Annotated in this window: 115 protein-coding genes (2 of these 115 only partly in view); 66 read left to right on the top strand and 49 right to left on the bottom strand. The window is 71.5% G+C overall.

Annotation, left to right across the window (positions count from 1 at the left end; translation table 11 throughout):
* A protein-coding gene (locus ACIRSS_RS37185; RefSeq protein WP_400903568.1) for a cytochrome P450 crosses the window boundary here: on the top strand, positions 1-186 show its end. It extends 1191 nt beyond the left edge of the window; the window shows 186 of its 1377 coding nt (coding positions 1192-1377); the start codon falls outside the window, past its left edge; its stop codon occupies positions 184-186.
* Between the two features lie 275 nt (positions 187-461).
* Here ACIRSS_RS37185 and iolD read toward each other — a convergent pair whose 3' ends face one another.
* From iolD to ACIRSS_RS37225, 8 genes are read right to left on the bottom strand one after another with little or no spacing between them, the layout of a single operon-like run.
* Positions 462-2297, bottom strand: a complete 1836-nt coding sequence (gene iolD, locus ACIRSS_RS37190) for a 3D-(3,5/4)-trihydroxycyclohexane-1,2-dione acylhydrolase (decyclizing) (protein WP_400903569.1) — start codon at positions 2295-2297, stop codon at positions 462-464.
* Entirely contained in the window at positions 2294-3184 is an 891-nt protein-coding gene (iolB, locus tag ACIRSS_RS37195) for a 5-deoxy-glucuronate isomerase (protein ID WP_400903571.1), read from the bottom strand. Before iolB ends, iolD begins: the two co-directional genes overlap by 4 nt.
* On the bottom strand, positions 3181-4026 hold the full coding sequence (locus ACIRSS_RS37200; RefSeq protein WP_400903572.1) for an aldolase: 846 nt from the start codon (positions 4024-4026) through the stop codon (positions 3181-3183). The genes iolB and ACIRSS_RS37200 overlap by 4 nt, the downstream gene beginning before the upstream one ends.
* Positions 4023-4952 (bottom strand): 5-dehydro-2-deoxygluconokinase, encoded by a 930-nt coding sequence (iolC, locus tag ACIRSS_RS37205; protein WP_400903574.1) that lies wholly within the window; start codon positions 4950-4952, stop codon positions 4023-4025. The genes ACIRSS_RS37200 and iolC overlap by 4 nt, the downstream gene beginning before the upstream one ends.
* Positions 4949-5728: an ATP-binding cassette domain-containing protein gene (locus tag ACIRSS_RS37210; protein WP_400903575.1), complete on the bottom strand. Its 780-nt coding sequence runs from the start codon at positions 5726-5728 to the stop codon at positions 4949-4951. Before ACIRSS_RS37210 ends, iolC begins: the two co-directional genes overlap by 4 nt.
* Positions 5725-6768, bottom strand: a complete 1044-nt coding sequence (locus ACIRSS_RS37215) for an ABC transporter permease (protein WP_400903577.1) — start codon at positions 6766-6768, stop codon at positions 5725-5727. Before ACIRSS_RS37215 ends, ACIRSS_RS37210 begins: the two co-directional genes overlap by 4 nt.
* Positions 6765-7763: a sugar ABC transporter substrate-binding protein gene (locus ACIRSS_RS37220; protein ID WP_400903579.1), complete on the bottom strand. Its 999-nt coding sequence runs from the start codon at positions 7761-7763 to the stop codon at positions 6765-6767. Before ACIRSS_RS37220 ends, ACIRSS_RS37215 begins: the two co-directional genes overlap by 4 nt.
* Before the next feature lie 23 nt (positions 7764-7786).
* A complete protein-coding gene (locus ACIRSS_RS37225) occupies positions 7787-8665 on the bottom strand; it encodes a TIM barrel protein (protein ID WP_400903581.1) in 879 nt (292 codons plus the stop codon).
* Positions 8666-8791: 126 nt separating this feature from the next.
* Here ACIRSS_RS37225 and ACIRSS_RS37230 point away from each other — a divergent pair, with 126 nt between their 5' ends.
* Together ACIRSS_RS37230 and ACIRSS_RS37235 are read left to right on the top strand one after the other, a co-directional pair.
* Complete coding sequence (locus ACIRSS_RS37230) at positions 8792-9781, top strand: LacI family DNA-binding transcriptional regulator (protein ID WP_400904037.1); 990 nt, start codon at positions 8792-8794, stop codon at positions 9779-9781.
* A gap of 13 nt (positions 9782-9794) precedes the next feature.
* Complete coding sequence (locus tag ACIRSS_RS37235) at positions 9795-10793, top strand: Gfo/Idh/MocA family oxidoreductase (protein WP_400903582.1); 999 nt, start codon at positions 9795-9797, stop codon at positions 10791-10793.
* Here ACIRSS_RS37235 and ACIRSS_RS37240 read toward each other — a convergent pair.
* Entirely contained in the window at positions 10790-11083 is a 294-nt protein-coding gene (locus tag ACIRSS_RS37240) for a hypothetical protein (protein WP_400903583.1), read from the bottom strand. The two genes, ACIRSS_RS37235 and ACIRSS_RS37240, sit on opposite strands and share 4 nt — an antisense overlap.
* A 46-nt stretch (positions 11084-11129) precedes the next feature.
* Positions 11130-12971 carry an asparagine synthase (glutamine-hydrolyzing) gene (gene asnB / locus ACIRSS_RS37245; protein WP_400903585.1) on the bottom strand — a complete coding sequence of 614 codons (1842 nt, stop codon included), beginning with the start codon at positions 12969-12971 and terminating at the stop codon, positions 11130-11132.
* A 402-nt stretch (positions 12972-13373) separates the two neighbouring features.
* On the opposite strand from asnB, the gene kdpF reads away from it, so the two are divergent.
* Genes kdpF through ACIRSS_RS37285 form a run of 8 tightly spaced genes read left to right on the top strand, consistent with a single transcriptional unit; the run spans position 13374 to position 21469 of the window.
* Entirely contained in the window at positions 13374-13475 is a 102-nt protein-coding gene (kdpF, locus tag ACIRSS_RS37250) for a K(+)-transporting ATPase subunit F (protein ID WP_400903586.1), read from the top strand.
* Entirely contained in the window at positions 13475-15136 is a 1662-nt protein-coding gene (gene kdpA / locus ACIRSS_RS37255; protein WP_400903587.1) for a potassium-transporting ATPase subunit KdpA, read from the top strand. The genes kdpF and kdpA overlap by 1 nt, the downstream gene beginning before the upstream one ends.
* On the top strand, positions 15133-17184 hold the full coding sequence (gene kdpB / locus ACIRSS_RS37260) for a potassium-transporting ATPase subunit KdpB (protein ID WP_400903589.1): 2052 nt from the start codon (positions 15133-15135) through the stop codon (positions 17182-17184). The genes kdpA and kdpB overlap by 4 nt, the downstream gene beginning before the upstream one ends.
* A gap of 6 nt (positions 17185-17190) precedes the next feature.
* Positions 17191-17802, top strand: a complete 612-nt coding sequence (locus ACIRSS_RS37265; RefSeq protein WP_400903591.1) for a potassium-transporting ATPase subunit C — start codon at positions 17191-17193, stop codon at positions 17800-17802.
* Positions 17803-17806: 4 nt separating this feature from the next.
* The gene (locus tag ACIRSS_RS37270; protein ID WP_400903592.1) at positions 17807-20344 is read left to right on the top strand and encodes a DUF4118 domain-containing protein; all 2538 of its coding nucleotides are present in this window, start codon (positions 17807-17809) and stop codon (positions 20342-20344) included.
* Positions 20341-21039, top strand: coding sequence for a response regulator (locus ACIRSS_RS37275; protein WP_400903594.1), 699 nt, complete (start codon positions 20341-20343; stop codon positions 21037-21039). The genes ACIRSS_RS37270 and ACIRSS_RS37275 overlap by 4 nt, the downstream gene beginning before the upstream one ends.
* Before the next feature lie 22 nt (positions 21040-21061).
* Positions 21062-21289, top strand: a complete 228-nt coding sequence (locus tag ACIRSS_RS37280) for a hypothetical protein (protein WP_400903596.1) — start codon at positions 21062-21064, stop codon at positions 21287-21289.
* A gap of 3 nt (positions 21290-21292) precedes the next feature.
* Positions 21293-21469: a hypothetical protein gene (locus ACIRSS_RS37285; protein WP_400903598.1), complete on the top strand. Its 177-nt coding sequence runs from the start codon at positions 21293-21295 to the stop codon at positions 21467-21469.
* Between the two features lie 43 nt (positions 21470-21512).
* Here ACIRSS_RS37285 and ACIRSS_RS37290 read toward each other — a convergent pair whose 3' ends face one another.
* Positions 21513-22652: an acyl-CoA dehydrogenase family protein gene (locus ACIRSS_RS37290; RefSeq protein WP_400903600.1), complete on the bottom strand. Its 1140-nt coding sequence runs from the start codon at positions 22650-22652 to the stop codon at positions 21513-21515.
* Between the two features lie 65 nt (positions 22653-22717).
* Here ACIRSS_RS37290 and ACIRSS_RS37295 point away from each other — a divergent pair, with 65 nt between their 5' ends.
* Positions 22718-23359, top strand: a complete 642-nt coding sequence (locus tag ACIRSS_RS37295; protein ID WP_400903602.1) for a TetR/AcrR family transcriptional regulator — start codon at positions 22718-22720, stop codon at positions 23357-23359.
* Positions 23360-23404: 45 nt separating this feature from the next.
* Here the strand turns inward: ACIRSS_RS37295 and ACIRSS_RS37300 are convergent, their stop codons facing one another.
* Positions 23405-24001, bottom strand: coding sequence for a hypothetical protein (locus tag ACIRSS_RS37300; protein ID WP_400903603.1), 597 nt, complete (start codon positions 23999-24001; stop codon positions 23405-23407).
* Between the two features lie 221 nt (positions 24002-24222).
* Here ACIRSS_RS37300 and ACIRSS_RS37305 point away from each other — a divergent pair, with 221 nt between their 5' ends.
* Entirely contained in the window at positions 24223-24510 is a 288-nt protein-coding gene (locus tag ACIRSS_RS37305) for an acylphosphatase (protein ID WP_400903605.1), read from the top strand.
* A 169-nt stretch (positions 24511-24679) separates the two neighbouring features.
* Positions 24680-28282, top strand: a complete 3603-nt coding sequence (gene smc / locus ACIRSS_RS37310; protein WP_400903607.1) for a chromosome segregation protein SMC — start codon at positions 24680-24682, stop codon at positions 28280-28282.
* A gap of 6 nt (positions 28283-28288) precedes the next feature.
* Here smc and ACIRSS_RS37315 read toward each other — a convergent pair whose 3' ends face one another.
* The 4 genes from ACIRSS_RS37315 to ACIRSS_RS37330 form a co-directional block, all read right to left on the bottom strand.
* Positions 28289-28513 carry a hypothetical protein gene (locus ACIRSS_RS37315; protein ID WP_400903609.1) on the bottom strand — a complete coding sequence of 75 codons (225 nt, stop codon included), beginning with the start codon at positions 28511-28513 and terminating at the stop codon, positions 28289-28291.
* A 55-nt stretch (positions 28514-28568) separates the two neighbouring features.
* The gene (locus tag ACIRSS_RS37320; protein ID WP_400903611.1) at positions 28569-29069 is read right to left on the bottom strand and encodes a DUF3455 domain-containing protein; all 501 of its coding nucleotides are present in this window, start codon (positions 29067-29069) and stop codon (positions 28569-28571) included.
* 86 nt (positions 29070-29155) lie between these two features.
* Positions 29156-30721, bottom strand: a complete 1566-nt coding sequence (locus ACIRSS_RS37325) for a sodium:solute symporter (protein ID WP_400903613.1) — start codon at positions 30719-30721, stop codon at positions 29156-29158.
* A 15-nt stretch (positions 30722-30736) separates the two neighbouring features.
* Positions 30737-31933, bottom strand: a complete 1197-nt coding sequence (locus ACIRSS_RS37330; RefSeq protein WP_400903615.1) for an anhydro-N-acetylmuramic acid kinase — start codon at positions 31931-31933, stop codon at positions 30737-30739.
* A 139-nt stretch (positions 31934-32072) separates the two neighbouring features.
* Between ACIRSS_RS37330 and ftsY the strand changes: the two genes are divergently transcribed.
* On the top strand, positions 32073-33347 hold the full coding sequence (gene ftsY / locus ACIRSS_RS37335; protein WP_400903617.1) for a signal recognition particle-docking protein FtsY: 1275 nt from the start codon (positions 32073-32075) through the stop codon (positions 33345-33347).
* Positions 33348-33401: 54 nt separating this feature from the next.
* Here the strand turns inward: ftsY and ACIRSS_RS37340 are convergent, their stop codons facing one another.
* Positions 33402-33659, bottom strand: coding sequence for a hypothetical protein (locus ACIRSS_RS37340; protein ID WP_400903619.1), 258 nt, complete (start codon positions 33657-33659; stop codon positions 33402-33404).
* Positions 33660-33830: 171 nt separating this feature from the next.
* Positions 33831-34283: a hypothetical protein gene (locus ACIRSS_RS37345; RefSeq protein WP_400903621.1), complete on the bottom strand. Its 453-nt coding sequence runs from the start codon at positions 34281-34283 to the stop codon at positions 33831-33833.
* A 147-nt stretch (positions 34284-34430) separates the two neighbouring features.
* On the opposite strand from ACIRSS_RS37345, the gene ACIRSS_RS37350 reads away from it, so the two are divergent.
* The gene (locus tag ACIRSS_RS37350; protein WP_400903623.1) at positions 34431-34931 is read left to right on the top strand and encodes a GNAT family N-acetyltransferase; all 501 of its coding nucleotides are present in this window, start codon (positions 34431-34433) and stop codon (positions 34929-34931) included.
* A gap of 5 nt (positions 34932-34936) precedes the next feature.
* Here the strand turns inward: ACIRSS_RS37350 and ACIRSS_RS37355 are convergent, their stop codons facing one another.
* Together ACIRSS_RS37355 and ACIRSS_RS37360 are read right to left on the bottom strand one after the other, a co-directional pair.
* Positions 34937-35236, bottom strand: a complete 300-nt coding sequence (locus ACIRSS_RS37355; protein WP_400903625.1) for a hypothetical protein — start codon at positions 35234-35236, stop codon at positions 34937-34939.
* A gap of 73 nt (positions 35237-35309) precedes the next feature.
* Positions 35310-36086 carry an IclR family transcriptional regulator gene (locus ACIRSS_RS37360; protein ID WP_400903627.1) on the bottom strand — a complete coding sequence of 259 codons (777 nt, stop codon included), beginning with the start codon at positions 36084-36086 and terminating at the stop codon, positions 35310-35312.
* Positions 36087-36198: 112 nt separating this feature from the next.
* Here ACIRSS_RS37360 and aceB point away from each other — a divergent pair, with 112 nt between their 5' ends.
* Positions 36199-37776 (top strand): malate synthase A, encoded by a 1578-nt coding sequence (aceB, locus tag ACIRSS_RS37365; protein WP_400903629.1) that lies wholly within the window; start codon positions 36199-36201, stop codon positions 37774-37776.
* Positions 37776-38963 carry a DUF6986 family protein gene (locus ACIRSS_RS37370; RefSeq protein WP_400903631.1) on the top strand — a complete coding sequence of 396 codons (1188 nt, stop codon included), beginning with the start codon at positions 37776-37778 and terminating at the stop codon, positions 38961-38963. Before aceB ends, ACIRSS_RS37370 begins: the two co-directional genes overlap by 1 nt.
* 3 nt (positions 38964-38966) lie before the next feature.
* Here the strand turns inward: ACIRSS_RS37370 and ACIRSS_RS37375 are convergent, their stop codons facing one another.
* The gene (locus ACIRSS_RS37375) at positions 38967-40136 is read right to left on the bottom strand and encodes a DUF2786 domain-containing protein (protein WP_400903633.1); all 1170 of its coding nucleotides are present in this window, start codon (positions 40134-40136) and stop codon (positions 38967-38969) included.
* Between the two features lie 56 nt (positions 40137-40192).
* On the opposite strand from ACIRSS_RS37375, the gene ACIRSS_RS37380 reads away from it, so the two are divergent.
* On the top strand, positions 40193-40516 hold the full coding sequence (locus ACIRSS_RS37380; RefSeq protein WP_400903635.1) for a DoxX family protein: 324 nt from the start codon (positions 40193-40195) through the stop codon (positions 40514-40516).
* Here ACIRSS_RS37380 and ACIRSS_RS37385 read toward each other — a convergent pair.
* Both ACIRSS_RS37385 and ACIRSS_RS37390 read right to left on the bottom strand, forming a co-directional pair.
* On the bottom strand, positions 40513-40995 hold the full coding sequence (locus ACIRSS_RS37385) for a MarR family winged helix-turn-helix transcriptional regulator (protein WP_400903637.1): 483 nt from the start codon (positions 40993-40995) through the stop codon (positions 40513-40515). The two genes, ACIRSS_RS37380 and ACIRSS_RS37385, sit on opposite strands and share 4 nt — an antisense overlap.
* Position 40996: 1 nt before the next feature.
* Positions 40997-42319: a PucR family transcriptional regulator gene (locus ACIRSS_RS37390; protein WP_400903639.1), complete on the bottom strand. Its 1323-nt coding sequence runs from the start codon at positions 42317-42319 to the stop codon at positions 40997-40999.
* Positions 42320-42442: 123 nt separating this feature from the next.
* Here ACIRSS_RS37390 and ACIRSS_RS37395 point away from each other — a divergent pair, with 123 nt between their 5' ends.
* The 4 genes from ACIRSS_RS37395 to pucD are packed head-to-tail and all read left to right on the top strand — an operon-like array spanning position 42443 to position 47365.
* Complete coding sequence (locus ACIRSS_RS37395; RefSeq protein ID WP_400903641.1) at positions 42443-43315, top strand: FAD binding domain-containing protein; 873 nt, start codon at positions 42443-42445, stop codon at positions 43313-43315.
* The gene (locus tag ACIRSS_RS37400; protein WP_086679939.1) at positions 43306-43773 is read left to right on the top strand and encodes a (2Fe-2S)-binding protein; all 468 of its coding nucleotides are present in this window, start codon (positions 43306-43308) and stop codon (positions 43771-43773) included. Before ACIRSS_RS37395 ends, ACIRSS_RS37400 begins: the two co-directional genes overlap by 10 nt.
* Positions 43770-45110 (top strand): 8-oxoguanine deaminase, encoded by a 1341-nt coding sequence (locus tag ACIRSS_RS37405; protein ID WP_400903643.1) that lies wholly within the window; start codon positions 43770-43772, stop codon positions 45108-45110. The genes ACIRSS_RS37400 and ACIRSS_RS37405 overlap by 4 nt, the downstream gene beginning before the upstream one ends.
* Positions 45107-47365, top strand: coding sequence for a xanthine dehydrogenase subunit D (pucD, locus tag ACIRSS_RS37410; protein WP_400903645.1), 2259 nt, complete (start codon positions 45107-45109; stop codon positions 47363-47365). Before ACIRSS_RS37405 ends, pucD begins: the two co-directional genes overlap by 4 nt.
* Here pucD and ACIRSS_RS37415 read toward each other — a convergent pair.
* From ACIRSS_RS37415 to ACIRSS_RS37440, 6 genes are all read right to left on the bottom strand, one after another.
* Positions 47358-48935 carry a glycoside hydrolase family 27 protein gene (locus ACIRSS_RS37415; protein WP_400903647.1) on the bottom strand — a complete coding sequence of 526 codons (1578 nt, stop codon included), beginning with the start codon at positions 48933-48935 and terminating at the stop codon, positions 47358-47360. The two genes, pucD and ACIRSS_RS37415, sit on opposite strands and share 8 nt — an antisense overlap.
* Positions 48936-49064: 129 nt before the next feature.
* On the bottom strand, positions 49065-49625 hold the full coding sequence (locus ACIRSS_RS37420) for a TetR/AcrR family transcriptional regulator (RefSeq protein WP_400904039.1): 561 nt from the start codon (positions 49623-49625) through the stop codon (positions 49065-49067).
* A gap of 84 nt (positions 49626-49709) precedes the next feature.
* Positions 49710-50591 carry a factor-independent urate hydroxylase gene (gene pucL, locus ACIRSS_RS37425; protein WP_400903649.1) on the bottom strand — a complete coding sequence of 294 codons (882 nt, stop codon included), beginning with the start codon at positions 50589-50591 and terminating at the stop codon, positions 49710-49712.
* 3 nt (positions 50592-50594) lie between these two features.
* Positions 50595-50912, bottom strand: a complete 318-nt coding sequence (gene uraH, locus ACIRSS_RS37430; protein ID WP_400903651.1) for a hydroxyisourate hydrolase — start codon at positions 50910-50912, stop codon at positions 50595-50597.
* Complete coding sequence (locus tag ACIRSS_RS37435; protein ID WP_400904041.1) at positions 50909-51361, bottom strand: 2-oxo-4-hydroxy-4-carboxy-5-ureidoimidazoline decarboxylase; 453 nt, start codon at positions 51359-51361, stop codon at positions 50909-50911. The genes uraH and ACIRSS_RS37435 overlap by 4 nt, the downstream gene beginning before the upstream one ends.
* A 55-nt stretch (positions 51362-51416) precedes the next feature.
* Complete coding sequence (locus ACIRSS_RS37440) at positions 51417-51962, bottom strand: helix-turn-helix domain-containing protein (protein WP_400903653.1); 546 nt, start codon at positions 51960-51962, stop codon at positions 51417-51419.
* Positions 51963-52092: 130 nt separating this feature from the next.
* On the opposite strand from ACIRSS_RS37440, the gene allB reads away from it, so the two are divergent.
* Complete coding sequence (gene allB, locus ACIRSS_RS37445; protein ID WP_400903655.1) at positions 52093-53421, top strand: allantoinase AllB; 1329 nt, start codon at positions 52093-52095, stop codon at positions 53419-53421.
* Between the two features lies 1 nt (position 53422).
* Positions 53423-54436 carry an allantoicase gene (gene alc / locus ACIRSS_RS37450; protein WP_400903657.1) on the top strand — a complete coding sequence of 338 codons (1014 nt, stop codon included), beginning with the start codon at positions 53423-53425 and terminating at the stop codon, positions 54434-54436.
* Here alc and ACIRSS_RS37455 read toward each other — a convergent pair.
* From ACIRSS_RS37455 to ACIRSS_RS37470, 4 genes are all read right to left on the bottom strand, one after another.
* Complete coding sequence (locus ACIRSS_RS37455; RefSeq protein ID WP_400903659.1) at positions 54433-54609, bottom strand: hypothetical protein; 177 nt, start codon at positions 54607-54609, stop codon at positions 54433-54435. The genes alc and ACIRSS_RS37455 overlap by 4 nt on opposite strands.
* Before the next feature lie 747 nt (positions 54610-55356).
* The gene (locus ACIRSS_RS37460) at positions 55357-56112 is read right to left on the bottom strand and encodes an MBL fold metallo-hydrolase (RefSeq protein WP_400903661.1); all 756 of its coding nucleotides are present in this window, start codon (positions 56110-56112) and stop codon (positions 55357-55359) included.
* 36 nt (positions 56113-56148) lie between these two features.
* Positions 56149-56625, bottom strand: a complete 477-nt coding sequence (locus ACIRSS_RS37465) for a CoA-binding protein (protein WP_400903663.1) — start codon at positions 56623-56625, stop codon at positions 56149-56151.
* A complete protein-coding gene (locus ACIRSS_RS37470) occupies positions 56622-57908 on the bottom strand; it encodes an O-acetylhomoserine aminocarboxypropyltransferase/cysteine synthase family protein (RefSeq protein WP_400903665.1) in 1287 nt (428 codons plus the stop codon). Before ACIRSS_RS37470 ends, ACIRSS_RS37465 begins: the two co-directional genes overlap by 4 nt.
* Before the next feature lie 278 nt (positions 57909-58186).
* Here ACIRSS_RS37470 and ACIRSS_RS37475 point away from each other — a divergent pair, with 278 nt between their 5' ends.
* The 5 genes from ACIRSS_RS37475 (at position 58187) to ACIRSS_RS37495 (ending at position 61932) form a co-directional block, all read left to right on the top strand.
* Positions 58187-58717 (top strand): DUF3887 domain-containing protein, encoded by a 531-nt coding sequence (locus ACIRSS_RS37475; protein ID WP_400903666.1) that lies wholly within the window; start codon positions 58187-58189, stop codon positions 58715-58717.
* Positions 58718-58757: 40 nt separating this feature from the next.
* The gene (locus tag ACIRSS_RS37480; RefSeq protein ID WP_400903668.1) at positions 58758-60056 is read left to right on the top strand and encodes a serine hydrolase; all 1299 of its coding nucleotides are present in this window, start codon (positions 58758-58760) and stop codon (positions 60054-60056) included.
* Positions 60053-60490: a VOC family protein gene (locus tag ACIRSS_RS37485; RefSeq protein WP_400903670.1), complete on the top strand. Its 438-nt coding sequence runs from the start codon at positions 60053-60055 to the stop codon at positions 60488-60490. The genes ACIRSS_RS37480 and ACIRSS_RS37485 overlap by 4 nt, the downstream gene beginning before the upstream one ends.
* A gap of 61 nt (positions 60491-60551) precedes the next feature.
* Positions 60552-60965 (top strand): PPOX class F420-dependent oxidoreductase, encoded by a 414-nt coding sequence (locus tag ACIRSS_RS37490; protein ID WP_400903672.1) that lies wholly within the window; start codon positions 60552-60554, stop codon positions 60963-60965.
* 109 nt (positions 60966-61074) lie between these two features.
* The gene (locus tag ACIRSS_RS37495) at positions 61075-61932 is read left to right on the top strand and encodes a sigma-70 family RNA polymerase sigma factor (protein WP_400903674.1); all 858 of its coding nucleotides are present in this window, start codon (positions 61075-61077) and stop codon (positions 61930-61932) included.
* 13 nt (positions 61933-61945) lie between these two features.
* On the opposite strand, the gene ACIRSS_RS37500 is transcribed toward ACIRSS_RS37495, so the two are convergent.
* From ACIRSS_RS37500 to ACIRSS_RS37510, 3 genes are read right to left on the bottom strand one after another with little or no spacing between them, the layout of a single operon-like run.
* Positions 61946-62572, bottom strand: coding sequence for a (2Fe-2S)-binding protein (locus ACIRSS_RS37500; protein ID WP_400903676.1), 627 nt, complete (start codon positions 62570-62572; stop codon positions 61946-61948).
* Between the two features lie 25 nt (positions 62573-62597).
* A complete protein-coding gene (locus ACIRSS_RS37505) occupies positions 62598-63449 on the bottom strand; it encodes a putative RNA methyltransferase (protein ID WP_400903677.1) in 852 nt (283 codons plus the stop codon).
* Between the two features lie 4 nt (positions 63450-63453).
* Positions 63454-63681, bottom strand: coding sequence for a hypothetical protein (locus ACIRSS_RS37510; RefSeq protein WP_400904058.1), 228 nt, complete (start codon positions 63679-63681; stop codon positions 63454-63456).
* Here ACIRSS_RS37510 and ACIRSS_RS37515 point away from each other — a divergent pair.
* Genes ACIRSS_RS37515 through ACIRSS_RS37525 form a run of 3 tightly spaced genes read left to right on the top strand, consistent with a single transcriptional unit; the run spans position 63623 to position 67661 of the window.
* Positions 63623-65005 carry an ammonium transporter gene (locus ACIRSS_RS37515; RefSeq protein WP_400903679.1) on the top strand — a complete coding sequence of 461 codons (1383 nt, stop codon included), beginning with the start codon at positions 63623-63625 and terminating at the stop codon, positions 65003-65005. The two genes, ACIRSS_RS37510 and ACIRSS_RS37515, sit on opposite strands and share 59 nt — an antisense overlap.
* Positions 65002-65340, top strand: a complete 339-nt coding sequence (locus tag ACIRSS_RS37520) for a P-II family nitrogen regulator (RefSeq protein WP_086855863.1) — start codon at positions 65002-65004, stop codon at positions 65338-65340. The genes ACIRSS_RS37515 and ACIRSS_RS37520 overlap by 4 nt, the downstream gene beginning before the upstream one ends.
* A gap of 11 nt (positions 65341-65351) precedes the next feature.
* A complete protein-coding gene (locus ACIRSS_RS37525; RefSeq protein WP_400903681.1) occupies positions 65352-67661 on the top strand; it encodes a [protein-PII] uridylyltransferase in 2310 nt (769 codons plus the stop codon).
* A gap of 217 nt (positions 67662-67878) precedes the next feature.
* On the opposite strand, the gene ACIRSS_RS37530 is transcribed toward ACIRSS_RS37525, so the two are convergent.
* From ACIRSS_RS37530 to ACIRSS_RS37555, 6 genes are all read right to left on the bottom strand, one after another.
* On the bottom strand, positions 67879-69210 hold the full coding sequence (locus ACIRSS_RS37530) for an FAD-dependent oxidoreductase (protein WP_400903683.1): 1332 nt from the start codon (positions 69208-69210) through the stop codon (positions 67879-67881).
* Positions 69203-69865, bottom strand: a complete 663-nt coding sequence (locus tag ACIRSS_RS37535) for a VC0807 family protein (RefSeq protein ID WP_400903685.1) — start codon at positions 69863-69865, stop codon at positions 69203-69205. The genes ACIRSS_RS37530 and ACIRSS_RS37535 overlap by 8 nt, the downstream gene beginning before the upstream one ends.
* Positions 69862-70464: a TetR/AcrR family transcriptional regulator gene (locus tag ACIRSS_RS37540; protein WP_400903686.1), complete on the bottom strand. Its 603-nt coding sequence runs from the start codon at positions 70462-70464 to the stop codon at positions 69862-69864. The genes ACIRSS_RS37535 and ACIRSS_RS37540 overlap by 4 nt, the downstream gene beginning before the upstream one ends.
* A 69-nt stretch (positions 70465-70533) precedes the next feature.
* Positions 70534-71838 (bottom strand): diguanylate cyclase, encoded by a 1305-nt coding sequence (locus tag ACIRSS_RS37545; protein WP_400903687.1) that lies wholly within the window; start codon positions 71836-71838, stop codon positions 70534-70536.
* A gap of 658 nt (positions 71839-72496) precedes the next feature.
* Positions 72497-73249: a glucose 1-dehydrogenase gene (locus tag ACIRSS_RS37550; protein ID WP_400903688.1), complete on the bottom strand. Its 753-nt coding sequence runs from the start codon at positions 73247-73249 to the stop codon at positions 72497-72499.
* A 23-nt stretch (positions 73250-73272) separates the two neighbouring features.
* Positions 73273-73857 (bottom strand): TetR/AcrR family transcriptional regulator, encoded by a 585-nt coding sequence (locus tag ACIRSS_RS37555; RefSeq protein ID WP_400903690.1) that lies wholly within the window; start codon positions 73855-73857, stop codon positions 73273-73275.
* Positions 73858-73978: 121 nt separating this feature from the next.
* Here ACIRSS_RS37555 and ACIRSS_RS37560 point away from each other — a divergent pair, with 121 nt between their 5' ends.
* On the top strand, positions 73979-74338 hold the full coding sequence (locus ACIRSS_RS37560) for a hypothetical protein (RefSeq protein WP_400903691.1): 360 nt from the start codon (positions 73979-73981) through the stop codon (positions 74336-74338).
* A gap of 52 nt (positions 74339-74390) precedes the next feature.
* Positions 74391-75263 carry a Ku protein gene (locus tag ACIRSS_RS37565; protein ID WP_400903693.1) on the top strand — a complete coding sequence of 291 codons (873 nt, stop codon included), beginning with the start codon at positions 74391-74393 and terminating at the stop codon, positions 75261-75263.
* Positions 75264-75525: 262 nt separating this feature from the next.
* Here ACIRSS_RS37565 and ACIRSS_RS37570 read toward each other — a convergent pair whose 3' ends face one another.
* Together ACIRSS_RS37570 and ACIRSS_RS37575 are read right to left on the bottom strand one after the other, a co-directional pair.
* Positions 75526-75990, bottom strand: a complete 465-nt coding sequence (locus tag ACIRSS_RS37570; protein ID WP_400903694.1) for a MarR family winged helix-turn-helix transcriptional regulator — start codon at positions 75988-75990, stop codon at positions 75526-75528.
* 9 nt (positions 75991-75999) lie between these two features.
* Positions 76000-77799: an ABC transporter ATP-binding protein gene (locus ACIRSS_RS37575; RefSeq protein ID WP_400903696.1), complete on the bottom strand. Its 1800-nt coding sequence runs from the start codon at positions 77797-77799 to the stop codon at positions 76000-76002.
* A 183-nt stretch (positions 77800-77982) separates the two neighbouring features.
* Here ACIRSS_RS37575 and ffh point away from each other — a divergent pair, with 183 nt between their 5' ends.
* From ffh to ACIRSS_RS37665, 18 genes are all read left to right on the top strand, one after another.
* Entirely contained in the window at positions 77983-79518 is a 1536-nt protein-coding gene (ffh, locus tag ACIRSS_RS37580; RefSeq protein ID WP_400903697.1) for a signal recognition particle protein, read from the top strand.
* Positions 79515-80591, top strand: a complete 1077-nt coding sequence (locus tag ACIRSS_RS37585) for an amidohydrolase family protein (protein WP_400903699.1) — start codon at positions 79515-79517, stop codon at positions 80589-80591. Before ffh ends, ACIRSS_RS37585 begins: the two co-directional genes overlap by 4 nt.
* Positions 80592-80636: 45 nt before the next feature.
* A complete protein-coding gene (locus tag ACIRSS_RS37590) occupies positions 80637-81362 on the top strand; it encodes a lysostaphin resistance A-like protein (protein WP_400903701.1) in 726 nt (241 codons plus the stop codon).
* A 101-nt stretch (positions 81363-81463) separates the two neighbouring features.
* Complete coding sequence (locus ACIRSS_RS37595; RefSeq protein ID WP_400903703.1) at positions 81464-82255, top strand: lysostaphin resistance A-like protein; 792 nt, start codon at positions 81464-81466, stop codon at positions 82253-82255.
* Positions 82256-82414: 159 nt separating this feature from the next.
* On the top strand, positions 82415-82858 hold the full coding sequence (rpsP, locus tag ACIRSS_RS37600) for a 30S ribosomal protein S16 (protein WP_400903705.1): 444 nt from the start codon (positions 82415-82417) through the stop codon (positions 82856-82858).
* A complete protein-coding gene (locus ACIRSS_RS37605; protein WP_003103110.1) occupies positions 82855-83094 on the top strand; it encodes an RNA-binding protein in 240 nt (79 codons plus the stop codon). The genes rpsP and ACIRSS_RS37605 overlap by 4 nt, the downstream gene beginning before the upstream one ends.
* 22 nt (positions 83095-83116) lie before the next feature.
* On the top strand, positions 83117-83629 hold the full coding sequence (gene rimM, locus ACIRSS_RS37610; RefSeq protein ID WP_400903706.1) for a ribosome maturation factor RimM: 513 nt from the start codon (positions 83117-83119) through the stop codon (positions 83627-83629).
* Entirely contained in the window at positions 83626-84330 is a 705-nt protein-coding gene (locus ACIRSS_RS37615) for a hypothetical protein (protein WP_400903708.1), read from the top strand. Before rimM ends, ACIRSS_RS37615 begins: the two co-directional genes overlap by 4 nt.
* 4 nt (positions 84331-84334) lie before the next feature.
* Positions 84335-85114 (top strand): tRNA (guanosine(37)-N1)-methyltransferase TrmD, encoded by a 780-nt coding sequence (gene trmD, locus ACIRSS_RS37620; RefSeq protein WP_400903710.1) that lies wholly within the window; start codon positions 84335-84337, stop codon positions 85112-85114.
* Between the two features lie 133 nt (positions 85115-85247).
* Complete coding sequence (rplS, locus tag ACIRSS_RS37625) at positions 85248-85616, top strand: 50S ribosomal protein L19 (RefSeq protein WP_003103119.1); 369 nt, start codon at positions 85248-85250, stop codon at positions 85614-85616.
* Positions 85617-85647: 31 nt separating this feature from the next.
* Positions 85648-86574: a signal peptidase I gene (gene lepB, locus ACIRSS_RS37630; protein WP_400903711.1), complete on the top strand. Its 927-nt coding sequence runs from the start codon at positions 85648-85650 to the stop codon at positions 86572-86574.
* A gap of 91 nt (positions 86575-86665) precedes the next feature.
* The gene (locus ACIRSS_RS37635) at positions 86666-87499 is read left to right on the top strand and encodes a ribonuclease HII (RefSeq protein WP_400904043.1); all 834 of its coding nucleotides are present in this window, start codon (positions 86666-86668) and stop codon (positions 87497-87499) included.
* The gene (locus ACIRSS_RS37640; RefSeq protein WP_003096226.1) at positions 87496-87819 is read left to right on the top strand and encodes a DUF2469 domain-containing protein; all 324 of its coding nucleotides are present in this window, start codon (positions 87496-87498) and stop codon (positions 87817-87819) included. Before ACIRSS_RS37635 ends, ACIRSS_RS37640 begins: the two co-directional genes overlap by 4 nt.
* A 264-nt stretch (positions 87820-88083) precedes the next feature.
* The gene (locus ACIRSS_RS37645; RefSeq protein ID WP_400903712.1) at positions 88084-88461 is read left to right on the top strand and encodes a YraN family protein; all 378 of its coding nucleotides are present in this window, start codon (positions 88084-88086) and stop codon (positions 88459-88461) included.
* A complete protein-coding gene (locus ACIRSS_RS37650; RefSeq protein WP_400903713.1) occupies positions 88461-89972 on the top strand; it encodes a YifB family Mg chelatase-like AAA ATPase in 1512 nt (503 codons plus the stop codon). The genes ACIRSS_RS37645 and ACIRSS_RS37650 overlap by 1 nt, the downstream gene beginning before the upstream one ends.
* Positions 89969-91108 carry a DNA-processing protein DprA gene (dprA, locus tag ACIRSS_RS37655; protein WP_400903715.1) on the top strand — a complete coding sequence of 380 codons (1140 nt, stop codon included), beginning with the start codon at positions 89969-89971 and terminating at the stop codon, positions 91106-91108. Before ACIRSS_RS37650 ends, dprA begins: the two co-directional genes overlap by 4 nt.
* 103 nt (positions 91109-91211) lie before the next feature.
* Positions 91212-92195 (top strand): tyrosine recombinase XerC, encoded by a 984-nt coding sequence (locus tag ACIRSS_RS37660; protein ID WP_400903717.1) that lies wholly within the window; start codon positions 91212-91214, stop codon positions 92193-92195.
* A 109-nt stretch (positions 92196-92304) separates the two neighbouring features.
* On the top strand, positions 92305-93153 hold the full coding sequence (locus ACIRSS_RS37665) for a FliA/WhiG family RNA polymerase sigma factor (protein ID WP_400903719.1): 849 nt from the start codon (positions 92305-92307) through the stop codon (positions 93151-93153).
* Here ACIRSS_RS37665 and ACIRSS_RS37670 read toward each other — a convergent pair whose 3' ends face one another.
* A complete protein-coding gene (locus ACIRSS_RS37670) occupies positions 93154-93594 on the bottom strand; it encodes a M23 family metallopeptidase (protein WP_400904044.1) in 441 nt (146 codons plus the stop codon).
* A gap of 1083 nt (positions 93595-94677) precedes the next feature.
* On the opposite strand from ACIRSS_RS37670, the gene rpsB reads away from it, so the two are divergent.
* The 6 genes from rpsB to ACIRSS_RS37700 all read left to right on the top strand — a co-directional run bounded on the left by rpsB (position 94678) and on the right by ACIRSS_RS37700 (position 100427).
* Positions 94678-95538: a 30S ribosomal protein S2 gene (gene rpsB, locus ACIRSS_RS37675; RefSeq protein ID WP_400903721.1), complete on the top strand. Its 861-nt coding sequence runs from the start codon at positions 94678-94680 to the stop codon at positions 95536-95538.
* A gap of 90 nt (positions 95539-95628) precedes the next feature.
* A complete protein-coding gene (gene tsf, locus ACIRSS_RS37680) occupies positions 95629-96444 on the top strand; it encodes a translation elongation factor Ts (RefSeq protein WP_400903722.1) in 816 nt (271 codons plus the stop codon).
* Between the two features lie 116 nt (positions 96445-96560).
* Positions 96561-97304, top strand: a complete 744-nt coding sequence (pyrH, locus tag ACIRSS_RS37685; RefSeq protein ID WP_003065595.1) for a UMP kinase — start codon at positions 96561-96563, stop codon at positions 97302-97304.
* Between the two features lie 48 nt (positions 97305-97352).
* A complete protein-coding gene (gene frr, locus ACIRSS_RS37690) occupies positions 97353-97910 on the top strand; it encodes a ribosome recycling factor (protein ID WP_086855890.1) in 558 nt (185 codons plus the stop codon).
* Positions 97910-99022, top strand: coding sequence for a phosphatidate cytidylyltransferase (locus ACIRSS_RS37695; protein ID WP_400903724.1), 1113 nt, complete (start codon positions 97910-97912; stop codon positions 99020-99022). Before frr ends, ACIRSS_RS37695 begins: the two co-directional genes overlap by 1 nt.
* Positions 99023-99104: 82 nt before the next feature.
* Positions 99105-100427 carry an MFS transporter gene (locus ACIRSS_RS37700; RefSeq protein ID WP_400903726.1) on the top strand — a complete coding sequence of 441 codons (1323 nt, stop codon included), beginning with the start codon at positions 99105-99107 and terminating at the stop codon, positions 100425-100427.
* On the opposite strand, the gene ACIRSS_RS37705 is transcribed toward ACIRSS_RS37700, so the two are convergent.
* Positions 100415-101260 (bottom strand): VOC family protein, encoded by an 846-nt coding sequence (locus ACIRSS_RS37705; RefSeq protein ID WP_400903728.1) that lies wholly within the window; start codon positions 101258-101260, stop codon positions 100415-100417. The two genes, ACIRSS_RS37700 and ACIRSS_RS37705, sit on opposite strands and share 13 nt — an antisense overlap.
* A gap of 112 nt (positions 101261-101372) precedes the next feature.
* Between ACIRSS_RS37705 and ACIRSS_RS37710 the strand changes: the two genes are divergently transcribed.
* A complete protein-coding gene (locus ACIRSS_RS37710) occupies positions 101373-102182 on the top strand; it encodes a class I SAM-dependent methyltransferase (RefSeq protein ID WP_400903730.1) in 810 nt (269 codons plus the stop codon).
* On the opposite strand, the gene ACIRSS_RS37715 is transcribed toward ACIRSS_RS37710, so the two are convergent.
* The gene (locus ACIRSS_RS37715; RefSeq protein WP_400903732.1) at positions 102122-102766 is read right to left on the bottom strand and encodes a PadR family transcriptional regulator; all 645 of its coding nucleotides are present in this window, start codon (positions 102764-102766) and stop codon (positions 102122-102124) included. The two genes, ACIRSS_RS37710 and ACIRSS_RS37715, sit on opposite strands and share 61 nt — an antisense overlap.
* 83 nt (positions 102767-102849) lie before the next feature.
* On the opposite strand from ACIRSS_RS37715, the gene ACIRSS_RS37720 reads away from it, so the two are divergent.
* Complete coding sequence (locus ACIRSS_RS37720) at positions 102850-103347, top strand: Lrp/AsnC family transcriptional regulator (protein WP_400903734.1); 498 nt, start codon at positions 102850-102852, stop codon at positions 103345-103347.
* 109 nt (positions 103348-103456) lie between these two features.
* The gene (locus ACIRSS_RS37725) at positions 103457-105751 is read left to right on the top strand and encodes a transketolase-like TK C-terminal-containing protein (RefSeq protein ID WP_400903736.1); all 2295 of its coding nucleotides are present in this window, start codon (positions 103457-103459) and stop codon (positions 105749-105751) included.
* Here the strand turns inward: ACIRSS_RS37725 and ACIRSS_RS37730 are convergent.
* Positions 105744-106340 (bottom strand): hypothetical protein, encoded by a 597-nt coding sequence (locus tag ACIRSS_RS37730; protein ID WP_400903738.1) that lies wholly within the window; start codon positions 106338-106340, stop codon positions 105744-105746. The genes ACIRSS_RS37725 and ACIRSS_RS37730 overlap by 8 nt on opposite strands.
* Before the next feature lie 126 nt (positions 106341-106466).
* On the opposite strand from ACIRSS_RS37730, the gene rlmN reads away from it, so the two are divergent.
* Together rlmN and ACIRSS_RS37740 are read left to right on the top strand one after the other, a co-directional pair.
* Positions 106467-107573 (top strand): 23S rRNA (adenine(2503)-C(2))-methyltransferase RlmN, encoded by a 1107-nt coding sequence (gene rlmN, locus ACIRSS_RS37735; RefSeq protein WP_400903740.1) that lies wholly within the window; start codon positions 106467-106469, stop codon positions 107571-107573.
* 32 nt (positions 107574-107605) lie between these two features.
* Positions 107606-107872 (top strand): hypothetical protein, encoded by a 267-nt coding sequence (locus ACIRSS_RS37740; RefSeq protein WP_400903742.1) that lies wholly within the window; start codon positions 107606-107608, stop codon positions 107870-107872.
* A 24-nt stretch (positions 107873-107896) separates the two neighbouring features.
* On the opposite strand, the gene ACIRSS_RS37745 is transcribed toward ACIRSS_RS37740, so the two are convergent.
* Positions 107897-108847, bottom strand: a complete 951-nt coding sequence (locus ACIRSS_RS37745; RefSeq protein WP_400903744.1) for a LysR family transcriptional regulator — start codon at positions 108845-108847, stop codon at positions 107897-107899.
* 76 nt (positions 108848-108923) lie between these two features.
* On the opposite strand from ACIRSS_RS37745, the gene ACIRSS_RS37750 reads away from it, so the two are divergent.
* Together ACIRSS_RS37750 and ACIRSS_RS37755 are read left to right on the top strand one after the other, a co-directional pair.
* Positions 108924-109769, top strand: coding sequence for an alpha/beta hydrolase (locus tag ACIRSS_RS37750; protein WP_400903745.1), 846 nt, complete (start codon positions 108924-108926; stop codon positions 109767-109769).
* Positions 109766-110399, top strand: the 5' portion of a protein-coding gene (locus ACIRSS_RS37755) for an MFS transporter (RefSeq protein WP_400903747.1). The gene runs 743 nt beyond the window's last position; only the first 634 of its 1377 coding nucleotides appear in the window; its start codon is at positions 109766-109768; the stop codon falls past the right edge of the window. Before ACIRSS_RS37750 ends, ACIRSS_RS37755 begins: the two co-directional genes overlap by 4 nt.

Here is a 110399-nt window from a genome sequence, read left to right on the forward strand (position 1 = left end):
ATCGGCCGCCAGTTCGCGCTGCACGAAGCCGTGCTGGCGCTCGGGATGGTGTTGCAGCGCTACGACTTCGACGTCGACCCGTCGTACGAGCTGAAGATCGTCGAGTCGCTGACGCTCAAGCCGAGCGGGTTCACGCTGCGGCCGCGGGTACGCACGGCGGCCGAAAATGTCGGTGCCGTCCGGTAATGTTGATTACGGGGGGCGCCCCTATCGGGTTGTCGAGCCGCAGCGGGGCGGGCCAGGCAGATGAGGGTGGCGTTGTGCTCGCTTGCGGTCGTAGTAGGCGCGGCTCGTCGGGTCGGCCAAGGCTGCGAATGCGGCGAGGAAGAACGCGCGTTTGAGCCGCCTTGCCGTCTGGGGCGAATCCGACCGCGTGGTGGGCGTCTTTGTCGACGTCCAGGCTGAGAAACACGCTCCCTGATCGGGGAACTACGAGAAAGGTAACGAGCCGCTACCCGCGGTCAGGACTCCAGGTAACGCACCTGCCCGCCCTTTCCGCGCTCGAAACCGTCCCGGCCGGCCAGGTGCTCCGGCACCCCGACCTCCCACCAAGCCCCGGCCTCGGTCCACGTCGACGGCTGCGTCTTCACCACGACCACCGCCGGACGCCGTTCGGTCACCGCGGCCTCGCGGGCCGACGCGTAGGCCGTCCGCAGCGAGTCCACTGTGGACGCCGAGAACACCAAGCAACCCAGCGATTCCGCGTGCCGGGCGAAGTCGACGCGTGGTGGCGAAGCGTGCGAAGTCGTGCAGTCCGCGTAGAAGTTGTTGAACGGCTTCCCGCCCTGGCCCTCCTGAAGCCGCGCGATCACCGCGTACCCGTCGTTGTCGCAGACGACCGCGACGAACGGGTGGCCCGCGAAGGCCGCCGAGAACAGCTCCGAGTTCAGCATCAGGTACGAGCCGTCGCCCAGCAGCGTCGTGACCAGGCCGGGCCACGCGATCGCCGCACCCCACGCGCCGGACAGCTCGTAGCCCATGCACGAGAACCCGTACTCGACGTCCATCGAGAGCGCACCCGACCCGCGCCAGCCGCCGATCAGCTCGCCGGGCAGGCCGCCCGACGCCGTCATGACGTAGTCGTCCGCCGCCGACAGGTCGTTCACGACCCCGACGACCTGCGCATACGAAGGAATCTCCGACGCGGAAGAACGCAGTGAGTCGATGTGCGCGTCCCAGGAAGCCCGTTCACTTGATGCCCGCGCGGTCCACGATGGGTCCACTCGCCAGCTCTCCAGCTGGGCGGCCAGGTCCGTCAGGCCGGCGTCGGCGTCCCCGACCACCGACAGAGCGCCGTGCTTCACCGCGTCGAACCGGGCCGCGTTGAGCGTGACCAGGCGGACGTCGGGGGAGAAGACCGTCCACGACGCCGTCGTGAAGTCCTGCAGCCGCGTCCCGACCGCGAACACCACGTCGGCTGCGGCCGCGAGGGCGTTCGCCGACGAGGAACCCGTGATGCCCAGCGGCCCCGCGTGCAGCGGATGCGAGTGCGGCACCAGCGTGCGCCCCGCCGTCGTCTCGACGACGGGAATCCCGTGCCGCTCGGCGAAATCCAGCGCGCGCTGCCCGGCACCGGAGTAGCGGACGCCGCCACCGAGCACCAGCAGAGGACGCCGGGAGGCACGCAGCACCCCGGCCGCCTCGGTGACCGAACGCCGGTCGGGACGCGGGCGTAGCGGCCGGTGCGTGACCTGCGCGAACAGCGCGTCCGGGAAGTCGTACGTCTCGGCCTGAACGTCCTGCGGCAGCGCGAGGACCACCGGCCCGCTGTCCGCCGGGTCGGTGAGTACCCGCGCGACCTGCGGCAACGTCGAGATCAGCTGCTCGGGCCGGGTGATCCGGTCGAAGTAGCGCGAGACCGCGCGGAAGGCGTCGTTGACCGTCGCGGTCGCGTCGCCGAAGGGCTCGATCTGCTGCAGCACGGGGTCCGGCGCGCGGCCGGTGAACGTGTCGCCCGGCAGCAGCAGCACCGGCAGCCGGTTCGCGTGCGCGACCCCGGCGGCGGTGACCATGTTCAGCGCACCCGGCCCGATCGACGACGTCACGACGCCGACCTGCCGCCGGTGCGTGGCCTTCGCGTACCCGACCGCGGCCAGCGCCATGCCCTGCTCGGTGTGCCCGCGCCAGACCGGCAGCTCGTCGCGGTGTTCTTCCAGGGCGGTCCCGAGGCCGAGGACGTTCCCGTGCCCGAAGATCGCGAAGACGCCGGGGAAGAGCGGGACTTCGCGCCCGTCCAGGGTTTCCGAGCGCTGCGCCAGGATCCAGCGGACCAGCGCCTGAGCCGTCGTCAGCTTCACTGAACACGCCCTTCGTGACTCGTGACGGGGCACCGCGGATCCAGGTCCTGCGACGCCCACGTGTCGCGGACCCAGCTGTGCGCGGGGTCGTCGCAGAACGCCATGGACCGCTCTTCGGCCGGCCCGGCCAGGACGTTCAGGTAGTACATCGGGTAGCCCGGCGCGGCGACGCACGGGCCGTGGTAGCCGCGCGGGATGAGGAACACGTCGTGGTCGCGCACGGCGACGTCTTCGTCCAGGTCGCCGTCGGCGGTGTACGTGCGGTGCAGGCCGAAGCCCTCACGGGACGGCGTCACGCCGTCGCGGCCGGCGATCCGGAAGTAGTAGATCTCCTCGTTGACGACCTCGCATTCGGTCGCCTCGTCGTGCTTGTGCGGCGGGTACGACGACCAGTTCCCGCCCGGCGTGATCAGCTCGCACGCGTTGAGCTTGTCGGCGTGGTCCCAGACCCCGGGCACGCCGAAGTTCGTCACCTGCCGGGTCGCCTGCCCGGCGCCGCGGACCTCGACCGGGACGTCCTCGGCAGGTCCGTACGCCGGGGAGAGGCGGCGGGTGCAGCGCGCCATCGGCAACGCCACCTCCAGACCGTCCTTTGTCGACAACTCGACTTCGGCGTCACGTGGGACGTAGGCGAAGTCCGTCACGCGCGTGAAGACCGACTCCCGGCCGCGCAGCTCGAACACCTGCCCGTCGACCCGGACGGTCGCGGCCCCGGCCACGGGCAGCACGAACGCCTCGAACTCGCCGGTGTGCAGGACCCGGACCTCGCCGGGCGCCAGGGAAAGCACTCGCAGCCCGGTGTAGGTCCAGCCCGCGCTGTCCGGGGTGAGCCGGACCGGGTCGGCGTCGTCGGACAGTGTCCCCAGTGGACGGTGGAGCTTGCTCACTTCGCAGCCTCCTCCAATGCCTTTGCGGCGGCTTCGACATCAGCCCTGACGTTCCTGCCGAGCTGTGTGTGGCCCACGACCAGGCCGTGGACGACCCCGTGCCACAGCATCCACGAGCCCAGGTCGGCGACCGGGTTGCCCGACAGCGGACCGCCGAGCACCACCGGCAGCGTCGTGGCGCCCAGGACAGCGGCCGAGCCGGGCGACGGCAGCTTCAGCCAGGTGTACGCCGACGTCGTCCCGAGGCCCGACGCGACCGTGACCGCCCGCGCCAGCGACGCCGGGTCCTCCTGCGGCACGAGCCTGCCCTCGGAGCGGGCGCAGGGGAATGGCTCGATCATGGCGAACAGGCCGTACGCGGCCAGTTCGGTGACGGCGTCGGCGCAGGACTGCAGGGTCGAGGCCGTGCCCGGGTCGGAATCGACGAGCCGCAGCAGCATCTCGCCGCCGTCGAGGCCGCAGTCGATCAACGTAGGGGCGTCGTAGGCGGTGAACCGGTCGTCGCGGTTCATCGAGCCGAAGACGACCTTGTCGTGCAACGCGCCGAGCAGCAGCAGCTCTTCGACGACGTCGGGGGTGCCGAGCAGGCCGTCGACGGCGGGGTTGGCGAGCGCGACGAGCAGGCGCTCCAGCAGCGTCCGGCGATCGGCCATCGCGAGGGGGTCGTCGCCTACCTCCAGGGCGCCGCGGGCCGGGTGGTCGGCCGCGATGAGGAACAGGGTGCCGTTGTCGGACAGCAGGTTCGAACGGCGTCTGCGCGTCGCGTAGGCCTGGCGGACCGCGCCCGGGTTCGTCGCCCGGGTGTGGAGGAGCTCGCGCCAGCGCTCGTCGGTGAGGATCACAGCAGCTCCTCGATCTCCGTCGCGGTCGGCATGGCGTCGGCGCAGGCCAGCCGGGACGCGACGAGCGCGCCCGCGGCGTTCGCGTACTCCGCGATGCGCACCGGGTCCCAGCCCGACAACAGGCCGTGGATCAGCGCGCCGCCGAAGCCGTCCCCGGCACCGAGCCCGCAGACGACCTCGACACGTTGCGGTGGCACGGTCGACCGGCCGTCCGGCGTCGCCACGAGCACGCCCTCGGCGCCCTTCTTGATGACGGCCAGCCGCAAGCCGCGCTCCAGCAAGCGGTCCGCGGCGGCGTCCGGGTCCGCGGTCCCGACGGCGACCTCGACCTCGGCGCGGTTGCCGACCGCGACGGTGACGTGGTCGAGCAGCCCGCCGATCTCCTCCCGCGCCTGCTCGGCCGACGGCCAGAACATCGGCCGGTAGTCGAGGTCCAGCACGGTGTGCGCACGGCGGCCGCGCGTTTCGAGGATCTTCCGCTGGGTGGTCCGCGCGGGTTCGGCGGAGACGCCGGTGCCGGTGACCCACAACAGGGGCACCGACCCGACGACGTCCCAGGGCACGTCGTCGTCGGTGAGCGTGAGGTCGGGGGCGATGGGGGAGCGGTAGAACAGCAACGGCGGGTCGGCAGGCGGGTTCAGCTCGCAGAACACCACCGGCGTCTGGAGATCCGGCGACGTGCCCACGTGCGCCGAGGACACACCGAAGCCCTCGAGAGCCTGCCGGACGTAGTCGCCGAAGCCGTCCGGCCCGACTTTGGTGAGGACGGCCGTGCGCCGGCCGAGCCGCGCGGCGGCGACCGCGACGTTGGTCGCGGTCCCGCCGAGCGACTTGGCGAACGTGCTGACCCCGGCCAGCGGCACGCCGCTCTGCTCCGGGTAGAGGTCGACGCCCACCCGGCCGATCGTCAGCGCTTCGAGACTCACGCCTTCTCCACCTGCCGCAGCTCGTGCTCGAGCGCTTCCAGTTCCGCACCGCCCGCCATCTGCCGGGTCAGCTCGTTGATGTCGATGTCCTTCTTCTCGTACGACCCGAGCGGCGCACCCCGCTTGAGCAGCAGGAACCGGTCCGCGACCGGGTAGGCGTGGTGCGGGTTGTGCGTGATCAGCACGACGCCGAGCCCGCGGTCCCGCGCCTGGGCGACGTACTTGAGCACGACCCCGGCCTGCTTGACGCCGAGCGCGGCGGTCGGCTCGTCGAGGATCAGCACCTTCGCGCCGAAGTACACCGCCCGCGCGATCGCGACGCACTGGCGTTCGCCGCCGGAGAGCGTCCCGACCGGCTGCTCGACGTCCCGCAGGTCGATGCCCATGTCGGACAGCGCTTGCTTGGTCGTCTCGCGGCCCTTGCGCCGGTCCAGGAACTTGAACGGCCCGAACCCGGTCGTCGGCTCCGAACCGAGGAAGAAGTTCCGCCAGACGCTCATCAGCGGCACCACGGCGAGGTCCTGGTACACGGTCGCGATGCCGCGGTCGAGGGCCTCGCGCGGGGAGGCGAACCGCACCGGCTCGCCCTCCACGAGGAACTCGCCGCGGTCGTGCTGGTGCACGCCGGCCAGGATCTTGATCAGCGTGGACTTCCCGGCGCCGTTGTCGCCGAGCACGCAGGTCACCTCGCCCGCGTTGACCACAGTGGACACATCGCGCAGCGCGATGACGCTGCCGTAGGTCTTCCCGATCTCGCGAACTTCGAGCAGGCTCATCGGCGTACCCTCTCCGCGCGCCGCCGGAAGGCGTTGTTCACCAGGACCGCGGCCAGCAGCATGATGCCGAGGAACAGCATGAACCAGTCGCTGTTCCACTGCGCGAACACGATGCCCTGGCGCGCCATGCCGAAGATCAGCGCGCCGATCGCCGCGCCCACCGCCGAGCCGAACCCGCCGGTGAGCAGGCAGCCGCCGATCACCGCGGCGATGATGTACTGGAACTCCAGCCCGATGCCCTGGTTGGCCTGCACGCTCGCGAACCGCAGGATGTTGATCGAGCCGACCAGCCACGCGCCGAGCGCGGTGCCCATGAACAGCAGGATCTTCGTGCGCACCACCGGCACGCCGACCGAGCGGGCCGACACCTGCGACCCGCCGACCGCGAAGATCCAGTTGCCGAACCGGGTCCGCACGAGCAGCACCGCGGCGATCGCCGTGACGACGATCCACCAGATGATCGACGACTGGAACTCGGTGCCGCCGATGTCGAAGGTGGACGCGAACAGCCCGCCCGCCGACTCGTAACCGCTGGTCGAGCGCATGCCAGACACCTGGACGGTGTTGGTGACCAGCCGCGTCACGCCGAGGTTGAGCCCCTGCAGGGCGAGGAACGACCCCAGCGTGACGATGAAGCTGGGCAGCCCGGTCTTCATGACGAGCCAGCCGTTGAACGCGCCGACGCCGAGGGCGAAGACGAGCGAAACTCCCAATGCGAGCCAGACGTTCCAGCCCGCCTGCGTCGCCAGGATCGCCGTGACCAGCGACGTCGACGCCGTCATGACGCCGGCCGAGAGGTCGAACTCCCCGCCGACCATGAGCAGCGCGACCACGACGGCCATGATGCCCAGGGTCGACGAGTCGTCGAGCCAGGTCGCGACGCCCAGCGGGCTGAGGAACTGGCCGGTGACCACGGAGAAGAAGACGAACACGAGCACCGCGCCGAGGAGCGCGCCGATCTCGGGCCGGACGACCAGGCGGTCGGTCAGGCTCTTCTTGGCGACGCGCTCGTCGGGTTGTGCCTGTATCGCTGCGGTCATCGCGTGCCGCGCTGCGCGTACGGGGCGATGGTGTCGATGTTGGTCTTGTCGACGAAGCCGGGGCCGGTCTGCACCGGGTGGCCGCCGCCGATGGTGTTGCCGTTCTCCTTGTACAGCTTGAGGAACACGATCGGCAGGTAGCCCTGCTCGTACTGCTGCTGGTCGACGGCGAAGAGGATCGTGCCCGCCTTGATGGCCGCGACGACGTCGGCGTTGAGGTCGAACGTCGCCACCTGCGCCTTCGAGCTCGCTTCCTTGGCGGCGTCGACCGCGCGGGCCGCGACCTGCGAGTTCAGCGCCAGCACCGCGTCGATCGACGGGTCGGACTGCAGCGCGCCGCGGATCCGGGCCTGCGCGTCGGTCGGGTTGGAGATGTCGACCTGCAGCGTGGAGACGTTGCCGAAGGTCTGCTTCGCGCCGTCGCAGCGCTGGTTCTGGCCGACGTTGCCGGCCTCGTGGATGACGCACAGCAGCTTCGTCTTGCCGGCCGCCTTGAGCCGCTGGCCGGCGCCCTGGCCCGCGAGGCCCTCGCTCTGGCCGACGTGCGCGATCGCGCCGAACTGCGCGCTGGAGTCCTCGCCGGAGTTGATGGTGACGACCGGGATGCCGGCCTTGACCGCGTTCTGGATCGACGTCTGCAGGGCCTGGGGGTTGGCCATGGAGACGACCAGGCCGCCGACCTTCTGCGCGACCGCGTTGTCGATCAGCTTGGCCTGGTTGCCGGGGTCGCCGTCGGAGTAGTAGTCGACGCCGACGCCCAGGTCCTTGCCCGCCTGCTCGGCGCCGTTCTTCACGACGTTCCAGAAGGCGTCACCGGCGCTGCCGTGCGTGACGACGGCGACCTTCAGCGGCCCGCTCGAGCTGGGGGCCGCCGCCGACGGGCTGCTGCTGGAACCGCTCTTCGAGTTGTCGGCGCTCGGGCCGCTGCAGGCGGACAGGACCAGCCCGGCGGCGGCGAGCGCCGCCACACCGGCCAGCTTCTTGATAGCGAACACAGTCACTCCTTTGGGACCAGGGATCAGTGGGAGTCGGTGATCTTCGCGAGGTGGGCCAGGCTGCGCTCGGTGTCCCGCCGGGGTAGGTCGTCGGGGCTCGAGTCGCCGAGGGCGGTGTCCTGTTCGAGGACGTACCAGCCGTCGTAGCCCGCCGCCTGGACGGAGCGCACCATCGACGCCACGTCCACGTCCCCCTCGCCGAGCGGGGTGTAGATGCCCTGCCCGACCGCGTCGGTGTAGCCGAGCCGGCCCGCGCGGACCTCGGCCGCCAGGTCTTCTCGGACGTCCTTGAGATGCACGTGCCCCACCCGTTCGGGATACCGCTGCGCCAGCTCGACCGGATCCGTCCCGCCGATCATCAGGTGCCCGGTGTCGAGGCACAAGCCGAGATCGGAATCGGCGAGGAACCGCTCGACCTCGGCCCGCTGCTCCACGTGCGTCCCGACGTGCGGGTGCAGCACCGTGCGCAGGCCGTGGGCGGCCGCGAGGTCGCGGACCTTGCCCGCGGTGTCGACGAGGGTCGCCCATTCGGCGTCGGTGAGCTTCGGCCGGTCGTCGTAGCCGTCGAGCCCGGTCGCGGCGGCGAGCACGAGGACGTCGCCGCCGCACGCGGCGAACAGCGCGGCCGACTCCTCGGCTTCCTTCAGCGCGGCGTCCTGATCGGCGTGGAGGACGACGGCGAGGAAGCCGCCGACGAGCGTCAGGCCGTACTGCCCGAGCAGCTCCCGCAGCTCGGCCGGCTCCCGCGGGAGGTACCCGGGCGGCCCCAGCTCGGTCGCCTGGACGCCGAGGGCCGCCATCTCGCCGAGCACGGTCGCCGCGTCCAGCACCCGGCCCCAGCCCGGGACTTCGCAGACACCCCAGGAGATCGGGGCGGCGGCCACGCGGATCGTCGCTGTCACAAGGGGCCTCCGTTGGTCCGTTGGAGCGCTCTATTGATTAGAGCGCTCTAATCTTGTAGCGTCCGTCACATCAAGTCAAGGCCGAGTTTCCGGTGATCAGGGGAGGTGCGCCGCATGCGTCCGACGATGGAGGACGTCGCCGCGCGGGCGGGGGTTTCCCGCGCGCTGGTGTCCCTGGTGATGCGGAACTCCCCGAAGGTTTCCGACGCCCGGCGCGCGGCCGTGCTGCGCGCGGCCGAGGAGCTCGGCTACCAGCCGCACGTGATGGCGCGGTCGCTGGCCAGCCGGACGTCCACCGTGCTCGGCGTGATGGTCAACGACCTGCGCAACGCCTTCTTCGCTGACGTCGTCGAAGGGCTCGACGCGGCCGCGCAGGCCGCGGGCTTCGACCTCATCCTCAACACCGGTGGCCGGAGTCCCACGCGGGAGTGGAACGCCCTGCACAACCTGCTTTCGTTCCGGCCGGCGGGGATCATCCTGCTCTCGCCGGTCGTTCCGGCCGCGTCGATCCAGACCGCGGCCAAGCAGTGCCCGGTCGTCCTGGTCTCGCGGACGAGCCGATCGTCCACAGTGGACACAGTGAACGACGACGGCGAGGCGGGCTCGGCACTGGCCGTCGACCACCTCGTCGGCCTCGGGCACCGGCGCATCGCGCACCTCGACGGCGGCGGCGCGGCCGGCGCGGCCCAGCGCCGGCGCGGCTTCCAGGCGGCGATGCGGCGCCACGGCCTTGAGCCGATCGTCGTGCGCAGCGAGCACACCGACACCGCCGGCGAGAAGTCGGTCCGGGAGCTGCTGGCGACGTACGCGCGCGCCGAGCTGCCGACGGGGTTGGTGGCGGGCAACGACTTCAACGCCGTCGGGGCGATCTCGGCGCTGGAGGAGGCCGGGCTGCGCGTGCCGGAGGACGTGTCGGTCGTCGGCTACGACAACACGTCGCTGGCCGCGCTGCGGCACCTCTCACTGACCACAGTGGACCAGCCGCGCACCGAGATGGGCCGCCTGGCCTTCGAAGCGCTGGTCGAACGCGTCCGCGGGGAACGCACGGAGCCGGTCCGGCACCTGCTGCACCCCTCCCTGGTGGTCCGCGCGACCACCGCCGAGGTTCAGCACTAGGAGGAGCACCACGATGAGGTTGGGACTGGCGGGCACCGGCCGGATCGGCACCGCGCACGCGGAGACGCTGAAGGGCTTCGAGGAGGTCGAGTCGGTCGTGGTGGCCGACGTCGACCCGGCGCGGGCGCATTCGGCCGCCGCGAAGCTGGGCGTCGAGACGGCTTCCCTCGACGAGCTGTTCACCGCGGGTCTCGACGGCCTGGTCGTCACGGCCGCCACGGACGCCCACCCGGGCCTGATCATCGCGGCGGTCGACGCGGGCCTCCCGGTGTTCTGCGAGAAGCCGGTGGCCGCGGACATCCCCGGCACCCTGGCGGTGATCGACCGCATCGGCGCGTCGGACGTCGCGGTCCAGATCGGTTTCCAGCGCCGCTTCGACGCGGGGTACGCGGCGGCCCGCGCGGCCGTGGCGTCGGGCGAGCTGGGCTGGTTGCACACGCTGCGCGCGACGACATTCGACCCGGCGCCCCCGCCGGCGGAGTACGTCGCCCACTCGGGTGGGCTGTTCCGCGACTGCGGCGTCCACGACTTCGACATCATCCGCTGGGTGAGCGGCCGCGAGGTCGAGGAGGTGTACGCGATCGGCGCGAACCGCGGCGAGCAGTTCTTCGCGGACGCGGGCGACGTCGACACAGCGGCGGCGACGCTGACCCTGGACGACGGCACGCTGTCGACGGTGTCGTTGACCCGCTACAACGGCGCGGGTTACGACGTGCGCTTGGACGTGCTCGGTTCGGTTTCCGGGGTGGTGGTCGGCTTGGACGACCGCGCGCCGCTGCGTTCGGTGGAGCCGGGGGTGGCCCTGCTGCCGGGGCCGGCGTACCCGGGGTTCATGGAGCGGTTCCGCCCGGCGTACACGACGGAGCTGAAGGCGTTCCTGGACGTGGTCGCCGGCCGGGCACCATCGCCGTGCGGAGCGGCGGACGCGTTGGAGGCGTTCTACATCGCGGAGGCGTGCGAGGTGTCCCGCCGCGAACGGCGTCCGGTGAAGCTGGCCGAGGTCCGCCGCTAAGCGGGCAGCCGTGGCAGGATCTCCGTCCGCACGTACTCCAGCGCGTCCCGCGACGGCAGGATGTGCGGACCCTGCACCCAAACCACCCCGTGCCGGACCGCGGCGGCCGTCACCCGTTCTCGCAACGGGCCCACCACCCCCGCGCCCAGCACCAGGGCGTCCACCACACCTAGCCGGGACAGCACTGACTCCTCCGAGACGACGCCGTCCGCGGCGAGACCCGCCGCGGACAGCGCCGCCGTCACCCTCGAGACCGTGGCCGGGTTGCGGCCGAACAGCAGCACCTTCATGCCGTCCAGGCTCACACCTCAAGGGCACTCGAAGTCAAGCTCGAGGTCAGGACAGTTCGAGCGTGGGGGAGTACATCTCGATCCAGTGGTAGAAGTCGAGCACGCGGTCCAAGCCGATCCGCATGGCCGGGTCCATGGTCGCCGGGTCCACTTCGGACGCCCGGTGCGCCCAGGCGCGGTCCACCAGGCCGAACACCTCGTGCTTCGGCTCGGCCAGGACCTCCTTGACCTGCTGCTGCAGCGCCGCCGCGTAGCCCGGGTCCTGCGTCGACGGGTACGGGCTCTTCACCCGCTGGGCCACCGACTCCGGCAGCACATGAGAAGTAGCGTGCCGCAGCAGGCTCTTCTCGCGCCCGTCGAACGTCTTCAGCGACCACGGCGTGTTGTACACGTACTCGACCAGCCGGTGGTCGCAGAACGGCACGCGGACCTCCAGGCCCACCGCCATCGACGCGCGGTCCTTGCGGTCGAGCAGCATCCGCACGAACCGGGTCAGGTGCAGGTTGCAGATGGTCCGCATGCGCGCCTCGAGCGCGGACTCGCCGTCAAGGTGCTCTACCGCGGCGACGGCCGACGAATACTGGTCCGCGACGTAGGACTCGACGTCGAGGCTCTTCACCAGCTCCGGCGTGTACAGCGACGCCCGCTCGTCCATCATCGACGTGCGGAACGCCAGCCACGGGAACGTGTCCGCGTTGACGGCCTTCTCGTCGTGGAACCAGCGGTAGCCGCCGAACACCTCGTCGGCCGACTCGCCCGACAGGGCCACCGTCGACTGGCCGCGGATCGCCTTGAACAGCAGGTACAGCGACGTGTCCATGTCACCGAGGCCGGCCGGGATGTCCCGGGCCCGCAGCACCGCGCGCCGGACCTCGGGGTCGGTCAGGTCGCCCGGGTTGAGCATGACGTCTTCGTGCGCGGAGTTCACCAAGGAAGCGACGTCCCGCACGAACGGCGAGTCCGCGGTGTCGCGCATCTCGTCCGGCTTGAAGTTCTCTTCCTGGCCGAAGAAGTCGACGGAGAACGTCCGCAGCTGCTCGCCCTGCTCGGCCAGCCGCGCGGCGGCCAGGCCGGTGACGGCGCTGGAGTCCAGGCCGCCCGACAGCAGGACGCAGCGGGGGACGTCGGCGACGAGCTGGCGGTTGACGATGTCGGTCATCAGCTCGCGCACGCGGGCGACCGTCGTCTCCTGGTCGTCGGTGTGCCGCTTCGCGTCCAGCTTCCAGTACGTGCGGGTCTTGATGCCCTCGCGGGACACGGTGACGATCGTGCCCGGCTGGACCTCCTCCATGTCCTTCCACAGCGACCAGCCCGGCCGCTTGGTGAAGCCGGCCAGCTCGCGGAAGCCGTCGAGGTCGACGACCTTCTTGGCGAGGGGGTTCGCCAGGATGGCCTTCGGCTCGGAGCCGAACAGGACGCCGTCGCGGGTCGGGTAGTAGTAGAACGGCTTGATGCCCATCCGGTCGCGGATCATGACGAGCCGGTCGTCGCGCTCGTCCCAGATCGCGAAGGCGTACATGCCGTTGAGGTGGTCGACGACCTCGTCGCCCCACTGCAGGTAGCCGTGCAGCACGACCTCGGTGTCGCTGTCGGTCTCCCACTGGTGGCCGAGCTTCGTCAGCTCGTCCTTCAGCTCGGTGAAGTTGTACGCCTCACCGCTGTAGACCATCGCGACATCGCCGTTCGGCGTGCGCACCGACATCGGCTGCCGGCCGCCGGGCAGGTCGATGATGGCCAGCCGCCGGTGGCCGAGCGCGACGTGCGTGCGCACCCAGGTGCCCTCGTCGTCCGGACCGCGGCAGGACATGGTCGCGGTCATCGCGTCGACCACTTCCTGGCGGCGGGTGAGGTCGGCGTCGTAGGAAACCCAGCCGGCGATACCGCACATAGGTGATCCCCTCTCCCAAGATTTGCTTAGCCGATACAACTATCGGTAACACAGGTGTAACACGGGCTGTAGATCTTGTCTGCCCGAATTGCACGTTCCGTACTTGTTCGGTCACGCGTTGTGTCGTGAGTCACTAACCGACTGCATTCCGTGATTAATCGGCAAACGTTTGCGTGATGGCCGCCACCAGCCATAAAGACGGCGTAAACGGGTGTCAGGAACGCATCAAGAGGCCGTCAGCCGCAGGTCGGGACGGGGTCCCGGAGCCGCAGAGTGAACGCGTCCGGTCACCGAACCCGGTGACCCGTCTTGAGAGGTGCCTGTGGCCGACTTGCTCTACGCCGTCCTGCTGATCGGCGTGTTCGTGGTGCTCGCGCTGGCGCTGCGCGGACTGGAGAAGCTGTGAGCGGCGCCGGAACCGTGGCCAACATCGTCGGCGGACTGCTGGCGCTGGGCCTCCTCGTCTACCTCTTCGTCGCGCTGATCAAGCCGGAGAAATTCTGATGTCCGACACGATGGCCGGGCTCATCCAGCTCGGCCTCCTCCTCGCCGCCCTCGCCGCGGTCTACAAACCGCTCGGCGACTACCTGGCGCGCGTCTTCTCCACCGAGAAGCACACGAAGCTCGAGAAGGGCCTGTACAAGCTCTTCCGCGTCGACCCGGACTCCGAACAGCGGTGGCCGACCTACGCCGCGGGCGTGCTCGGCTTCTCGTTCGTCTCGGTCGTCCTGCTCTACCTGCTGCAGCGCCTGCAGCCGCTGCTGCCGTGGAACCTCGGCCGCGGCGCGGTGAGCCCGGCCGTCGCCTTCAACACGGCGATCTCGTTCGTCACCAACACGAACTGGCAGTCCTACGTCCCCGAGACGACGATGGGCCACTTCGTGCAGATGGCCGGGCTGACCGTGCAGAACTTCCTGTCCGCCGGCGTCGGCCTGGCTGTGGCGATCGCGGTGACGCGCGGGTTCGTCCGCGCGAAGACCGACCGGCTCGGCAACTTCTGGGTGGACCTCACGCGCGGCACGGTCCGCGTCCTGCTGCCGATGGCGTTCGTCTTCGCGCTCGTGCTCGTCGCGCTCGGCGTCGTGCAGAGCCTCAAGGCCGGCGTCGCCGTGACGAACCCGGACGGCAGCCACAGCACCATCGCCCTCGCCCCGGCGGCGAGCCAGGAGGCCATCAAGGAGCTGGGCACGAACGGCGGCGGCATCCTCAACGCCAACTCCGCGCACCCGTTCGAAAACCCCAACGCCTGGACCAACCTGATCGAGCTGTTCCTGATCCTGGTGATCCCGGTCAGCCTGACCCGCACGTTCGGCAAGCTCGTCGGCAAGCCGAAGCAGGGGTACGTCCTGCTCGGCGTGATGGGCCTGCTGTGGGCGGCTTCGCTGGCCATCATCTGGTTCTCCGAAGCCAACGCGAACAACCCGGCGGCGCTGGCCGCGGGCGCGAGCATGGAAGGCAAGGAGCAGCGGTTCGGCATCGGCCTGACGTCGATCTTCGCCGATACCACCACCGGCACGTCGACCGGCGCGATCAACGGCGCGCACGACAGCCTGTCCGGCCTCGGCGGCGGTGGACCGCTGCTGAACATGCTCTACGGCGAGATCTCGCCCGGCGGCGTCGGCACCGGCCTGTACGGCATCCTCGTCATGGCGATCATCGCGATGTTCCTGGCCGGCCTGATGGTCGGGCGGACGCCGGAGTACCTGGGCAAGAAGCTCGGCAAGCGCGAGGTCACCGCCGCGGCGATCGCGATGCTCGCGATGCCGACCGTGGTGCTGCTCGGTGCCGGGATCGCGCTCTTGCTGCCGGACACGGCGGGCGCGCTCGGCAACGACGGCGCGCACGGCCTGTCCGAGATCCTCTACGGCTACGCGTCCACCGGCAACAACAACGGCAGCGCGTTCGGCGGCCTGACCGCGACGAACGACTGGTTCCAGTCCTCGTTCGGCGTCGCCATGGCGATCGGCCGGTTCGTGCCGATCCTCGCCGTGCTCTGCCTGGCCGGTTCGCTGGCCGCGCAACGCAAGGTGCCGGAAACCGCCGGCACCCTGCCCACCACCGGGCCGCTGTTCGCCACCATGCTCACCGGCACGGTGGTGCTCGTCGCGGCCCTCACGTTCATCCCGGCGCTCGCGCTCGGGCCCATCGCGGAGGCACTCGCATGACCGTCACCCAAGAACGACCGCAGGTGACTCCCGCCACTGAGACCACTGGCCGGGTCGGCGCCGGGGTGTTCAGCCCCCGCCAGCTCTGGACGTCGCTGCCCGACGCGTTCCGGAAGCTCAACCCGAAGCACCAGCTCGGCAACCCGGTGATGTTCGTGGTGTGGGTGGGTTCCGCGCTCACCACGGTCTTCGCGGTCACCGACCCGAGCGTCTTCACCATCCTGATCGCCGTCTGGCTGTGGTTCACGGTCCTGTTCGCCAACCTCGCCGAGGCCGTCGCCGAAGGGCGGGGCAAGGCGCAGGCGGAATCCCTGCGGCGGTCGAAGAAGGAGACCGTCGCCCGCCGGCTCACCGGAACCGGCTCCGAAGAGCGGGTACCCGGGGTCGAGCTGAAGATCGGCGACCTGGTCGTCGTCGAGGCGGGCCAGGTGATCCCGGGCGACGGCGACGTCGTCGAGGGCATCGCGACCGTCGACGAGTCGGCCATCACCGGCGAGTCCGCGCCGGTCATCCGCGAGTCCGGCGGCGACCGGTCGGCCGTGACCGGCGGCACGACCGTGCTGAGCGACCGGATCGTCGTGAAGATCACGACCAAGCCCGGTGAGTCCTTTGTGGACCGCATGATCGCGTTGGTGGAAGGCGCTTCGCGGCAGAAGACGCCGAACGAGATCGCGTTGACCATCCTGCTCTCGACGTTGACGATCATCTTCCTGCTCGCCGTCGTCGCGCTGCAGCCGATGGCCCGCTACTCCGGGTCCGAGCAATCGGTGATCGTGCTGACCGCGCTGCTGGTCTGCCTGATCCCGACGACGATCGGCGCGCTGCTGAGCGCCATCGGCATCGCGGGCATGGACCGGCTGGTGCAGCGCAACGTCCTCGCGACCAGCGGCCGCGCGGTGGAGGCCGCCGGCGACGTCTCGACGCTGCTGCTCGACAAGACCGGCACGATCACCTTCGGCAACCGACGCGCGACCGAGCTGATCCCGGTCGGAACGTCCACCCCGGACGAACTGGCCCGCGCCGCCCGGCTCGCCAGCCTCGCCGACGAGACCCCCGAGGGCCGCAGCGTCGTCGAGCTGACGGCGGACCACGCGGCGCAGGACGAGCACGGCGAGTTCGTCCCCTTCACCGCGCAGACGCGGATGAGCGGCCTCGACATCGGGACCCGCCGGATCCGCAAGGGGGCGGCGAGCGCCGTCCGCGAGTGGGTGCGGGACAACGGCGGCGAGTTCCCCGACGAAACCGAGCGGGTGGTCGACGAGATCAGCGCCCAGGGCGGCACGCCGCTGGTCGTCGCCGAGGACACCGTGGTGCGCGGCGTGATCCGGCTGTCCGACGTCGTCAAGCCGGGCATGAAGGAGCGTTTCGCGGAGCTGCGCGAGATGGGCATCAAGACGGTGATGATCACCGGCGACAACCCGCTCACCGCGAAGGCCATCGCCGCGGACGCCGGCGTCGACGACTTCCTCGCCGAGGCCAAGCCCGAAGACAAGATGGCGCTCATCAAGAAGGAGCAGGAAGGCGGCCGGCTGGTCGCGATGACCGGCGACGGCACCAACGACGCCCCCGCGCTCGCGCAGGCCGACGTCGGCGTCGCGATGAACACCGGCACCTCGGCCGCCAAGGAAGCCGGGAACATGGTCGACCTCGACAGCGACCCGACGAAGCTGATCGAGATCGTCGAGATCGGCAAGCAGCTGCTGATCACCCGCGGCGCGCTGACCACGTTCAGCGTCGCCAACGACCTGGCGAAGTACTTCGCGATCCTGCCCGCGATGTTCACCGGTATCTACGCCCAGCTGGGCGGGCTGAACATCATGCACCTGGCCACGCCGAAGTCGGCGATCCTGTCGGCCGTCGTCTTCAACGCGCTGATCATCGTCGTGCTCATCCCGCTGGCCCTGCGCGGCGTGCGGTACCGGCCGTCGTCGGCCTCGGCCCTGCTGCGCCGCAACCTGCTCGTCTACGGCCTCGGCGGGATCGTCAGCCCCTTCCTCGGGATCTGGCTGATCGACCTGCTCGTGCGCCTCATCCCCGGAATTGGGTGACCGAAAGTGAACACGCTCGTCAAGCAGACCTGGGCCGGGCTGCGCGTCCTCATCGTGCTGACCGTCCTGCTCGGGATCCTCTACCCCCTGGCCGTGTGGGCGATCGCCCGCATCCCCGGCCTGGAGGGCAACGCCGAAGGGTCGGTCGTCACGCGGAACGGCCAGGCCGTCGGGTCGTCGCTGATCGGTGTCGACCCGGTGCCCGCCGACCCGGCGCGCGACCCGTGGTTCCACACCCGGCCCTCGGCGCTCGCGAAGGACGCGCTCGGCCCCGGCGACCCCTCGACGTCCGGCGCGTCCAACAAGGGCCCGTACAACGAGGACCTCGTGAAGACCATCGAAGAGCGGCGGACCGCCATCGCCCAGCGCGAAGGCGTGTCACCCGGTCAGGTGCCGCCGGACGCGGTGACGGCTTCGGGCTCGGGCCTCGACCCGTCGATCAGCGTCGCCTATGCCGACCTTCAGATCGCCCGCGTGGCCCGGGTGACCGGGTTGCCGGTGGATCGGGTGAAGCAGCTCGTCGCGGCGAACACCTCCGGCGCGGGGATCGGCGTCCCCGGCGTGAATGTGCTCCCGCTCAACTTGGCCGTGCAAGCCGCGGCCGGAGGGGCACACTGACAGCGTGACCACCGCGAACACGCCATCGAAGCCGCGCCGGGGAGAACTGAGGATCTACCTCGGCGCGGCTCCGGGCGTCGGCAAGACCTTCGCCATGCTCGGCGAAGCGCGCCGGCGGCTCGACCGCGGCACCGACGTCGTCGTCGGGCTGGTGGAGACGCACGGCCGCGAGAAGACCGCGGTGCTCCTGGACGGCCTCGAAATCGTCCCGCGGCGGCACGCGGACCACCGCGGCCGCGAGTTCGACGAGATGGACGTCGACGCGATCCTGGCCCGGGCGCCCGAGGTCGCCGTCGTCGACGAGCTCGCGCACACGAACGTGCCCGGTTCGCGCAACGCCAAGCGCTGGCAGGACGTCGAGGAGCTCCTGGAAGCCGGGATCGACGTCCTGTCCACGGTCAACGTGCAGCACCTGCAGAGCCTCAACGACGTCGTCGAGCGGATCACCGGCGTCACGCAGCAGGAGACCGTCCCGGACGAGGTCGTCCGCCGCGCCGAACAGCTCGAGCTGGTCGACATCACGCCGGAGGCGCTGCGGCGGCGGCTCGCGCACGGCAACGTCTACCCGGCCGAGCGGATCGACGCCGCCCTCGGCAACTACTTCCGCCCCGGCAACCTCACCGCATTGCGCGAGCTGGCCCTGCTCTGGGTCGCCGACCAGGTCGACGTCGCCCTGCAGCGCTACCGCGCCGAACAGCGGATCACCGACACGTGGGAAGCCCGCGAACGCGTGGTCGTCTCCATCACCGGCGGGCCGGAGAGCGAGACGCTCATCCGCCGCGCCAGCCGGATCGCCACCCGGGCCGGCGCCGAGCTGCAGGTGCTGCACATCCTGCGCGGCGACGGCCTGTCCGGCATCGGCCCGACCGCGATGGCCCGCTGCCGCACCCTGGCCGAGGAAGTGGGGGCGACCTTCCACACCGTCGTCGGCGACGACGTCCCGGCCGCGCTGCTGGACTTCGCCCGGGGCGTCAACGCGACCCAGCTCGTCATCGGCACCTCGCGGCGCTCCCGCGTGGCGCGGCTGTTCGACGAGGGCATCGGCGCCTCGGTCGTCCAGCGGTCGGGCCCGATCGACGTCCACATGGTCACCCACGCCGAGGCGGGCGGGCGGCTGCGGGCCCGGCTCGGCGCCAGCCCGCTGGGGTTCTCGCGGCTGGTCGCGGGCTGGGTGCTCAGCGTCGTGCTGCCGGTGGCGGTCACCGTCATCGGCTTCTACATCCCGGCCGGCCTCGACTTCGCCACCGACGTCATCTCCTACGTGCTGGCCACGGTCGTCGTCGCGCTGGTCGGCGGGCTCGGCCCGGCGCTGGTCGCGGCCGTGCTCGGGGCCGGGCTGCTCAACTTCTTCTTCACGCCGCCGCTGTACACGCTCAACGTGCACACCCCGCAGAACCTCGTGACGCTGATCGCGATGGTCGTGGTCGCGGTGCTCGTCGCGCTGGTCGTCGACCAGGCGGCGCGCCGGGCCACGCAGGCTGCGCGGGCGCGGACCGAGGCGGCGCTGCTCGCCTCCTACGCCCGGACGGTGCTGACCCACACGGACCCGATCGAGCGGCTCCTGGAGAAGGTGCGGGAGAACTTCGCGCTGACTTCGGTGACGTTGCTGGAGAAGCAGGAAGGCGAGTGGCGGGCGGTGGCGTGCGCGGGGGAGCACCCGTGCGCCGACCCGGACGAGGCCGACGTCGACATCGCCGTCACCGCGGACGTCCACCTGACCCTGCGCGGCCGGGCGCTGCCCGCGGCCGACCGGCGGGTCCTGGAAGCCGTGGCGGGACAGGCGTTGCTCGCCCTGCGCCAGCAGCGGACGGCGGCCGCCGCGGCCCGCGCCGAGCGCAAGGCCGAGGCGACCGAGCTGCGCACGACCTTGCTCTCGGCCGTCGGCCACGACCTCCGGACGCCGCTGACGTCGATCAAGGCGTCGATCGGCAGCCTGCGCGCGCCCGACCTCGACCTGTCCGAAGAGGACACCGCGGAGCTGATGGAGGCCATCGAGCTGTCGGCCGACCGGCTCGCCGGCCTGATCGACAACCTCCTGGACTCCTCGCGCCTGGCCACCGGTGCCGTGAAGCCGCACCTGCGTCCCGTGGGCTACGACGAGGTCGTCGCGCACGCTTTGTCCACTGTGGACGCATCGGACGCGGTGCGGGTGGCCGTGGACGACCAGCTCCCGGCGGTGCTCGCCGACCCGGGGCTGCTGGAGCGGGTGGTGGCGAACGTCCTGGACAACGCCCTGCGGCACGGCGGGGGTCCGGTGTCCGCGCGGGCGTCGGCGCACTCCGGCCACGTCGAGCTGCGGATCGTCGACCACGGCAAGGGGCTGCGCAAGGGGGCCGCGGACTCGGCGTTCGCGCCGTTCCAGCGCCTGGGCGGCGACCGGGACACGACGCCCGGGGTCGGGCTCGGGCTGTCGGTGGCGAAGGGGTTCACCGAGGCGATGGGTGGCACGATCCGCGCCGAGGACACGCCGGGCGGCGGGCTGACGATCGTGGTCTCGCTGCCCGCGTTCAGCGTCGAGTTCGAAGAAGAGGGGGTGCGATGAGCGACGCGGGGGCCACCGTGCTGGTGGTGGACGACGAGCCGCAGATCGTGCGGGCGCTGCGGATCAACCTGAACGCGCGCGGCTACAAGGTGATCACCGCGCACGACGGCACGGCCGCGTTGAAAGCGGTGGCCGAGACCAAGCCGGACGTGGTGGTGCTGGACCTCGGCCTGCCGGACCTCGACGGCACGGAGGTGATCGCGGGCCTGCGCGGCTGGACGACGGTCCCGATCATCGTGCTGTCGGCCCGCGGCGACTCGGCGGACAAGGTCCAGGCCCTCGACGCGGGCGCGGACGACTACGTCACGAAGCCGTTCGGCATGGACGAGCTGCTGGCCCGGTTGCGGGCGGCGGTCCGCCGGTCGGCGGTGGCCGGCGCGGACGGTGTCGAGGCGGTCGTGGACACCTCGTCGTTCAGCGTGGACCTCGCGGCGAAGAAGGTCCGCCTCCGCGACGGCGAGGAGGTCCACCTGACGAAGACGGAGTGGGGCGTGCTGGAGCTGCTGGTCCGCAACCGCGGCCGGCTGGTGGCGCAGAAGCAGCTGCTGCACGAGGTGTGGGGGCCGTCGTACGAGACGGAGTCCCACTACCTGCGGGTGTACCTGGCCCAGCTGCGGCGCAAGCTGGAGCCGGAGCCGTCGCGGCCCCGGCACCTGCTCACCGAACCCGGGATGGGCTACCGCTTCGAGGTCTAGCGGGCTGGGTACTCCACCGGGCATGGACGGGTCGAAGACGTGGCTGCAGGGCGGTGAGCGCATCCCGCCGGTGATCGTGCTGACCCTGGCCGTGGGAGCGACGTTCGGCGCCCTCGGCTGGGTGTTCACCGCGTTCGACGGCGGCGTGAGCGGGGTGACGTGGCTGCGCGTGGCGGCGGCGGGCGCGGGTGCCCTGCTGACGGTCTACCTCTGGGCGCTGTTCGCCCACCGTCTGCGCCGGCGGCGCTGACGGGTGGCCGGGGGAAGCGAGCGGTGGTTCTCGGGCGGCGAGAAGCTGCCGCCGAAGCTCGCCTTGCTGTTGGCGCTGCTTTTCGCGTTCCTCGCGGCCGGCTGGCTCCTGCTCGCGCTGGACAGCGGACTCGCCGCCTGGAAAGGGTGGGGCTCGCCGGAGTCGCGGCGATGTCCCTGATCCAGGCGGCGTACTACGCGTTGCAGTACCGCTCCCGGCGTCGCTAGAACCAGAAGGTCGGCTGCTCGATCCCGAACCGCAGCTTGGCGTACCGCTTCGACGCCGCCGCGGAGAAGTAGATGTGCTGGGACGCCGCGTGCAGGTCGCGGAAACACCGCTGGACCGGCTGGTCCGCGTGCAGCGCGCCCGCGCCCGCGAGGCCCGTCACCGTGTTCACCGCGCTCAGCGCCGCTCGCATCGCCTGCTGCGTCGACAGCAGGAACTGGCCCCGTTGAGCCGCATTCGGCACGTCGCCCGCGCACGCCGTCTCCCACAGCGCGCCGAGCGCGTCGAACACGAACGCCCGCGCCGACCGCAGCTCGCCCTCTGCCCGGGTCAGGGCGATCTGGACGTCGCCGTCCTCGGCGATCGGGCCGGGGCCCGGCGGGCGGAACTTGGCCGGGGCGAACCCGGTGAACTCGTCCAGCGCTCGCCGCGCGATGCCGAGCGGGACGCCCGCCAGCACCGTGCCGATGAACGTGAAGAACGGGAACCGCCACAGCGGCCCGTCGTGGCGCGCCGGGTTCGTGAACGGCGAGATCGTGTGCTCCTCGCGCACGACGGCGTCGATCTCGACGTCGTGGCTGCCGGTGCCGCGCAGGCCGCTGACGTCCCAGTTCTCGACCACCCGCACCTCGGCGGCCGGGACCGCGGCCAGCCGCCAGTCCCGCGGGTCGCCGCCGGCGAAGCCGCCGTTGAAGAACAGGTCGGTGTGCGGGCTGCCGCTGCAGAACCCCCAGCGGCCGGCGAGCGTGAACTTCCCGGCGCCGTCGGGGGTGAGCCGGCCCATCGGCGCGAAGACGCCGCCGCCGATCGGGTCCGGCACTCCCGCGACGAGGTCCGCCGCGACGGCCGGGTCGAGCCAGGCGAGGAACGCCGAGCCGTTGCCGATCGCGATCGTCCAGCCCGCGGACCCGTCGGCTCGGGAGAGCTCCTCGACGACTTCGACGAGCTCGGCGGGCGGCAGCTCCCGGCCGCCGAGGACGCGCGGGGTCGCCAGGCGGAAGAGCCCGGCTTCCCGCGCCTTCTCGACGAGGTCGCGCGGCAGCGTCCGCAGCCGTTCGGCTTCGACGGCCCGCGCGCTCAGCTCGGGCGCGAGCTCCCGCGCGGCGGTCACGGCGTCGGTGGTGGCTTGTCCCATCATGGTCAGCGCCCCCTCAGGGTGTCATGATAGATGGACATCTATTTGATAGAGGAGTCTCTACCTAAATGGCTGAGCCTGTCAAGCGCCGTTACGACACGTCGCGACGCCAGGAGCAGGCGCGCGAAAACCGCCGCCGGATCCTGGCGGCGGCGTCGGGGCTCTTCCGGGAGAAGGGGTACGCGGGCACCGCGATGCCCGAGGTGGCGAAGGAGGCGGGGGTCGCGGTCCAGACCGTCTACAAGGCGTTCGCGAACAAGGCGACGCTGCTCAAGGCGGTCTTCGACGTGACCGTCGCGGGCGACGACGAGGACATCCCGATCGCCGGCCGCGACTTCATCGCGGCGATCCAGGCCGAGCCGGCCGCCGCCCGGAAGATCGGGATGTACTTCGAGCACCTCGCGACGACCGCGACGGTGGTGTTCCCGGTCCAGCTGCTGGCCCGGGACGCGGCCGCGGCCGACCCGGCGGCCGCCGAGGTGTGGGCGCAGATGCGCGCGGAGATGCTCACGGCGATGACGTACTTCTCGGCCGACCTGCTGGCGACCGGGCAGGTCAAGCCGGACTTGGCCGCCGACGACGTGCGCGACGTCCTGTGGGCCTACCACGGGCCGGAGCAGTACGAGCTGCTGTGCCTGGAGCGCGGGTGGTCGCCGAAGCGCTACGGGGAGTTCGTGCGCGACGCGGTCGTGGCCGCGATCCTGGTCTAGACATGCCGAAGGCCACCGCCGGAACGGTGGCCTTCGAGGCTGGTCTCACTGCGCGTGCGCGGTGCTCCCGCTGCCGGTCGGGGAGCCCGTCGTGCTCGGCGACGGCGCACCGCCGGTGCTCGCGCCACCACTCGACGGCGGCGTCGTCGTCGGGTCGGGCGTCGTCGTAGGAGCCGGTGTCGTGGTTGGCGTCGGTGTCGGCGTCTTCGTCGGCGGCGGCTTCGGCGTGGAATTGCTGACCGGCGGCGGGTTGCCCGTGTCGTCGCGCGGCGGCGGCGGAGGCGGGGTCGGGTCGGCGTGGGTGACGACCGTGGTCGTGGTCTTGCCGTCCGGGCTGACCGAAACCACTGTGGTCGGCGCGCTCGACGCCGTGGTCGCCGACGCGCTCGTGGGCACGCCGCCGACGGTCGACGGACCGCTGGACGACGACGGGGTGCTCGGCACCGTCTGCAGGCCGGCCTGCGAGGTGCCCTGGCCGCCGGTGCCGCCGGTGCTGCCCGCGGTGGTGGCCGGGTCCGGGCCGGCGAGCTCGGCGACCGCGGCGAACGCGGTCGCGACCACCAATCCGGCCACCCCGAGCACGACGTACCCGGTGCGGTTCGGTTTGCTGCTCTTCGGCGGGGCGGTGTCGATCCTGGTCACGGGCGAGCTCGAGGCGGACCCGTCGGGGCGGGGCATTGCAGGCTCCTCGGGGGTTCGGGAGAGCGCGGTCGAGGCCGTGAATCGATCACTGCGCTCCCGGGCGGGGGAACCCGGGAGGACGACCTCGGCGGCGAGGTTATCACCGTCGGTGCCGCATTCGCCCAGGTAGTGGGCTTGCGCGATCACTGTGCGCAGTCGGAGTGTCCGGAAAGGATGAAAGCGTGAGTGAGGAACAAACGAACACCCGGTTGACGGCGTGGGTGCGCGGTCGCGTCCAGGGTGTCGGTTTCCGCTGGTGGACCCGTAGCCGTGCGCTCGAGCTGGGGCTGGTGGGCAGTGCCCGCAACATGCCCGACGGGCGTGTCGAGGTCATAGCGGAGGGTGATCGAGACCACTGTGAGCGGTTGCTCGCCGCTCTGCGGTCCGGAGAATCACCCGGAAGTGTGGAGACGGTCGTCGAGCGCTGGTCCGACCCGAAAGGGGGGCTCAGCGGCTTCCTCGAACGCTGACGCGGGCCTTGGTACTTCCGGGGCCGGTGTGGTTCGTGAGGTTGCTGAGACCTCGGACGATGTGCTAGGGCGCGCCGATGAGGGGGCGCGTCCGGCGGCTCGCGGGGACCCCCGGGTAGCCTGGGACGATTGAACCGCCAGTACCGGCAGCCAGAGGGGTCAGCACCCAGTGCACCTGAAAAGCCTGACGCTCAAGGGCTTCAAGTCCTTCGCCTCGGCCACCACGCTGCGCTTCGAGCCGGGCATCACCTGCGTGGTCGGCCCGAACGGCTCCGGCAAGTCCAACGTGCTGGACGCGCTGCGCTGGGTCATGGGCACCCAGGGCGCCAAGGACCTGCGCGGCGGCAAGATGGAGGACGTCATCTTCGCCGGCACCGCGGGGCGCGCCCCGCTCGGCCGCGCCGAGGTCACGCTCACCATCGACAACGCCGACGGCGCGCTGCCCATCGAGTACGCCGAGGTGTCGATCACCCGCCGGATGTTCCGCGACGGCGCGAGCGAGTACGAGATCAACGGCGACCGCTGCCGCCTGATGGACGTCCAGGAACTCCTTTCGGACTCCGGTATCGGCCGCGAGATGCACGTCATCGTCGGGCAGGGCCAGCTCTCGGCGATCCTGGAGTCCAAGCCCGAAGAGCGCCGCGCCTTCATCGAAGAGGCCGCCGGCGTCCTCAAGCACCGCAAGCGCAAGGAACAGACCCTGCGCAAGCTGGCCAACATGCAGGGCAACCTCGACCGCCTCGGCGACCTCACCACCGAGCTGCGCCGCCAGCTCAAGCCGCTGGGCAAGCAGGCCGAGATCGCCCGCAAGGCCCAGTCGGTGCAGTCCGAGCTGCGCGACTCCCGCCTGCGCCTGCTCGCCGACGACCTGGTCACCCAGCGGACCACCATCGAGCGCGACGAAGCCGACGAGCGCACCGCCCGCCAGCGCCGCGCCGAGGTCGAGCAGCACCTCGAGATCGTCTCCGCCGAGGAAGCCGAGCTGGAGGCCTCGCTCGCCGAGGACGCTCCGCTGCTGCAGACCGCGCAGGAGACCTGGTACAAGCTGTCCGCGCTGGCCGAGCGCCTGCGCGGCACCGTCCGCCTCGCGATCGAGCGGCAGCGGCACCTTTCCGCCGACGTCTCGACGTCGACCGGCGGCCGCGACCCCGAAGAGCTCCTCGAAGAGGCCGAGCGCGTCGCCGAGCAGGAGGAAGAGCTCAACGAGGCCGTCATGGAGGCCCGGGAGCTGCTCGCCCAGACCGTGCTGCGCCGCGAAGACCTCGAACAGCGCGTCCAGGCCGCCGAGCGCGCGCACTGGGCCGCCGTCCGCGCCATCGCCGACCGCCGCGAGGGCATGGCCAAGCTGACCGGCCAGGTCGAGGCGCTGCGCAGCAAGAACGGCGCCACTTCCGACGAGATCGACCGCCTCAGCGTCTCCCTCGAAGAGGCCGCCGAGCGTGCCGAGATCGCCGTCGAAGAGCTCGAAATGGCCAAGGCCGAGGGCGGCGTCGAGGAGTCCGACGACGCCGGCCTGATGGACCGCCACGACCGCGCGGTCGAGGCCAACAACGCGGCCAAGGCGCGCGTCGAAGAGCTGGTCAAGGCCGAACGCACCGCCGAGCGCGAGATCGCGTCGGAGAAGGCGCGCGTCGAAGCGCTGTCGATGGGCCTGCGGCGCAAGGACGGCGCGGGCGCGCTGCTCGGCGCGTCCCACGAGCTGCCGGGCCTGCTCGGCTCGGTCGCCGCGCTGCTCACCGTCGAGCCCGGGTACGAGGTCGCGCTGGCCGCGGCGCTCGGCCCGGTGGCCGACGCGGTCGCCGTCACCGGCGGCGAAGACGCCCTGCGCGCCCTGAAGTACTTGAAGGACACCGATTCCGGCCGCGCGGGCATCCTGCTCGGTGGTCCGGAGTCCACTGTGGACACCTACTCGTGGCCGTCGCTGCCGGAAGGCGCGCGCTGGGCGCGTGAGGTCGTCTCGGCGCCGGCGCAGCTGCGGCCCGCCGTCGAGCAGGCCCTCGACAAGCTCGCCCTGGTACGCGACCTCGACGCGGCCCGCCACCTCGTCGCGGTGCACCCCGAGGTCCGGGCCGTCACCGCCGAAGGCGACGTCTTCGGCGCCCGCTGGGCGATCGGCGGCTCCGGCAAGCGCGAGAGCGTCATCGAGGTCCAGGCGGCCGTCGACGAGGCGGGGGAGCGGCTCCGCACGGCCGAGCGCTCGCTGGAGCGCTACGCGGCCGAGCTGGAAGGCGCCCGCGCCGAGCAGCAAGCGCGTCGCGAAGAGGTTTCGCAGGCCAAGGACGCCCTCGGCGAGGCCAAGGTCCGCAAGGCCCGGTCCTCGGAGCGGCTCAGCCGGCTTCAGCAGGCGGCCCGCCAGGCGCAGGCCGAGGTCGAACGCTTCGCCGGCCAGCGCGCGAAGGTCGAGCAGAGCCGTGAGCAGGCCCTCGCCCAGCTCGCCGAGCTGGAGGAACGCCTCGCCGCCGTCGCCGAGCAGCCCGTCGAGGACGACCCGGACACCGCCGAGCGCGACGCCGCCGTCGAAGAGCTGGCCGTCGTCCGGCAGGAAGAGATGGAAGCGCGCCTCGCGCAGCGCACCGCCGAAGAGCGGGCGCGCAGCATCGCCGGCAAGGCCGAAGGCCTCCGCCGCGCGGCGCACGCCGAGCAGCAGGCCCGCGAACGCGCCGAGCGTGCCGCCACGGCCCGCAAGCGCGGGGCGGAGATCGCCAACGCCGTCGTCAACGGCGGCGAGATCGCCCTCGAACGCATCGAGCACTCCGTCCAGCGCGCGGCCACCGAACGCGACCAGGTCCAGGCCCGCCGCCAGAGCCGCGAGCAGGCGCTGACCGGCGTCCGCGCCAAGGTCCGCGAGCTGACCGGCGAGCTGGAGAAGCTGACCGACGCCGTCCACCGCGACGAGGTGCTGCGCGCCGAGCAGCGGCTGCGCCTGGAGACCCTGGAAGCGAAGATCGCCGAGGACTTCGGCATCGGGCTCACCGACCTGGTCCAGGAGTACGGCCCGGACGTCCCGGTCCCGCCGAGCGCGGGCGAGATGGCCGAGTACGAGGCGGCCAAGGAACGCGGCGAGGACGTCACCCCGCCGCCGCCGATGCCCTACGACCGCGACACCCAGGCTCGCCGCGCCAAGCGCGCCGAGAAGGACTTGTCGTTGCTGGGCAAGGTGAACCCGCTGGCGCTCGAGGAGTTCGCGGCGCTGGAGGAGCGGTACAAGTTCCTCTCCACGCAGCTGGAGGACCTCAAGGACACCCGCAAGGACCTCGAGGCGGTCATCAAGCAGGTCGACGAGAAGATCCTCGAGGTCTTCGCCGGGGCGTACGCGGACGTGGCCCGCGAGTTCGAGACGGTGTTCAGCGTGCTGTTCCCCGGCGGCGAGGGCCGGATGGTCCTGACCGAGCCGGACGACCTGCTGAGCACCGGCGTCGACGTCGAAGCGCGCCCGCCGGGCAAGAAGGTCAAGCGGCTTTCGCTGCTGTCCGGTGGCGAGAAGTCGCTGGTCGCGGTGGGCATGCTGGTCGCGATCTTCCGCGCCCGGCCGTCACCCTTCTACGTGATGGACGAGGTCGAGGCCGCGCTGGACGACACCAACATGCGCCGGCTGATCGGGCTCCTGGAGCAGCTGCGCGACTCGTCGCAGCTGATCATCATCACCCACCAGAAGCCGACGATGGAGATCGCCGACGCGCTCTACGGCGTGAGCATGCAGGGCGACGGCATCACGAAGGTGATCTCGCAGCGCCTGCGCACGGCCGAGGAAGAGCCGGTCCCGGTCAGCTGACCCGGCTCAGCGCATGTCGTCTTCGTGCGGCGCGCGCTCGTCCGGTTTCGCCCGGGGGTCGAACGTGCCGAGGTCGTTGCCGACCCAGCGCCCGTCGTCGATCCGCGCCCGCCGGCCGCGCGGGGTGATGAAGCCACGCTTCACGCCCCGCGCGCGATCCGACCGGTCCAAGACCAGCGCGATGACGAGCACCGCGGCGAGAACAACGCCGATCCCGATGAAGAACCCCATGTGAAAACCCCCTCCGCGCCCAGGTTACGGGAGCGGGAGGGGGTCTCACAGCCACTTATCCAGCGACCCAGAAGGCGTAGTCCGCCGAATAGCGCACCGCGGTCTGCGCGCCGTCCGTGCACGTCCCCGCCGGGGCCACGCCGCCGCGGGTGTTCAGCCGCTGGACGTAGGTGACCTTGCCGAAGATCCCGTCACCGGTGTTGAGGTTGGCCTTGAGCAGCAGCTGCGGGATCGCGTCCGGCTGCGGGGAGTTCGCCACGGCCGCCGCGCCGACCGTGCTGCCGTCCACAACGGACGTCCACACCGGACCCTTGCTGTGCAGGGCCACCGGCCTGCCGTGCCGGGTGAGCACCGCGGCGGGCTGGATCAGCGTCCACGCGCCCGCGGTGCACCCGTAGATCTGCACCCCTTCGGCGGGGTACGAAGCCAGCGCCACGTTGCCCGCCGGGACCTTGATCGCGTCCGGCACCTTCGGGGCCGCCGGGGTGGCCGAAGCCGTCGCCGCGCCGCCGAGCAGCAGGCCACCGACCGCGAGCGCCACCGTCATCCGCTTCATGAAGTCCACCTTCGAAGTCCTCCCGCCGCTTCTCGGCGGGCTCCCGCAGATCGACACGGGCGCCCGCCGGAAACGGTTCAGAAGGATCAGGCGGCGGGGACTTCTTCCGCTTCGCCGGCGGCTTCGGCTTCGGCCGCCTTCGGGTCCGGCGTCCGGTGGCGCAGCGCCAGCAACCCGCCCACGACCAGCGTGATCACCACACCCAGCAGCGTGTACCAGGGGTAGGCCAGCGCGACCTTGTCGCCGGCCGCCTTGCTGAAGTCGATGCCGAGCAGGCCGCCGGTCTTCGCGCTGAACTTCACCCCGAGGATGACGAACGCCATCACCACCACCGTGGCGACGAACGCGATGATCGCGTCCACCTGCCGCGCCTTCTTGACCAGCAGGCCGAGCAGGAACGACCCGAGCAGCGCGCCGTAGGTGTAGCCGGTGATCGCCAGGCCCAGCTCGATGACCGAGTTCTTCGTGGTGGAGAACAGCGACGCGAAGATCGCGAACACCACGGCCCAGATCAGTGTCCACATGCGACCGTGCTTGAGCAGCTTCGAATCCTCCGGCGAGCGCTTGGTGAAGCGCTGGTAGAGGTCGGCCACGGTGGACGTCGAAAGCGCGTTGAGCGCCGAGGCCAGCGCCCCCATGGTCGAGGCGAGCACGCCCGCGATGAGCAGGCCCGACACGCCGACCGGCAGGTCGTCGATGATGAACCGCGAGAACACGTCGTCCGGGCTCTGCAGGCCGAGCTGCGCGACCGACTTGCGGCCGTTGAACACCCACAGCATCGCCCCGACCAGCAGGAACAGCGCGAACTGGATGGTGACGATGATGCCGCTGCCGATGAGCGCCTTCTGGCCGTCGCGCAGGCTGCGCGTGGCCATCAGCCGCTGCGCGATCAGCTGGTCGGCCCCGTGCGAGGCCATCGACAGCGCCGCGCCGCCGAGCACCGCCGTGACGAACGCGTACGGGCTGGTCAGCAGGTTCTTCGAGAAGTCGACGAGCATGAACTTGCCGTCGTCGGACGCCTGGGTCATCCAGTCGCCGGGCAGCTTGTTCAGCAGCACGATCGCGGCCACCGCCGCGCCGCCCAGGTAGAGAGACATCTGGATGACGTCGACCCAGACGACCGCCTTGATCCCGCCGATGTAGGCGTAGATCAGCGTCAGCGCGGTCAGGATCACCACGATCACCCAGTAGTCCAGGTGGATGTTGTAGTGCCCGAGGATCACCTTGATCGGGATCGCGCCGGCGAACAGGCGCACGCCCTCGGCGAGCAGCCGCGTGATCACGAACGTCACCGACGCCGTGCCCTGCAGCCCGGAGCCGAACCGCTTGCCCAGGAACGCGTACGCGCTCACGAGGTTGCCCTTGAAGTACCGCGGCAGCAGCACGAACGCGGCGATCGTGCGGCCGATGATGTAGCCGAAAGCCAGCTGCAGGAACAGGAAAGCGTTGCCGAAGACGAGGCCCGGCGTGCTGATCACGGTCAGCGTCGAGGTCTCGGTGGCCACCACGGACAGCATCACCGCGCCCCACGGCAGGCTGCGTTCGCCGACGAAGTAGTCGGCCGCCGACCGTTGCTTCCGGCCGACCAGCACGCCTATCAGCGGCATCGCCGCCAGGTAGACCACGATGATCGCGAGGTCAACACCGCGCATGGACTTCTCCTACTGTCATCCGGCCTTCTCCGCGACTCGCAACCGCGTCACGGTGCCCCCCAGCGGGGCGGGAAGGTTCAGGGGCCCGGCGCCCGGGACGAGCGCGCCGAGCAGGCGCGGCCCGCGGGCTCCGGTCGCCGACGGCACCGTACCGGGCACGCCGCACCAGGTGAGCCAGCCCAGCAGCGCGGTCAGGTACGCCTCCTTGCCGGCGCCGGGCAGGCCGAGGTCGTCGCTGGTCTTGATCACCGCGGACGGCAGCCGTCGCGCCAACGCCGTCATCAGCGCCGGGTTCGCGACCCCGCCGCCGGAGGCGACGACCGTCGTGACGCCGTGGCGCAGGCACTGGTCGGCGACGGTCACCGCGGTGAACTCCGTCAGCGTCGCCAGCAGGTCGCCGGGATCCACCGGCCGCAGCCCGGCGAGGGCGGCGTCGAGGTAGGGCGCGTTGAAGTGCTCCTTGCCGGTGGACTTCGGCGGCGCGGCGGCGAAGTACGGGTCGGCGAGCAGCCGGACGAGCAGGTCGGAGCGCACCGCGCCGCTGAACGCGAGCCGCCCGTCGACGTCGCTGCGCTGCCCGGTGACGCGGTGGGCGGCGACGTCGAGCAGGGCGTTGGCGGGCCCGGTGTCGTAGGCGATCGCCGGCTCGGCCCCGGCGACGACGGTGATGTTCGCGATCCCGCCGAGGTTGAGCGCGGCGACCGGGTGGCCGCTGTCCTGGGCCAGGCCGCGCAGCCAGAGCTGGTCGAGCGTGCTCGCCAGGGGAGCGCCGTGGCCGCCCGCGGCGACGTCCCGGGTCCGCAGGTCGGCGACCACGGGCAGCCCGGTGCGCTCGGCGATCCAGGCGGGCTGGCCCAGCTGCAGCGTGCCGCGGACGTGGCCGTCCTCGACCCAGTGGAACACCGTCTGGCCCAGGGAGGCGACGAGGTCCGCGCCGCCGGCCAGCTGTTCGGCCCCGCGGGCGGCCGCGTCGGCGAACGCCTGGCCGACGCCGGTGTCGAGCCGCGTCAGCTCGCCGGCGGTGCAGGGGTTCGGCGGCAACGCGGCGAGCAGGCCCTCGCGCAGCGGTTCGGGATAGGGGACGTCGAGCTCGCCGAGCGGGGTCAGGACCACCGTGTCGTCCTCGGCGTGCAGGTCCGCGGCGGCCACGTCGATGCCGTCGAGCGAGGTGCCCGAAAGCAGCCCGATCACCCGGAAGCCGTGCGTCCCCATCCGGAGGGGTTTAGTGCAGGGGCCCTGGTGACGCAACCCGCGTGGTGAAGTCTTGCCCCAATCGGGATCTACGTCGTTATGAATTGCCTGTGCGGACGGGGTGTCCGCGACGCCGCGGTGCGGATGAAAGGATGGGCGGGTGTCGAGCACCTGGTTCCTGTTCGTAGTCGTCGCCGTCGTTGTGCTGGTCGCCATCCTGGTGACCGGCCTGCTGGTCGCGCGCAAGCGCCGGATCAGCCTGGACGCGAAGCGCGAGGTCGAGGAGAAGCCGAAGGGCGGCTCCTACGCGGCCAGCGGGGGCATCGCGCTCGCCCCCGGCGGCGAGGCCCCCGAACACCCCGTCGAAGACCGGCCGGAAACCGACGGCCAGCCCGCGGTGGGCGACGACGCGGCGGTGCCGCGCGACTCGGCGCAGCGCACGGTCCGCGACGTCAAACTGCCCGAAGAGCCCGCTCCTGCCGCTCCGGTCATCGAGGAGATCGAGCCCGCGACCGGCCGCATGGAGCGGCTGCGCGGCCGGCTGTCGAAGTCGCGTTCGGTGTTCGGGACGAGCCTGCTCGGCCTGCTCGGCGCGGGTGACCTGGACGAGGACTCCTGGCAGGACGTCGAAGACACGCTGCTGATGGCCGACCTCGGCGCGGCCACGACGACCCAGATCGTCGAGCGCCTGCGCGACGAGCTGTCCCGCCGCGCGATCCGGTCGTCGGCCGAGGCGCGCGAGGTGCTGCACGAGGTCCTGACGGCGCAGCTGTCCACCGACGCCGAGCGCGCGGTCCGGGCGCTGCCGCACATCGTCGACGGCAAGAAGCAGCCGGCGGTGGTCCTGGTGGCGGGCGTGAACGGCACGGGCAAGACGACGACCACGGGCAAGCTGGCCCGCGTCCTGGTTGCCCAGGACAAGACGGTGGTCCTGGGCGCGGCGGACACGTTCCGCGCGGCGGCGGCCGACCAGCTCCAGACGTGGGCCGAGCGCGTGGGCGCGGAGGTCGTCCGCGGCAAGGAGGGCGCGGACCCGGCGGCGGTGGCGTTCGACGCGGTCAAGCGCGGCGTCGACACGGGCGTGGACGCGGTCCTGGTCGACACGGCGGGCCGCTTGCACACGAAGACGGGCCTGATGGACGAGCTGGGCAAGGTCAAGCGAGTCGTGGAGAAGCAGGCGAAGGTCGACGAGGTGCTGCTGGTCCTCGACGCGACGACGGGCCAGAACGGGCTGATGCAGGCCCGGGTGTTCGCCGAGGTCATCGACGTGACGGGCATCGTGCTGACCAAGCTGGACGGGACCGCCAAGGGTGGGATCGTGTTCCAGGTGCAGCGCGAGCTGGGGGTGCCGGTGAAGCTGGTCGGGCTGGGCGAAGGCCCGGACGACCTGGCGCCGTTCGAGCCGGGCGCGTTCGTGGACGCCCTGCTGGGCTAGCGCGGAGGCCCACGGGCTCTCCTCTCGGCGAGCAGCGCTTCTACGCGGCAGCTTTCAAAGTCGCCTGGAGGTCAGGTGTGCCCGATAGTTGCCTCGGCGGACTCGTCGGCTTCGCCAATGCAAACCGGAACGGGCCGGTGCCATCGGCAGCAGCATTCCGAGCCTCTTAAGGAGTTCCGGCGTCGGCGCGGTGGTCTCGATGGACAGCTGAGCGGTCCGGGTGCCGGCGACCCAGTGGCGGACCACGCCGACGCCGCGCAGCACCGGTTTGCCGCGGAAGTCCGCCGGGGGATTGTCGACATCGCTGGTCACGTCGCCGAGCCGGTGTCGCGTGGGCGCGGCTTCGGGCGCCGCGACGACGACGGTCGCTCCCTGCCGGCGAGGAACCGGTCCACGCCCTTCTCGGCTGAGCCACCCAGGCGAGCGGCGCGACGAACAGTTCGAGCATCTCTCCCCCTCCGGCCCTGACACTGGTTTCACAGGTCAGAGCCGGAAAAGTGGCGTCCCGTCCGGCTTCCGCAGTCCCAGCTGCAGGATCACCGGCGCCGACGGGCGGGTGGCCGGGATCAGGCACGGGGACGTCCCGCGGGGCTTCACCGTCAGCCGGGACCAGCCGATGCCCTGCAGGGTGCGGCGGGCCGGGTCGACCACCATCGCCGCCCCGAAGTAGCGGCCGCCGGGCACGGCGATGCGGGCCGTGTGCCCCAGGACGAGCGAGAACGCCGTGCCGGTGCGGCTGCCCTCCTCCTGCAGCGTCAAGACCACCGGCGTGCGGACCTTCACCGTCGAGTGGTGCCGGACGGTGATCTCGACCGTTCCCGCGGCGGTCTTGGGCGGGTGCGGCCACTTGGGTGGCGGCGGCGACCCGTCGAGGGCGCGGTCGACGAGCCGGTCGACGAGGTTCGAAGCGGCGAGCCAGCTGAGGTGCGGGTCCATCGGGGGTCCCTCCGGCGGAAATCCAGGTGACGGGCGGCGCGCGCCGGCGCAGAATCCGGGTATGCCCGGTTGACGCACGTCCGCTCGTGCTCCTCCTCGTGTCAGACGCCCGGAAGCCGTCGTCCGCTACACGAGAGAGGAACCATCATGACTGTCATTCCCGGCGATCGGGTAGTGCTGCGCCCGATCGCCGCCGCGGACCGCGCTCGTTTGCGCGAAATCCTCGCCACGCCCGAAGTCGCTCGTTGGTGGGGCGACCCGGATCACGAAACCGAAGGCCTGTACGAGGTCGAAGACGGCTACTCCGTCTACGCGATCGAGCTCGACGGGGTGGTCGTCGGGTTGATCCAGAGCTGCGAGGAACTGGATCCGCAGTACCGCCACGCGGGCATCGACATCTCGGTGCACCCGGACTTCCACGGCCGCGGCATCGGCACGGACGCGCTGCGCGCCCTGGCTCGCCACCTGCTCGAAAGCGGCCACCACCGCCTGACGATCGACCCGGCGGCGGCCAACGAGACGGCGATCCGGGTGTACACGAAGGTGGGATTCCGCCCAGTGGGCCTGATGCGCGACTACGAGCGAGCCCCGGACGGCACCTGGCACGACGGCCTGCTGATGGACCTGCTGGCCGGCGAGCTGGAGTAAGGGGGTCAGTCCTTGTCGACGACCTGCTGGAGCAAGCGGCTGATCCGGTCCATGCCGACGTTGATCTTGGTGAAGCCGCTTTGCATCTCGGACCTGAGCTCTGCGACCTCTTGGGCTTGTTCGAGCTGCGTCTCGCGCACCGCGTTCAGCACCTTGGTGTGACCGTTCAAGGTCTGCTTGAACTCGGAGACGTCGCGGTCCGCCGTGCCGGCGAGCACTCGGGCGGCCGCGGCGTCTTGCCGGGTGGACCGCACCTGCTCCTCCAAAATGGTCACGCGGGCTTCGAGGTCTTCGAGGCTGGCCATGCCGGTTACTTTACCGGCGGGCTCAGGGCCTCCGACATCGGGGTCACTTTCAGTCATGGGATATCACTCATAGTCACACTGATAGTGCCGTCTGGGAGAGGCTCGCCCCCAGGGCGTCGGCCACCCGCTGCACCGCCGGGGCGATGTGCGCCACCGCCTCGGCGGTCAGCCGGCCCGACGGGCCCGACACCGAAACCGCCGCCGGCACCGGCGCTCCCGGCACCGCCACCGCGACGCACCGGACCCCCAGCTCCTGCTCCGCCTCGTCCAGCGCGTACCCCTGCGAAGCGATCCGGGAAAGCTCGACCGCCAGCGCGTCCGGGTCCGTGAACGTGTGCTCGGTGTACGCGGGCATGCCCGTCCGCGACAGCAACGCCTGTACTTCCGAGGCGGGCAGGTGCGCCAGCATCGCCTTGCCCACCCCGGTCCCGTGCGGCAGCAGCCGCCGGCCGACCTCGGTGAACATCCGCATCGAATGCTTCGAGGGCACCTGGGACACGTACACGACTTCGTCGCGCTCCAGGACCGCCAGGTTCGCCGTCTCGCCGACCTCCTCGACCAGCTCCGCCAGCAACGGCCGCGCCCACGCGCCGAACTGCATGCTCGCGTTCTCGCCGAGGCGGATCAGGCGCGCGCCCAGCGCGTAGCGGCGGTTCGTGTTCTGCCGGACGTACCCGAGGTCGACCAGGGTGCGGATGAGCCGGTGGATCGTCGGCATCGGCAGCCCGGACAACGTCGCCAGCTCGGACAGGCTGGCTTCGCCGCCGGTGTCCGCGAGGTGTTCCAGCAGCTCGAAGGCGCGCTGCAGGGACTGGACGCCGCCGTCGCGACCGTTCTTCTCCGCCGGCACGGTGGCCCTCCTTACGTCGGCGTTGAGGTTCCGCTATGCAGAAACTATAGTCCGGCTGGTAGAAAACCGTAGGGCCGTTATCCAAGATTCCGAACCTTCGAGGTGTTTCCCCATGTCTTCTGAAGTCCAGGTGCTGGGCGAGCCGGTCGAGCGCGGCGACGAGATCCTCACCACGGAGGCGCTCGACTTCCTCGCCGGACTGCACGACGCCTTCGCCGCCCGCCGCGACGAGCTGCTCCAGGCGCGGAGCAAGCGCCGCGAGGAGGCCCGGACCACCGGCCGGCTCGACTTCCTGCCGGAGACCAAGGAGATCCGCGACGGCGACTGGCAGGTCGCCGGCGCCCCGCCGGCGCTGCGGGACCGCCGCGTCGAGATCACCGGGCCGACCAGCCGCAAGATGACCATCAACGCGCTCAACTCCGGTGCGAAGGTCTGGCTCGCCGACCTCGAGGACGCCAACACGCCGCACTGGGCGAACGTCGTGTCCGGCCAGGTCAACCTGTACGACGCGGTCCGCGAGACGATCACCCTCGAGAGCGGCGGCAAGAGCTACGCGCTGAAGGACGACGTCGAGCACGCCACGATCGTGGTCCGCCCGCGCGGCTGGCACCTGCCCGAGCGCGGCCTGTCCTTCGGTGGCCGCGAGGCCGTCGGCGCGCTCGTCGACTTCGGCCTGTACTTCTTCCACAACGCCGCGGAGCTCCTGAAGCGCGGCAAGGGTCCGTACTTCTACCTGCCGAAGATGGAGAGCCACCTCGAGGCGCGGCTCTGGAACGACGTCTTCACCCACGCCGAGAAGACCCTCGGCATCGAGCACGGCACCATCCGCGCGACCGTGCTGATCGAGACCATCCCGGCCGCGTTCGAGATGGAGGAGATCCTCTACGAGCTGCGCGAGCACGCGTCGGGCCTCAACGCCGGCCGCTGGGACTACCTGTTCAGCGTGATCAAGTACTTCCGCGACGCGGGCGAGAAGTTCGTGCTGCCGGACCGCAACTCGGTCACCATGACCGCGCCGTTCATGCGCGCGTACACCGAGCTGCTCGTGCGCACCTGCCACAAGCGCGGCGCGTTCGCGATCGGCGGCATGGCCGCGTTCATCCCGAGCAAGGACCCCGAGGTCAACAAGGGTGCCTTCGAGAAGGTCCACGCGGACAAGTCCCGCGAGGCCGGCGACGGCTTCGACGGCTCCTGGGTCGCGCACCCGGGCATGGTCGAGCTCTGCAAGGAGGAGTTCGACAAGGTCCTCGGCGACAAGCCGAACCAGCTCGAGCGCACCCGCGACGAGGTCAGCGTCACCGCCGACCAGCTGCTGGACGTCGCTTCGACGCCCGGCGGCGCGACGGCGGCCGGCCTGCGCGCCGCGGTCGACGTCGGCGTCCGCTACATCGCGTCCTGGCTCGGCGGCAACGGCGCGGCGGCGATCCACAACCTGATGGAAGACGCGGCGACAGCGGAGATCTCGCGGTCGCAGATCTGGCAGTGGGTCAAGAACGGGACCACTTTGGACACCGGCGACGTCGTGACGAAGGAGCTGGTCCGCGGGGTGCTGACGGACGTCCGCGGCGAGCTGGCCCGCGAGATCGCGGCGGACCTGCTGGTGCCGGCGATCGAGCTGTTCGAGCAGGTCGCGCTGGCCGACGAGTTCCCGGACTTCCTGACGCTGCCCGCCTACGAGCGGATCAAGTAGTGCGGCTGCCCGAGGACGTCTACGACGCCGCCGACGCGCGCTTGGCCGAGGCCGACGCGCGCGTCGCGGCGTCGTACCCGGGGGAGCGCCCGGGACGGCAGCCGGTGCACACGGTCTACGTCCCGGCGTCGCGGTACAAGACGCGCCTGGTCGCCGACTGGGGCAAGCAGGCGATGCGCGTGTTCATCGAGCACGGCGACCTCCTCGGCGTCGACGCGGACGTGTACGAACGCGTCCGCGCGAAGCTGCTGACCGAGCCGATCGAGGACCTGCGCATCGACTTCGAGGACGGCTACGGCCGCGTACCCGACGACGTCGAGGACGCGGCGGCGCTGGCGGCCGGCCAGACCCTGGCGACGACCGGCGGGACACCGTTCTCGGGCATCCGCTTCAAGAGCTTCGAAGCGGCTACGCGCCGGCGTGGCATCCGGACGCTGGACCTGTTCCTCATGGGGCTCCTCGAGAACGGGCCGCTGCCGCCCGGGTTCGTCGTGACGCTGCCGAAGGTGACGGCGATCGAGCAGGTCGCCGTCGCCGCGGAAGTGCTGGCGCGGTTGGAATCGGCGTACGGGCTCGCCGAGGGAACGCTGCGGTTCGAGGTTCAGATCGAGACGTCCCAGTCCATTGTGGACATCGACGGGACGCTGTCGGTGCCGCGGATCGTCCAGGCGGCGGCGGGGCGGTGTTCGGGGCTGCACTACGGGACGTACGACTACAGCGCCGGGCTCGGGATCGCGGCGGCGTACCAGAGCATGGAACACCCGGCGGCGGACCTGGCGAAGGGCCTGATGCAGGTCTCGGCGGCGGGGACGGGCGTCCGGCTGTCGGACGGATCGACGAACCGCCTCCCGATCGGCGACGCGCTGCCCTCGGCGTGGGCGGAGCACTTGCGCTTGGTCCGCCGCTCCCTGGAGCGCGGGTTCTACCAGGGCTGGGACCTGCACCCGCACCAGCTGCCGACGCGTTTCGCGGCGACGTACGCGTTTTACCGCTCGGGTTTCCCGGCGGCGGTGGAGCGGCTGCGGGCGTACGCGGACAAGCAGGCCGGGGGAGTGCTGGACGAACCGGCGACCGCGCAGGCGTTGGCGGTGTACCTGCTGAGGGGCCTGGACTGCGGCGCGCTGGACGAGGGCGAGTTGTCCTTCGGACGGCCGGAGCTGGAGAAGTACGCGCAACGCTTGGCGTGAGGCTCACTCACCGAGCCGGGCGCGGTCGGCGGCCTCGCGGCCCGCGTCCCAGCCTTCGTGGCTGCGCACGGTCACCGATTTGCCCACCACCTGGGGGAAGAGCGCGGTGAACGCCGCGTTCACCTTCAGCTCGTGCGACGCCAGCACCGGCAGCAGCCGGTCCGCGTCGGGCGTCGCGGTGAGCGTCGCCTCGGCGACCGCTTCGAGGCGCTCGCCGATCCGGGTGGCGTAGGCGACGAGGAACGACTTCCGGAACGCCCGGTCCCGACCGGCGGGACCGGCGATCATGGCGCGGGTCGCCTGCACGAGCAGGGACGTCGTCAGCAGCGCGACGGCGTCCAGGTCGTCCTCGTCGCCGACCACGGTCACGAAGTCCCAGCGCGGGTCGAAGACGGCGCGGCAGCGGTTGGCCTTCGCGACCACGTCGACCAGCAGCGACTTGGCGTCGACGTACGGGGTGTCGAGCCAGATCCGGCGGGACGCGGGCACGTCGGGCGCGGACGCGCCGGCTTCGACCAGCACGCGGTCGAGGGCGTGCCGGGTCATCAGCTCCTGCGCCTTCGCCGAAAGGGCTTCGGCCTCCTCGGGGAAGGCGCTGGACTCGGCCTTCGCCAGCAGCGCGCGGACCCGGCCCAGCTTCTTCTCGTCGGCGGCGGGGCGCTTCGGCGCCGCGGTGCCCGGCGTGGTCAAGACGGGCAGGGTCATCAGGAAGCCGAGGGCTTCGATGACGGAGGTCAGGGCCTCGGCCGGGGTGAGGATGTGCTTGGCCACCCACTGCGGCAGGTGCGGCTCGGACTCGGTCCACCACCGGACGGCGCCCACGTCGTCGAGCCGGTCCCGCGAGGTCGTATCGACGTCGGCGGCCGCGGTGTCGAGCACGAAGGACCGGGCGAACTCGTCGACCCGCCGCCGGGCCGCCTGGTCGAGGTCTTCCGGCAGCCAGCCGCCGCGGCGGGCCCGGGAGATCAGGAGGTGCGCGGCCCGGCGGGCCCCTTCGGCCGCCTCGGCGGGCAGCTCGAGGCCCGGCGCCAGCCGGTTCGCGTGCGTCCCGGCCGCGCGACGGACTCCCCGCGCGGTCTCGGAGGCGGCGGCCAGCAGCGCGTCGCCGAACTCTTCGGCGGTCCCGGGCCTCGGGGTTCCCGGGCCCGGGGTGCGTCGCTTCTGCTTTCCCACCGGGCGAGTGTGCCGCAGCCCGGTCACCTTCGCGGCGGCCGCCCCGTCGGGAAGTCATGCACACCGCACTCACCCTCATCGCGATCGTCCTCAACGCCGGCATCGGCCTCGCCGACCTGGCCAAGGCCAGGTTCGTCCTCGCCACGTCCGCGGCCGTCGACGTCCCGCCGAGCTGGCTGCCCGTGCTGGGCACGCTCAAGCTCGCGGGCGCGGCCGGCCTCACCCTCGGTCTGCTCGGGATCGAACCTCTGGGCATCGCCGCCGCGATCGGGCTGGTCCTCTTCTACCTCGGCGCGATCGTCGCCCACGTCCGGGTGCGCAAGATCGCCACCGGTGTCGCCCCGCTGCTCTTCCTCGGCCTCGTCGTCGCGACGCTCTAACGCAGCCGCGGCAGGGCGTCCCGCGCGAAGTGGCTCAAGATCCGCAGATCCTCCGCGAACCGCTCCCGATGCTCCGGCGGCAGCGGCTTGAAGAAGAACTGCTCGATGTTCTCCACGTGCACCCGGCTGGCCCGGACCGTGGTCTCCTCGCCCAGCGGGGTCAGCCGCACCAGCTGGACGCGGCGGTCGTCCGGCGAAACCGTGCGCGTCACCAAACCCATCGCCGACATGCGGTCCACCAGCCGGGTCGCGCCGCCCGTCGTCAGGACCTGCTCCTGGGCGATCGACCGCATCGTCAGCCCGTCCTGACCCGTGCGGCCGACGATCAGCAGCACCTCGTACATCAGGTGCGTGATCCCGCATTCGCGCTCCAGCGCGCGGCCGAGCAGGTACTCGAGCCGGTTCGCCGCGCCCTGCAGCCGGCCGAACGCGAGCACCCGCGGGTCGTAGGCGGCCTGCTGGGCCGACGTGATCTCCACTTCACTCCTCCATGCGCAACGCGAGGTAGACGTCGAGCTGGTCGGTGAACTCCGTCAGGTCCGCCCCGAGCAGCTCGCCCGCCCGGCCGATGCGGTAGCGCAACGTGTTGACGTGGACGTGCAGCGCCTTCGCCGCCCGCGTCGGCGAGCCCGAACACTCCAGGAACACCCGCACGGTGTGCACCAGGTCCGTGTGCTGCTCGGCGTCGTACGCCAGCAGCGGCCCGAGCACCCGGCGCCGCAACGCCGCGCGCAGCCCCTCCGGCGTCCCGGCCAGCAGCAGCCGGTGCGCGTCGACGTCGCCGGCCTCGACGACCACGACGCGTCCCGCGCGTCCGGCCGCCACGTCCAGCGCGAACCGCGCCGTCGCGAGAGCCTCGGCCCGCGGCGCGGAATCGCCCACCCCGCAGAGGATCCGGGACACCCGCAGCAGTGGTTCCACAGTGGACAGACCGGCCGAGCCCGGCCACCGCGCGACCGCCGCGTACGAAGTGTCCCCAGTGGACTCCAGCAGCAGCCCGTCGGGCAGCAACTCCCGCAGGACGTCCCGGCTCTCGTCGCTGCCTTCGGTCCGCAACGCGATGACGTGCGCCTCAGCGGGCACCTCGACATCGGGCGGAACCGACCGCGCCCGCGTGACGCCCACGAGCCCCGCCAGCTCCTCGGCCAGTTCCGCCTGCGCGGTGCTCAGCGGCCCGCCGACGGCGACCAGCCACGGCACCGCGTGCCGCCCCTCGACCGGCACCACCGTCAGCGACCCGGCTTCCTTCGCCGCGTACCGCCGCACGACGTCGGGCGCCGGCACCGGCAGCGGGGACGTCCCCGCGACGACCCGGCCGAGCCCCGACAGCACCCAGCACGGCAGCCCGAACTCCGCGGACGCGCGCTCCAGCAGCGTCTCGACCGGGGCGTCCGCGGCGGCCTGCAAACGTTTGCGCGCGCTCTCGGACGCGGCGGCCAGCGCCAGCACCACCTGCTCGGTGATCACCGAGAACGACAGGTCGGCGGGCACTTCCAGGAGCGGGATCCGGTGCCGCTCGCAGGCCTCGACGACGTCGCCGGGGATGCCCCCGGAGTCGGCGCCGGACGCCGCCAGCGCCGCCGCTCCCGAGCGCGCCAGCGCCGCCACGAACGGCTCGGCGTCACCCGGGCGCCGCCACCAGAGCAGGCCGGAAAGCACCAGCTCACCGGCCGAAAGGTACCGTCCGGGGTCGGGCAGCTCCGTGACGTAGATGCGCGTCACCGGGCGGTCGAGCAGCTCGGCCCCGGCTCGCGGGCGCAGCCGCAGACCGGGGAGGCCCAGCAGAGTTTTCACGGTCGTCATCAGGCTTGTAGGAAAGCACAACCGGACCGGGTTTCGCTCCTGTGCGTTTCATGCGCCGTGCCGTTGCCGCCCGGACCCGGTTCGGCGTCTACTGGTCTATCGTCCCTGCCGAAGGAGCAACGAGTGGAGTTCCTGCGTCCCACGACGCTCGCCGAGGCCCTCGCCCTCAAGGCGGAGCGGCCGGACGCCGTGCCGATCGCCGGCGGCACCGACGTCATGGTCGAGCTGAACTTCGACCACCGGCGCCCCGAGGCCCTCTTGGACCTGACCCGGGTCGGCGAACTGGCGGAGTGGTCCACTGTGGATCACTCGGACGGCACGGTCCGGCTCGGCGCCGGCGTCCCGTACACCCGCGTGATCGCCGAACTGGGTGAATCCGTCCCGGCGCTGGCCATGGCGTCGCGCACGGTCGGGTCGCCGCAGATCCGCAACCGCGGCACGGTCGGCGGCAACCTCGGCGCCGCGTCCCCGGCCGGCGACACCCACCCGGTGCTGCTGGCCCTCGACGCGCGGGTCGAGGCGGCCTCCGTCCGGGGGACCCGGATCCTCCGCGCGGAGGATTTCTACGTCGGCGTGAAACGCCACGCCCTCGAACCGGACGAGCTGATCACCGCCGTCCACCTGCCCGCGCACGCCGGGCCGCAGCAGTTCGCCAAGGTCGGGACGCGCAACGCGATGGTCATCGCGGTCTGCTCGTTCGCACTCGCCCTTCGCGACGGGCAGGTCGGCGCGGCGATCGGGTCCGCGGCTCCGACCCCGCGCCGGGCACGAGCGGCCGAGGAGTTCCTGGCCGCCGAGCTGCCGTGGACGTCGGCCGAGCCGCTGGCCGACTCCCTGAAGCGCCGCTTCGGTGACCTCGTGGCCGAAGCGACGTCGCCGATCGACGACGTCCGGGGCAGCGCCGCGTATCGGAAGCACGCGTTGGGGGTACTAGCGCGGCGAACGTTGACTTGGGCCTGGGACGAACACCGGACGGGGGAGCGCGCATGCGCCTGAATGTGACGATCAACGGGGAGAAACGCGAGGCGGACGACGTCTGGGAGGGCGAAAGCCTGCTCTACGTCCTGCGCGAGCGGCTCGGTCTGCCGGGCTCGAAGAACGCCTGTGAGCAGGGCGAATGCGGCTCCTGCACGGTCTACCTCGACGACGTCCCGGTGTGCGCCTGCCTGGTCGCGGCCGGGCAGGCCGAGGGCCGTGTGGTCCGCACGGTCGAGGGACTGGCCGACGGCGACACCCTCGACCCGGTCCAGCAGTCCTTTGTGGACGCCGGCGCCGTGCAGTGCGGCTTCTGCACGCCGGGCCTGGTCGTCGCCGCGCACGACCTGCTCAACCGCGTCCCCGACCCGTCCGACGAGGAGATCCGAGAAGCCCTCGCCGGCAACCTGTGCCGCTGCACCGGCTACGAGAAGATCCTCGACGCCGTGCGCGCCGTCGCGAAGGGTGGGGTCGCGTGAGGACGCTCATCAGCGGTGCGGCCGTCGCCACGGTGACGGGCGAGGAGTACGCCAACGGCCATGTCGTCGTCGAGAACGACCGGATCGCCGAAGTCGGCGAAGGCGTCTACACGGGTGAGTTCGACGAGCGCGTCGACGCCGAAGGGTGCCTGGTCACGCCCGGGTTGATCAACACCCACCACCACCTCTACCAGTGGGCGACCCGCGGGCTGGCCGCCGACCACACGCTCTTCGAGTGGCTGGTCGCGCTCTACCCGGTCTGGAAGCGCCTCGACGCGGAGATCACGCACGCCGCCGGCACGGCCGGGATGGCGCGGCTGGCGCTGACCGGCTGCACCACCGTCGCCGACCACCACTACGTCTTCCCGCGCGACGGCGGTGACCAGGTGGCGGCGCTGGCCGCGGCCCGCCAGCGGATCGGCGTCCGGCTGCACGTCGTGCGCGGGTCGATGGACCGCGGCGAGTCCGACGGCGGCCTGCCGCCGGACAACCTCGTCGAGTCGACCGAGGACGCGCTGACCGGCACCGAAGCGGCGATCGAGCGTTTCCACGACGACTCGGCGGGTGCTCACCTGCAGATCGCCGTGGGCCCGTGCTCGCCGTTCTCGGTCACCGAGCGGCTGATGTCCGGCGCGGCCGAGCTGGCCCGCCGCAAGGGCGTCCGGCTTCATACCCACCTCGCGGAGACGCTCGACGAGGAGAAGCAGTGCCTCGCCGAGGTCGGCTGCACGCCCGCCGAGTACGCCGACAAGCTCGGCTGGCTCGCCGACGACGTCTGGCTCGCCCACACCATCCACCTCGCGCCCGAGGCGATCCGCCGGTTCGGCGCGACCGGCACGGGCTCGGCGCACTGCCCGACGTCCAACGGCCGGATCGGCGCCGGCATCGCCCCGGTCCGCGACCTCCTCGACGCCGGCGTCCCGGTCGGGCTCGGCGCCGACGGGGCCGCGTCCAACGAGTCCGGCGGCCTCGGCGAAGAGCTGCACCAGGCGTTGCTGCAGGCTCGCCAGCGCGGCGGGCCCCGCGGCCTGACCACGCGGGAAGCCTTGTGGATGGGCACGATGGGCGGCGCCCGCTGCCTGGGCCGCGCCGACGACCTGGGCTCGATCGAGCCCGGGAAGCTCGCCGACCTCGCCGTCTGGGACCTGACCGGCCTGAACTACGCGGGCATCGCCGACCCGGTCGCGGCGCTGGTGCTCGGCACGACGCCGCCACTGCGCCGGCTGTTCGTCGGTGGCAAGGCCGTCGTCGAGGACGGCACGCTGCGCGAAGCCGACGAGTCCGAGATCGCCGGCGAGCTGGCCGCCGCGAGCGCCCGGCTGAGGGAGGGCAGATGACCACCACTTCCGTCACCACGCAGACCGCGAACGGCGTCGGCGCGTCACCGCGCCGTCCCGACGGCACGGTGAAGGTGCGCGGCGAGTTCGCCTACTCCTCGGACCTGTGGCACGAAGACATGGTGTGGGGCGTGACGCTGCGCAGCCCGCACCCGTACGCGCGGATCACCGGCATCGACATCGCCGAAGCCCTGGCCGTGCCGGGCGTCTACGCGGTGCTGACGCACGAAGACGTCCTCGGCGTCAACCGGTACGGCCTCGAGCACGCCGACCAGCCGGTGCTCGCGTCCGACGTCGTCCGCTACCAGGGCGAACCGGTCGCGCTGGTCGCCGCCGACCACCCGGAGACCGCGCGCCGCGCGATGAAGCGGATCGTCGTTTCGTACGAAGAGCTTTCCCCGGTCACGGACTCCGAAGCGGCCGTCGCGGGCGAAGGGCCTTCGCTGCACGAGGGCGGCAACGTCGTGCGGCACGTGAAGATCCGCCGCGGCCCGCAAGACGTCTCCGCGGACGTCGTCGTCTCGGGCGTCTACGAGGTCGGCATGCAGGACCAGGCGTTCCTCGGACCGGAGTCCGGGCTCGCCGTGCCGGACACCGAAGGCGGCGTCGACCTCTACGTCGCGACGCAGTGGCTGCACGTCGACCAGCAGCAGATCGTCGCCGCTTTGGGCCTGCCGGTCGAGAAGGTGCGGCTGACGCTCGGCGGTGTCGGCGGCGCGTTCGGCGGCCGCGAGGACCTGTCGATGCAGGTCCACGCGTGTCTCCTCGCGCTGCACACCGGCAAGCCGGTGAAGATGGTCTACAACCGCGAAGAGTCCTTCTACGGTCACGTCCACCGGCACCCGGCGAAGATGTACTACGAGCACGGCGCCACCAGCGACGGGCGTCTCGTATACGTGCGTACGCGGTTGTACCTCGACGGCGGCGCGTACGCGTCCTCGACCGGTGCGGTGGTCGCGAACGCCGCCACGCTCGGCGTCGGACCGTACAAAGTGGACAGTGTCTCGGTGGACTGCTGGGGCACGTACACGAACAACCCGCCGTGCGGCGCGATGCGCGGCTTCGGAGCTGTGCAGGCGGCGTTCGGGTACGAGTCGCAGATGGACAAGCTCGCTCTCGCGTGTGGCCTGGACCCGGTGGAGATCCGCGTCCGCAACGCGATGAGCGAAGGCGACCTGATGCCGACCGGCCAGGTCGTCGACGCGGAAGCGCCGGTCGCCGAGCTGCTTTCCCGCGTGCGGGAGATGCCGATGCCGCCGGACCGGCCGTTCGACCTGCGGCACATGCCGGGCGGGGTGTCGAACACGACGCACGGCGAGGGCGTCGTGCGCGGTGTCGGGTACGCCGTCGGCATCAAGAACGTCTGCTTCTCCGAGGGCTTCGACGACTACTCGACGGCCCGGGTGCGCCTGCAGCTGGTCGGCGGCGAGCCGGCCGCGACCGTGCACACCGCGGCCTGCGAGGTCGGCCAGGGCCTGGTGACGATCATGCAGCAGATCGTCCGGACCGAGCTCGGCGTCGACCAGGTGACGGTCCTGCCGATGGACACTTCGATCGGCAACGGCGGCTCGACGTCGGCGTCACGCCAGACCTACGTCACCGGCGGCGCGGTCCAGGCCGCCTGCGCGGCGGTGCGGACGCGGCTGCTGTCCCGGTTCGACCAGCGGGTGCGCGTGGTCGGCGGCAAGCTCGTCGCGGCCGACGGCCAGGTGGTCGCGGACCTGGTGGACGTCCTCGGCGACGACGTCTACGACGAAACCGTCGAGTGGCGGCACCGGCCGACGTCATCGTTGGATCCGGAGACCGGCCAGGGCACCGCACACGTGCAGTACGCGTTCGCCGCGCACCGGGCGGTCGTCGACGTCGACACGGAGCTGGGCCTGGTGAAGGTGGTCGCGCTGGACTGCGCCCAGGACGTCGGCAAGGCGCTGAACCCGCAAGCCGTGCTGGGCCAGATCCAAGGCGGTTCGGCGCAGGGGCTCGGGCTCGCGGTGATGGAGGAGATCCAGACCTCCGGCGGGAAGATCCGGAACCCCTCCTTCACCGACTACCTGATCCCGACGGTCCTGGACATGCCGCCGATGACCATCGACGTCCTGGAGCGCCCGGACCCGCACGCGCCGTACGGCCTGCGCGGGGTCGGCGAGCCACCGACGATCTCGTCGACCCCGGCGATCGTGGCCGCGATCCGGGCCGCGACCGGGCTCGCGCTCACGCGCGTCCCGGTCCGGCCGGAGCACCTGACCGCTACTTGAGCAGCCAGTTCTGGTTGGCGTCGTCGTTGCAGCCCCAGAGCTCGAGCTGGACGCCGTTGACGTTGCCGGCGGGCTTGTCGCCGCCGGTGACGTCGACGCACAGGCCGGTCTGGGTGCCCGTGATCGAGCCGTCGGGGTTGAGCTTGAACTTCTGGTTCGCGCCGCCGTGGCAGGTCCAGGCGATCAGCTTGGTCCCGGCGGTGGTGCCGCCTTCGTTGGCGTCGAGGCAAAGACCGCTGGCGGACTTCAGCTCGCCGGCGCTGGTGAACGTCCAGGTCTGGTTCGGCCCGCCGTCGCAGTCCCAGATGTCGACCTTGGTGCCGGGCGTGGTGACGTTGCCGTTGATGTCGATGCAGCGTGAGGAGGACGCGCCCTGCAGCGGCCGGGCGGTGCTGCTGCCGCTCGCGCCGGCCTTGACGCGGTAGATGACCGCGCCGTGCGAGGGGACGTCCGCGCTGATCGTGCCGGTGCTGGTGGTCTGCTCCTTGGACCACAGGTTGGTCAGCCGGTAGCTCGACGCCGCGGGCAGCCCGGCCGCGGCGGCCGTGGTCGACATGGTCTTCGTGGTGCCGTTTTCGTTGAACAGCACGACGGCGACGTCCCCGCCCTGGAGCGGTTTCGCCAGGACGTCGAGGCCGTTCCCGGTGGCGATGCGGGTGGCCTGCTTGCCGAGCGCGTCCTGGTCGACGGCGATGACGTCGGCGTTGAGGTAGGTCGAGAAGGTGGCGACGCTGGCGGAGCGCAGGTCGGCGCCGGCGATCAGCGGCGCGGCCATGGCGGCCCAGAGCGTGAAGTGGGCGCGGTCCTCCTGGAAGTCCATGCCGTCGCCGACTTCGAGCATGTCGGGGTCGTTCCAGGCGCCGGGTTTCGCGGCGGACGCGAGACCGACGTTCTGCCGGTAGATCGAGTCGATGCTGCCCCAGTTGTTCGTGATGTCGCCGGTGGTGCGCCACAGGTTGCCGACGTCCGGCGCCCACGTCGACGGGCTGAAGTTCCCCCATTCGCAGATGCTGTAGGCGATCGGGCGGCCGGTGGCCTTCAGCGCGTCACGCATCGCGGAGTAGCGGCGGACGTAGTCCTGCTGGTTTTCGCCGGCGGGGCTGCCGCAGTTGTCGTACTTGAGGTAGTCGACGCCCCAGCTCGCGAAGAGGTTCGCGTCGGCCTGCTCGTGGCCGAGGCTGCCGGGGTAGTGCTGGCAGGTTTCGGAGCCGGCGCTCTCGTAGATGCCGAACTTCATCCCGCGGGCGTGGATGTAGTCGCCGAGGGCCTTGAGACCGCTGGGGAACTTGGCGGAGTCGGCGACGAGGTTGCCGTTGCCGTCCCGCGTCTTGGTCATCCAGCAGTCGTCGAGGTTGACGTAGGTGTAGCCGCGGTCGCGCATCCCGGAGCTGACCATGAGGTCGGTGGTCTGCTTGACGAGCGTCTCGTTGATGTTGCACTCGAAGGTGTTCCAGGTGTTCCACCCCATCGGGGGCGTGCGGAGGAGCCCGTTTTCGAGGGCTTGGGCGGGCGGGCTGCTGAGTGCGGCGCCCGCCAGGACGGCGGCAAGGACGGCGAAGACTCGGCGCATGGCGGCTCCAACCGGACGGCGGTGTGAGGCAGGAGGACTAGACCACTGTCGTCGGACAGCACTGGGCAGCATCCGTGTCGGATGCTGCGCGGTCAAGCGCCATTTTGAGTATTCGTGTTGGATTCCCGACTAAAGTTGTGCGTTCTCGTCGAGTAGTCGTTGGGCAACATCCGCGGTGGCGGCGCCGGCGACGGCCATGGCCTCGGTGTCCCGCAGCGAGCGGCAGAGGACGAAGGCGCCTTCGAGGTTGTTGACGGCGGTGATGGTCAGCGTCCGCGCGGCGGCTGGGCCGAGCCCGAACTTCCCGAACTTTTCGGTCCCGGCGTCGATCCAGGCGGTGAAGACGTCGGCGGTGGCCTGCCGCAGCGGTTCGTTGGTGGAGGCGACCTCCAGGGCGACGGTCGCGATCGGGCAGCCTTCGACGTAGTCGGTGGCTTCGAGGGTGGCGATCCCGGCGGCGAAGAAGGCCTCGATCCCGCTGATGACGTCCGGAGCGGGCGCGATGAAGAGGTCGAAGAGCTGGATGTAGGCGAGCCCGGAGGTCCGGATGACCTCCGCCCCGAGCTGCTCCTTGCCGCCGGGGAAGAAGTGGTAGAGCGACCCGAAGGGAGCATTCGCCTCGGCGACGATCTGCTTCAGCCCGGTACCGCTGTAGCCGTTGCGCCGGAACAGTTCCGCGCCGGCGGCCATGATGCGTTCTTTGGTCCCTGCCACGGTGCCACGATACGCCCGGATCGGTAGAGCGTTCTATCAATCCGGGCGCCGTGGCGTCGGTCAGTGGATGTCCCAGGCCGGGCCCGGGTCCTCGGCGTCGTCGCGCAGGATCGTGCCCTCGATCAGGCCGTACGGCCGGTCCGCCGCGTAGAACACCTCGTTGTCGTTCTTCAGCCCGAACGGGCTCAGGTCGACCAGGAAGTGGTGCTTGTTCGGCAGCGAGAGCCGTACTTCAGCGACCTCTTCGCGCGCGTTCAGCACCGCCTCGCCCATCGCGTACAGCGTCTGCTGCAGCGAAAGGCTGTGCTTCGTCGCGAACGTCTCGAGCATCAGCCGCCGGATTTCGCGGTGGCTCTCGGCCCAGTCGACGTCCTCGCCCTGGTAGCGCCACTTCGCCGTCACGGCCGTCGCGAGGATGCGGTCGTCGGTCTCGGCGAGCGTCGTGTACTGGTCGCGCGGGAAGCCGTGGAACTCCGAACCCGTGGACTTCAGCAGCGTCAGGCCGTCGATGCCGGACACGACCCACGCGCGGCCGTCGCGGATCGTCACGGCCGTGGTGCGCCGTTCGTCGCCCGAGCGGCTGAACGCGTGGTCGTGCGGTTCCCCGCCGACCGCGATCCGGTCCCAGCCGTGCTCGTCGATCTTGATCCGCGCGCCGGTGATGTTCCCCTGCGAGCCGGTGAAGTGCCGCGCGAGGCGCAGGCCGAAGTCCTCGATCTCGCCGACCGGCGCTTCCTTCGCGAAGGCGTACACGGTGTTCTTCTGCGTGTCGGTCGCGAGCACGCCGGCGTTGTCGCCGGTGAGGTGCGTCGCGGCGAGCTCGCCCCGCAGCGACGTCGACACGGTGAGGTCCTTGAGGTGGTGCACGGGGCCGTCGCGGCGCACCGTCACCAGGCGGACCTCCGCCTTGCCGTACTGGTTGGGGCCCAGGGTGATGGCCACGGTTCAGCTCCCTCGGTAGGTCGAATAGGCGAACGGGCTGAGCAGGAGCGGCACGTGGTGGTGCGCGGTGCCGTCGGCGATCCGGAAGGTCAGCGCGACCTCCGGGAAGAAGGCCTCCGGGCCGAGGTAGGCGCCGGTGTCGAAGACCAGCCGGTACGCGCCGGGTTCCAGGGTTTCCGGGCCGAGGTCGCGGATACGGCCGTCGTCGTCGGTCCGCCCATCGGCGATCGGCTTGCCTTCGGCGGTCTCGAACCGGACGGCGATTCCCCGCGCGGGGCGTCCGGTCGCCGTGTCGAGGACGTGGGTGGTCACGAGGCTCACGCGGTCACCGCTTTCGCGAGTCGGAGTTCGGCGATCTTGAGGAGTTCCCGCCCGGCGACGTCCAGTTCGGTCGCGGGATCGTTGCCCAGCCTGGATCGGAGGATCTTCAGCAGCTCTTCGCCGCTGCGGCCGCTGGCGCAGACGAGGTAGACGTGGCCGAACTTGGCTTCGTATTCGGCATTCGCGGCGGCGAAGGCGTCGGCGTTGTCCACACCGGACTGTTCGCCGCGCGCCCAGCCGCTCGCCGGCTTCTCGCCGATCCGCGGGTGCGCGGCCATGGCCTGCCGGATTTCGTCGCTGCTCAACGGCAGGTCGGCGGCGGCCTTGAGGGCGGCCAGGTCGGCGTACGGGCGGCCGTCGAGGATCGCGTCGACCCAGCGGGGGACGGCGAGGCACGCCGTCAGCAGCGGGCGGACGTCGTCGGCGGTGTTGAACTCGGAGAGCAGCACGGGCTGACCGTACGTCGACACCGGAGATCCGTCAACATTTTGTTGAAAGCGCTGGTCAGTCCGCTTCCCGGTTCAGGTAGTTGTAGACGGTGAACCGCGTGACGCCCAGCGCGTCGGCCACCGAGGAGACGGACTTCCGCAGGTCGAAGGCGCCGCGCTCGCGCAGGACGCGCACGGCTCGCTGCTTCCCGGCGCGATCGAGTTCGCCCAGCTTGGCGCCCATTTCGCGCTCGACGTCGGCGATGAGCCGGGCGAGGGCGTCGTTCAGCTCGACGACGGTCTCGTCCGCCCCCGCCTTCCCGGCGTCGCGTGGCGTCTTCCCGCCTGTCGCGGCGCGCGGTTCGGCGGCTTCGGCCTTGTCCGCGCCGACCCGGCGCACCTGCAGCGTCACCTGGGTCGCACCCGCGTCGAGCGCGGCCCGCGCGATCACCGGGAGCGCGTCGTAAAGCTCCTTCGCCTCGCCCCGGGCGAGCGTCCCGAGCGGGCCGAAGTCGGTGTCCAGCCCGGCTTCCGCGGCGGCGTCGCGCGCGGCGACGGCGTGCTCGGGCGGCGAACCCTCGCCGTGGAACGGTTCGCTGGTGAACTCCGCTTCAAGCCGCACGAGGATGACCGTAACGCGCCGCGTCCGTCGTTGACGAGCGGCGCGCGCCGTGGTTACTGTCGTTGTGCGAAACCGTCTTTCCGTACTGTGAAATCGGCGGTGGTCAATCCTCCCGGAGAAGGGTTTTCGGATGGATCTTGTGGTGCGCGCGGCCCGAGCCGTCACGGCCGAGGGCGAGGTTCCGGCGACCCTCGGCGTCGACGGCGGCCGGATCGTCGCGGTCGAACCCGGCGGGGCTGCCTTGTCCGGCGACCGCGAGCTGGAGCTCGGCGACGACGTCGTGCTGCTGCCGGGACTCGTCGACACGCACGTCCACGTCAACGATCCCGGCCGCGCCGAGTGGGAGGGCTTCGAAACGGCCACCCGCGCGGCCGCGGCGGGGGGCGTGACCACGATCGTGGACATGCCGCTCAACAGCCTGCCCCCGACCGTCGACGTCGCGGCGCTGGAGGTCAAGCGCAAGGCGGCGACCGGCCGGGTGCACGTCGACGTCGGCTTCTGGGGCGGCGCGGTCCCCGGCAACGCCGGCGATCTGCGTGCCCTGCACGAAGCCGGGGTGTTCGGCTTCAAGTGCTTCCTGCTGCACTCGGGCGTCGACGAGTTCCCGCCGCTCGACCCGGCCGGGCTCGACGAAGCGTTGCGCGAACTGAGTTCTTTCGACGCGCTGATGATCGTCCACGCCGAAGACGCGCACGAGATCGATTCGGCGCCGGAGCCGCACGGCGGTCGCTATGTCGACTTCTTGAGCTCGCGGCCGCGTGAGGCGGAGAACCTCGCGATTTCCCAGGTCATCGAGGCGGCCCGCCGCCACGACGCGCGAGCGCACATCCTGCACCTTTCGTCGGCCGAGGCGTTGCCGCTGGTCGCGTCGGCGCGCCGCGACGGTGTCGCGCTGACGGCGGAAACCTGCCCGCACTACCTCAGTTTCATCGCCGAGGAGATCCGCGACGGCGCGACGCAGTTCAAGTGCTGCCCGCCGATCCGGGAGGCGGCCAACCGCGAACTGCTGTGGCAGGGGCTCGCCGACGGCGTGATCGACACCATCGTCAGCGACCATTCGCCGTGCACGCCGGAGCTGAAACGCTTCGACAGCGGCGATTTCGGGCTCGCCTGGGGCGGGATCTCGAGCCTGCAGCTGGGCCTGCCGGCGATCTGGACGCAGGCGCGGCAACGCGGGTTCGCGCTCACCGACGTCGTCCGCTGGATGGCCGAGCGCCCCGCCGCGCAGGCCGGGATGCGCCGCAAGGGTCACCTGGCGGCGGGGTACGACGCCGACTTCTGCGTGTTCGCGCCGGACGAGGCGTTCGTCGTCGACGTCGCGAAACTGAAGCACCGCAACCCGGTCAGCGCCTACGACCAGCGGCCGCTCGCCGGCGTCGTGCGCTCGACGTGGTTGCGGGGCACCGAAATCACCGGCGACGAGCCGCGCGGCGCGTTGCTGAACCGGGGGGACTGCTGAAATGGAGGCTGCCTTGTCCGACCGTCCTGAGTGGACCGAACTGCCCGACCTCGCGTCACGCCGCTTCGGCGGGACGGTGATGTGGGCGACCGACGAGCTGTTCGCCGAGAAGGAGAACCTGGTCAACCCGTGGACGCCGGCGCACCGCGCCGAGACGTTCGGCCCGAAGGGCCAGGTCTACGACGGCTGGGAGACCCGCCGCCACCGCGAACCCGGCGACGACCAGGCGGTGGTCAGGCTCGGCCTGGCCGGCACGGTCACCGGCGTCATCGTCGACACGGCGTTCTTCAAGGGCAACTACCCGCCGTTCGTCTCGGTCGAGGCGGCATCGGTGCCGGGCTACCCGTCGGCGGCGGAGCTGCAGACAGCGGACTGGGACGTCCTGGTGGACCACGCCCCGGCAGCCGGCCACACGGAGAACTTCTACGCGGTCAACGGTTCGCGCCGCTACACGCACGTCCGGTTGACGCAGCACCCGGACGGCGGCGTAGCCCGCCTGCGCGTCCACGGCACGCCGATCCCCGACCCGGACCTGCTGGACTTGGACGCACTCGACCTGGCGGCGTTGGAGAACGGCGCGATCGTCACGGGCTGCAGCAACAAGTTCTATTCATCGCCGAATAACCTGTTGACGCCCGGATTGGCCGCGCACCAGGCAGAGGGCTGGGAGACGGCCCGCCGCCGCGACGACGGAAACGACTGGGTGACACTCCGCCTCGCGGGCGCGGGCATCGTCCGGTTCGCCGAGCTGGACACGAGCAACCTCAAGGGCAACGCCCCGGGCTGGGCATCGGTGAGTGGCCGCGACACGTACGGCGAGTGGGTCGAGCTGCTGCCGAAGACCCGCTTGCAGCCGGACACCCGCCACCGTTTCGCGTTGAGCGACGGCCCGGAGGTGACGGAGGCCCGCCTGGACATCTACCCGGACGGCGGCTTGGCGCGGCTGCGCCTGTTCGGCCGGCTCACCGAGGCAGGCCGGACGAACTTGAAGGCCCGCTATTCCAAGACGCGCTAGCTGTCAGCGCCGGGCCGGTTGAGGTAGGCGGAGGCCAGCGAGAGCACACAGGCGCAGCCGATGATGGCGCTGACCCACCACTGAAGCCCGGCCACGACGCTCCAGACGAAGCCCGCCGCCGCCAACAAGGCGACAAGGATGTTCCGGAACTGCAGCGGGGTCGGTTTGGCCATGCGGACAGCCTCTCATGGGCGCGGTCGGGGGTTGCCGCGTGCCCACGCGTCCGTGCGGCGGCGGGCCATCGGATCCTGCGGGCGAGCACCAGCCCGCGGCGCAGGTACGCGCTCGAACGTTGCCCGGGGCTGTGGCTCGCGTGGGGGGCGTGCCGGTCCGGTGCGCCCGCCGGCGGGCGGCTGTGTGTTCGGTAGTGGGCCGCTCGCTCCAGAGGGGGTGCGCCAGCCGCGGCGCGGCCGTCCTGCGCCAGCAGGTTCGCGCTCGAACGTTGCCGGGGGCTGTGGCTCGCCTGGGGCCGTGCCGGTCCGGCGCACCCGCCGGCGGCCGGCTGTGTGTGCGGTAATGGGCCGCTCGCTCCCGAGAGCGTGCGCCAGCCGCGGCGCGGCCGTCCTGCGCCTGCAGGTTCGCCCTCGATCGCTGCGGGGGCAGTGGCTCGTCTGAGGCAGGGCAGGGCCGCTCCGGTCCGGCGCGCGCCCACCGGTTGTTAGCCGGGCATGTGTCGATGGCCGCCAGGGTGAGTCACTCGCCTCTGGCGACGGATGACCGCCGGGGCAGAGTCACTCGCTTCGGGTGGGGTCAGGTCCCGTGCCCGTTTGGCGCGCGCCTCCAAGGTGCGTGCCGGCCCTGCGCCTAGTCGGCGGGATTCACTCGTCCCCGCCCCGCCCCGCCCCGCCCCGCCCCGCCCCGCCCCGCCGGCCCCCGCCCCTTGCCGGTCCTTCCGCCTGCCCCGCCCCTCTTGCCTGTTCTCAGACCTCTGCGCGCTGCCCCGGCTCGAGCAGGACCAGCCGGTCGGTCAGGCCGGCCGTCTCGAACTCCTTGTGCAGCACCTCTGGCCCCTCGGTGAAGTGCTGCCAGCCGCGGAAGTGCAGCGGTACCACCTTGGCCGCGCCGAGGACCTTTGCCGCCTCGACTGCGTTTGCGCTGGTCAGCGTCAGAGGTGCGCCGTCGAAGAACTTTGTTCGGGCGGCGCCGGCGAACAGCACCGCGATGTCGATGCGGAACCTCGACGCGATCTCCCGCACCAGCTCCACCGACGCGTTGTCCCCGCTCACGTACACCGTCGGCAGGCCGCTGCCGCTCAGTACGAACCCCGTGACCTCGCCGGTCGTCGGCTCGGCGCCCTCCGGGCCGTGCAGCGCCGGCACTGCCGTCACCGTCAGCGGTCCGACCTGTGTCTCCTCCCAGGGCTTCAGGCCTCGCGCGGTGCCGCCCAGCCGTTCGGCTCCGCTGGGCGTGACCAGGGTCAGCGGCACCGTTCCGAGGTAGGCGCGGCCGCGGTCGTCCAGGTTGTCGGGGTGCTGGTCGTGGGACAGCAGGACCGCGTCCACCACGCCGACCGCCTCTTCGGTCAGCACGGAGTCCTCGGTCTTGACCAGCACGCGGTTGCCGACGGGGTGGTCGCCGGGCGCGTCGAAGGTCGGGTCGGTGAGCAGTCGCACGCCGCCCAGCTCCAGGAGTGCGGTCGGGCCGCCGGACAACGTGATCCCCAGCTTTTCGGTCATACCCCAGGCCAACAGCGGGAACGGGCGTTCTCTTCCCTAGGGTGCCGACTGCCTCCGGGAGCTGATCACGCCGGTGTTGAACCCGGCCAGGTGGAGCCCGCCCGCGAAGCGTGCGTGTTCGATCTTCACGCACCGGTTCATCACGACGTCCAGTCCGGCTTCCCGCGCCCGGTCGGCCACCGGCTCGTGCCACAGCCCGAGTTGCAGCCACAGCGTCCGCGCGCCGGCGTCGATCACCTCTTCGGCCACCTGGGGCAGGTCGTCGTGCTTCCGGAAAACGCTGACCAGGTCCGGTTCACCCGGTAGGTCCTTCAGTGAGGCGTACACCGGTTTCCCGAACAGTGTGTCCAGCCGCGGGTTGACGAAGTTGACCTCGTAGCGCGTCGACGAGAGCAGGTAGGTCGCGACGAAGTAGCTCGGCCGCGCCGGATTGGCGGACGCGCCCACCAGCGTCACCGACTTCGTCCGGTTCAGGATCGCCCGCCGTTCGACGGCGCCCACCTCATGCGTCATCCGGCCACCGCCTTGCCCAGCGCCTGGTCGAGGTCCCAGAGGATGTCGTCGACGTCCTCCAGTCCGATCGACAGCCGGATCAGGTCGGGGCCGACGCCCGCCGCCGCGAGCTGGTCTTCCGACAGCTGGGCGTGCGTGGTCGACGCCGGGTGGATCACCAGCGTCCGCGCGTCGCCGACGTTCGCCAGGTGCGACAACAGCTCCACCGATTCGACGAACTTCTCGCCCGCCGCCCGGCCGCCGTCGATGCCGAACGAGAACACCGCGCCCGGCCCGGCGGGCAGGTATTTCTTCGCCAGGTCGTGGTGCGCGTGCGAAGGCAGCCCGGCGTACGACACCCACGCCACCCGCGGATCCGCTTGGAGATACTCGGCGACCGCCTGCGCGTTGGCGACGTGTGCGTCCATCCGCTGCGGAAGCGTCTCGACCCCTTGCAGCAACAAAAAAGCCGAGTGGGGTGACAGGACCGCGCCGATGTCCCGCAGCTGTTCGGCGCGCAGCCGGGTGCAGAACGCGTATTCGCCGAAGTTCTCCCAGTACTTCAGGCCGCCGTAGCTTTCGACGGTCTCGGTCATCCGGGGGAACTTCCCGTTGCCCCAATTGAACTTCCCGGACTCGACGACGATGCCGCCGAGCGTCGTCCCGTGGCCGCCGAGGAACTTCGTCGCCGAGTGCAGCACGATGTCGGCGCCGTGCTCGATCGGGCGGCACAGGTACGGCGTCGCCAGCGTCGCGTCCACCACGAGCGGGATGTCGTGGGAATGCGCGAGGTCCGCCAGCGCCGCGAGATCCGCGATGCCGCCGCCGGGGTTGCCGATCACCTCGGTGTAGAGCAGCCGGGTCCGGTCGGTGATCGCGGCCGCGTAGTCGTCGATGCCGCCGCTGACGAACGTCGTCTCCACGCCGAACCGCCGCAGCGTGCCGGTGAGCTGCGTGACCGTGCCGCCGTAGAGGCCGCTCGCCGACACGATGTGGTCGCCCGCCTCGGTGAGCGCGCTGAAGGTGAGGAACTCCGCGGCCTGCCCGCTCGCGGTCGCCACGCCGCCGATCGCGCCTTCGAGGCTGGCGATCCGCTCCTCGAACGCGGCTACGGTCGGGTTCCCGATCCGGCTGTAGATGTTCCCGTACTTCTGCAGCGCGAAGAGGTTCGCCGCGTCGGCGGCGTCTTCGAAGACGAAGCTCGTGGTCTGGTAGATCGGCACGGCCCGCGCGCCGGTCGCTGGGTCGGGGGTGCCGCCCGCGTGCAGTGCGCGGGTCCGGAAGCCCCAGGTGCGTTCACTCATCGGTTCTCACCGTAATCGTCCTCCCCCTCGGATGGCCACGCCTCCCAGGTGGTGGGCGCGGTCATTTCGTGCTTCCGACGTTAGCACGCTTTGGCATTCCGTGCGCTACACTCGAAAGCATGAAATGCGCCGCCTGTGGCAAGCCGCTGCCACCTCGCCAAGGCTCCGGCCGAAATCGCCAGTATTGTGATGCTACGTGCCGGAGTGCCGCCCGCCGCCGGCGCGAGAGCGTAAAGATTGACTTGACATTCGTGGACCGTCAATTCATCCTTGACAGCGTGCCGGAACACGGGCCGCTGGCCGCGGTCGGCGAAGCGGTGGAGAAGGTCCGCGACGCGGAGGCGACGCTGCGGGACGCGGTGGACGCGGCCCGGGCGGCCGGGCACACGTGGCAGGAGATCGGCAATCTCCTGGGCACCAGCCGGCAGGCCGCCTTCCAGCGGTTCGGCCGGCCGGTCGATCCGACGACGGGGGAGTCCATGACAGAGCTGAAGCCGCCGGACGTGCTTCACCGCGCCGAAGAGCTCGTGGCGGAGCTCGTCGGCTGCCAGTGGCAAGAGGTCCGCCGGGACTTCGACGACCGCATGCGCGAAGCGGTCGGCGAGGACGAGCTGAAGCTCGCCTGGGCCCAGGTGGCCGGGGCGGTCGGGCAGTACGAGCGGACGGGGGAGCCGTATGCGCGGTCCATGGGTGACTACACGGTCGTCCACATGCCACTGGCCTTCGAGGCGGGTGAGCGGACCGTGCAGGTGACCTACCGGGAAGACGGCCGGGTGGCCGGGTTGTGGATCAGGCCGGCCGAAGAGTAGCCGGTGACCAAGGGGGAACGATGGAAATACAGGGGGACGAATGAAGACAGCCATAGCGGGCGTGGTCGCGCTCTTGGCGGCACTGGTGGCCCCGGCCGCCCAAGCCGCCGAGGTGCCCACGGCGACACAACAGCTCGAGTGGGTGGTCGACGCGACCGGGCGCGTCCCGGTGCCCGACACCGAAGTCCGTGAGCACGTCGCCCAGGTCATGCTGGACGCCGTGGGCGGCCCGGCGGGAGTCAACGGCGCGCTCGGGAAGCTGGGGCCGCTCCAACTGAAACGGATCGTCACCGAGGCCCCGGACCACGTGGAAGCGGCGGTCCACGGGACCGCCGACGACTACCTGCTCGGCCTGCACGTGGACCAGGCCGGGCTGATCGACGGGCTCGCAGCGAAACCCGACGACCCGGTCCCGGCTTCGTGGCCGGAGGTCGACGCGCAGCTGGCTGCCCTCGGCGGCCGGGTGTCGTTCGGCGCGTCGGAGATCCTCCCGGACGGGCGCTGCCGGGACGTGCACGGCGTCCGCGATGACGTGCAGCGGCCGTTGGGTTCGGCGTTCAAGCTCTACGTCCTGGGCGCGCTCGGCAAAGCGGTCGCCGAGCACAAAGCATCCTGGACCGAGCCGCTGGCGATCCGGGACGACTGGAAGAGCCTGCCGTCCGGGGTGCTGCAGAACGAACCCGCTGGCACTCAGCTCCCGTTGTCCGCCTACGCCGACAAGATGATCTCGATCAGCGACAACACCGCGACCGACCACCTGATCCACCGGCTGGGGCGGGATGCCGTGCAACGGCAGCTCACCGCGTTCGGCAACCAGCGACCGGCGGCGAACATCCCGTTCCTGACCACGAAGGCGATGTTCGAGCTCAAGGCCACGCGGTACCCGGCTCGCGCCGACGCCTACCTGGCGTTGCCGCGCTGGGCGCGTCCCGCGGCGGTCGCCGGGCTGGAACGGCTTCCGCTCACCGGACTGCAGGGCTGGACCGCACCCGAGAAGATCGACGACATCGAGTGGTTCGGTTCGCCGGACGACATCTGCCGGGCGTTTTCCGGACTGCAGAAGGAGAACCAGCCGGAGATCGGGCACGCGTTGTCGCTGAACGACGGTGGCCTCGCCCTCGACCGGGCGACGTTCCCGGAGGTCTGGTTCAAGGGTGGCAGCGAACCCGGCGTGCTGACCTTGAACTACCTGGCGCGCACGGCGGACGGCCGCTCGCTGGTCACCAGTGTCATGGTGTCGGACCCGGTGACCGCGTTGGACGAAAACCACGTGGCGGCACGGGGAATCGCCGTCGCGAAGGGCGCGGTGGCGCTCCTCGCGGCTACGCTTCGTCCGTGACGGTGCGGTGGAGCCTGACGATCGACTGCGCGGAACCCCGCGTGCTGGCGAGATTCTGGGCGGTGGCCCTCGGCTATATCGAGCGGCCACCACCCGCGGGCTTCGCGAGCTGGGAAGACTGGTTCGCGCACCACGATGTGCCCGAGGCGGAATGGGACGACGGCGCCTACCTGAGCGATCCGGAAGGCGTGCTGCCGAACCTCAGCTTCCTCAAGGTGCCCGAGGGCAAGGTCGCGAAGAACCGCGTGCATCTGGACGTCCAGGCCGGCGGCGGCCGCGACGTCGCGTGGGAGACGCGGTGGGAGCGGGTCGTCGAGGCGGTCGCCCGCCTCACCGCGGCGGGCGCGACCGTGCTGCGCGAAGACGTGCTGGACGGCCGTCCGGACCACGTCGTGATGGCGGATCCGGAGGGCAACGAGTTCTGCGTGCTCTGAGCTGTCGATCCCGGGGCGGCGCGTTCGTGTAGGGGGTGGAGCCGGACACGAAGGAGTGCTCATGACGTTCACCGACGAAGAGATCGGCTACCTGCGTTCGCAGCCACTCGCCCGCGTGGCCACGCTCGGCGCCGGGGAGCAGCCGGACGTCGTCCCGCTCGCGTTCGAGCTCGACGGCGAGGACTTCTGGGTCGGCGGGACCGGCGCGGCCGTGGCGGCCACCCGCAAGTTCCGGAACATCGGCGACGGCCGGCGGAAAGTCGCCTTGGTGGTGGACGACCTGGTGTCGCTGCAACCGTTCATCGCGCGGGCGATCCGCGTGTACGGCGAGGCGGACGATCCGGTGGAACGGACCGGGTTGGTGGGGCCGGGGCTGTACACGCGGATCACTCCGCGGATTTCGTGGAGCTGGAACATGGCGGGCGAGCCAGTGGGGGAGACGTGGTACGAGCCGAGGAGGGTGGTTCATGGGTAGCTGACCGGGCCGGATGATCCAGATCACGGACGACGTCTCCGCGTTCTCGTCACATCGGCCGTCGCCGCGGGGTCTACTGCTACGACCGCGACGGAGGGAACGAGGCACGGTGGACACGCTGACCGAACGGTTCGAGCAGGAGCGGCCGCGGCTGCGCGCGGTCGCCTACCGGATGCTCGGTTCGGCGAGCGAGGCCGACGACGCCGTCCAGGAGGCCTGGCTGCGGTTCGACCGCACCGACCTGGGTGAGGTCGAGAACGTCGGCGCGTGGCTGACGACCGTCGTCGCCCGGGTGTGCCTGTCGATGCTGCGGACGCGGCGCAACCACCGCGAGGAGCCCCTGGAAGGCCGGCCCGAGCAGGGTGAGGACCGCCGGGACCCCGAACAGGAGGCGGAGCTGGCCGACACGGTCGGGCTGGCGCTGCTGGTCGTGCTCGACGCGCTGGCGCCGGCCGAACGGGTCGCGTTCGTGCTGCACGACATGTTCGCCGTGCCGTTCGACGAGATCGCGCCGATGATCGACAAGACGCCGGCGGCGGCCCGTCAGCTGGCGAGCCGGGCCCGGCGGAGGGTCAAGGGCGGCTCCACGACGGCCGCGGACCTGCCGCGGCGGCGCAAGGTCGTCGAGGCGTTCCTGGCGGCGTCGCGCGGCGGCGATTTCGAAGCGCTTCTTGCGCTCCTCGCGCCGGACGTGGTGCTGCACGCGGACCGGTTCGTCGGCCCGAGCCCCGCGCCGGTCGTGCTGCGCGGCGTGGAAAACGTGCGCAGGGGCGCGGTGCTGGCCTCCGAACGGGCCCGCGCCAGCGAGCTGGCCCTCGTGGACGGCTCGCCGGGACTGCTCTGGCTGCGCGACGGGCGGCTGTCGGTCGTCCTGGCGTTCCGGGTCGACGGCGACCGGATCACCGGCATCGACGTCATCGCCGACCCGGAGCGGCTGCGCGGGCTGGAGCTGGCCGTCCTCGACTGAGCCGGGACCTGGGTCAGCCCAGGGCGGCACGGAGCCGGGCGTCGCGCTCGGCCGGCGTCTGACGCGGGCAGCTCACGCACTTCGGGTTGCCGACCTCGTAGATCAGGCAGCACGAGGCGCGACGCACCGCAGGCGTCCGGCCGACGCGCACGAACCGGGGCCGCGGCAGGCCCAGGCCGATCGCGGCGACGAGCGGCTCGGCCAGGGCCATCGCGCGTTCGGGATCGGACGTCCACAGGAGCCGGTTGCCGATCGAGTCGGTGGCGATGGCGCCGAGGGCACGCTCACGCGCCCCGGTGACGGCGGCGATCGTCGCGATGGCGGTCCCCAGCGCCGGTGCGAACGCGGCGCCCAGCTCGGGCAGCCCACCCGCGAGACGCCGGGTGGACCGGGCGCCGAGGAACCGGCCGTCGGCGAGGAGGTCGATCTCCACGGCGTCGAGCGACGGGTCGGCCGGTGCCCCGGCGACCAGGCCTTCGACCGCGGGAGCCACGAGCACCGACGAGAGCGAGTACCACCAGATCGTGCCGAGCACCTCCGGCCGGGCGCAGCCGTAGAGCTTGGCCGCGCCGCCGATGCGGGCGCGTACCCACTCGGCGTCCGCGAGCAGGGTCGCGGACGCGGTCCAGTCGGGCTTCACGGCACCCAGCCTTCCAGAACGGCTGTCACAGCCGCCGGTAGGTGGAGACCGTGAAGGACACCGTCACGGCCTGGGGCTCGCTCAGCGCGTCGAGACGGGACCGCCGGTCGCCGCGGTCGAGGTGGAAGGCCGTCGGGCCCATCTCGACCGCCTGGCGGACCTGCCGGGGCGTCAGCTCCGTCGTCCGGCGGACCTCGGTGCGGCCGGTGCGGGCGAAGTACTCGCCGAGGGTGCCGTCCAGGCGCTCCTCCTTGCGCTCGTCCACCGACAGCACCAGGTCGCCCAGTTCGCGGAGGTGGTCTGGGGCCGGGGCCGCGACCGTCAGCAGGCCGCCGGGACGCAGGACGCGGTGGAACTCCGGTCCGTTGCGGGGCGCGAAGACGTTCAGCACCGCCGAGGCCACCTCGTCGCCCACCGGCCACGGCTCCCACAGGTTCCACACCGCCGCGCCCAGCCGCGGGTGGGCGCGCGCCGCGCGGCGCAAGGCCACCGCGGAAACGTCCAGCGCGAGACCGAACGCGGCGGGAGCCGTCTCCAGGACGTGCGCGAGGTAGTAGCCCGTTCCCGCACCCGCGTCGATCACCAGGCCCTCGGCCTCCGTGCACACGCGGGCCAGCTCGTCCGCCAGCGGGCGGTAGGCACCGGTGGCCAGGAAGTCCGCGCGGGCCGCGACCATCGGGGCCGTGTCCGCCGTTCCGGCCGGGATTCGCGCGTGCAACAGGTTCACGTACCCCTGGCGGGCTAGATCGAACGAGTGGCCCGATGAACAACGCAGCGTGCGATCAACACTCTCCAGTGGCGCGGCGCACACCGAACAGCGCAACGCGTCGACGACCCGGGGTGGCAGTGGGTCATTCCCGTGGTCGGCTCGCGTCATGGGGCTATTCGACCACGACGTAAAGCAACCGGACACTCCAGCACACCTCCCGGGAAACCTGGCCGTAACAACCGGGCGCGGACAGTTCACGCGGGCGAAACCTCTCGCGCCGCCCCGTGAAACACCGCGCGCCAAAACTGCCATCGCACAGACCCAGGGCACGGGAGGACGATGTGCTGAACGCAGGAGACACCGCATGGGTATTGGCCAGCGCCGCGCTGGTCATGCTCATGACCCCAGGATTGGCCTTCTTCTACGGCGGCATGGTCCGCGCGAAGAGCGTCCTGAACATGCTGATGATGAACTTCATCGCACTGGCCGTGGTGGGGGTGCTCTGGGCACTCTACGGCTTCTCGATGTCATTCGGCGACGACGCCTTCGGCGGCCTCGTCGGTAACTTCCACTTCGCCGGCTTGGAGAACACCTTCGGGAAGCTCGCCGGCTTCGCGGTCGCCGCGACCGACTCCGCGCCCGCCGTGGCGTGGCCCGGTACGGACGCGCTGCCGGTGCTCGCGTTCGTCATGTTCCAGCTGATGTTCGCGATCATCACGCCCGCGCTGATCTCCGGCGCCATCGCCGACCGCGCGAAGTTCTGGGGCTGGACGCTGTTCGTCGTCATCTGGGTGACGGTCGTGTACTTCCCGGTCGCGCACTGGGTGTTCTCGTTCAACGGCTTCGTCGGCGAGAACGCGGTCGGTGGCTGGATCGCCAACAACCTCAAGGCACTCGACTTCGCCGGTGGTACCGCGGTCCACATCAACGCCGGTGCCGCGGGTCTCGCGCTGGCGATCGTGCTCGGCAAGCGCAAGGGCTGGCCGAAGGACACCGGCCGCCCGCACAACGTGCCGTTCGTCCTGCTCGGCGCGAGCCTGCTGTGGTTCGGCTGGTACGGCTTCAACGCCGGTTCGGCGCTGGCCGCCAACGACCTCGCGGCGGTCGCGTTCACCAACACGACCGTCGCCACCGCGGCCGCCGTCCTCGGATGGCTGATCGTGGAGCAGCTCAAGTTCGGCAAGCCGACCACGCTCGGCGCGGCCTCCGGCGCGGTCGCCGGCCTGGTCGCCATCACCCCGGCGTGTGGTTTCGTGAGCCCGCTCGGGGCCATCGCGATCGGTCTGGTCGCCGGTGTCCTCTGCGCGCTGGCCATCTCGCTCAAGTTCAAGTTCGGCTTCGACGACTCGCTCGACGTCGTGGGCGTCCACCTGGTCGGCGGCATCGTCGGCACCCTGCTGATCGGCTTCTTCGGCACCACGAGCGTCAACGCGCTCGGCGCCAACGGCCTGTTCTACGGCGGTGGGTTCACCCAGCTGGGTCGTCAAGCGGCGGCCGCTGGTGCGGTGCTCGCGTACTCCTTCGTCCTGTCCTTCATCATCGGCTTCGTGATCAAGAAGGCGGGCGGCTTCCGCGTCAGCACCGAGGACGAGGTCACCGGTATCGACGAGGCTCAGCACGCGGAGAGCGCGTACGACTTCACCGGGTTGTCCGGCGGTGGCGCACCGTCCACCATCCCGGTCAAGACCGGCCCGGCCGCGAAACTCGAGGAGAGCAAGGCATGAAGCTCATCACGGCGATTGTCAAGCCGTTCACGCTCGACGACGTCCGCTCCGCGCTGGAGCAGCTGGGCGTGCTGGGCATGACGGTCAGCGAGGTCCAGGGCTACGGCCGCCAGAAGGGCCACACCGAGGTCTACCGCGGCGCCGAGTACTCGGTGGACTTCGTGGCCAAGCTGAAGATCGAGGTCGTCACCGACGACACCAACGTGGAGAAGGTCCTCGAGGCCATCACCACGGCCGCGCACACCGGCAAGATCGGTGACGGCAAGCTGTGGGTGACCCCGGTCGAGACGGTCATCCGGGTACGGACCGGCGAGCGCGGCACGGACGCGCTATAGGCGACCGGGAAATGGCCGACGGGGGCGAACTGGTCAAAGCCACCGAGCGTTTGCTCGAGGGCAGGCACGGGAGGCTGGGGGCGTCCGCACTGCGGGCGGCCCTGGTCGACCTCTACGAGTTCTGGCTGAGCAGGGGAGCCTCGGCGGCCGGCGTCGACACCGCGGAACCGGGTGTCGCGCTGGTCGCCGTGGGCGGGCTCGGTCGCCGGGAGCTGGTGCCGTTCTCCGATCTCGACCTGGTGCTGGTGCACAACGGCAACAGCAACGTCGGCGAGATCGCGGACGCGCTCTGGTATCCCTTGTGGGACGCGAAAGTCGGGCTGGACCACTCTGTCCGCACGCCCGGCGAAGCACTGAAGGTCGCTTCGGAGGACCTTCGCACGGCGATGGGGCTGCTCGACGCCCGGCACCTTTCCGGGGACGCCGAGCTGACCGGCCGGCTGGTTTCGGCGGCGCGCGAACAGTGGCGCCGCACCGCGCGCAAGCAGATCCCGGACATGACGGCGTCGGTCCGGCAGCGCTGGAGCCGCAGCGGCGAGATCGCGCAGTCCGCCGAACCCGACCTCAAGCACGGGCGGGGCGGGCTGCGCGACTTCGCCGTCCTGGAAGCACTGGCCGCGGCGCAACTCACCGCGCGGCCCGGCGAAGAGCTCCTCGAAGCCAAGGAGCTCCTGCTCGACGTCCGCACCGAGCTGCGGCGGGAGATCCGGCGCGAACGGGACATCCTGTCCGCGCCGGAGGCCGAGCTGGTCGCTGCCGAACTCGGCTTCGGTGACCGGTTCAACCTGGCACGCAAGCTGTCCGGCGCGGGGCGCACGATCGCGTACGCCCTCGACGTCGCCCTGCGGTCCACTGTGGAGCCGCCGAAGCAGCGGTTCGGACGGCGGCCGTCGCGCACGCCCCTCGCCGAAGGCGTGGTGCTGCATGGAAACGAGGTCTCGCTGGCGCGTGACGCCGTCCCGGCCAAGGATCCCGCGCTCCTGCTGCGGGTCGCCGCCGCGTCGGCGCGCACGGGCAAGCCGATCGCACTCGGCACGCTCAAGGCGCTCGCGGAGTCGGCGCCCGAGCTGCGGGCGCCGTGGCCGCCCGACGCGCTGAACGCCCTGGTCGAGCTGCTGGGCGCGGGGGAGGGCCTGGTTGACGCCGTCGAGTCGCTCGACCGGACCGGCCTGTGGGCCCGGCTGTTCCCCGAATGGGGCGCGGTCCGCGACCTGCCGCCGCGCTCGCCGGTGCACCAGTGGACCGTCGACCGGCACCTCATCCGCACCTGCGTCGAAGCGGCGAAGCTGACCACGACGGTGCCGCGGCCGGACCTCCTGCTGATCGGCGCGCTGCTGCACGACATCGGCAAGGGCCGCGACGCCGACCACTCCGAGCTGGGCGCCAAGATCTCCGCCCAGGTCGCGATGCGGCTCGGGCTGAGCCCGGCGGACGCCGCGACGGTGTCGGCGGTGGTCCGCCACCACCTGCTGCTGCCGCACACCGCGACGCGCCGCGACATCAGCGAGCCGGAGACGGTCTCGCGGGTGGTGAAGACCCTGGACGGCGACATCGTCCTGGTCGAGCTGCTGCACGCGCTCACCCAGGCCGACTCGCTGGCCACCGGCCCCGGCGTCTGGACGGACTGGAAGGCGCGGCTGCTCGCCCAGCTCGTCACCGGCTGCGAGGAAGTGTTGCGCGGCAAGGGGTTCACCGCACCCGAGCCGATGGACGACGAACAACGCGAGCTCGTCAAGCAAGCCGTCGCTTCGGGCAACGGCGAGATCCGGATCAGCTCCCAGGGCAAGGTGGTCACGGTGCTGCTGGCCGTGCCGGCCCGCGCGGAGCTGCTCGCCCCGGCGGCCGGCGTGCTGGCGCTGAACTCGATGGAAGTGCACTCCGCGGTCCTGCGCGGGCACGACGGCGGCCGCGCCGGGGTGTTCACGGCGTCGCCGAAGTTCGGCTCGCTGCCGGACGCGACGCTGCTGCGCGAGCAGTTCGCCCGCGCGGTCGCCGGCACGCTCCCGCTCACCCAGCGCCTGGCGGCGAAGGAACGCGACTACGGCTCACCGGCGCCGGTCGCGCCGAAGGTCCTCTGGTTCGACGACGAGACGAGCGGCCCCGACACGGTGGTCCTCGAACTGCGCGCCGCCGACCGGATCGGCCTGCTGTTCCGGGTCGCGGGGGCGCTGCGCCGCTGTGACGCGGAGGTCCGCTGGGCGAAGGTGTCGACGCTGGGCGGCGCGGTGGTGGACTCGTTCGCCGTGACGCCCAGGAGCGGCCGCATCGAGCCGGGCTGGCGACGGGAAGTGGAGCAGGCGATCCTGGCCGCGGCCTCCTAGCCGGGCTGCCGCGAGGACGGCTTGCGGTGCGCCCTCCGCTCGCCCCGGTTCGAACCGGGGCGAGCGGAAGCCGGACTGCGGCCCGGCCCGCCGGTGTGCCGACCCGCGCCATGCGCGGCTGGCTGGCGGGTGCCGCGCGGTGTGCCGACCCGAGCCCGGCCGGCCGGCCGGTTCCGCGAGGTGTGCCGACCCGCTGCAAGCCTGACCGGCGGGCCCCTTACACCGGCGCCCCGAGCCAGCGGCGGAGCGCTTCGTCCAGGCCCGGGCCGCCGGACCACGCGATGTACCCGTCGGGCCGGACGAGCCGAGGTGCCGCCCCCTCTCGGCCCTCGACCCGCCCGGCCCAGCCCGCCGGCACCGCCGCGCCCACCAGCACGGCGCGGCCGTCGGTGCTCGCCGGGACATCCGTGGCCCGGCCGCTGATCCCCGGGTACGTCACCCCGAGGCCCGACAGCTCCGCGGCGACCACGCGCCGCGCTTCGGGGACGGCCAGCAGCTCCGTGACGACCTCGCGGACCGCTGCCGCGTCCGGGTCCGGTACGCCGAGGACCGCCTGCGCCCTCGTGCTGACCAGCACGCGCGCCGCGATCGGGTGGCGCTCGTCGTGGTAGCTGTCGAGCAGCCCGGCCGGTGCCGTGCCGTGGACCGTCGCGGCCAGCTTCCAGCCCAGGTTCACCGCGTCCTGCAGGCCCAGGTTGAGGCCCTGGCCGCCGACCGGCAGGTGGACGTGCGCCGCGTCGCCGGCGAACAGCACCCGGCCGTGGCGGTAGCGCTCCAGCTGCCGGGACGCGTCGCCGAACCGCGACGCCCACAGCACGTCGCCCACGCGGATTTCGGGTCCGTGCGCCGCGGTCAGCGCGCGCTGCACCTCGTCGGCCGTGACCGGGGCGTCGCGGCCGAGCCGTTGCTGTTCCTCGCCGAAGACGATCGTGCGGTAGCGGCCTTCGGACAGCGGCAGCAGGTAGCCCGATCCCGACGAGGGCAGGGTCCAGTCGTCGGCCAGGCCGGTGGGCTTGGCGGCCAGCGTGACGTCGGCGGCGACCAGCGAAATCCGCGCCGAGCTGCCGGGAAAGGCCGCGCCGAGCAGCGTCCGGACCGTGCTGTGCCCGCCGTCGGCGGCGACCAGCCAGCCGGCCCGGTGCTCGCGGCCGCCCGCGGTGACCGTGACGCCCTCGTCGTCCTGCGCGACGGCGGTGACGGCCGCGTCGCGCAGAACCGGCGTGCGCAGCCGCGCCTCGATCGCCGCCGCTACGTGCGCCTGCTCCACGCCGAGCTGGTACGGGAAGCACGTCGGCAGGTCGGTGTAGTCGATCGGGACGCCGGAGAAGTGCCCGGCGGGCAGCTTCGCCCGTACGTGTGGCTCGATCGCGGCGAGCAGGCCGCGGTCGGCGAGCACCTCGACCGACCGCGGCTGCAGGCCGAGGGCCTTCGACTGCGTGGCGGGCTCGGCGTCGCGCTCGAGGACCAGCACGTCGACGCCGGCGCGTTCCAGCTCGAACGCGGTCAGCAGACCGGTCGGGCCCGCCCCGGCGACCAGGACGTCAGGCATCGAGGTTCTCCTTGCGGAGGTACCAGACGTGCCAGGCGATCAGCAGGGCCAGCGCGCCGAACCAGGCCACGTTGGTGACCAGCGCGATGAGGTCGATCGGCAGCGTGTAGACGAGCACGATGTGCACCACCGCGCTGCCCAGCAGCACCGCGCCCCAGGCGGCCGTGTTGATCCGCAGGCCGCGCCGGAACCGGGCGTCGGTGTCCCACCGGCCCGCCCACGCCTGCGCCCCTTCGGCGCCGCGCTTGACCTCGGCGATCGTGCGGCCCAGCGTCAGCTGCGCCGGCCGGCCGATGAACACCGAGACCAGCATCCACGCGCCGAACACGCCACCCAGTGCGGCGGTCCAGCCTTCGCGGATCACCAGCGTGCGCGGGTCGTCCGACAGCAGGCCGAGCACGACCGACAGCACCAGCACGCTCAGCGTGACCAGGGCGACGAGGTCGACCTTGCGGGTGCGGGCGATCGTCCACAGCACGTACGGCGCGGCCACCAGGACACCGGCCATCAGTGCCCACCACTGGCTCACGCCGGCGGCGCGCAGGCCGTAGAACAGCGCCATCGGCACGATCACTTCGAACACGACGTTCCGCACGTTGGCGCGGACGACCCGGCGCAGGCCGGCATCGGGTTCGGTCTTCTGCTCGATCATCATGCGGATCCCCCAGCGGATTCGGGTGCGGTCGCCCGCACGTAGAGGTCGGCGAGCTCACGGCCGATGCGCGTGAGCTCGGTGGGTTCCAGCCCGGCCGCGGCCGCCGTGGCGACGACCGCGTCGAGGCCGGCGGTCAAGGCGAGCGCCGTGGTCCGGGCGTCGAGCGGCCCGAACGCGCCGGCCGCCTGCCCGGTGCGGAAGTGCTCTTCGAACAGCGCGAGCCGGCCGTTGACGGCTTCGCTCTGCGAGCCGGCGTTCTTGACGAGGTCGATGAGCGCCCGCACCTCGGTGGGGTGCTCGCCGACGAGGTCGACGTTCGACTCGACGAAGGCGCGCAGCTGAGCGACGTGCCCGACGGCGGCGTCGATGCGCGGCTGCATGAACGCCCCGGTGACCTCTTCGATCTCGGTGACGCACGCCTTGAGCAGGTCTTCCTTGCCCGCGAAGTGGTAGCTGATCATGCCGGTGCTCGACAGGCCGGCGTGCTTCGCGATCCTGCTGAACGACGCCTTGAGGTAGCCGGCTTCGGCGATCACTTCGATCGCCGCCCGCACGATCTGGGCTCGCCGGCCGGACTCGGTGAACGTTCTTGCTCGCATGAGCAAAATTTAGCTCAGTCGAGCAAACCTGACAAGTCGCCTGGTCAGCGTAGGGAAGGAGGGGGTGGATCAGGCGGGGGCGGTGCCGTCGACGACCTGGTTGCGGCCCGCGTCCTTGGCCCGGTACAGGGCCTTGTCCGCGGCCTGCAGCAGCCGGTCGACGGCCGTGCCGCCGTCCGGGTAGGTCGCGACGCCGATCGAGGCCGACAGGCCGCCGATCGCGCGGATGTGGCTGCCGTCCTCGTACTCGACCCGCAGGGACTCGATCGCCGAGCGGATGCGCTCGGCAACGGCCAGGACCGCCGCCGGCCCGATGTCCGGCAGCAAGACGACGAACTCCTCGCCGCCGAAGCGGCCGACCGAGTCGTAGTCGCGGACCGCGCTCTTGATCGTCGCCGCGACCGCGCGCAGCACGGTGTCGCCCGCGAGGTGCCCGTGCTCGTCGTTGATCAGCTTGAAGTAGTCCAGGTCGATCATCAGCACGCCGAACGTGCTGCGCGTGCTGCGCTGGGCGCGGGCCAGTTCGCGCGAGGCGAGCAGGTGCCACCCGGTCGTGTTGAACAGGCCCGTCTTCTCGTCGGTCGTCGCGGCGATCTCCAGCTGCTTGATCAGCACCGCCCGGTGCAGCACCAGCAGCGGCGGCACGATCGCGACGGCGAGGGCGGGCAGCGTCGCCAGCGTCAACGCCGTGAGCAGGCCCAGGCAGAGCGTCGCGACCTCGAGGAGGTTGTCGCCGAGGCCGCCGAAGAACGCCTTGATCGTGCGCTTCGTGATCGTCAGCGCCGGGACGATCGTGATCGCCGCGACCAGGAAGTACGTCACCGCGGACAGGGTGATGGCCGTGACGCCGCGCCAGCCCGCCGTCAGCGCCGTGTACATGTCCGGGATGCCGAGGCGGTTCAGGACGAGCTCGGCGGAGTAGCAGGTGATGACGACGAGCGTGGCGTTCAGCGTGGTCCGGAACGGCGGGACGCGCTTCATCCGCGCGAGGCTGCGCGTCGCCAGGTGGGTGTAGAGCACGACGATCAGGGCCGTGACGAGCGCGGGCGGCAGGAGCAGTACGCCGGCGAACGTCCAGACCGACGTCAGGTTGATGTGCGGGGTGTCGGACACCAGCCGCCGGACGCGTTCGATCTTGCGGCCCAGCTCGGCCTGCAGCACGCCGAGGCACGCGAGGACGGCGAAGACGACCAGATCCCACCCGTGCGTGGGCACGGTCAGGGCGGACCAGACGGTGGCGACGAGCGCCACGGACTCGACGAGGAAGCAGTAGGCGATCAGTGATCCACGCTGTTGCCAGAGGGTCCAGTGAGCAGGATTCAGTGCCCCACGGATCCGGCCCACGCGGGGTTCGGCCGGACGGGCGCCGTCCATACTCAAGGCGGTGCAACTCCCCTGGGTGATCCGACGATCCGCGTCCACTTCACCACATTGGGCGACCGCGATCGACGATTGCCACACGATCGGAGCAGCGAAGGGAGGCCGCCGCCATGCGCAACCGCGAGTCCTGACGCCCCGGCCGATGTCCGCGCTAGGCCGGAAGGAGGCCGTCATGCGCAACCGCGAGTCCTGAGCCGCCACCCCAGTCCCGCCGCTCGAGAGGAGATCTGCCGTGCGCAACCGCGAGTCCTGAGCTGCTGTCGTCCAGTCCCAGCGCGCGAGAGGAGCCGTGCCGTGCGCAACCGCGAGTCGTGAGACCCGACACCCGTCGCTACGCGCGAGAGGAGAGCCCTGTGCGTAACCGCGAGTCCTGAGACCACCCGCCGTCACGCGCGAGAGCGAGAGGAGAGCGCTGTGCGCAACCGCGAGTCCTGAGGCCCGACACCCCGTCGCTACGCGCGAGAGGGGAGCGCCGTGCGCAACCGCGAGTCCTGAACCCGCAGGTCACCCGTCCGCACCCCCCGGAAGGAGCCGCGCCGTGCGCAACCGCGAGTCCTGATCCCGCCGCCACCCAGTCCGTCCCGCACGAGAGGGGATCGTCACCATGCGCAACCGTGAGTCCTGAAGGAACCGCCGGCCCGGGTGGGGCCGCTCAGGCGGTCGCGCCGCCGTCGACCACCAGGTCGTGCCCCACGGTGAAGGCCGCTTCGTCCGAAGCCAGCCACAGCACCGCGGCGGCCACCTCGGCGGTGGCCCCCACCCGGCCCAGCGGGATCGCGCCCTTCACCCGCTCCGCGCGATCGGCGTCCGTCTCGCCGGGGCGCCGCGACATGTCCGTGTCGGTCGCGCCCGGGCTGACCGCGTTGATGCGGATCCCCTCGGCGATGTGGTCGCGCGCCGCCGTGCGGGTCAGCGCGCTCACCGCGGCCTTCGACGCCGCGTAGGCCGCCATGTTCGGCAGCCGGCCGTGCGCGCCGATGTTGGACGCCATGTTCACGATCGCGCCGCCGCCGTGCGCCCGCATGTGCGCGACCTCGTGCTTCAGGCACAGCCAGGTCCCCGTGACGTTCGTGGCCAGCACCGCGCCGAAGCCGTCCTCGTCGAGGTCCGCGGCCGGCGCCGGCGAGCCGAGGATGCCCGCGTTGTTGAACGCGACGTGCAGTCCGCCGTGCCGCGCGACGACCGTCTCGACCAGCCGCGCCACGTCCGCCGAGTCGGTGACGTCGACGGTCACCGCGCTCGCGTCCCCGCCGAGCTCCTTCACCGCGGCCGCCAGCCGCTGCTCGTCGCGCCCGGCGACGACCACCGTCGCGCCCTCCGCGGCGAACGCGCGCGCCGCTTCGCGTCCGATGCCCGAGCCGCCGCCCGTCACCAGGACGACCTTGCCCGCGAACCGTGCCCCCATCGTGCGCCTTCTTTCTGGTCCGATCAGTCTTGAATGAGCCGCATGGCCTGCGAGACGGCCGCGTCCAGCCGGCTCGCGGCGTCCGTGCCTTTGCCGAGGACGCGCAGTCCTTGGAGCACGGTCAGCAGGAACCGCGCCAGCGTCGCCGGGTCGCTGTCGTCCGGCAGTTCGCCTTGGGATCGAGCGCGTTCCAGTGCCATGGTGAGTGCGACCTCGAGGGTGTCCCAGCTGCGTTCCACCAGCCGTGCGACCTCGGGATCGTGGGGGAGCAGCTCGATCGCCGCGTTGACGACGAAGCAGCCCATCCGAGTCTCGTCACCGAGGATTTCGGCCTGGTAGCCGTCAAAAAGCCGGCGTACCGCGGCCACGCCGGAGCCTGGCCCCGACAGCTCGGCCACGACGCGGGCGTCGGTCCGCTCGGCGTACCGCTTCAACGCCGTCATGTAGAAGTCGTGCTTCGTGCCGAAGGTGGCGTACAAGCTCGCCTTCGCGACGCCGACGTGCGTGACGAGGTCGCTGACCGACGTCGCTTCGTAGCCCTGACGCCGGAAGAGCGTGAGCGCGGCGTCGCAGGCTTCGTCGACGTCGAACTCCTTGACCCGGGACATGCTCGGAACCCTACTTCTTTCGAGAACGATCGGTCAAATAAAAGCCCCGCGGAGTGTCGCCGTAGCCGACAGCGGGGGCGGTGGCACCATGGCTGCTCTGACCGGCCGGAGGGGGTGAGTGATGCACGACGTGACGCTGCCGCCGACGGTCGTCGCCACCCACCTGCGCTCCTGTGCCGAGGAGCTCGCCGCGAGCCTGCGCTGCGGCGGCCCGGGCGCCACGACCGCCGAGCTCACCGACGTCGTCGCCCACCTGATCGCCGGTCAGGAGGCCATCTCCCACGCGCTCGCCGGCCTCGCCGCCCGCATCGAGGGCGGCACCGACGCGCTCGCCGCGGCCCCGCCCCTGGACGTCGAAGTCGTCACCGAGGTGCTCCGCGCGGCGGCCATCGCGGCCCGCTGTTCGGCCGAAGCGCTCGACGAGGTCACGCCGTCGTTCGAATGTGTGAGCGAATCCGTCGCGCCTGACACCCGTTTGTAGCTGTCGGCGCGCGAGGTCGTTTGCCTAGCCTGGAGCTGCGGAGGTGGCTCGCATGCGCGCAGTCTGGACGGGCACGATCGGGTTCGGCAGCTACGCCATTCCGGTGAAGGCGTACAGCGCGACGGAGGACCGCGAGATCCCGCTGCACCAGGTCCACGAGGCCGACGGCGGCCGCGTCCGGGTGAAGCGGGTCTGCGAGGTCGACGGCGCCGAGGTGCCGCCCGAGCAGATGGTCCGCGGGTACGCCGTCCCGGGCGGTGACGTCGTGCTGCTGTCGGACCACGAACTCGCGTCGCTGCCGATGCCCGGCCGCACGATCGCGATCCGCGGGTTCGCGCCGCTCGCCGACGTCGACCCGATTTGGTTCGCGAAGAGCTACTACCTCGAGCCGGAGCCGGCGGGCACGAAGCCGTACGTGCTGTTCAGCGAGGCCCTGCAGCAGTCCGGGCGGATCGCGCTGGTCACCGTCGCGCTGCGCCGCCGCGAGACCCTCGGCGCGCTGCGCGTGCGCGACCAGGTGATCGTGCTGGAGACGATGCTCTGGCCGGACGAGGTGCGCGCGCCCGACTTCCCGTTCCGCCACACCGACGTCGACATCCGGCCGGGTGAGCTCCGGCGCGCGGTGAACCTCGTCGAGGAGCTGACCGGCGAGTTCGACCCGGGCCGCTACCCCGACCGTTACCGCGAGGCGTTCCAGGCGTTGGTCCAGGCGAAGATCGACGGCGCGGAGGTCGTCCAGCCGACGGCGGCCGAACAGGCCGAGGGCGTCACGCGGCTGCTGGCGGCCCTGCAGGAGACGGCGTCCGAAGCCGAGGACGCGCGCAACGCGGCCGTGGCGAAGGCGAAAGCCGCCGCGGCGAGGGCGGCGAAGGCGCGTACGACGGCGAAGCGAGCGGCGACGCGCAACCGCACGAAAACGTCTTGAGTATTACTACCCACGGGTAATTGAGGGTTCTCCCACTGCTGGCCGGGGTTCGGGCGCGGCAGACTTCGTCCTGCCAGCGGGTACCGGACCGCCGGCAGGGGGAGAACCGGACGGCCCCTGGGGAGGTGAGCCGTCCGGGGACCAGGGTTCCGGGGCGGGCCGACGGAGGAGCGGCCCGTTCCCGGAACCCGCATCGCACCGCGGGGAGGCGGCGCGAACGCCGAAGCCGCCGTGGAGGGATCGAGGGGTCTCCGCGGCGGCTTTAGGCGTCCGCCACCCGCAACATCAGTTCCGAGGCCAGGCTCAGCAGCTGCCGTTCGGTCGGCGAGAGCGTCGCCTCGATCGCGCCGGCCAGCCACCGCTCGCGCCGGACGCTGTACTCGCGCAGCACCGCCAGCCCGGCCGGCGTGATGCTCACCAGTGAGCGGCGCCCGTCCCGCGGGTCAGGCGTGCGCGTCACGAGCTCGCGCTCGGTCACCCAAGCGAGGATCCGCGTCAGCGACTGCGGCTGCAGCCGTTCCGCCTCGGCCAGCTCGGTCGGCGTGTGCGTGCCCGCCCGGTAGAGCCTGCTCAGCACCGCCAGCACCGCCGGGCCCGGGCCGTTCGGGTCCCGCTCCGCGCGCATCCGCCAGTTCAGCCGTCCGACGCCCTCGCGGACCCGGCGGGCCAGGTCGGCCAGCTCCGGGTCCGCGCTGACCGGGGGTGCGACGTCGGGTTCGGGCTGCATGGCCCCAGGTTAGGCGGTTCCCCGGACCAGCCGGGCATAACGCCCGTCGCGCGCCAGCAGGTCGTCGTGCGTCCCGCGTTCGACGATCCGGCCCTCGTGCAGCACGACGATCTGGTCGGCGTGCTCCACAGTGGACAGCCGGTGCGCGATCGTCAGCGTCGTGCGGCCCGCGGCGAGCCGGTCGAGCTCGGCCTGGACCGAGCGTTCCGTGTGCGTGTCGAGCGCGCTGGTCGCCTCGTCGAGGATGAGCACCGGTGGGTTGCGCAGCAGGATCCGCGCGATCGCCATCCGCTGCTTCTCGCCGCCGGAGAAGCGGTAGCCGCGCTGGCCGACGACGGTGTCGTAGCCCTCCGGCAGCCCGGCGAGGGTGTCGTGGATGTGCGCGGCCTTCGCGGCGGCCTCGATCTCCTCGTCGGTCGCGTCCGGCTTCGCGAACCGCAGGTTCTCGCGGACGGTGTCGTGGAACAGGTACGTCTCCTGCGACACCATCCCGACGCCGGCGGCGAGCGAGGCCAGGGTGACGTCGCGGACGTCGGTGCCGTCGATCGTCACCGAGCCGTCGCTCACCTCGTACAGCCGGGCCACCAGGTAGGCCAGCGTCGTCTTGCCGGAGCCGGTCGAGCCGACGAGCGCCGTCGTGGTCCCGGCCGGGACGTCGAGGTCGATGTCCTGCAGGGTCAGCGGCCCCGCTGTGTCAGATTCGTCGTAGCGGAACGAGACCCCGCGCATCGCGACGTCGCCGCGGCGCACCTCCAGCGTGCCGGCGCCGGGCTTGTCGCTGATCTCCACCGGCAGGTCGAGGACTTCGAAGATGCGCCCGAACAGCGCCTTCGACGTCGCCACGTTCTGCCCGATGGTCTGCATGGCGCTGGCCGGCGCGACCAGCCGGTTGAGCATGCTGGTGAACGCCACGACGGTGCCGAGCGAGATCGGCGCCGCCCCGCCGGCCAGCGCCAGCCCGGCGATCCAGTAGACCAGCGCCGGGATGACGGTCAGGCTCATCGCCCGCGACGCGATCTGCCAGCGGCCGGCCAGCGCGGCCGCGCGTTCGAGGGACGCGATCTCCCGCGACTCGGCGCCGAACCGCTCGCGCATCGCCCGTTCGTTGCCCATCGTCTTGGCGAGCAGCACGCCGGTGACCGACAGGGACTCCTCGACCATCGTCGTCAGCCGGGCCATCCGCCGGGTCCGGCCGCGGGCGAGGTTCCGCCGCTTCTTGCCCAGCCGCAGCGTGAACAGCAGGAACAGCGGGACGACGATCAGCGAGAGCGCCGCGAGCTGCCAGTCGAGCAGGATCAGGGCCACCGTGATGGCGGTCGTCGTCGTCAGGTTCTGCACCATCGACCCGGCAGTGGTGGTGATGACGTTGTCGACGCCGCCGATGTCGTTGAAGACCCGCGAGAGCACTTCGCCGCTCTTCGTCCGGGTGAAGAAGCCGAGCGACATCCGCTGCAGGTGGCCGTAGACCGCCACGCGCAGCTCGTTCATCACGCGCTGCCCGATCGTGTTGGACAGCCCGGTGGTGGCCACGCCCAGCGACGCGCTGCCGACCGCGCAGGCGATCATCCCGCCGGCCAGGAGGCTCAGCAGCAGCGTGTCGCGGTGGGGGAGGGCGTCGTCGAGGATCTCGCGCAGGAGGAACGGCGAGGCGACGCCGAGCCCGGCCTGCACGACGATCAGCGCGAACAGCGCGGCGAGGGGCCGGCGGTGGGCGCGGAAGAGGCCGGCGATCCGCCGGAGGGGTACCGGCTCGTCGGTATCGGCGGCCGGTTCGGCGAGCGACGGCCGGGGTCTGGTCGCAGAGGTCATACACGTATGTTTACTTACCTGTGGAGGGATAGCCAATGAATTTCCGGAAGTACTCGGGAAAGTAGTACTCATACGCTTATGAGGTGCGTGTACCCGTGAGGCCGAGGAGCTGGAGCGACTACCCTCGGGAGGGCCGGCCTCGCCCGGCGCGCCACTCTCGACCCAGCTGGAGCGTGCACACCCGTGTTCGACACCCTGTCCGATCGGCTCACCGCCGCCCTGCAGACGCTCACGCGCAAGGGGAAGCTGTCCGACGCCGACATCGACGCCACCGCGCGCGAGATCCGGATCGCGCTGCTGGAGGCCGACGTCGCCCTCGGCGTGGTCAAGACCTTCATCGCGAAGATCAAGGAGCGGGCGAAGGGCGCCGAGGTCTCCCAGGCCCTCAACCCCGCGCAGCAGGTCATCAAGATCGTCAACGAGGAGCTCGTGGGCATCCTCGGCGGCGAGACGCGCCGGCTGAACCTGGCCAAGAACCCGCCGACCGTGATCATGCTCGCCGGTCTGCAGGGTGCCGGTAAGACGACGCTCGCCGGCAAGCTCGCGCTCTGGCTGAAGAAGCAGGGCCACACGCCGATGCTGGTGGCCTGCGACCTCCAGCGCCCGAACGCCGTCACGCAGCTGCAGGTCGTCGGCGAGCGCGCCGGCGTCGTCACGTTCGCGCCCGAGCCGGGCAACGGCGTCGGCGACCCGGTCGACGTCGCCCGCCGCGCCATCGCCGAGGCCAAGCACGCGCAGCACGACGTCGTCGTCGTCGACACCGCGGGCCGCCTGGGTGTCGACGAAGAGCTGATGAAGCAGGCCGCGGACATCCGCGACGCGGTGAGCCCGGACGAGGTCCTGTTCGTCGTCGACGCGATGATCGGCCAGGACGCCGTGACCACGGCCCAGGCGTTCCAGGACGGCGTCGGCTTCTCCGGCGTCGTGCTCACCAAGCTCGACGGCGACGCCCGCGGTGGTGCCGCGCTGAGCGTCCGCGAGATCACCGGCCAGCCGATCCTCTTCGCCTCCAACGGCGAGAAGCTCGAGGACTTCGACACCTTCCACCCGGACCGGATGGCGTCGCGGATCCTCGGCATGGGTGACGTCCTCACCCTGATCGAGCAGGCCGAGCAGGCCTTCGACCAGAACCAGGCCGAGAAGGCCGCGGCGAAGCTGTCCAGCGGCCAGCTCACCCTGGAGGACTTCCTCGAGCAGATGCTCGCGGTCCGCAAGATGGGCCCGATCGGCAACCTGCTCGGCATGCTCCCGGGCGCCGGCCAGATGAAGGACCAGCTGGCCCAGGTCGACGACAAGCACCTGGACAGGCTGCAGGCGATCATCCGCGGCATGACCCCGGCCGAGCGCGAAGACCCGAAGATGATCAACGGCTCGCGCCGGCTGCGCATCGCGAACGGGTCGGGCGTCACCGTCCGCGAGGTCAACGACCTGGTCAACCGGTTCTTCGAGGCCCGCAAGATGATGGCCCAGATGGCCGGCCGGTTCGGTTTCGGCGGCGGGGGCGGCTCGAAGTCGCGCAAGGGCAAGAAGGGCAAGAAGGGCCGCGGCCCGACGCAGCCCAAGGTCCGCGGCGGCTTCCCCGGCGGCATGCCGATGCTGCCCCCGGGCGGGCAGATGCCGGGCGGCATGCCCGACCTCTCGCAGCTGGGCGGCATGAACGACGTCCCGGGCTTCGACCCGTCGAAGTTCAAGCTCCCGAAGAACCCCAAGGACAATTGAGCACCGCGCTGCACGCTGCCGGGGTGGTCCTGCCCGGCGGCGAGTCCCGCGAACTGTGGATCACCGGCGGCCGGATCTCGTTCGAGCCGGTGCCGGACGCCGAGACGCTGGGCCGGGACGTCTTCCTGGTGCCGGGTCTGGTCGACGCGCATTGCCACCCCGGCATCGGCGTCGGCGGCCCCGTCTCGCTCGAAGAGGCGACCGAGCAGGCGCTCACCGACCGCGCCGCGGGGACGCTGCTGATCCGCGACTGCGGGCTGCCGATCGACGTCCGGCCGCTGCAGGAGCGGGCCGACCTGCCGACGATCATCCGCGCGGGCCGGCACCTGGCGCTGGCCAAGCGCTACATCCCGGGTCTCGGCGTCGAGCTGGAAGATGCCTCGCAGCTGCCGGACGCCGTCGCCGAGCAGGCGCGGGACGGTGACGGCTGGGTCAAGCTCGTCGGCGACTGGATCGACCGCGGCGTGGGCGACCTCGCGCCGCTGTGGCCGGACGACGTCCTGGCCGAAGCCGTCAAGGTCGCGCACGAGAACGGCGCCCGCGTCACCGCCCACGTGTTCGGCGAAGCCGCGCTGCCCGGCCTGATCGCGTCCGGCATCGACTGCCTCGAACACGGCACCGGCCTGAGCGGCGACCAGCTCGCCGAGCTGGCGCGCCACGACGTCGCGCTGGTCCCGACGCTGATCAACATCGAGAACTTCCCGGGCATCGCGGACAAGGCGGGCAAGTACCCGACGTATGCCGCGCACATGCGGGCGCTGCACGCCGGCGTCGGCGAGATGGTCGCGACGGCGATCGAAGCGGGCGTACGCGTCTTCGCGGGCAGCGACGCGGGCGGCATGGTCGAGCACGGCAGGCTCGTCGACGAGATCGAGGCGCTGCACCGCGCGGGCATGACCCGCGAGGCGGCGCTGGCGAGCGCGTCCTGGGCCGCCCGCGACTGGCTCGGCCACCCGGGCATCGCCGACGGCGCGCCCGCCGACCTGCTCGTCTACGCGAGCGATCCGCGCGAGGACCTGGGCGTCCTGCGGCACCCGGAGCACATCGTGCTCGGCGGCGTCGTGTACGCGTGACCCCCGCTGTTTTCCTTGCGGGGTCGGCACTTTAGCGTTGGACCCGTGACGGACGACGACGGCGCACGGCGCGTGCTGGGGGCGCATTGGTGTTTCGTGGCGTTCTTCGCGGGGATCGCCGGCTACTACCTGATCAACCTGATCATCGCCGCGGCGGTCAACCGCAACGTCGGCGAGTTCGACCCCCTCGAGCTGCACGACATCGGCCCGCTGCTGCTCCTGGCGTTCGTGCCCAACCTGCTGCTCGGCCTCGGCCCGGCGGCGGGCTCGTGGCGCTGGGGCGAGGGCCTGCGCGCCGACTTCGGGCTGAAGCCGACCTGGCGCGACGTCCGGATCGGCCTCGCCTGCGGCGCGCTCGCGCTGGTCGTCGGCTACGGGCTCAACCTCGTGCTGATCGCCGTCTACGGCGCCGACGACGCCTCCGACAGCCCGCTGACCGACCTCGCCGACACCTTCGACGGCGACACGGTCTGGCTGGTGCTCGCCGCGGTGATCGTCATCGCGGGCGCGCCGATCACCGAGGAGCTGCTGGTCCGCGGCACGTTGTGGAAGGCGCTGGCGTTCCACCGGATCCCGCCGTGGGTGGTGCTCCTGATCACCTCGGTGGTGTTCGCCCAGCTGCACGGCGAGCCGACGCGCACGATCGCGCTCATCGGCCAGGGCATGGCGATCGGGCTGGCCCGCCACCTGTCCGGCCGGGTGAGCGCCGGGGTGATCGCCCACGCGGCCAACAACCTGCCGCCCGCGGTGCTGCTGTTCGTCGCGCACTGAGTGTTGCGAAGATCGTGGACAGTAGTCGGACGGATACTGTGCGATCACTTTGCGGCCGCTAGGCTCGTCGGCAGGAGCCGAGCGACCGCGGAGGGCCAGGCGTGACCACTTCCCAGCCCCGGGACCCGGCTTCCGACGCGCTGCCGGAACCCGAGGAGCCGGCCGCGTTCCTCGAGCCCGAGCGGCGGCACCGCTGGGGCTTCGGGGCCTTCCTGCTCGTCGAGGCCGTGCTGCTCGCGTCGGCGGCGTTCGTGTCGGTGCTGGTCGGCGACACCGGTCCCGGCCCGCTGCCGATCCGGGTCGTGCTGCTCGGCACCATGCTGCCGACGATGATCGCGGCCGGCGTCGCGGTGCTGATCACCTACCTGCGCGGCAACGGTCCCGTCGCCGACCTGCGGCTGGAGTGGCGCTGGGCCGACGTCCGCACGGGGTTCCGCTACGGCTGCATCGGCCTCGTTTTCACCACCCTCGGCGCGTACCTGTGGACGCAGCTGGTCGGCAACGCCAACGCGACATCGGCGATCAGCGCGCTGGTCGAGGACCGGAAGATGTCCATCTCGGCCGCCGTCGTGATGTTCGTCTACCTCTGGCTGCTCGGCCCGATCTGCGAAGAGATCATCTACCGCGGCCTGCTCTGGGGCGCCGCCGAACAGCTGCAGTGGCGCAGTGAGCGCTGGGGCCGCGTCGCGGCGTTCCTGCTGTCGACGGCGGTGTTCGCGGCCAGCCACCTCGAGCCGCTGCGGACGACGTTGCTGCTGGTCATCGCGGTGCCGATCGGCCTGGCCCGGCTGGTCACCGGCCGGCTGCCGGCCAGTATCGTCGCGCACCAGGTGAACAACTTCCTCCCGGCGCTGACCATCCTGCTCGGGGCGCTCGGGGTGGCCTCTTTCTGAGTGCGCGGGTGCCATCTGGCAGAATGGGTCACTGCCTGCTTCCGCCGGACCCTCTCACCGCGCGAAAGCTCCTGACCTTCGGGTGCCCGCGTCCGTGTCCCCACTCGGCCCGCGTGCGCCCAGCCCAGCACCAGAGAGACTCGAGGAGAACCCACACCCGTGGCCGTCAAGATCAAGCTGCAGCGCCTCGGCAAGATCCGTGCGCCGTACTACCGCATCATCGTCGCCGACGCGCGCACCCGCCGGGACGGCAAGGCCATCGAGACGATCGGCAAGTACCACCCGAAGGAAGAGCCGAGCCTGATCGAGGTCGTCTCCGAGCGCGCCCAGTACTGGCTGGGTGTCGGCGCGCAGCCGACCGAGCCGGTCCAGCGCCTGCTGGAGATCACCGGTGACTGGCAGAAGTTCAAGGGCCTGCCGGGCGCCGAGGGCACCCTGAAGGTGGCCGAGCCGAAGCCGTCCAAGCAGGACCTGTTCAACGCGGCGCTCGCCGCGGCCGGCGAGGAGCCCTCCGGCGAGGCCACCACGCCGAAGAAGAAGTCCGCCCCCAAGAAGGCCGAGGCCGAGAAGGCCGAAGCCGCCGAGGGTGAGAAGGCCGAGTGAGCTTTCTGGCTGACTCCCTCGAGCACCTGGTGCGCGGGATCGTCGACAACCCGGACGAGGTCCGGGTCGAGCTGCTGACCACGCGCCGTGGCCGCACGCTCGAGGTGCACGTGCACCCCGACGACCTCGGCAAGGTGATCGGCCGGGGTGGTCGCACGGCGACCGCCCTGCGCACCGTCATGGGCGGCATCGGTGGCCGCGGCGTCCGCGTGGACGTCGTCGACACCGATCGCTGAGCCTCTTCGGAAAACGGTCAGGATGGACGTCGTAGTCGGCCGCATCGCCAAGGCGCACGGCATCCGCGGGGAACTCGCGGTGGACGTGCGCACGGACTCGCCGGACGAGCGGTTCCGGATCGGCGCGGCCGTGACGACGAAGCTGCGTGACGGCAGCAAGAGGGAACTCACCATCGCAGCCGCCCGCGAACACAGCGGGCGGCTGCTGGTGCGTTTCGAGGAGGTGCTGACGCGCGACGTCGCCGAGACGCTGCGGGGCGCGCTCCTGCTCGCCGACACCGACACGCTGCCGCCCACGTCGGACCCGGACGAGTTCTACGACCACGAGCTGGCCGGCCTGCGGGCCGAGCTGGCCGACGGGACGGTCGTCGGCAAGGTCGTCGAGGTCGTCCACTCGCCCGCGGGCGAGCTGCTGGAACTGGACGTCGACGGCCGCGAGGTGCTGGTCCCGTTCGTCCGGGCGATCGTGCCCACGGTGGACGTCGACGGCGGCCGGGTCGTGCTCGACCCGCCGGAAGGCCTGCTCGACGCATGAGGCGCTGGACGGCCGTTCTCGCGGCACTGCTGATCGTCTCGGTCTTCGCGCCCCCGGCCCAGGCGGCCGGCCCGACCTACGGCGACTTCTCGCTGATGTTCCAGCGCAGCGCGGGCCAGTACGCGCCGCCGGGGGAGAAGGCGTACCAGTGGGCCTGGTCGCCGCAATCGGCGACCGAATCGCAGATCTCCTGGGGTGACCCGGTCACCTGGCCGCCGTCCTACGCGGAGCACTTCGTCCGCGACGGCGACTGGGTGCTGCTCGACGGTTGGGGCGGCAACGGCACCTACTACACCGAACGCGTGACCGGCGAGTCGCTCTGCCGGGGGAGTGCCTGCACGCCGATCCCGTCGCACGGGGGACAGCAGCACTACGTCCGGTGGACCGTGCCGTCCTCGGACTACCGGCTCGTCGCGAACGGGACCGTCACCGAGCAGAGCAGCGGCAGGACGTTCCTCTTCAAGCACGAGCAGACCTGGCACGCGCCGGCGCCGTGCGCGTCCGCCCGGTTCGGTGCGCGGACCTGCATCGCGCAGAGCGAGTCCTGGTGGGACGACAAGGACCTCCCGGCCGGCTCGCCGATCCACGAGACCGAGCGCCGGGACATCCGGATCGCGCAGGGGCTCGGCATGGCCTTCACGATCGACCAGCAGGTCGAATCGCCGTGGCACGCCGAGGCCACCGAGTACTGGAACTGGTGACCGGGTGCGCATCGACGTCGTCACGATCTTCCCCGAGTACCTCGACCCGCTGCGCGCCGCGCTGCTGGGCCGGGCGATCGACCGCGGTCTCATCGAGGTCGGCGTGCACGACCTGCGCGACTGGACCCACGACGTCCACCGCGCGGTCGACGACGCGCCGTACGGCGGCGGGCCCGGCATGGTGATGAAGCCGCAGATCTGGGGCCCGGCCCTGGACGACGTCTGCAGTTCCGAGACGCGGCTCGTCGTGCCGACGCCGGCGGGCAAACCGTTCACGCAGGAGCTGGCGCACGCGTACGCCGGGGAAAAGCACCTGGTGTTCGCCTGCGGCCGCTACGAGGGCATCGACCAGCGGGTCGTCGACGACGCCGCGCGCCGGATGCCGGTCGACGAGGTGTCGATCGGCGACTACGTGCTGGTCGGCGGCGAGGCGGCGGTGCTGGTCATCGTCGAGGCCGTCGTCCGGCTGCTGCCCGGCGTGCTCGGCAACGCGCGTTCGGCCGCCGAGGACTCGTTCTCCGACGGTCTGCTGGAAGGGCCCAGCTACACCCGCCCGGAGGTGTGGCGGGACCTGGCGGTGCCGGACGTCCTGCGCTCCGGCAACCACGCGCTGATCGACCGCTGGCGGCGCGACCAGGCCCTGGAGCGGACGGCCCGACGCCGCCCCGATCTCCTGGCCGGCCTGCCGGAAGGTAGTCTCGACAAGCACGATCGAGGGGTCCTGGAGGGCTTGGACCCCGAGCAGGCTCAGGGCCGGTTCCCGCCGCCCGATCCCGGTCTGTAATACTTGACAGGTTGGCGTGAGTGGACCTCCTCGTTCACGAGCCCGCCATCAGCCCCCCGGGTCGCCCGCAGCGGCACCGTTGCGCGCCTGGGGACGTGTACGCAAGCCATACGAAGACGAGGACGGACCACCGATGAACACCCTGGACGCGCTGGACAAGCAGTCGCTGCGTTCCGACATCCCGGACTTCCGCCCGGGCGACACGCTCAAGGTGAGTGTCCGCGTCATCGAGGGCAACCGCGAGCGCAACCAGGTCTTCCAGGGCGTGGTCATCCGTCGTCAGGGCGGTGGCATCCGGGAGACCTTCACCGTTCGCAAGATTTCCTTCGGTGTCGGCGTGGAGCGCACCTTCCCGGTGCACTCGCCGAACATCGCCGAGGTCGAGGTCCACAAGCGCGGTGACGTGCGGCGCGCGAAGCTGTACTACCTGCGCGACCTGCGCGGCAAGAAGGCCAAGATCAAGGAGCGCCGCGAGAACCGCGAGACGGCCTCGGCTAACTGAGTCACAACCCGGTTACCGGTAGCCTGACGACGTGGCCGAACCCGTGTCCCAGAACGCTCCTGAGGATGACCCCGATCGCTCCGAAGAGGACCAGCCGAGGCGGTCCCGCTCCGAGGAGCGCGGGGGGTCCCGACGGCGGCGAGCCAAGCCCGCCAAGAAACGGTCGTTCTGGAAGGAACTGCCGATCCTGCTCGTGATCGCCTTGGTGCTCACGATCCTGATCCAGACATTCCTCGCGAAGGTCTTCATGATCCCCTCGGGGTCCATGGAGGCCACCCTGCACGGGTGCCCCGGCTGCACCGGTGACCGGATCCTCGTGGACCGGGTCACCTACGACTTCACCGAGCCCTCGCCGGGCGACGTGATCGTGTTCAAGGGTCCGCCGGCGTGGGTCAACAACGAGATCGCGCCCCAGGAGTCGAGCAACATCGTCGTCCAGGGCCTGCGCGGTCTGGGCTCGCTGGTCGGGTTCGCCCCGCCGGACGAGCGCGACTTCGTCAAGCGCGTGATCGCGGTCGGCGGCCAGACCGTCCAGTGCTGCGACACGCAGGGCCGGGTCGTCGTGGACGGCAAGGGGCTCGACGAGCCGTACGTCCACTGGGAAGACGCGGCCAACCAGACGGAGCGTCCCTTCGAACCGGTCAAGGTCCCCGCGGGGACGGTCTGGGTCATGGGCGACAACCGGAACAACTCCGACGACTCCCGGTTCCAGGGCGGCGGCGGCGTGAACGGCGCGGTCCCCGTGGACAACATCATCGGCAAGGCGCGGATCATCGTCCTGCCGCCGAGCCGGTGGGGCGGGATCACCGACCACAACCCGCAGGAAGCGGCCCAGCCGGTGGCGCTCGGCGCGCCGGCCTGGCAGAGCGGCATCCCGCTCGGCGCCGGCGTCGCGGCGGCCTGGCCCGCGCTCTTCGTGGGGCGCAAGCTCAAGTCCGGACTGCGCCGGAAACGCTAGCCACCCCGATCCGTGTCGGCAGACGGGTGATCCAGCCTTGACTCTTCCCGTTCCCCTCACCGCGGCCGAGCCCATCCGGCCGCCGCGGGCCGTGGTGCGCGGCGACCTCTTCTGGGGGCTGCAGGGCGCGCTCGACCGCCGTGGCCTCGGCCCGGTCGCCGGTGTGGACGAAGCCGGCGCCGGGGCGTGCGCGGGGCCGCTGGTGGTCGCGGCCTGCGTGCTCAAGCAGGGGGACGCGAAGCTCACCGAGCTGACGGACTCGAAGCTGATGACGGCCAAGGCGCGCGACCGGGTCTACGACCTGATCCTCAAGCGGGCCGTCGACTACTCCGTGATCGTCATCCCGACGGCCGAGGTCGATCTCTACGGCATCCGGGTGATGAACCTGGAGGGCATGCGGCGCGCCGCGGCGGCGCTGCGCGTGTCGCCGGGTTACATCCTGACCGACGGGTTCCGGGTCCCGGGCCTGACGGCGCCGAACGCGGCGGTGATCAAGGGCGACCGCTCGGTGGCGTGCATCGCGGCCGCGTCGGTGCTGGCGAAGGTGACGCGGGACCGCATCATGGCGGGCTACCACGACGACCTCCCGCACTACGGTTTCGACGTGCACAAGGGTTACAGCACGTCCGACCACCTGGCGGCGCTGCGCGAGCACGGCCCCAGCGACGTCCACCGGTGGTCGTACACGAACGTCGCGACAGTGGCCGTCAAGCACGGCTTGCGGCCTTCGCGGCCGGTCGTCCTGACGTACGCGGCGCTGGAGAAGGCCATGGAGTCCGGGGCCGCGGCGAGCCTGACCGCCGTCCTCGACGAGGCACTCGAGCCACAACTCAGCCTGCCGCTGCATGCCCCGGGCGCGGATGTGGGTCACAATGAACGCTCCGCCGGAGCAGCACGAGCCCGAGGAGGGGCGCGGATTTCATGAGCGCAGAGGATCTCGAGAAGTACGAGACCGAGATGGAGCTCTCGCTGTACCGCGAGTACCGCGACATCGTCGGCCAGTTCTCGTACGTGGTGGAGACCGAGCGGCGGTTCTACCTGGCGAACGCGGTCGACGTCCAGGTCCGCGACGGCGGCGGCGAGGTGTACTTCGAGGTCCGCATGTCCGACGCGTGGGTCTGGGACATGTACCGCCCCGCCCGGTTCGTCAAGCACGTCCGGGTCATCACGTTCAAGGACGTCAACGTCGAAGAGCTGGACAAGCCGGACCTGAGGTTGCCCGAGGACGGCCCGTTCTCGGGCTGAGCTCCCGTTTCGTCACCCGCGCCGGTTCGTCCAGTCCTGGACGAACCGGCGCGGGTTTTTCTTCGCGCCCGTAGCACAGCGGCCCGACAGTTCCGGCCGTCCCGCGGCGATCCGTGGACGAGTTGTCCACATACCCCCGGTTGTCCACAGCCCGGCGATTCCGGTCTGGTTTCGCCGTGCCGCCCCCTGGCATCGTCGAACGCACACGCACCGTGATCGCCGGGACCGCCCCGGTGACGGGCGCACCGACGAGGGGGCGACACGATGACGGGCACCGACCAGCTCGCAAGACACCGCCGCGACCTGGGCACGTGGGGCGAAGACCTGGCGTCCCGGCATCTGCAGGACAGCGGCTTGGTCCTGCTGGGCCGCAACTGGCGCTGCCGCGAAGGCGAGATCGACCTGATCCTCACCGACCGCACCCGCGTCGTGTTCTGCGAGGTCAAGACGCGCACGGGCACCGAGTTCGGCTTGCCCTCGGAGACGGTGACGGAAGAGAAGGCGGGCCGCGTACGCCGGGCGGCGGAGCGCTGGCTGCGCGAGTTCCGGATCGGCTGGTGCCCAGTCCGCTACGACGTCGTGACGATCCTCGCGGAGCCGGGCAGGCGCCCCCGCGTCCAGCACATCGAGGCGGCGTTCTGATGCCGATCGCCAAAGCCTGGTCCGCCGCCCTCCTGGGGATCGACGGCCGGATCATCGAGATCGAGGCGGATCTGGGCGGCGGGCTCAGCCGGGTCACCCTCGTCGGGCTTCCCGACGCCGGGCTGCGCGAAGCCAAGGACCGCGTCCGGTCCGCCATCCGCAACTCGGGCCAGCCGTGGCCCGACGGCAAGGTCACCCTCGGGCTCTCGCCGGCGAACCTGCCGAAGGTCGGTTCGGCGTACGACCTCGGTATCGCGGCCGCGATCCTCGCGGCGACGGGCGCCGTGCCGACAACGCGGCTGCTCGGCACTGTGCTGCTGGGCGAACTCGCGTTGGACGGGCGGATCCGCGCGGTCCGCGGCATCCTGCCCGGCCTGCTGGCGGCGCGCGCCGCGGGGTACGGGCGCGCCGTCGTGCCGCAGGACTCCCTGGCGGAGGCCGCCCTGGTGGACGGCATCGACGTCGCGGGAGCGCCGCACCTGCGAGACCTGGTGGCGTGGTTGAAGAGCGAGCTCGACCTCCCGGCGCCGTCCCCACCTTCCCCGGCTGCGGCACCCGAAACTCCCGACCTGGCCGACGTGGTCGGCCAGCCGGAGGCACGGTGGGGGCTGGAGGTCGCCGCGGCGGGCGGCCACCACCTCCTGCTCACGGGGCCACCAGGCGTCGGGAAGACGATGCTGGCGAAGCGGCTGCCGGGCCTGTTGCCGCGGTTGTCGTCCGACGAGTCGTTGGAAGTGACGGCGGTCCATTCGGTCGACGGCTCGCTGTCGAAGTCCTCGCCGCTGGTCACCGTGCCGCCGTTCGTCGCACCCCACCATTCGATCTCCATCGCCGCTCTCATCGGGGGCGGGAGCGGAATCGCGATGCCCGGGGCGATCAGCCGCGCCCACCGCGGCGTGCTGTTCCTGGACGAGGTCTGCGAGTTCGGCGGCCAATGCCTCGAGTCGCTGCGGACGGTGCTCGAAGAGGGCGAGGTGCGCATCGCGCGGGTGAAGGGCGCGATCACCTACCCGGCGCGGTTCCAGCTGGTGCTGGCGGCGAACCCGTGCGCGTGCGCACCACCGAAGGACGCTGACTGCGTGTGCTCGCCGACAGCGCGGCGGCGCTACCTGGGCCGGCTGTCCGGACCGCTGCTGGACCGCGTCGACCTGCGGGTTCGGCTGCGGCCGTTGAGCGCGATAAGCGCGCACGACACCGGGCCGGCGGAGTCCTCGGAAACGGTCCGCGGCCGGGTGCTGCAGGCGCGCGAGCGCGCCGCGCGACGGTGGAGTGAGCACGGCTGGCGGTCGAACTCGGAGGTTCCCGGGCCGGCCCTGAGGCGGAAGTTCACACTGCCACCGGATGCGACCGTCCTCCTGGACCGGGCTCTGGACCGAGGTGCCTTGAGCGGCCGCGGCGCCGACCGCTGCCTGCGCATCGCCTGGACCTTGGCCGATCTGGACGGCGAACCCCGCCCCGGCGCCGACCAGGTCAGCTCGGCCCTTGCGTTCCGCGAGCGGGTGGCGGCATGAGCGCCGACGAGCTGCGCCGGGCCCGCGCCTACCTCCTGCGGGTCGCGGAACCGCCGGCCGCGGCGCTGAGCGCCTTTGTCGCCGCGCATGGCCCGGTCGACGCGGCCGCCCGGGTCCGTCGAGGCGACTGTCCGCCCGAAGTGCTCAAGGCGACCGAGGCGCGCCGTGAGTACGACCTCGTCGACCAGGACTTCGCGCGAGCCACCGCGGCCGGTGCTCGGCTCGTCGTCCCGGAAGACGACGAGTGGCCCGCCTGGCCGCTGCTCGCCCTCGAGCAAGCGGCTCGGCGCGGTGTGTCCGAAGCCGTTCCTCCGCTCGCGCTGTGGGTCTCCGGCGAGGTCGCGCTGGGCACCGCCGCCGACCGCGCCGTCGCCGTGGTCGGGGCTCGGGCGGCGACCGAGTACGGCGAGCACCACGCCGCCGAGCTGGCCTACGGCCTGGCCACCCGGGGCGTTCCCGTCTTCTCGGGCGCGGCCTACGGCATCGACGGCGCCGCCCACCGCGGTGCGCTCGCCGCGTCGGGGGTCACCGTCGCGGTGCTCGGCTGCGCCGTCGATGCCGGCTACCCGGCCGGCCACGTCGGGCTGCTGAACCGGATCGTCCGCAACGGCGGTGCCGTCGTCAGCGAATACCCGCCCGGCACGCCGCCCGCCCGCCACCGGTTCCTGGTCCGCAACCGGCTGATCGCGGCCCTCACCGAGGGCACCTTGGTCGTCGAAGCCGGGAAACGCAGCGGTGCGCGCAACACGGCCAGCACCGCCGGGGCCCTCGGGAAGGTCGTCATGGCCGTGCCGGGGCCGATCTCGTCGGGGATGTCCGTCGGCTGCCATGACCTGATCCGCGACTCCCGCGCGACGCTCGTCTCGACCGTCGACGAGATCCTCGAGACCGTCGGCCGCTTCGGCATCGCCGAAGACCCGACCGCCCGGCCGAAACGCCCGACCGACCGGCTGGGCCCCGAGGCGTTGCGCGCCTACGAGGCGCTCGCCGCACGCGCCGACCGGTCCGACTCCGAAATCGCGGCCGAATCCGGACTGCCGCTGCGGAAAGTGCGGGCCCTGTTGCCCGCGTTGGAGATCGACGGATTCGCCGTCCGCGGCGACGCGGGCTGGCGACGACGGAGGGAAAGCGCGTGAACGCCACGAAATCCGGGCGAAATCGTCGAAGGTGTTCGGCCGGTCCGGTGTGCCCGCGTGGCGATCCTTGACCGGAGGCGGTTGTTCGCGCAGCGTGACATCCATGCCGCCGCCATCACACTCCGGCCGGGGCCGCCGTCCGGACCTGCGCGCGCTCCGGGCCGGGCTGCCCGAGCCGGTCCAGGACGTCGTCACCGGGTACGAACGGCACCTCGGGCTCGAACGCGGCCTGTCCGCGCACACCGTCCGGGCGTACGTCGGCGATGCGGTGTCGCTGCTCGGGTTCGTCGTGGACGGCGGTGGCGCGCTCGCCGAGCTGGACCTCGCGCGGCTGCGGTCGTGGCTCGCCGCCCAGCAGACCGGTGGGGCCAGCCGGACGACACTCGCGCGGCGGGCCGCGTCGGCGCGGACCTTCACCGCCTGGGCGCACCGCACCGGCGTCCTCGCGACCGACCCCGGTGGCCGGCTGGCCGCGCCGCGGGCGCACCGCACCCTGCCGGGGGTGCTGCGCGCCGCGCAGGCGGGGGAGGTCATGCAGGCGTCGGCGGCCGGGGCGGCCGAACGCGATCCGGTCGCCCTGCGTGATCGCGCGATCGTCGAACTGCTCTACGCCACCGGCATCCGCGTGTCCGAGTTGTGCGGGTTGGACCTCGGTGGAGCCGACTTCTCCCGTCGTGTCGTGACGGTCCTCGGCAAGGGCGGCAAGGAACGCGTGGTGCCGTTCGGCGTCCCGGCGGCGCAAGCGCTCGACGACTGGATCACCGAGGGGCGGCCGAAGATCGTCGCGGAAACCGCCGGTGACGGCGTCGAGCCCGCGCTTTTCCTCGGTGTCCGGGGAAAACGGGTCGACCCGCGGGCGGTGCGCCGGGTGGTGCACGACGCCGTCTCGGCGGTGCCCGGAGCGCTCGACATGGGGCCTCACGGCCTGCGGCATTCGGCGGCGACGCATCTGCTGGAGGGGGGTGCCGATCTCAGGAGCGTTCAGGAACTGCTCGGTCACGCTACGCTTGCCACGACGCAGCTCTACACTCATGTGACCGTCGACCGGTTGAAAGCGATCCATGACCGAGCGCACCCCAGGGCCTGAGGCGGCCCGGGGAGTCTCGCCGGGGTCGTCATCAGCGGGCCCGGCGGCGCACGCGCATCCGCACGAGCACGGAGACGACACTGAGCCGCATGCCGAGAACGACTGTGCAATGACCGCAGGACCGCACGTGACCGAAGCCACCGGAGTGACCACTCACGGTGACTCCGCCGCGCCCGCGGAATCGCGCGCCGGCTACGACGTCGACGCCGGGATCGCGGCGCTGTGGCGGCAGTTCGCCGACAGCCCCGACCAGGCGTCGCGCGATCGGCTCGTGCTGCACTACGCCCCGCTGGTCAAGTACGTCGCGGGCCGGGTCGGCACCGGCCTGCCGACCCACGTCGACGTCGGTGACCTCGTGCAGTCCGGCATCTTCGGCCTCGTCGACGCGATCGAGAAGTTCGACCCCGAGCGCGGCCTGCGCTTCGAGACGTACGCGATGCAGCGCATCCGCGGCGCGATCCTCGACGACCTCCGTTCGCAGGACTGGGTGCCGCGCGCGGTCCGCAGCAAGGCCAAGGAGGCCGAGCGCGCGATGGAGCGGCTCGGCGCCCGCCTGAACCGCACCCCGACCGACGCCGAGCTCGCCGCCGAGCTGGGCATCGGCCTCGACGACCTGCGCGACTTCTACGGCCAGCTGCAGCTGACCAGCGTCGTCGCACTGGAGGACCTGGTGGCCGCGGGCAAGGACAGCGGCTCGCTGGTCGACACGCTGCCCGACGACGACGCCGTCGACCCGGTCGCGGTGCTCGTCGACCAGGACAACCGCCGCCAGCTCGCGCAGGCGATCGCGCAGCTGACCGAGCGCGACAAGATCGTGGTCAGCCTCTACTACTTCGAGAGCCTGACCCTCGCCGAGATCGGCAAGGTCCTCGGCGTGACGGAGTCGCGGGTCAGCCAGCTGCACACGCGGGCGGTCATGCGGCTGCGCGCCAAGCTGGTCGAGCAGACCGGCGCCTGATCAGGGCCCACCTCCCCACGGCTTGAGGCGGAACTCGCCGAGCTCGCCGGTGAGGGCGAGGGGATCGACGTACTCGTCGCCCCGCCGCACACCCCAGTGCAGGCAGGCGGCAATCGCGCAGCCGGGATGGCCGGCGAGGACGGTCCCGAGCACCTGCCCGCGATAGACCTGGTCCCCGACGGCGACCTTCGGTTCGACGGGCTCGTAGGTGGTCCGCAGGCCCCCGTCGTGGTCGACGGACATGACGGGCCGCCCGCCGACGAGCCCCGCGAAGACGACGACCCCGGCATCGGCCGCGAGCACCTCCTGCCCGGGAACGGCGGCCAGGTCGACGCCCCGGTGGCCGGCGCCGTAGGGCGTTTCGGGGGCATCGAAGTACTTGGTGACCACCGGAACGGGTGACAACGGCCAGGAGAGCCGCCCTTGAGGCACCGCTGGCAGGAAATCCGGCGAGGTCCAGGTGGCCGAGGCCGGCCAGGGCGGGCTCGCCACGAGTGCGGTGGTCCAGGCCGCAGCTGGCGCCGGTTGAGCCGCGGCTGCCCAGGGTGCGGCCGCCGGAGGGTAGGGCGCGCCGGGCCAGGGCATGGCCGCCGGAGGGTCAGGCGCCGCGGCCCACGGCGCCGCTGTCGGAGGGTGAGGCGCCGCGCCCCAGGGCACGGCCGTCAGAGGGTCAGGCGCGGCGGCCCAGGGTGCGGCAGCCGGAGGGTAAGGCGCGGCGGGCCAGGGCGTGGCCGCCGGAGGGTAGGGCGCGGCTGCCCAAGGCACGGCCAGCGGCGGTCCTGCCACTCCGGGCGCGACCGTCCTCGGTGCGACCAGAAGCCGGTTGGTGGAGGCGGGCGGGGTCGATCCGAGCGTGGCGGCCCCCTCGTCCGCCGTCGTCAGCTCGGCTCTCGCGCGCTCGCCCAGCCACCCTTCGGCCGCCGACGGTGGGGGCTCACCCGTTCGGGGCGGTGGGGCCGGTGGTGGCCTGAACCCGCCGGCCGCACCGTGAGGCATCCCCAGCCCGGCCGACCCCACCGCCGCGCTCGGGCCGGCCGCCCAGCCCGAGGCCGCCGGCGCCGCAACAACCACGCCGACGCCGACCAGAAAACCCGTCGTGACCAGGCCAATCGCACCCCAAACGCGACCCTTCACCTGCCACCGGAAACCGTTGATCAACTCCATGGCTCCAGCCTGCGGCACCCCGAGCCGGCATGGGGGCCCGGTCGCGAATCTGTGGACAACTCGGGCCGTTCCGGAGGCGGTGTGGACAACTCGGCCGCCGGTGGGGGAGGGGCTGGTGGCAGGGGGTAGAATCTTCTGCGCGGTCCGCGTGAGCGGGCTGACTTCGCGTGCACGTGCGCGTTCCCTCGATTTTTTCCTACCGCGGGAGACGCACGGGGTCCGGCGGTCCCTGGGGTTCTCAGCCCTCAGGGTCCGGGCTCCGGCACGGGCACCAGGGCGAACGGCCACCCGGCCGCGAGCGACAAAACCGAGCAGCGCGTCCAGCGGGCGCGCGCGACACAGAAGAGGTTGATTCCGGCAATGGCCGTCGTCACCATGAAGCAGCTGCTCGACAGCGGCGTGCACTTCGGGCACCAGACCCGTCGGTGGAACCCGAAGATGAAGCGCTACATCTTCACCGAGCGCAACGGCATCTACATCATCGACCTGCAGCAGACGCTGACCTACATCGACCGCGCCTTCGAGTTCATCAAGGAAACCGTCGCGCACGGTGGCACGATCATGTTCGTCGGCACCAAGAAGCAGGCTCAGGAAGCCATCGCGGCCGAAGCCTCGCGCGTGGGCATGCCCTACGTGAACCAGCGCTGGCTCGGCGGCATGCTGACCAACTTCCAGACCGTCCACAAGCGCCTCCTGCGCCTGAAGGAGCTCGAGTCGCGCGAGCAGACCGGCGGCTTCGAAGGTCTGACCAAGCGCGAGATCCTCACGCTCACCCGTGAGAAGGACAAGCTCGAGAAGACCCTCGGCGGTATCCGCGACATGGCCAAGGTGCCGAGCATCGTGTGGATCGTCGACACGAAGAAGGAGCACATCGCCGTCGGCGAGGCTCGGAAGCTGAACATCCCGGTCGTCGCGATCCTGGACACCAACTGCGACCCGGACGAGGTCGACTACCCGATCCCGGGCAACGATGACGCGATCCGGTCGGCCGCGCTGCTGACCAAGGTCGTCGCCGAGGCCGCGGCCGCCGGTCTGATGCAGCGCTCCAGCCGCAACGGTGCTTCGGCCGACTCGAAGCCGGAGCCGGGCGTCGCCGCCGACGAGCCGCTGGCCGAGTGGGAGAAGGAGCTGCTCGCCGGCTCCGAGACCGCCGCCGCCGACGCGACCGAGGCCGCTGCCGCGACCGAGGCCGCCACCGAGCAGGCGACCGCCTCCTCCTGATGTCCCACCGCCCGTGCGGCCGGCCCTTTTGGGGGGGGCCGCACCGGCGTAGCAACCCACAGATTTCCTGCAAAGGACGGATTTACCAGAATGGCGAACTACACCGCCGCTGACGTGAAGCGCCTGCGCGAGATGACCGGCGCCGGCATGATGGACTGCAAGAAGGCGCTGGAGGAGAACGACGGCGACTTCGAGAAGGCCGTCGAGTTCCTCCGCATCAAGGGCGCCAAGGACGTCGGCAAGCGCGCCGAGCGCGCCACCGCCGAGGGCCTGGTCACCGGCGACGGCGGCGTCCTCATCGAGCTCGACTCCGAGACCGACTTCGTCGCGAAGAACGCCGACTTCCAGGCGCTCGCCGCGAAGATCGTCGAGGTCGCGAAGACCCTCAAGACCAACGACGTCGAGGCGCTCAAGGGTGCCGAGCTCGACGGCAAGACCGTCAACGAGGTCGTCCAGGAGCTGTCCGCCCGCATCGGCGAGAAGCTCGAGCTGCGCCGCGTCGTGGCCTTCGAGGGCCAGACCGCGACCTACCTGCACCGCCGTGGCTCGGACCTGCCGCCGGCCGTCGGCGTGCTCGTCGAGTACACCGGTGACGACGCCGACGCCGCCCGCGGTGCCGCCATGCAGGTCGCCGCGCTGCGCGCGAAGTACCTGACCCGCGACGAGGTGCCCGCCGAGATCATCGAGAACGAGCGCCGCATCGCCGACCAGACCGCTCGCGAGGAAGGCAAGCCGGAGCAGGCGCTGCCGAAGATCGTCGAGGGCAAGGTCAACGCGTACTACAAGGACAACGTCCTGCTCGAGCAGCCGTCGGTCAAGGACAACAAGAAGACCGTCAAGGCCCTGCTCGACGAGGCCGGCGTGACGCTGACCAAGTTCGCGCGGTTCGAGGTCGGCCAGGCCTGAGTTCAGGCCAGGGCGTAGGTTTCACACCCACAGTGCCCCGTCTCCGTCCATCGGGGACGGGGCACTGTCGGGTCCAGAGAAGTTGCAGCGGTCGAGGGGCGTAGGAGGCGACATAGATGGGTGACCGGGTCGAAGGTGGCTACCGGCGGGTGCTGCTGAAGCTGGGCGGCGAAATGTTCGGCGGTGGTTCGATCGGCGTCGATCCGGATGTCGTCCACTCGGTCGCGCAGCAGATCGCCGACGTCGCCCGCACCGGCGTCCAGGTCGCGGTCGTGATCGGTGGCGGCAACTACTTCCGCGGCGCGGAGCTCTCGCAGCGCGGCATGGACCGCGACCGCGCCGACTACATGGCGATGCTGGGCACCGTGATGAACTGCTTGGCGCTGCAGGACTTCCTGGAGAAGGAAGGCCTCCCCACCCGCGTGCAGACCGCCATCACGATGGGCCAGGTCGCCGAGCCCTACATCCCGCGCCGCGCCGAGCGGCACCTGGAGAAGGGGCGCGTCGTGATCTTCGGCGCCGGGGTCGGCATGCCGTACTTCTCCACCGACACCGCGGCGGCGCAGCGGGCGCTCGAGCTCGGGTGCGAGGCCGTGCTGATGGCCAAGGCCGTCGACGGCGTCTACACCGCGGACCCCAAGGCCGACCCCACCGCCGAGATGTTCCGCGAGATCACCCACCGCGAGGTGCTGGAGCGGGACCTCAAGGTCGCCGACGCGACGGCGTTCAGCCTCTGCATGGACAACAACATGCCGATCATCGTGTTCAACCTGCTCACCGAGGGGAACATCGCCCGCGCGGTGAGTGGTGAAAGAATCGGCACGTTGGTCAGCACCCCCGCCGACGGGGTGCCGGCCTAGACCTGCTGGGATCAGCAAGCGCCACCCATCACAACTACGGGAGTGACCGTGATCGACGAGACCCTCCTCGATGCCGAGGAGAAGATGGAAAAAGCGGTGTCCGTCGCCAAGGACGAGCTGACGTCGGTACGCACCGGCCGGGCTTCCTCGACGATGTTCGCGCGGATCGTCGTCGAGTACTACGGCTCGCCGACCCCGCTGAACCAGCTGGCCAGCGTCAACGTGCCGGAAGCCCGGATGGCGCTCATCAAGCCCTACGACCAGACGCAGCTCGGCGCCATCGAGAAGGCGATCCGGGAGTCGGACCTCGGCGTCAACCCGAGCAACGACGGCCAGGTCATCCGCATCGTCATCCCGCAGCTCACCGAGGAGCGGCGCAAGGAGATGGTGAAGGTCGCCAAGGGCAAGGGCGAGGACGCCCGGGTGTCGATCCGCAGCATCCGCCGCAAGGCCAAGGACGAGCTGGACCGCATCGCCAAGGACGGCGAGGCCGGCGAGGACGACGTCGCGCGCGCGGAGAAGGAACTGCAGAACCTGACCGACACCTACGTCCACAAGGTCGACGAGCTGGTCAAGCACAAGGAAGCCGAGCTGCTCGAGGTCTGATGGCACAGGTGAGCGAGGAACGCGAGGACCGGGTGGACGCGACCGGAGAAGAACCGGCCGGCGCTCCCGGGACGCCGGGGTCGGCGAACGCCGGCATCCCGGTCACGCCGGAGTTCCCGGGTACCGCCGGGGTGGCTCCGGCGGGCGCCGAAACCGGCGAGGCGGCCGGTTCGGCGACCTCCCAGGCCGTGCCCGCGGGCCCCGAAACCAGCGAAGCCGGCCGGTTGTCGGCCGCTGGGGCTGCCGAGGCGACCTCGGTGCCGGCGGCCGCGGAACCGGCGCCGGAGGCCAAGAAGGCCTCCAAGGCCGGCCGGAACCTGCCCGCGGCCATCGGCGTCGGGCTGCTGCTCGGCGCCGCGATCATCGTTTCCCTGCTCACCGTGCGCTTCCTGTTCATCGGGATCATCGCGATCGCGATCGCGGTCGGCACCTTCGAGTTCGCCGGGGTGCTGCGCCGGGTCGCCGACACCAAGGTCGCGATGATCCCGGTGCTCGTCGGCGGGCAGGCGATGATCTGGCTCGCCTGGCCGTTCGGCCGCGAAGGCGCGCTCACCGCCTTCGTCCTCACCGTGCTCGCCTGCCTGCTGTGGCGTCTGCCCGGCGGCGCGAAGGGCTACCTGCGCGACATCAGCGCGTCGACGTTCGCCGCCGCCTACCTGCCGCTCTTCGGCGCCTTCGCGGCCATGCTCGTTCCGCCGTCGGACGGCGTCGGGCGCGTGCTCACCTTCCTGATCGGCGTCGTCGCGTCCGACACCGGCGGCTACATCGCCGGCGTGCTCGGCGGGAAGCACCCGATGGCCTCGACCATCAGCCCGAAGAAGACCTGGGAAGGCTTCGGCGGTTCGCTGGTCGGTGGCGTCGTCGCCGGTGCTCTCACCCTGAGCCTGCTGCTGGACGGGCACGTCTGGCAGGGCGTCATCTTCGGTGTCGCGATCGTGCTGACCGCGACCCTGGGCGACCTCGTCGAGTCGCTGATCAAGCGCGACCTCGGCGTCAAGGACATGGGCACGCTGCTGCCCGGGCACGGCGGGATCATGGACCGCCTCGACTCGCTGCTGCCCTCGGCGGTCGTCTCCTGGCTGCTGCTTTCGGCGTTCGTCCCGATCGGCTGACCTGCGGTGGGAGCCTGAGCCTCCCAGCCCGGAGGCAACGGTTCGTGGACGGCCGAAGCTTCCGCGGGTTTGACTCGGGGGCATGACCACCGAAACCCGCGCTCCGGCGAAGCTCGCTCTGTCCGCCGTCTGCCTGGGCTTCCTGATGATCACGCTCGACGCGACCATCGTGAACCTGGCCCTCCCCGCGATCGGCGCCGACTTCGGCGAGCCGTCGATCGCCGCGCTGCAGTGGGTCGTCGACGCCTACACCGTCACGCTCGCCGCGTTCCTGCTCACCTGGGGCGCCGCCGGTGACCGGTGGGGCTCGCGACGCGTCTTCGAAGCGGGTGTCGCCGTCTTCGTCGTCGCGTCCGTCGGCTGCGCGCTCGCCGGGGACGCCACCTGGCTCATCGCGGCCCGCGCGGTCCAAGGGGCGGGTGCCGCCGCGCTGCTGCCGTCGTCGCTGGCCTTGATCGTCCACCAGTTCCCGGACGCGCGGGAGCGGGCGCGCGCCCTCGGCGTCTGGGGCGGCATGAGCGGCGTCGGGCTGGCCGCCGGGCCGATGCTCGGCGGGCTCGCGGTCGGCCTCGCCGACTGGCGGCTCGTCTTCGCGGTCAACGTCCCGGTCGGGATCGTCGCCATCGTCCTGACGCGCCGCGCGGTCACGGAACCGCCGCGGCAGGAGACCCACCTCGACTTCGCCGGACAGCTCTTCGGCACGGCGTCGCTGGCCGCGTTCGTCGCCGGGTTCATCGAAGCCGGGCACGCCGGCTGGTTCGCGCCGGCGACGCTCGCGTTGCTCGCCGGGGGAGTGGTGGCCGGTGCGGTGTTCGTCGCGGTCGAGAAGCGCGTTCCCGGACCCGTGCTGCCGCTGGAGATCCTGCGGATCCGGAACTTCGCCGTGGCGACCGGGATCGGCGGCCTGTTCAACTTCTGCCTCTACGGCACGCTCTTCTGCCTCGCGCTGTTCCTGCAACGCGCCTGGTCGCTGGGCGCGCTGGCGGCCGGGCTCGCACTGGTGCCGTTGACGATGGCGGTCGGGCTCAACGCGTTCTTCAGCGGACGTCTGACCGGGCGGTTCGGCCCGCGGGTCCCGATGGTCGCGGGCGCGCTGGCCGGGCTCGCCGGAGCGATCGGCTTCGCCTTGCTGCCCGCGGAACGCGCGCTCGTGCCGTTCGTCGTGGTCTCGGTCGTCTTCGGCTGCTGCTCGCTGGCCATGCCCGCGATGACGTCGCTGGCGATGAACTCGTTGCCGGGCAAGGCGGGGCTGGCCGCCGGCGTGCTCAACGCGTCCCGCCAGACCGGCGGGGCGATCGGGGTCGCGCTCGTCGGCGCGCTGCTGCCCGCCACCGGGATGTGGCTGGTGGCGGGCGGGTACGCGCTGGTCGTGGGCCTGGCGTTCGCCGAGCGTCAGTCGTCGTAGGGGTCGTCGACCTCGGCGCGGCCCCAGTCCTCGGAGACGCGCGAGTGGTCGATCACCGCGAAGACGGCGCCTTCGGGGTCGGCGAGGATCGACATCCGGCCGAACGGCGTGTCGTAGGGCTGGATCACGACGGTGCCGCCGTGCATGAGCGCCTCGCCCGCCACGGCGTCGACGCCGCGCGCCGGGTCGATGTCGAAGTAGACGAGCCAGTGCGGCGGGGTGTCGAGGCTGTACTCCGAACCCATGACGTACCGGTACAGCACGGGCTCGTGCTCGATGAGCCATTCGACGTAGTCCAGGGACTCGCCGTCGCCGATCTGGTGGCTGCCGTAGGTGAAGAGCTTGGTGTAGAAGTGATCCGCCGCGACGCCGTCGTGCGTGTTGAGGTCCGCGCCGCTGAAGGTGTTGGGGATCCCGGTGACGAACTCCCAGTCCGGCGGCACCTCCCAGAACACCACCGGCGCGCCGCACGCGTCGTAGGCGTGCAGGATCGTGCCGCGCCGCGGGATCGGCATCGGCCCGAGCGTCAGCCGCCCGCCGAGGTGCTCCACCCACTCGGCCGCGCTCGCGGTGTGCGGCACGGACAGGTGCGGCATCCACCCCAGCGGCGCGCCCTGCGCGGCGCGGTACAGGCCGCCGACGGGGAGGTTGGTCAGCGTCGCGATGGCGTACCGGCCGTCGGACGTCGCCGGATCCCGTTGAGTGGTGTACTCCCAGCCGAAGAGGGCACCGTAGAATCTCTCCGCCACGGCCTGCTCGCGGCAGGCCAGCTCGATCCAGCACGGAAGCCCGGCCGGAACCGGGGACGGGGGACTGGACGGGCCGATCGACATGAAGTGCTCCTCCCGAGACCCACCGAATTCTAAGCGTGAACTGTGTGGTTTCCGCCAAGATTCGGCCGCCGGAAAATCACTGCCGGCGCAGGAGAGCCCGAAAGGAGCAGCGGTGCGGTGGTCGTCCCGGCGCGCGGAGGTCGTGCCGAGTCCGAACATCTGGTACCACCCGGCCGACTACGAGCTGGAGAACCGGGCGCAGGACAGCGGCGGCGAGATCTGGCGCGTGCTGCGCGAAGAAGCCGGCTGGGCCGGCCGCGACGTGCTGGACGTCGGGTGCGGGGACGGCTTCCACTTGCCGCGCTTCGCCCGCGAAGCCCGCTCAGTGCTCGGGATCGAGCCGCACGAGCCGTTGGTGCGAAGCGCGCTGAAGCGCGTCGAGGGACTGTCGAACGTGGACGTCCGGATGGGCCGGGCCCAGCGGCTGCCGGTCCGCAGCGCGAGCGTCGACGTCGTCCACGCGCGCACGGCGTACTTCTTCGGTCCCGGCTGCGAGCCGGGACTCGCGGAGGCCGAGCGGGTGCTGCGGCCGGGAGGGACGATCGTGATCGTCGACCTCGACGTGACCAGCGAGCCCTACGGCGGCTGGATGCGCGCCGACCTGCCGCACTACGACCCGGTGGCGGTGGAGCGGTTCTTCGCCCGCGCCGGGTTCGGCCTACGCCGGGTCGCCACGGAATGGCGTTTCCCGGCCGCCGCCGACCTGGAAGCCGTGCTGAAGATCGAGTTCAGCAAGCGCGTCGCCGAACAGGCGATCGCGGAGTCCTTGCAGCGTAACGGGAATCGCGCGCAGGACCTGACGCTGCCGGTGGGCTACCGCGTCCACACGCGGGTGAAGCCCACCGGCCTCGTCCTGCCAGGTCACTCGGCTGCCTCTCCGGGCGCCGAGGACTCGTCCTCGTCTTCGCCGAGGATGCCGTAGAGCGAGCGCCGGGCGTCGTTGAGCACCTCGGCCGCGCGGGCCTGCTGGCTCTCGGAGCCCGCGCGCATGATCTGCACGACGGCGGCGGCCAGGTTCTTGCCCGCCTTCGCGAGCCCGACCTCGCTCGGGTCGACGTCCTGCGCGATCTGCTCCCACGGCGGGGTGCTGTCCTGCTCTTCCGCGGCGGTGCGGCCGGCGTCGGTCAGCTCGAAGAGCTTCTTGCCGTGCTCGTCCTTGCTGATGACCAGGCCTTCGTCGGCCAGCAGCTGCAGCGTCGGGTAGACCGAGCCGGGGCTGGGCCGCCAGAAGCCGCCGGAGCGCTCGCCGATTTCGCGGATGATCTCGTAGCCGTGCCGGGGCTGCTCGGCGAGCAGCGCCAGGATCGCGGCGCGGACGTCACCGCGGCGGCTGCGCCGTCCGCCGTGACCCCGCCGGCCCGGTCCGTGTCCCCGGCCGCGTCCGCCGCGCGGACCGAAACCCGGCCCGAAGCCCGGGCCGAAGTCGCCGAAGCCACCGAAGGGTGCACGCCCACGTTCCTGGGCGAAGGGGTGTTCTTGAGTGAAGGGGTGTCGTTGCCTACGCATGTCGGTTGTTCCTTTCTCGAACGGTTGCGACACGTTCACGATATATCGGAAACAGTCGGATGGCAACCCGGGTCCGAACTGGGATGATCGGCGGCGTGCCGGAAACCATCGACGAGATCGACGCGCGCCTGCTGGAAGCGCTGGGGGAGGACCCCCGGGCCACGGCAGTCGCGCTGGCCGAACGGCTGGGCCTGTCCCGCAACACCGTGCAGGCCCGGCTCGCGCGGCTCGAGCAGCGCGGCGTCCTCCGCTCGTTCGAACGCCGCATCGACCCCGCGCGGCTGGGCTACCCCCTGCGGGCGTTCGTCAACGCGATGGTCGACCAGCGGCGCTTGGCCGAGATCGCCGACGCCCTGGCCACGATCCCCGAGGTCACCGAGGTCTGCGGACTGACCGGCGCGAGCGATCTGATGGTGCAGGTGGTGGCCGTCGACGCCGATGACCTCTACCGCATCGCCGGGCGCATCCTCGCCTCGCCGGGCGTCGAGCGGACGAACATCTCGCTCGTCATGCGCGAGCTCGTCCCGTACCGCCTGACGCCCCTGCTGGAGCGCGTGCATTCTGCGCACCCGGAGACCTGAGCCGTTCGCTTTCGGTGGGCATTCTGCGCACTCACGGCGGTATCGGTTGTGCGAAGCGCGCACCAGTGCTGTCCTGGTGTGCGCTTCCTGCACGAAAGGTGTGTCGACGATGACCCATGCCCCCGTGACCGCCCCGGCGCTCACCGCGATCGAGCAGCGGGTCCTGTGGCTCGCCACGGCGATCGTGCACCAGGCCAACCGGGTCCGGCCCAACCCGTCGGGGCTGAAGGTCGGCGGGCACCAGGCGTCGTGCGCGTCGCTCGTGTCGATCATGACGTCGCTGTGGTTCCGGCACCTGCGTCCCGAGGACCGCGTCTCGGTGAAGCCACACGCGTCGCCGGTGCTCCACGCGATCAACTACCTGCTCGGCGAGCTGGACGAGGCCTACCTGCCGACGCTGCGCGAGTTCGGCGGCCTGCAGAGCTACCCGAGCCGTGCCAAGGACCCCGACCCCGTCGACTACTCGACCGGCTCGGTCGGCATCGGCGCGACCGCCCCGATCTGGGGCGCGCTGGCGCGCCGCTACCTGACGACCCGGGGGTCCGACGCGGGCACCGGGCGCCAGTACTCGCTGGTCGGCGACGCCGAACTGGACGAAGGTGCGATCTGGGAGGCCATCCTCGACCCGGCCGTCGCCGAGCTGGGCGAGATCGTCTGGATCGTCGACCTCAACCGCCAGTCGCTCGACCGCGTCGTCCCGAACATCGCGGCCGGGCGGCTGCAGGGCATGTTCGGCGCCGCCGGCTGGCAGGTGCTGACGCTGAAGTACGGCCGTCTGCTGGAGGAGCTGTTCACCCGGCCCGGCGGCGCCGAGCTGCGCGCCCGCATCGACGGGATGCCGAACCCCGAGTACCAGCGGCTGCTGCGCTGCGACGCCGCGCAGGTGCGTGACCGGCTGCCCGCGGGGAACGCCGCTCTGTCCGAGCTGGTCGCGTCGCTGGACGACGAGACGCTGCTCGCCGCCATCCGGAACCTCGGCGGCCACGACCTCGGCTCGCTCGACGAGGTCTTCGCGTCCATCGCGGACGACCGGCCGACAGTGATCTTCTGCTACACGGTCAAGGGCCGCGGTCTGCCCACCCAGGGGCATCCGCAGAACCACTCGTCGCTGCTGACCGTTTCGCAGATGGAAGAACTGGCTGCTTCGCTGGGTACGGACCTCGCTTCGCCGTGGGAGGGCTTCGCTGACGGATCGCCCGAAGCCGAGTTGTGCGCTGAAGTCGCTTCGCGCCTTCGCCGTCCGGACGTTCCTTCGGCGCCTTCGCTGGAACTGCCCGTCGACATCGGGCGTACGCCTTCTGGGATGGCTACGACGCAGGCGGCGCTGGGGCGCGTCCTGCTGGACCTGACGCGCGAAGCGCCCGAAGCGGCGAAGCGCGTCGTGACGGTCAGCCCCGACGTCAGCTCGACGACCAACCTCGGCGGCTGGGTCAACAAGGTCGGCGTCTGGTCGGCCACCGAGCGCCGCGACTGGTTCGAGGACGACCCCGAGACGATCATGCACTGGCGGGAGAAGCCCACCGGGCAGCACGTCGAGCTGGGCATCGCCGAGACGAACCTGGTCGGCCTGCTGGGCGAGCTGGGCGCGACCTGGAGCCGGTGGGGCGAGCCGCTGCTGCCCATCGGCGTCATGTACGACCCGTTCGTCGAGCGCGCGCTCGAGCCGTGGTCGTTCGGCATCTACGCGGGCGGGCAGTCGATCCTGATCGGCACGCCGTCCGGCGTCACGCTCGCCCCGGAGGGCGGCGCGCACCAGTCGATCACCACGCCGTCGATCGGCATCGAGCAGCCCGGCTGCGTCAGCTACGAACCGGCGTTCGCGATCGACACCGAGTGGACGCTGCTGGCGGCGCTCGGCCGGCTCGGCAAGCCGGGCGGCACGTCGTCGTACTTCCGGCTCTCGACGCGCCCGGTCGACCAGACGCTCGCCGCGGTGCCCACCGACCCGGCCGCGCGCGAACGCCGTCGCCGTCAGGTCGTCGCGGGGGCTTACCTGCTGCGGCGGGCTTCGGCGCCTTCGGTCACGCTCGCGGCGATGGGCGCGCTGGTGCCGGACACCCTGGCGGCGGCCGAGCGGCTGGCGCAGGTGGGCGTCGAGGCGGACGTCGTGTGCGTGACCAGCCCGGGCCTGCTGTTCGAGGCGGTCCAGGCGCGGTCGGGCCGGGGCGGCGGCGAGTCGTGGATCCTGGACCAGGTGTTCCCGGCTTCGCGGGCGAAGCCGCTGGTCACGGTGCTCGACGGGCACCCGCACACGCTGGCGTTCCTGGCCGGGGTCAACCGGGTGCCGTCGGTCGCGCTGGGCGTCACGCGGTTCGGGCAGTCGGGGTCGCTGGAGGACGTCTACCGGTACCACGGCATCGACACGGACGCGATCATCCGGGCCGCGCTCGATGCCGTCAGCTGAAGGTCGCGCCGGCGAGCAGGGCGTCCATCTTCTCGTTCCAGCCTTCGAACGCCCCGTACTGGACGACGAGGATCTTGCTCGTCGGCAGCCACCACATCCGGACCTGGTTGTTCTGCGTCTCGTCCTTGCAGGTGACCTCCCAGCGGCCGTACTCGGCCGTCTTCGGGCCGATCGGCTTGAAGCCGGACTCGACGAGGTTGCTGCCGGTCGCCTCCGCGGCCTGCCCGGGCGGCGAGGCGGGCGTGATGCACGTCGGCACGTCGGTTCCCGTGTACCAGCCGAAGGGCCGCTTCGCGCTCGGGAGGTTGATGGGCGCGTTGGGGTCCGCGGTCGCTTCGTGCAGGTCGAGGAGCCGCGCTTCGCAGACGACGGTGCCTTCGGCGAGGCAGCCGTCGAGCAGGCCGTCTGCACTCGCCTGGGTGTACTTCGCGCCCGGGGGCAGCGTGACGTGCATCGTCCCGACGACGACCTGCGGCCCGGCGGCCTTCGTCACCGTCGGCACGGGCTGCGCCTGCCCGGCGGTCGACGTGCTGCAGGCGGCGGCGCTCAGGACCACCGCGAGGGCCAGGACGCTGTGCCGGAAGGACACGGGCTCACCTCTTTCGTCCGCTGTTGGACTCCCGGACGGCCTTCCCGGTTTCGCCGGTGACCTGGCGTACATTCCGCCAGGGCGGTTCGGGCGGTGCTGGTGGGCGCGTGGGACACTGGTCAGGTTATGACTGCCCTCCCGCTCGTCTTCGACGCCCCCAAGCGCGGCCTGCCGCCGCGCCACCTCGCCGACCTTTCCGTGGCCGAGCGCGCTGCCGCGGTGGCGGAACTGGGGGAGAAGCCGTTCCGGGCGAAGCAGCTGTCGAACCACTACTTCTCCCGCCTGACGGTCGACCCGGCCGAGATGACGGACATCCCGGCGGCTTCGCGCTCCCGGCTCGTCGAGTCGTTGATGCCGACGCTGCTGACGGAGGTCCGCGCGCTGGAGGCTGATCGCGGCGCGACCCGTAAGACGCTGTGGCGGGCGCACGACGGCACGCTCCTGGAGAGCGTCCTGATGCGCTACCCGGACCGCGCGACGCTGTGCATCTCGAGCCAGGCGGGCTGCGGCATGGCGTGCCCGTTCTGCGCGACGGGCCAGGGTGGTCTGGACCGGAACCTGTCGACGGCGGAGATCGTGGACCAGGTCCGCTCGGCGGCGGCGGTCATGCGCGACGGCACGATGCCCGGCGGTCCCGGGCGGCTCTCTAACATCGTCTTCATGGGGATGGGTGAGCCGCTGGCGAACTACAAGCGCGTGGTGGCTGCGGTTCGGCGGATCACCGACCCGGCTCCGGGGGGTTTGGGGATCGGTCAGCGTTCGGTGACGGTGTCGACCGTTGGTTTGGCGCCGGCGATCCGGAAGCTGGCGGACGAGAAGATGCAGGTGCGGCTGGCGGTTTCGCTGCACACGCCGGATGACGAGCTGCGGGACACGCTGGTGCCGGTGAACGAGCGCTGGTCGGTGGACGAGGTGCTCTCTGCTGCCCGGTACTACGCCGACACCTCCGGTCGGCGGGTCTCGATCGAGTACGCGTTGATCCGGGACATCAATGACCAGCCCTGGCGTGCTGAGTTGCTGGCCAAGCGGCTGCGCAAGCACCTGGGTCAGCTGGTGCACGTCAACGTGATTCCGTTGAACCCGACGCCGGGGTCGAAGTGGGATGCGTCGCCGAAGCCGGTGGAGCGGGAGTTCGTGCGGCTGGTCAACGCGGGCGGAGTAGCGTGCACGGTGCGCGACACGCGGGGCCAGGACATTGCCGCGGCGTGTGGGCAGCTGGCCGCTGAAGGCTGAGTTTTCGTTTCTAGTATGGAGAAATCGTTGTGATGTATGCCCCCAGCCTGTTGGACCCGGCTGCGGAATCGTTGAAGCTGAAGGACTTCGTCGGCGCGACCGATGTCGCGCGTGAGGCCCGGACGTTGCTGGGCGAGCGGTTCAGCTCGGTGACGTTCATGTACGTGCTGATGCGGGCGTTCGAGGTGGAGTACACGGCAGCGTGCGACGCGGCGCGCTGGCACGAGTTCCACGGCGGCCCGCGGGCGCTGTCGGACGCCGACCTGGAGACGCTGCTCGCTCCGTGGCTCGACCGCTGACCACTTCTGTTCAAACGCGGCTGACTACTGCTTGACCGACCGGGCTTCGCGGCGAGCGAGGACGTCGTCGAGACGGGTGCCGACTTCGCTGCAGTTCGCGCGGACGACGTCCAGGAACGCCGCGAGCACCGGGGAGTCGTCCGCCGCGCGGAAGGACAGCTGCAGGTCCGGGAGGCGGACGTGCGGGGTGATGTCGCAGAACCAGACGTCCTTGCGGGTGACCAGCCGCATCCGGGCCGGGCCGAGGCCGACTCCGACGTCGCACGCCGCCAGGCCGATGATCGTGTGGATGTCCCGGGACACCGTGGCGGCGTCCAGCGCGGCCGCGCCGGCGCCGAACAGGTCGCGCAGGCGCGCGGCCACGGCGGGTTCCTGTGCGGGCGCCGACATGATCAGGCGCTCGGCCGCGAGCTGCTCGAGCCGGATCTCCGCGCGGCCGGCGAACGGGTGGGCGGTGCCGACGACCGCGACCAGGTGGTCGGCGCCGATGGGGACGGTCACCAGGCCGTCCACGCGCGCGCCGCGCGGGGTGCCGCGGCCGACCGCGACGTCGAGTTCGCCCGCGACCAGGGCGGCCGTCCCGTCCGGGCTGTTCACCTCCCGCAGGTCGAGCCGGACGTCCGGCCGGGCCTTGCGGAACCGGCCCAGCACGCCGGGCAGCGGGTCGAGCAGGGCCGAGCCGATGAAGCCCATGCGCAGCTGCCCCGTCTCGCCGCGGGCCGCGCGGCCGGCTTCGACCGCGGCGGCCGTCATCTCGCCCAGCGCTCGCCGGGCCCGGGCCAGGAACGCGGTGCCGGCCGCGGTCGGGAACACCCCGCGGGGCGTGCGGTCGAACAGCCGCTCGCCGACCTCGCGTTCGACGGCCGCGATCTGCGTGGACAGCGGCGGCTGGGCGATGCCGAGGGACGCGGCCGCGCGGCCGAAGTGCTGGTGCTCGGCCAGCGCGAGGGCGTAGCGGAGGTGACGGGACTCCATACGTTCAGGATATCGCGCGAGGGTGATCCAGCTATGAAAGTGGATAGCGCGCTCGCCGCGCGGTGAGGTGGACGTCATGACTGAAACCACCGCTTGCGTGCTCGTTCACGGTGCCTGGCACTCCTCCCTGCACTGGGCCGCCACCCAGCGGGCCCTGACCGCGCAAGGCATCACCGGCGTCGCCGTCGACCTCCCCGGGCACGGCGTGACCGCGCCGCTGCCGTCCGGGTACCTCCGGCCCGGACAGCCCGGGCTGGCGACCGAGCCCTCCGCGCTCGCCGGGCTGACCACCGAGGTGCTCGTCGACGCCCTGATCGCCGACCTCGCCGAGGTGCGCCGCCGCTTCTCCCACGTGGTGCTCGTCGCGCACAGCGCGGGCGGCGGCCCGGTCTCGGCCGTGGTCGAGCGGCACCCCGACCTGGTCGACCACGTCGTCTACCTGTCGGCGTTCGTGCCCGCCGGACGGCCGCGCTTCGGCGAATACGTGACGGACCCGGTCAACGCCGGCGCCGCCCACGCACCCCGGACCGGCGACCCCGACGTCCTCGGCGCCTTCCGGATCAACCCGCTCTCGCCCGACCCCGCCGAGGTCGACGCGATCCGGCGGGCGTTCCTGGCCGACTGGCCCGAGGACCGGCCGGGCTGGCGCCTCACGCTGCACCCCGACGAACCGATGGCGTCGCTCGCCGGTGCATACCCGGTGAGCGCCGGGCGGTGGGGCCGGGTGCCGCGCAGCTACGTCCGGCTGACCGACGACCTGGCGCTGCCGCCGGCGACCCAGGACCTGATGATCGCCGAAGCGGACCGCCTGGCCCCGGAGCACCCGTTCGCGGTGCACTCCCTGCCCGGCGGGCACTCGCCGTTCCTGACGCGCCCCGGCGAGCTCGCCGAGCTCCTCGGCCGGATCGCGAAGCAGGCATGAGGCCCGCCGCGCAAGCCGTGCTGCTGTCGGGGACGTTCGTCCAGCTGATGAGCGTCACCGTGATGCAGCTCGCCGTCCCGCGCATCCGCCACGACCTCGCCGCCGGCTCGGGTGCGGGCCAGCTCGCGCTGGTCGGCTACACGCTGACCTACGCCTGCGCGCTGATCACCGCGGCCCGGCTCGGCGACCGGTTCGGCTACCGGCGGATGTTCGTCGCCGGCACGGCCGTGTTCACGCTGGCGTCGCTGGCCGCGGCCGCCGCGCCGGACGTCGGGACGCTCGTGGTCGCCCGGCTGGTGCAGGGCGCCGGCAGCGGCCTGGTCGCGCCGCAGATCCTGTCGCTGATCCAGACCGCGGTGCCCGCGGACCGGCGGGCCGGGGTCTTGGGCCGCTACGGGGCGACGATGGCCGTGGCATCGCTGGCCGGCCCGCTGTGCTGCGGCGTCCTGCTGCACTTCGACCCGTTCGGGCTGGGCTGGCGGCTGGCCGTGGCCCTGCCGGTGCCGGTGGGCGTCGTGTCGCTGGCCCTGGTCCGGATCCTGCCCGCCGGGCGTGGCCCGGCGGACGCGAGCCGGGTGGATCCGCTCGGTGCCGCGTTGTCGCTGACCGGGCTGGTCCTGCTCGTGCTGC

It is taken from the genome of Amycolatopsis sp. NPDC101161 (assembly GCF_044768185.1).
In the GTDB taxonomy this organism is placed as follows: Bacteria; Actinomycetota; Actinomycetes; order Mycobacteriales; family Pseudonocardiaceae; genus Amycolatopsis.

Bases quoted from the DNA above. Each gene is read 5' to 3' on its own strand.
- ACIRSS_RS37210 (WP_400903575.1), bottom strand. From the start codon at position 5,728: ATGAGCCTGCTCGAAGTTCGCGAGATCGGGAAGACCTACGGCAGCGTC.
- ACIRSS_RS37215 (WP_400903577.1), bottom strand. From the start codon at position 6,768: ATGACCGCAGCGATACAGGCACAACCCGACGAGCGCGTCGCCAAGAAG.
- ACIRSS_RS37230 (WP_400904037.1), top strand. From the start codon at position 8,792: ATGGAGGACGTCGCCGCGCGGGCGGGGGTTTCCCGCGCGCTGGTGTCC.
- ACIRSS_RS37235 (WP_400903582.1), top strand. From the start codon at position 9,795: ATGAGGTTGGGACTGGCGGGCACCGGCCGGATCGGCACCGCGCACGCG.
- ACIRSS_RS37240 (WP_400903583.1), bottom strand. From the start codon at position 11,083: ATGAAGGTGCTGCTGTTCGGCCGCAACCCGGCCACGGTCTCGAGGGTG.
- asnB (WP_400903585.1), bottom strand. From the start codon at position 12,971: ATGTGCGGTATCGCCGGCTGGGTTTCCTACGACGCCGACCTCACCCGC.
- kdpA (WP_400903587.1), top strand. From the start codon at position 13,475: ATGTCCGACACGATGGCCGGGCTCATCCAGCTCGGCCTCCTCCTCGCC.
- kdpB (WP_400903589.1), top strand. From the start codon at position 15,133: ATGACCGTCACCCAAGAACGACCGCAGGTGACTCCCGCCACTGAGACC.
- ACIRSS_RS37275 (WP_400903594.1), top strand. From the start codon at position 20,341: ATGAGCGACGCGGGGGCCACCGTGCTGGTGGTGGACGACGAGCCGCAG.
- ACIRSS_RS37280 (WP_400903596.1), top strand. From the start codon at position 21,062: ATGGACGGGTCGAAGACGTGGCTGCAGGGCGGTGAGCGCATCCCGCCG.
- ACIRSS_RS37290 (WP_400903600.1), bottom strand. From the start codon at position 22,652: ATGATGGGACAAGCCACCACCGACGCCGTGACCGCCGCGCGGGAGCTC.
- ACIRSS_RS37295 (WP_400903602.1), top strand. From the start codon at position 22,718: ATGGCTGAGCCTGTCAAGCGCCGTTACGACACGTCGCGACGCCAGGAG.
- ACIRSS_RS37315 (WP_400903609.1), bottom strand. From the start codon at position 28,513: ATGGGGTTCTTCATCGGGATCGGCGTTGTTCTCGCCGCGGTGCTCGTC.
- ACIRSS_RS37320 (WP_400903611.1), bottom strand. From the start codon at position 29,069: ATGAAGCGGATGACGGTGGCGCTCGCGGTCGGTGGCCTGCTGCTCGGC.
- ACIRSS_RS37325 (WP_400903613.1), bottom strand. From the start codon at position 30,721: ATGCGCGGTGTTGACCTCGCGATCATCGTGGTCTACCTGGCGGCGATG.
- ACIRSS_RS37330 (WP_400903615.1), bottom strand. From the start codon at position 31,933: ATGGGGACGCACGGCTTCCGGGTGATCGGGCTGCTTTCGGGCACCTCG.
- ACIRSS_RS37345 (WP_400903621.1), bottom strand. From the start codon at position 34,283: ATGGACCCGCACCTCAGCTGGCTCGCCGCTTCGAACCTCGTCGACCGG.
- ACIRSS_RS37350 (WP_400903623.1), top strand. From the start codon at position 34,431: ATGACTGTCATTCCCGGCGATCGGGTAGTGCTGCGCCCGATCGCCGCC.
- ACIRSS_RS37355 (WP_400903625.1), bottom strand. From the start codon at position 35,236: ATGGCCAGCCTCGAAGACCTCGAAGCCCGCGTGACCATTTTGGAGGAG.
- aceB (WP_400903629.1), top strand. From the start codon at position 36,199: ATGTCTTCTGAAGTCCAGGTGCTGGGCGAGCCGGTCGAGCGCGGCGAC.
- ACIRSS_RS37380 (WP_400903635.1), top strand. From the start codon at position 40,193: ATGCACACCGCACTCACCCTCATCGCGATCGTCCTCAACGCCGGCATC.
- ACIRSS_RS37390 (WP_400903639.1), bottom strand. From the start codon at position 42,319: ATGACGACCGTGAAAACTCTGCTGGGCCTCCCCGGTCTGCGGCTGCGC.
- ACIRSS_RS37400 (WP_086679939.1), top strand. From the start codon at position 43,306: ATGCGCCTGAATGTGACGATCAACGGGGAGAAACGCGAGGCGGACGAC.
- pucD (WP_400903645.1), top strand. From the start codon at position 45,107: ATGACCACCACTTCCGTCACCACGCAGACCGCGAACGGCGTCGGCGCG.
- ACIRSS_RS37415 (WP_400903647.1), bottom strand. From the start codon at position 48,935: ATGCGCCGAGTCTTCGCCGTCCTTGCCGCCGTCCTGGCGGGCGCCGCA.
- ACIRSS_RS37420 (WP_400904039.1), bottom strand. From the start codon at position 49,625: ATGGCCGCCGGCGCGGAACTGTTCCGGCGCAACGGCTACAGCGGTACC.
- allB (WP_400903655.1), top strand. From the start codon at position 52,093: ATGGATCTTGTGGTGCGCGCGGCCCGAGCCGTCACGGCCGAGGGCGAG.
- alc (WP_400903657.1), top strand. From the start codon at position 53,423: ATGGAGGCTGCCTTGTCCGACCGTCCTGAGTGGACCGAACTGCCCGAC.
- ACIRSS_RS37455 (WP_400903659.1), bottom strand. From the start codon at position 54,609: ATGGCCAAACCGACCCCGCTGCAGTTCCGGAACATCCTTGTCGCCTTG.
- ACIRSS_RS37460 (WP_400903661.1), bottom strand. From the start codon at position 56,112: ATGACCGAAAAGCTGGGGATCACGTTGTCCGGCGGCCCGACCGCACTC.
- ACIRSS_RS37465 (WP_400903663.1), bottom strand. From the start codon at position 56,625: ATGACGCATGAGGTGGGCGCCGTCGAACGGCGGGCGATCCTGAACCGG.
- ACIRSS_RS37470 (WP_400903665.1), bottom strand. From the start codon at position 57,908: ATGAGTGAACGCACCTGGGGCTTCCGGACCCGCGCACTGCACGCGGGC.
- ACIRSS_RS37480 (WP_400903668.1), top strand. From the start codon at position 58,758: ATGAAGACAGCCATAGCGGGCGTGGTCGCGCTCTTGGCGGCACTGGTG.
- ACIRSS_RS37490 (WP_400903672.1), top strand. From the start codon at position 60,552: ATGACGTTCACCGACGAAGAGATCGGCTACCTGCGTTCGCAGCCACTC.
- ACIRSS_RS37505 (WP_400903677.1), bottom strand. From the start codon at position 63,449: ATGACGCGAGCCGACCACGGGAATGACCCACTGCCACCCCGGGTCGTC.
- ACIRSS_RS37510 (WP_400904058.1), bottom strand. From the start codon at position 63,681: ATGAGCATGACCAGCGCGGCGCTGGCCAATACCCATGCGGTGTCTCCT.
- ACIRSS_RS37520 (WP_086855863.1), top strand. From the start codon at position 65,002: ATGAAGCTCATCACGGCGATTGTCAAGCCGTTCACGCTCGACGACGTC.
- ACIRSS_RS37525 (WP_400903681.1), top strand. From the start codon at position 65,352: ATGGCCGACGGGGGCGAACTGGTCAAAGCCACCGAGCGTTTGCTCGAG.
- ACIRSS_RS37530 (WP_400903683.1), bottom strand. From the start codon at position 69,210: ATGCCTGACGTCCTGGTCGCCGGGGCGGGCCCGACCGGTCTGCTGACC.
- ACIRSS_RS37535 (WP_400903685.1), bottom strand. From the start codon at position 69,865: ATGATGATCGAGCAGAAGACCGAACCCGATGCCGGCCTGCGCCGGGTC.
- ACIRSS_RS37540 (WP_400903686.1), bottom strand. From the start codon at position 70,464: ATGCGAGCAAGAACGTTCACCGAGTCCGGCCGGCGAGCCCAGATCGTG.
- ACIRSS_RS37545 (WP_400903687.1), bottom strand. From the start codon at position 71,838: ATGGACGGCGCCCGTCCGGCCGAACCCCGCGTGGGCCGGATCCGTGGG.
- ACIRSS_RS37550 (WP_400903688.1), bottom strand. From the start codon at position 73,249: ATGGGGGCACGGTTCGCGGGCAAGGTCGTCCTGGTGACGGGCGGCGGC.
- ACIRSS_RS37555 (WP_400903690.1), bottom strand. From the start codon at position 73,857: ATGTCCCGGGTCAAGGAGTTCGACGTCGACGAAGCCTGCGACGCCGCG.
- ACIRSS_RS37560 (WP_400903691.1), top strand. From the start codon at position 73,979: ATGCACGACGTGACGCTGCCGCCGACGGTCGTCGCCACCCACCTGCGC.
- ACIRSS_RS37565 (WP_400903693.1), top strand. From the start codon at position 74,391: ATGCGCGCAGTCTGGACGGGCACGATCGGGTTCGGCAGCTACGCCATT.
- ACIRSS_RS37570 (WP_400903694.1), bottom strand. From the start codon at position 75,990: ATGCAGCCCGAACCCGACGTCGCACCCCCGGTCAGCGCGGACCCGGAG.
- ACIRSS_RS37575 (WP_400903696.1), bottom strand. From the start codon at position 77,799: ATGACCTCTGCGACCAGACCCCGGCCGTCGCTCGCCGAACCGGCCGCC.
- rimM (WP_400903706.1), top strand. From the start codon at position 83,117: ATGGACGTCGTAGTCGGCCGCATCGCCAAGGCGCACGGCATCCGCGGG.
- ACIRSS_RS37615 (WP_400903708.1), top strand. From the start codon at position 83,626: ATGAGGCGCTGGACGGCCGTTCTCGCGGCACTGCTGATCGTCTCGGTC.
- rplS (WP_003103119.1), top strand. From the start codon at position 85,248: ATGAACACCCTGGACGCGCTGGACAAGCAGTCGCTGCGTTCCGACATC.
- ACIRSS_RS37640 (WP_003096226.1), top strand. From the start codon at position 87,496: ATGAGCGCAGAGGATCTCGAGAAGTACGAGACCGAGATGGAGCTCTCG.
- ACIRSS_RS37645 (WP_400903712.1), top strand. From the start codon at position 88,084: ATGACGGGCACCGACCAGCTCGCAAGACACCGCCGCGACCTGGGCACG.
- ACIRSS_RS37650 (WP_400903713.1), top strand. From the start codon at position 88,461: ATGCCGATCGCCAAAGCCTGGTCCGCCGCCCTCCTGGGGATCGACGGC.
- dprA (WP_400903715.1), top strand. From the start codon at position 89,969: ATGAGCGCCGACGAGCTGCGCCGGGCCCGCGCCTACCTCCTGCGGGTC.
- ACIRSS_RS37660 (WP_400903717.1), top strand. From the start codon at position 91,212: ATGCCGCCGCCATCACACTCCGGCCGGGGCCGCCGTCCGGACCTGCGC.
- ACIRSS_RS37665 (WP_400903719.1), top strand. From the start codon at position 92,305: ATGACCGCAGGACCGCACGTGACCGAAGCCACCGGAGTGACCACTCAC.
- rpsB (WP_400903721.1), top strand. From the start codon at position 94,678: ATGGCCGTCGTCACCATGAAGCAGCTGCTCGACAGCGGCGTGCACTTC.
- tsf (WP_400903722.1), top strand. From the start codon at position 95,629: ATGGCGAACTACACCGCCGCTGACGTGAAGCGCCTGCGCGAGATGACC.
- pyrH (WP_003065595.1), top strand. From the start codon at position 96,561: ATGGGTGACCGGGTCGAAGGTGGCTACCGGCGGGTGCTGCTGAAGCTG.
- ACIRSS_RS37695 (WP_400903724.1), top strand. From the start codon at position 97,910: ATGGCACAGGTGAGCGAGGAACGCGAGGACCGGGTGGACGCGACCGGA.
- ACIRSS_RS37700 (WP_400903726.1), top strand. From the start codon at position 99,105: ATGACCACCGAAACCCGCGCTCCGGCGAAGCTCGCTCTGTCCGCCGTC.
- ACIRSS_RS37705 (WP_400903728.1), bottom strand. From the start codon at position 101,260: ATGTCGATCGGCCCGTCCAGTCCCCCGTCCCCGGTTCCGGCCGGGCTT.
- ACIRSS_RS37715 (WP_400903732.1), bottom strand. From the start codon at position 102,766: ATGCGTAGGCAACGACACCCCTTCACTCAAGAACACCCCTTCGCCCAG.
- ACIRSS_RS37720 (WP_400903734.1), top strand. From the start codon at position 102,850: ATGATCGGCGGCGTGCCGGAAACCATCGACGAGATCGACGCGCGCCTG.
- ACIRSS_RS37725 (WP_400903736.1), top strand. From the start codon at position 103,457: ATGACCCATGCCCCCGTGACCGCCCCGGCGCTCACCGCGATCGAGCAG.
- rlmN (WP_400903740.1), top strand. From the start codon at position 106,467: ATGACTGCCCTCCCGCTCGTCTTCGACGCCCCCAAGCGCGGCCTGCCG.
- ACIRSS_RS37740 (WP_400903742.1), top strand. From the start codon at position 107,606: ATGTATGCCCCCAGCCTGTTGGACCCGGCTGCGGAATCGTTGAAGCTG.
- ACIRSS_RS37745 (WP_400903744.1), bottom strand. From the start codon at position 108,847: ATGGAGTCCCGTCACCTCCGCTACGCCCTCGCGCTGGCCGAGCACCAG.
- ACIRSS_RS37750 (WP_400903745.1), top strand. From the start codon at position 108,924: ATGACTGAAACCACCGCTTGCGTGCTCGTTCACGGTGCCTGGCACTCC.